Origin of the sequence: Dermacoccus sp. BD5 (assembly GCF_044878485.1) — a bacterium.
Lineage (GTDB): Bacteria > Actinomycetota > Actinomycetes > Actinomycetales > Dermatophilaceae > Dermacoccus > Dermacoccus nishinomiyaensis.
The window spans coordinates 1-114,426 of sequence record NZ_JANJER010000006.1 but is presented as its reverse complement, the minus strand read 5'-3'; the positions used below and the strand labels follow the sequence as shown (position 1 = coordinate 114,426).

Below are 114,426 nucleotides of genomic sequence, written 5' to 3'. Positions count from 1 at the left end.
CGCGCGTGCCGTACTTGAGCAGCACCTCCATGTTGCCGGTGTCGGGGGCGTTGCAGTTGAAGATGAGCGGCGCGAGCGCCGTGCGGCCCGTCTTCTCCGCGATGGCGGCATAATCGACGTTGGAGAAACCCTTGCCGCCACGCGTGCCGAAGCGTGCGGCCCACTCGTCGCCGTGCTCGCCGGCGGGCAGGAACAGGTTCCACAGCCCCGCTTCGCGCGCCTGCGCCTTGAGCTCGTCGATCTTCGGGTGCACGACGAACGAGTTCTCGCCGCGAGCGCGCATCGAGGCGTAGTCGCGCGTGATCTCGGCCTCGGCGGGCTCGATCCTCTCGCGCACGAAGGTGTCGACGTCTGCGGCGATCTCGGCCGCGCGGGGCGAAACGGTGAGGTCCATGTCTTGACCGTAACCCCTTTGTTGAGCAATGCTCAATAGGGTGAGCGAGAAAGATTCCAGACCCCGTCAGCGCCTGACACAGGACGAGCGCCGCCGTCAGCTGCTCGGCATCGGGCTGAAGATGCTCACCGAGCGACCCATCCAGGACGTCGCGCTCGACGCCGTCGCCGAGGAGGCCGGCATCTCGCGCGGGTTGCTCTTCCATTATTTCCCGTCGAAGACCGCGTACTACGAGGCTGTCGTCGCAGCCGCGGGTCGCCGCATCCTGCGCAACGTCACCCCGCCCGACGACGTGACGGGCCGCGCGGCGCTCGCCGCGATGGTCGAGGCGTTCGTCGCTCAGATCGAACGCCGACACGAGCTCTATCGCGCCCTCGTCGAGGGCAGCCTCGCCGACGTCGGGGGAGCCGAGGTCGCTGTCACGCTGCGGGAGCGCCTCACCGGCATCGTCCTCGATTCGCTTGCCACAGAACCCGATTCGACGACGCCGCACCCCGCCGTCGTCCACGCCTGGCTCGCGTACGTTGAGGATCTTGCCGTCCAGGGCACACGCCCCGCCGTGCGCGAGCAGTTCGACGCCGGCGCCACCGTCCGTCATGCGCTGGCGGCGCTCGACGCGTTGAGCGGCGTGGCGATCACGCCGTCGCACTTCTCCCCCCAGGACGACGGCGCGCCCCGCCACGACTGCGGGCCTGACGTGCCCAAGCCTGTCACCCCTCACGATCACACCTCCCAGACCCCCACCAAGGAGTAGCCATGCGCGCAGTTCAGGTCGTCACCCTCGACGGGCCCGGTGCCGTCCGTATCAACGACGTCGACGCCCCCACGCCGAAGCCGCACGAGGTGCTCATCGACGTGCGCGCCGCCGGGTTGTGTTACCCCGACGCGTTGCTGACCCGTGGGCTGTACCAGATGAAGCCCGAGCCGCCGTTCACGCTCGGGGCCGAGGTGGCGGGCGTCGTCGCCCAGGCGCCCGAGGGGTCGGGGTTCAGCGTGGGCGACCGTGTCGTCGCCTTCCCCGGCTTCGGGGGGATGGCCGAGCAGGTGTGCGTCGCAGCGCCGTTCGTCTTCCACCTGCCGGACGACGTCAGCTTCGAGACGGGTGCGGCGCTGCCCATGAACTACCTCACCGTGCAGTTCGCCCTCGACCGACGTGGGCGCCTGGCCGAGGGGGAGACGGTGCTCGTGCATGGTGCGGCCGGCGGCATCGGCATCGCCGCGATCCAGCACGCCAAGGCGCGTGGTGCGCGCGTGATCGCCGTTGCCTCGAGCGACGACAAGCGCGCGATCGCCACCCAGGCCGGCGCGGACGACGTCATCGCGCCCGACGGGTTCAAGGACGCCGTCATGGAGCTGACGGACGGCCGCGGCGTCGACATCGTCGTCGACCCGGTCGGCGGCGACCGCTTCACCGACTCGCTGCGCAGCCTCGCAGTCGAAGGCCGCTTGCTCGTCATCGGGTTCACCGGCGGCGCGATTCCCGAGGTGAAGGTCAACCGGCTACTGCTCAACAACGTCGATGTCGTCGGCGTCGGGTGGGGCGCGTTCTGGATGCCGCGCCCCGAGACCGTCCCCGCGCAGTGGAAGGCGATCGAGCCGCTCGTCGCCTCCGGTCAACTCTCACCCGTACTCGGCGAGGTGCGCCCCCTCGAGCGTGCCGGCGAGGCCATCGCCGAGATGGAGGAGCGCCGCGCGACGGGCAAGCTCGTCCTCACGCTGTGACGGTTCGGGTGCCGCCCGGTGCCGAGCCGGGCGCACTCGCCTCGTTCTGCTCGGGATCCGCTCTGCAGGCCCGGCGCACGAGCAGGCCGGTGGCGCCGATGAGGGCGCCGACGACGAACACCGTCACGGCGAGCAGCCCCAGCATTCCGGCCAGGACGGCGTTGATGACACCGGAACCTGCGTGGGTCGTGACGTACTCGCTCGTCGGCAAATGGCCTCCCCCTCAGCAGCCGCGTCGCCTGCGCCGATCGCGCTTAGGGTGCGACTCACGCTCTTGGCTCAGCCAAGCACGGATCGTCGGCGGGCGGGGTTTGCGAGGACGTGAAAAGGTGGGGGCATGTCGTGGAGTTCCGAGCAGATCGCCTGCGTCGAAGGAGCGCGTTTCGCGCCGAGCACCATCGGGTACGAACGTGAGGACGTCGAGCGCCTGCGCCGTCGCGCCGTCATCGCGATGAGAGCCGGCAAGCCGCTGCCCGACCTCGATGCGATGGTAATGCGGCGCACCGCGCGCGGCGGGCTGAACCTCGGGCAGGTCGACGGTCTGCGCACCGTGCTGTCGGTGTGGCGACGCACCACGCCGATCGAGGATCCGCAGGACGTGGCACGTCGCGCTCAGGAAGCCGAACTGGCGGCCTTCGCGGGGGTGCGTGACGGCGCGCCGCGCTGGAGTTCGCAGCAGATGGATCGCGTGCGCGACAAGCACTTCACGTTGCTGCGGCGCACGGCGACGAGCTACGACGAGAGCGACGTCGACGACTACCTCGACTCCGTCGTCGTCGCGATGCGCCGCGGCGTCGAGCTGCCCGACCCGGCGCAGGCGCGTTTCGCGTCGTCGGGCTTGCGGCGCGGCTACGACCCGAAGGAAGTCGACGACTTCCTCGACGAGATCGCCCACCTGCGACCGGAGGGATGACGAGCGATGACCGATCCCGACAAGCCCGCCCACGACAGCCGGGCCCCTGAGAACCAGGCTCCCGAGAACCGCGCCCTCGAGAACTCAGGCGATGAGAAGTCAGCCCCCGCGACGAGCTCGCCGGTCGACGACGCCGCGCAGAGCGGCACACCTGCAGGGGCCGACGAGTTGCGTCGTGCGACGCGCGCCGAGGTCGACGCCGAGGGCCTGCCCGACGAGAACACTGTCTCGAAGGCGGCGGTCTACCTCAACCGCAAGCTGCCGCGTACGCGCACCATCACCCAGGGGCTCGTGCGTGACGCCGAGGGTCGGGTCATGCTGTGTCAGTTGTCGTACAAGAAGTTCTGGGATCTGCCCGGCGGTGTCGTCGACCCGCACGAGTCACCGGCGCACGCCCTCGTGCGGGAGATCGCGGAGGAACTCGGCGCGACGGCGACGATCACAGGTCTGCGTGTCGTGTCGTGGCTGCCGCCGTGGCGCGGCTGGGACGACGCGATGCTCTACCTGTTCGACGTCGAACTCGACCGTCCGGCAGGCGAATTCGCGCTGCAGCGCAAGGAGATCGCCGGCATCCACTTCGTCGGCCTCGACGAACTCGACGACCGCGTCGCGGCCTACACCGCCAAGGTGATCCGGCGCGCCGTCACGGCGATCGAGAACGGCGAGAGCGGTGTCTACCTCGAGAACGGTGACGAGCCGGGCTGGGCCTGAGCCTCAGACGCGGTAGTCGCTGCGCTCGTCGTCCGGGTCGATGATGAGCCCGAGGACCCATGACACGACCGACACGATGGCGGCGCCGACGACAGCGGTCGGCCAGAAGCGGTCGATGTGGAACGCGAAGCCGAGCTGACCCGCGAGCCACGACGTCAGCATGAGCATCGCCGCGTTGATGACGAAGATGAACAACCCGAGCGTCAGGATGAGGAACGGCAGCCCGAGCAGCTTCGCGAGGGGCCGCGCGAGCGCGTTGACGACGCCGAAGAGTGCGCCGACGACGAGTGCCGTGACCAGCTTCGTCGAGTTCGTCGTGAACCCGTCCGCGAGCGTCATGCCCTCGAGCAGGGCGGCGGCCACCCAGATGGCGGCCGCGTTGATGGCGACCTTGACGAGTGTGCGCATGAACCCACTCTGCCCCGTAGGGCTGAATGTTTCCTCGATCTGAGCGGCGCGCTCGCTGACGGCCGGCCTCAGGTCTGCGGTTGGGTGAACGCCCACTGGATCATCTCGCCCAGGTGGGGGACGTATGTGTTGTAGTTGTGCCCGCCGTGCGCGATCCACATCGCCGACACGTGCGGATCGGCCTTGGCCAGGTCGGCCATGCGCTTCGAGGTGGTCCAGGTCGCCTTGTCCTCACGGCTAGCGACGAGGAGCATGCGCGTCGTGGGCATCTGGTAGAGGCGGTAGAGGTAGGACGGGGAGTTGAGGTCGCGCTCACTCTTCGAGCGGTAGAGGTCGCCCGTCGTTCCGTCCGTCATCGATTCGAAGTACCCACCCATCGAGACTGCCGAGCCCCATGGTGAACCGGAACGGGTGTAGAGCGCCTTGGCCGCGCAGTACCCGCCGGTGCTCCAGCCCAGCGCCGACCACTGCTTCGACTCCTTGGCGACTCGCAGGTGCGAACGGATGGCGTTGGGCACCGTCCGCGTCAGGAACGTCAGTTCCTGGGGGCCGTGCGTGATGTTGGTGCACTCGGTGTCGCGTCCCTGCACCGTCTGGTAGGGCGCGAACACGGCGACGAACGGGGCGGTCGTCCCCTTCTCGACGAGAGCGCTAGCCGTCTGACCGAAGTTGAGGTTCTCGACGGTGGAGCCGACGGTGTTGGCGTAGCCAGGCAGCACGACGAGGACGGGGTAACGCTTGTTGGCGTTCGTCTTGTCGTGGTAGCCCGGCGGCAACCAGGCGACGCTCTGCGCGGTGCCACCGCCCGGTGTGGTGATGGGGAACGACTCGAAGCGGCCGCTGCCGGCTGAGCTGGCGTCGACACCACCGGCGGCGATGGCGGCCGCGCCGTTGTCCGTCTTGCCGAGCGCGTCGTCCCAGCTCGAGTAGAAACCGTACTGACGGTTGACGTACAGCCCGAGGGAGGCGACGGCGAGCACCTGGGCGACGACGACCGCCACCCAACTGCCGACGGCGCGCTGCCACGTCGCCTTCGTGCGCTGGCGCACCAGGACGAGCGCCAGTGGCACGATGACGGCGCCGATCACCACGAGGGTGAGCAGCGACGGGCTGGTGATGGACAAGGTGGCCTCCCCTGATCTGATTCTCGGCGTCATTAAAGGTGCCCTTGCTGGGGGAACGATGAGGAGCATCTGGAAACCTCGCGCGGCCTAGGCTGGGAGCATGAGCGAATCGCTGGAGACCCCCGTCCGTCTGCGCACCACCCTCGACTCCGTGCCGGGATACAAGCCGGGCAGGCCGGCGGCCATGGCCGCGGAGGATTCCGAGCGCGGCGTCACGAGTGTGTTCAAGATCTCCAGCAACGAGAACCCGTACCCGCCGCTGCCGTCCGTGCTCGACATCGTGCGCGAGGCCGCGACGACGATGAACCGTTACCCGGACATGGCGTCGTCGGAGCTGACGCACGCCCTGGCGCAGCGGGTGGGTGTGAGCGCCGACGAGGTGAGCTTCGGCACGGGCTCGGTGGGCGTCCTCGCCTCCCTCATCCAGATCACGTGCGAGCCGGGCGACGAGGTCGTCTACGCGTGGCGCTCGTTCGAGGCGTACCCGATCGTCGTCGCGCTCGCGGGGGCGCGCTCGGTGCAGGTGCCGCTCGACGCCGACGCGCGGCACGACCTCGATGCGATGGCGGCTGCCGTCACCGATCGCACGCGGCTGCTCATCGTCTGCACACCCAACAATCCGACAGGCCCGAGCGTGCGTGCTGACGAGTTGCGCGCGTTCCTGCGGTCGCTGCCGGAGGATCTGCTCGTCGTGCTCGACGAGGCTTACCTCGAGTTCGTCGTCGCGGACGATGCGCCGGACGCGCTCGCCATCTACCGCGAGTTTCCCAACGTCGTCGTCCTGCGGACCTTCTCCAAGGCCTACGGCCTCGCGGGGCTGCGCGTCGGTTACGCGTTGGCGCGCCCGCGCATCACGACGGCGCTGCGCAAGGCGGCCACCCCGTTCGGCGTGAGTGACATGGCGCAGAAGGCCGCCATCGCCAGCATCGCAGCGTTCGACGAACTGCAGGAGCGCGTCGTCTCCCTCGTCGCTGAGCGTCGACGCGTCGTCGACGCCCTGGGCGAGGCGGGCGTCGACATCCCCGACACGCAGGCCAACTTCGTGTGGCTGCCGCTCGGCGAGCGGGCACTCGAGTTCGCCGCCTTCGCGGACGAGAACGGACTCGTCGTGCGCCCCTTCGACGGTGACGGCGTGCGCTGCACGATCGCCGAGGTCGAGGCCAACGACCGTCTCATCGACGTCGTGACGCGCTTCTACGCGGGGTGAGTCGTCTCTGCGGGCTAGATTCGAGTGATGCCGATCACATCGTGAGACGGGGGTTTCGCGCCTCGATACGACTGTGAACCTGGCCGAAGAAACCGTCGTTCGGATGCGAATTACTCGTCGGTAGCCAGGTAGCGTCTCCTAGGTGGCGTGACCTGCGTCACAAGCCCTGTGGTGGCGTCCCGCACTCCGTGACGTCACCCCCGAACGCCTCGCGCCCCGCACTCAGGGCGACGTCGCGCAAGGAGGAAACGATGACGATTCCCGACGCTTCGCGCACCAATCACGCAGCGCACCTCGATGGGGTGACGCACGTGGCCGGTCATGCCCTCGACGGCAAGCCGGACATCACCGACGGCGGCCCCGACATGGTGCAGCTCATCGCACCCAACGGCACCCGCTCGCCGATGACGAGCGTCAATGAGCCCTACATGGAAGCGCTCAAGGCCATCACGGCCGAAGAGGTGCGCGCGATGTACCGCGACATGGTGCTCGTGCGCCGATTCGACATCGAGGGCTACAGCCTGCAGCGCCAGGGCGAGCTCGGCCTGTGGCCGCAGCTGCTCGGCCAGGAGGCCGCCCAGGTCGCCGCCGGCCACGCGCTGCGCGAGCAGGACTACGGCTTCCCCGGCTACCGCGAGCACGGCGTCGCGTTCTGCCGCGGCATCCAGCCGAGCCAGGTCTTCGCGCTCTACCGCGGCGTCACGCACGGCGGCCACGACCCGCGCAAGCACAACTTCAACACCTCGACGATCGTCATCGGCAACCAGATGCTCAACGCCGTCGGCTATGCCATGGGCCTGCGCCTCGACGGTGTCGTCGGCACGGGGGACGTGAACGTCGACGCGGCCGTCATGGCATTCACCGGCGACGGCGGCACGAGCCAGGGCGACTTCAACGAGGCGATGGTCTACGCGGCCGTCAACCACTCGCCGATGGTCTTCTTCATCCAGAACAACGGCTGGGCGATCAGCGAGCCGAACACGCGTCAGTTCATCATCCCGCCCTACAAGCGCGCTGACGGCTTCGGCTTCCCCGGCGTGCGCACCGACGGCAACGACGTCCTCGCGACGTACGCCGTCACCCGTCGCAGCCTCGACAACGCGCGCAGCGGGCTCGGCCCGACGCTCGTCGAGGCGTTCACCTACCGCATGGGCGCGCACACGACGTCCGACGACCCGTCGCGCTACCGCGACTCGGCACACGTCGAGGCGTGGAAGGCAAAGGATCCGATCGCACGTCTGCGTTCGCTGCTCGAGCGCGAGAACCACGCCGACGCGGCGTTCTTCGACGACGTCGACGCCGAGGCGAAGGAGCTCGCCGCCGAGTGGCGCCGCTCGTGCCTCGAGATGCCCGACCCAGAGATGACGGCGATGTTCGACCACGCCTACACGGTCATGGACGACCAGCTCACCGCTCAGCGCGACGAGTTCGCGGCCTACCTCGCCTCCTTCGAGGACGATGCAGCATGAGCGGCGCTTCCACGAGCACGGCCCCCGGCGCCGAGAAGGCCGCGAAACCCAAGAAGGCCCCGAAGCTCTCCCTTGCCAAGGCGCTCAACGCGGCGATGCACGACGCGATGGCGGCCGACGACAAGGTCGTCGTCATCGGTGAGGACGTCGGCGAGCTCGGCGGCGTCTTCCGCCTGACCGACGGGTTGAAGAAGGAGTTCGGCGACCGCGTCATCGACCCGCCGCTGGCCGAATCCGGCATCGTCGGTTCGGCCGTCGGCCTCGCGATGCGCGGGTACCGCCCGATCGTCGAGATCCAGTTCGACGGGTTCGTGTACCCGGCGTTCGACCAGATCGTCAGCCAGGTCTCCAAGGTGCACAACCGCACCGAGGGCGCCGTCAAGCTGCCCATGGTCATCCGCATCCCGTTCGGCGGCGGCATCGGCGCCGTCGAGCACCACAGCGAGTCGAACGAGGCGTACTTCGCGCACACCGCCGGCCTGCGCGTCGTGGTCTGCTCGCGCCCCGTCGACGCGTACTGGATGATGTGTCAGGCCATCGACTGCGACGACCCGGTCATCTTCTTCGAGCCCAAGCGCCGCTACCACGAGCCCAGCCCCGACCAGCTCGACCTCGCAGCCGGCCCCGCTCGCGGCCTGTTCGAGGCCGAGGTGCTGCGCGAGGGCACCGACCTGACGCTGCTCGCGTACGGCCCGATGGTGCGCACGTGCCTCGACGTCGCCGCGGCCGCCGAGGCGGAGGGTCGCTCGCTCGAGGTCATCGACCTGCGCACGCTGTCGCCGATCGACGAGGAGACGATCTGCGAGTCCGTGCGCAAGACGGGCCGCGCCGTCATCGTGCACGAGGCCGCACGCTCGTACGGCGTGGGCGCCGAGCTGGCCGCGCTCCTGCAGGAGCGCTGCTTCTATTCGCTCGAAGCGCCCGTGCAACGCGTCACCGGCTACGACATCCCCTACCCGCCGAGCCGCCACGAGCGCGAATACCTGCCCGGGCTCGACCGCATCCTCGACGCCGTCGACGCGTCCTTCAGCTTCTAGGAGTACCGCCGAACATGGCCATTCAAGAGTTCACCCTGCCCGACCCCGGTGAAGGGCTCGTCGAGGCCGAGATCGTGACGTGGCACGTCACCGCAGGCGACACCGTCGACGTCAACCAGGTCGTCCTCGAGATCGAGACGGCGAAGTCGCTCGTCGAACTGCCCATCCCGTGGGCCGGGACGGTCGCATCGATCCTCGTGCCCGAGGGCGAGACGGTCGAGGTCGGCACGCCGATCGTCACGATCGACGTCGGCGACGATACAGCCCCTGCGGACGATGGCGCTGCCGGTGCCGCCAATGACGCTTCCGGAGCTGCCGACGGTGGCGAGGTCGCGGCCGAGATGCAGACGGCGGCCGACGTCGCGCCCGCCGAGACCGGCGAGTCGGATGACGAGCCGCAGCAGAAGACGCTCGTCGGCTACGGCCCGACGCCGTCGAGCTCGACGCGCCGCGCTCGTCGCGGCCGTGGAGCCGGTGGCGGCGCGTCGGGTGGCGGCACGCTCGCCGCCCCCGCGACGCGCGGGTTCGCGAAGCAGCAGGGCGTCGACATCGATACTGTCGAACCCTCGCGCGACGACGGCGTCGTCACTCGGGACGACGTGAAGAAGGCCGGGGGTTCAAACGCGCCCGCGGCGATGTCGACGCCGAGCGTCGCGTCGAGCGCCCCACCAGCGCCGAGTGCGGACACCGTCGCGAAGGCTGCGGCCAGTGCCCCGTCGGTGCGCCCCGACAAGCCGACGGCTGCCGCTCCGGCCCCGGCCGGTCTGAGCGACGAGCGCATCCCGATCAAGGGCGTGCGCAAGGTGACGGCGCAGGCCATGGTGAGCAGCGCGTTCACGGCGCCGCACGTCACGGAGTTCCTCACCGTCGACATGACGCGCACGATGGAGTTCGTCCGCGAACTGCAGGGCATGCGCGAGCTCAAGGACATCAAGGTGACGCCGCTGCTCGTCGTCGCGAAGGCGTGCCTCATCGCGATGCAGCGTGAGCCGATGATGAACGCACTGTGGGACGACGCGAACGGCGAGATCGTCATGCGTTCCGAGGTGAACCTCGGCATCGCCGCGGCCACCGACCGTGGGCTGCTCGTGCCGAACGTCAAGGACGCCGGCCGCTTCGGCCTCGGCGACCTGGGGCGTGAGATCGCGAAGCTCGTCGAGATCGCACGTCACGGCAAGCCGAGCCCGGCCATCCTCAACGGCGGCACGTTCACGATCTCGAACATCGGCGTCTTCGGCGTCGATTCGGGCACGCCGATCATCAAGCCCGGTGAGAGCGGCATCCTCGCCATCGGCACGGTGCGTCCGATGCCGTGGGTCGTCGAGAACGAGCGCGGCGAGCAGGAGATGGTGATCCGCCAGATCGCGCAGCTGTCCTTGAGCTTCGACCACCGCATCATCGACGGCGACGTCGGTTCGCGGTACCTGTCGACCGTCGGCCAGATTCTCGAGAACCCTGCGAAGGCGATGCTCTGGGGCTGATTTCGCTCCCTCGTTCGGCCGGCTGAGTCACGTCGTGCCACCTGCGTCAGTCCTGACTGACTCGCGTGGCACGAAGTGACTCAGCTGCGCCCTGATCTTCCTCGGTGCGTGAGTCGTGGAGGGCGTGCAGATCGGCCGCGAGGCGCGCGTACGCGTGACGCTTGGCCCACTCGGCCTTCTTGCGCTCCGAGCGTCTGCGGTTGCGGTTCGCGGTGACGCCCCAGAACGCGGCCGCGACGATGGGTACCCATACCTTCGGGTGCTCGAGCAACCATGCGAGCCAGCCCGGTGGGGTCCACGACGGCAGCCTGGGCCACGGGATCGACGGCAGGTCGACCGAGGGCCACGAGACGCTCGGCCATGGGATGTCGGGCCAGTCGATGTCCGGCACGAGTGATGCCATCCACGCGATGATCGGGCCGAAGATCCACGCGAGCAATCGCGCGACGAGGGGACCGAGGACGAGCACGCTGACCGCCCATCCACTCTTGCCGAGCCCGCCGAGGATCGGGTACAGCACCCGCTTGAGCGGCGACGAATCCATCGCGGCGTACCGGTGTGCCGCCATCGAACCCACCGGCGCATCGAAGGCGGTGACCCCGCCGTCGTCGCGCAGCTGGACGTCCATGACGTACCCGCGCACCGGGTTGACGCTCACCTCGACGCGCGGCTTCTCCGTCGCCTGGGTGTGCTCGGTGAAGTGCCCGTCGGGTGTGGAACGCACGAGGCGGATCTTGACGTTGCCGATGCTGCGGCGGCGGGCGAACACCACCCCGTCACGCATGAGCACGAGCCCTGGGCGCGCCCACTCATCGTCGAGGCCGAGGTGGGTGCGCAGCTTCTCCTTTCGACCCGGCGAGAGGGGCAGACGCTCGCCTGCCCGGCGGCGGGTGCTGCCGCGGGCGCGACTGGCACCGGCCGGCGTGATGACCGGCGCACCCGTCGAAGATTCTTTGACCCCGTGCCCCTCGTCGCCCACCGGCGACGCGCCCGTGCCGTCATCGTCGCGGCCGGGATCCGGTGCGCCGGGTGTGAATCCCGGGTCGACGGTACGGAGTTCGTCAGCCGACCCGACGTAGGCCTCCAACGTTCCGCGTTCGGGGTGATCGAGCTGCCACTGCTCCATGCCTGTCCCTCCCTCGGCCCGGCGTGCGGCGCCGACGATGAACCGCCCATTCAAACATCGGGTGCGCCGAAGACGAGTGATGCCCACCCCGACCAGGTCGGGGTGGGCATCACTCAGCGTGCGTCGCGAGCAGCCGTCACTCGTCGTGGGAGGCGTGACGAGCGACCGAGTGATCGACCTGCTCGCCATGCTTGCGCGCCTCGACGCGCGCGATGGCAGCGGCGACGGCGTCGCTCACGTCATCGTGCGTCTCGTCGGCGGGCGTCGAACCTGCGTCCACGCCACCGTCGGCTACGGTGTCGGCGCGACGTGCCGCGCCACCGTCAGCGGCGAGCTCGGCGTTCGACTTGTCCTGCGCCGCGGCCGCGGCCATCGCCGATTGCTTGCGCAACTCGATCTTCGGCAGGAACAGCAGGGTGATGAAACCGAGCAGTGCGATGCCTGAGGCGAGCAGGAACACGTGGTCCATCGACTGCGCGAAGCCTGCCTCGAACGGGTGAGCAACAGCCTTCGGCAGGCGAGCGATGACGGAGGAGTCCTCGCTCACGTTGTTCAGGGCGCCGCCGCCGGACTTCGGGTTCGCCAGGCTCTGCAGGATGCCGTAGGCGTGCTCGTCCTTCATGAGCTCCTTGTCGGCGAGACCGCTCTTGAGGGCCTGCTGGAACGCGGGCGTCTTCGCCTCGTCGGTGAGGTTCGTCTTGATGTTGCCGCCGACCGTCGAGAACAGCATCGACAAGAAGATGGCGACGCCGACGGTTCCACCGATCTGACGGAAGAACGTGGCGGACGAGGTGGCCATGCCGATCTCGCGGGGGCTGACGGCGTTCTGCACGATGAGCGTCAGCGCCTGCATGCAGTTGCCGAGGCCGATGCCGACGATGGCCATGAACACCATGACCTGCCACAGCGGCGTGTCGGCGCTGATCGTGTGCAGCAGGAACATGCCGACGGTGACGATGGCGGTGCCGATGATCGGGAACTCGCGCACGCGACCCGTACGAGCCGTCAACTGGCCGGCTGTGATGGAGGCCGTCATCATGCCGGCGACGAGCGGCAGCATCATGAGGCCCGACTTCATCGGGGAGGCGTTGTGCACGATCTGCATGTAGAGCGGCAGCATCATCATGGCGCCGAACATCGCCATGCCGATGATGACGGAGGCGACGACGGTGACCGTCACGGCACGGTGGCGGAAGATGCGCAGCGGGATGAGGGCCTCGTCCTTCATCTTCGCCTCGGCGAGGACGAAAGCGATGAGGCCGAGGATGCCGATGGCGAAGCAGGCGATCGACTTGCCCGAACCCCAGCCCCACGTTCGTCCCTGCTCGGCGACGGTCAGCAGCGGCACGAGGCCGACCGTGAGCGCGACGGCGCCCCAGTAGTCGATGCGGTGGTCCTGACGCGTGTGCTCGAGGTGCAGGGTGCGGGCGACGACGAGGAAGGCGACGATGCCGATCGGCACGTTGATGAGGAAGACCCAGCGCCAGCCGGTGAGACCGAGGATGTGGCCCTGCTCGGCGAAGAAGCCACCGATGACGGGGCCGAGGACGGAGCTCGTCGCGAAGACGGCGAGGAAGTAACCCTGGTACTTGGCGCGTTCGCGCGGCGGCAGGATGTCACCGATGATCGCGAGGGCCAGCGACATGAGGCCACCGGCGCCGATGCCCTGGATGGCGCGGAACGCGGCAAGCATGTACATGCTGTTCGCGAATGAGCATGCGAGCGAGCCGATGACGAAGATGACGATCGCGAACAGGTAGAACCCGCGGCGGCCGAAGATGTCGGAGAGCTTGCCGTACAGCGGGGTCGCGATGGTCGAGGTGATGAGGTAGGCCGTCGTCACCCAGGCCTGCGCGGAGAGGCCGTGCAGGTCGTCACCGATGGTGCGGATGGCGGTGGAGACGATCGTCTGGTCGAGTGCGGCCAGGAACATGCCCATCATGAGACCCGCGAGGATCGTCATGATCTGGCCGTGCGAGAGCTCTGCCGAGCTCGATTGCTGCGCGGGTGGCGCAGCGGTCTGTGCAGACAAGAGGGTGCCTTTCGACGTTCAGGCTGGGGGACGGAGGGGAGTGGGTTGCCCGGCGCGGGGCGTGCAGCCGCCCTGGTAGGCATCGAGCGATGCGGTGAACTTGAGCAGCAGGTGCTGGAACTCGCGGGCTTCCGCGGTGCTCCAATCGGTGAGCAGGTTCTGCATCCACACTGCGCGATCCTCGCGCAGTGTGCTGACGAGTTCGCGCGCGTCGGGCGTCAGGGTGACGAGTTGCGCGCGACCGTCCTGCGGATCACAGATCTTGGTGACGAGGCCGCCGTCGGTGAGTGCGCTCACCTGGCGACTGACCGTCGAGACGTCGGAGTGGACGATGTCGGCGAGGGCCGAGACGCGCAGCGGCTCCGCCTCGAGGGCGTAGAGCAGGGGCAGCGCGCCGTGGTCGGCGTGCGGGTGGGGTCGTGGCAACTTGCGCTTGTGCGCGCTCATCGCCTTCGCGGCCCCGACGAAGGATGTCGCGATGTCGCGTGCGACGGGGAGGTCGACGGTCACTTCGGTTCCTTGAGGGGAGGGAGTGCCCAAGAATGCTTGGGCTGCACAACTATATGTTTGGTTGTGCCATGCAAGCAAATTTATTGGGGTGGGGTCGATCGGATGGATGGATGGGTCGCCGGGCCGCGCGGGCCCTGTCGGGCATGACGACGCCGGACGTGCGGGGATCGGGTGGCGCGAGGGGTTGTCACCGGGCCCACGTAGGCTGGGCGCATGAGTTCGAGCGCCACGAAACCCACCCCGTCTGCCCCCACAGGGCCGCTCGGTGGCGGGCGTCTGCTCGCGGCTGCGATGGCGCTCGCGGTCGCCGTCGCGGCCGGAGCAGTCGTGTTCACCGGGGCGAGCAAGGCGCAGCAGCTGCTCGACGCCGGCGCGATCGTGCGCTGGGGCATCGCTCTGTTCAAGCCCGCGGCGGACGTCGCGATGGCGGCGACCATCGGCTTCACCGGGCTCGGTGCGTTTCTCGTCGCCGAGGGCCACAAGACGATGCGGGTCGCGCGCATCGGGCGCTGGGCCTCGATCAGCGCAGCCCTGTGGTTCGGCGCGACCCTCGTCGTCAGCTACCTCAGCTACGGCGACCTGGCCGGCATCCCCGTCGGTTCGCGCGGGTACACGGGTCAGTGGTGGAGCAACACGTGGCAGCTGGAGATCCTGCGCAACCCGATGCTGACGGCGATCGCGGCGCTCGTCATCGCGGTGGTCTGCTGGTGGCACTCCTCGCGTACGAGCCTGGCATGGATGACGGCACTCGGTCTGCTCGCGCTGTGGCCGATCGCGTTGAGCGGCCACGCCGCCGGTTCGAGCGATCACGAGACGGCCGTCGACTCGCTCATCATGCACCTCGTCCCCGTGACGCTCTGGGTGGGCGGCATCATCGCCCTCGGCGTCATGTGGGGCCGCCTCGGCAAGGCCGCGGCAGCGTCGGTGCGGCGCTACTCGAGCGTCGCGACGTGGTGCGTCGGCTTCGTCGCTTTCTCCGGCGTGCTCGCCTCGACGCTGCGCGTACCCGACCTCAGCCAGTACGTGACGACGCGCTACGGCCTCGTCATCGTCGCGAAGGCACTGTGCCTCGTCGTGCTCGGCGCGCTCGGGCTCATGCAGCGACGCCGTGTCGTCGCCGTCCTCGAACGTGACGCGAGCGACCGGCCCAGCAAGGCGCTGTTCGCCCGGCTCGCCCTCGTCGAGGCGCTCGTCATGGGCGCGACGATGGGCCTCGCTGCGGCGCTAGCGCGCTCCGCGCCGCCGTCAGGGCAGGTCGTCGAGAGCGCCGACCCGGTCGTCGCGCTCACCGGATACCCGGCGCCGCCCGTTCTGACGCCCGCGAACTTCTTCTCGCAGTGGCGCATCGAGTGGCTGATGACGACGTTCGCCGTCATCGCCATCGTCCAGTACGTGCGCTGGGCTGTGCGCCTGCACCGCCGCGGCGACCACTGGCCGATCCACCGCACGATCCTGTGGGTGCTCGCTTGGCTCGTGTTCATCGTGACGATCGACAGCGGCGCCGGGGTCTACGGACGCGTCATGATGAGCGTCCACATGGCCGGACACATGGTCATCTCGATGACGGTGCCGATCCTGCTCGTCATGGCCGCGCCCGTCACCCTCATGCTGCGGGCATGGCCCAAGCGCTCCGACGGCACACGCGGACCGCGCGAGGTGCTGCTGTCGGTCGTGCACAGCCGTTACCTCAACGTCGTCGCCAACCCTGCTGTCAGCTCGGCCCTGTTCTTCGTCAGCCTCATCGTCTTCTACTACACGCCGTTCTTCGAGCTGGCGCTGCGCACGCACACCGGGCACATCCTCATGAACATCCACTTCCTCGTCAGTGGCTACCTGTTCGCGTGGGCCCTGATCGGCATCGACCCCGGCCCCAAGAAGTGGCCGGCGCCGCTGCGGCTGCTCGTGCTGCTCATCACGATCACGTTCCACGCATTCTTCGGTGTCGCGATGATGACGGGTAGCACGTTGCTCGCGCCCTCGTTCTTCACCGCCCTGCACTACGTCTCGGATCCGCTGCGCGACCAGCAGGCCGCCGGAACGATCACGTGGGGCTCCGGTGAGGGCCCGACATTCTTGCTCGCCATGGTCGTCGCCGCGCAGTGGTACCGATCCGACCGCATCGAGGGTCAGCGCGCGGAGCGTCGTGCCGAACGCGACGGTGACGCTGAGCTCAAGGCCTACAACGCCTACCTCGCCTCGCGGGGTGGTCAGGGTGGTCAGGCTGCGTCCCCCGTTCAGGCGGAGGGTGAAGAACCGGCCCGTCAGATGTCGTCGAGCACGACGGAAGCAGCGGCGTCGACTACGGTCGAGGGTGAGCACGACGAACGTCCCGAGCAGCCCTCTGGGCGCGCCGAATCCGGCCGCGTCACCGTCGGGGGCATCGACAAGGAGTAGCCATGCGCGTCGCCGTCATCCAGCTTGCCTACACCGATTCGGAGCCGATGGGGGCGCGCATCGAACGCGTCGCGTCGCTCGTCGAGTCGCAGAAAGGCGCCGACCTCGTCGTGCTGCCGGAGCTGTGGAGCGCCGGAGGTTTCGACTACCCGGCGTGGAACGAGAAGGCGCAGAGCGTCGAAGGGCCCGTCGCGCGGGCGTTGTCAGAGGCCGCGGCGAACGTCGGCGCATTCGTTCACGCCGGCTCGATCATCGAGAAGCCCGGCGAGAAGGGCCCCGAGGGGCGCGGGCTGTGGAACACCTCGCTGATGTTCGACCGTGACGGCGACCTCGTCGGCACCTACCGCAAGATCCACCGATTTGGCTTCGGCAACGGCGAACCCAAATTGATCGAAGCCGGCGAGGAGGTCATCGTCCTCGACCTGGCGCTGGGTGACAGGGCCGGTGGCGCCATGGCCGCCGAAGTCGCAGTCGACGACGGCGACGGCGCCGTCTGCGACCCGGCGAACCCGGAGGCCTGCGTCGAGGCGTCACAGAGCGAATGGGCGATGGGCGCCGAACTGGCCGGGGTCAACCTCGACGGCGACATGAGCACCTCCAGCGAGGTGGACGATGCCCCCGCCGCGAGTGTCGCCGACGATGCGAGGAAGGGCGCGTCTGCGCCCGACGGCCACGTCAAGGTTGGTCTGTCGACGTGCTACGACCTGCGTTTTCCCGAGTTGTACCGCAAGCAGGTCGACGCGGGCGCCGAGGTGTTCGTCATCCCTGCCGCTTGGCCGGCTGCGCGCGTCGCGGCGTGGCGCACGCTGCTGCAGGCTCGCGCCATCGAGAACCAGGCGTTCGTCATCGCCTGCAACACCGCCGGCACGCACGCCGGTACGGAGATGGGCGGCAACTCGGCCATCGTCTCGCCGACCGGTGAGGTGCTCGCCGAAGCCGGGCGCGGCGAACGCACCATCACCCTCGACATCGACCTCGACGACGTCGCCGCCACCCGCGAGGCCTTCCCCGTCCTGAGCGACCGTCGCCTCTGACCGCGGCCCCGGATGTTGTGTCATGAACGCGCGCCATACCGCGCGTTCATGACCCAAGGTCGGGTTGTCCACAGGGCCTCAGCGCGCGCCACCCCGATTCGGGCACCCTCGGAGGGTGACTTCAGCGCAAGCGACCCACGTTGACGCCTGCGAACTGGCGTCGAAATGTTCGGGGTGGTGTCGCGGGGGCAACTACGTCAGCTGGGCAGCACGCGTCATCAGATCCGGACGCACGTGGTCGCGGGGCGATTCCGCGTGCTCGGGACACAGGCGGTGCACGTGCTCGCAGCCGGGTGGTGAGACGAACGATCACCCATCGTGGTCGCCGTGCTCAACGCCGGCAATTCCGCCTGGGCTGACGGCGAGAGGCGGTGATGCTGGCAGGCCTGCGCGGTTGGCGTCATGGGCGCGCAGTGATCGTGCGGCGGCGACCGTCCTCAGCATGGTGGCGCAACGACGAATGGCGCGGCCCGAGGCGATGATGCACGCCCTGCGGCTGCTGCCCAAGCTCAAGCGTCAGGTGTTGGTCGGCGACGTGCTCGGCGACGTGAGTCAGCCTTGGCCGGTGCAGCCGCTGATCTTGCGTCGTGAACGCGCGGTATTGCATGCGTTCGTGACGCAAGATCGGGCGCGTAGGGTAGCGGTCATGAAACTTCGGGCGCCGGAACTGACGGGGCGGGGCTGGCTCAACACCGGCGGCGCCGACATCACGCTGACGAGCCTGCGCGGCAAGGTCGTCGTCCTCGACTTCTGGACGTTCTGCTGCATCAACTGTCTCCACGTGCTCGATGAATTGCGCCCGCTCGAGGAGAAATACGGCGACCAGCTCGTCCTCATCGGCGTGCACTCGCCGAAGTTCGAGCACGAGGCCGATCGCGATGCCCTCGAAGCCGCCGTCGAGCGGTACGCGGTGCACCACCCCGTCCTCGACGACCCCGACCTCACGACGTGGCAGGCGTACGCGGCGCGCGCGTGGCCGACGCTCGTCGTCCTCGACCCGGAGGGCTACATCGTCGCGTCGATGTCCGGTGAAGGACACGCGCACGGATTGAGCGTGCTCATCGACGACCTCATCGCCGAGCACACGACCAAGGGGACGCTGCGTCGCGGTGACGGTCCGTACGTCGCGCCGCCTGCCCCCGAGACGTTGCTGCGTTTCCCGGGAAAGGTCATCACCGCGCCGGCTCGCCCGGTGCAGGCGCAGCCCACGGGCCGTCAGAGCGCGGACGACGCCGCCGCTTCCGCGGGTGCCGGGGAGCACCTGACGAGAGGGGGTTTCTTCGTCAGCGACACCGCGCACCACCAGGTCGTGCACCTCGCCGAGGACGGCGAGACGGAGCTGGCGCGCTACGGCGGCTCGGGGGTGTTCAACGAACCACAGGGGCTGTTGCTCCTTCCCGAAGAGGCTCGCGCACGCACCGGCGACGACCTGCTCGTCGCGGACAGCGTCAACCACGAGATCAAGGCGATTCGGTTGAGTGACGGGCGGATTCGCACCGTCGCGGGCACCGGTGAGCAGCTGCGCGAACGTGACGGCGGCGGCCCGGCGCTGCATCAGGCGCTGTCGACGCCGTGGGATCTCGCGTGGTGGCACGACCGCGTCATCATCGCGATGGCGGGCACGCACCAGCTGTGGGCGCTGCATCTGGGCGAGAGCCCCGAGCTCAACACCGTCGCCGTGCTCGCCGGCACGAGCAACGAGGGCATCCGCGACGGCGCCGCCCACGACGCCTGGTTCGCGCAGCCCAGTGGTCTCGCGACGAGCGCGGACGGCTCACACGTCTGGGTCGCCGACTCCGAGACGAGTGCCTTGCGTAGCCTCAGCGTGAGCAACGAGGGTTTCGAGGTGACGACCCACGTCGGGCAAGGGTTGTTCGACTTCGGCCACGTCGACGGCGCGGCTGACGCGGCGCTGCTGCAGCATCCCCTCGGTGTCACGGAACTACCCGACGGATCCGTCGCCGTCGCCGACACGTACAACGGCGCGATTCGGCGCTTCGACCCGTCGAGCGGCGAGGTGACGACGCTCGCCACGGGCCTGGCCGAACCGAGCGACGTCATCGTCGTCCCGGGGGAGGTGGACGCTGATGCACACCTGCTCGTCGTCGAGTCGAACGCCCATCGTCTGACGCCGGTGGCGCTGACCGCCGAAGCGCAACGCATCGAGGGCGATGCGCAGCAGACGCAGCGCCCGCCGAGCGAGATCGCCTCGGGCGCAGTGGAACTCGTCGTCACGTTCACGCCGCCGGCGGGGCAGAAACTCGACCACCGTTACGGCGACCCGACGATGCTGCAGGTGAGCAGCTCTCCCGAGGCGTTCCTCCGCGACGGAGCGGGCAAGCAGCAGGGGCTCACGCGCACGCTGACGATCGACGAGAGCGTCGGCTCGGCCATCCTGCACGTCAGCGTCCGCGCAGCCGCCTGCGACGGCGACCCCGACACCGGCGAGGTGCCCGAGCACGCCGCCTGCCATCTTTACCAACAGGATTGGGGCATCCCCCTCGTCATCACCGGCGACGGCCCCCGCACGCTGACGCTCGACCTGCGCGGCGTCTGACGATCACGTCTGCTCTTGCCGGCCCCGGGAGCTGCAACTCGGCGATGCGGGGTCGCCGCTCTCAGGCAGTGCGCCCGCATGGGCGGTGTTCAGCACGTCGAGTAATCGATCGATGCTCCGCCGACGTGACGTCAGCACCCCTTCGAAGCGTGCCCCCCGGGCGTCAGACGAGCGGAGCGTAGAAGTACGTCTGGCGGTAGGCGATGTGATCGCCGGCGCCGAAGCGGAAGAAGTCGGCGAACTCGAGGTGCGCGTCGCTGCCGTCCTTGAGCACCCCGTTGAACTCGCCGCGCACGAACGCCTCGTCGCCGTCGATGAGCAGTGACGTGACGCTGTGGCGTCCCGATTCGATGACGCGATCGCCCGAGTAGAACGCCCGCAGCGCCTCGCGGCCGGCCATGGGTTCGTATCCGGGGCGGCAGTAGGTGGCGTCGTCGGTGAAGATGTCGAGCACGCCCTCGACGTCGCCGGCGTCGACGACCTCGTAGTAGCGGCGGATGTGAGCGTCGCCGGATTCGCGCTGCATTCGGGTGTCCTCTCGTCACGTGGTTGTGGCGGCCGAGCATCGTCCGTCGCCACCGCCATGCGGTCGGCCCGAGCCGACCGCATGCCGTGTATCGCTGTCTGACCTCAACCTAGTGCGCGAGTCTCACCGCGGCTAGGCTGCCGCGATGACAGAAGCATCGCTGCCCAATGCGTCGGTGGCACCCGCGACGGGGACGTCGGTCGCCGCACGCCTCGACCGGCTCCCGATCACACGCAAGCATCTGCTCGCCACGGGCGTCATCGGCCTCGGGTTGTTCTTCGACGCGTACGAGAATTTTCTCGCCTCGACGATCGCCGCGGTGCTGAAGGAAGACTTCGCGCTGAAGGGCGACGTGCTCAAGTGGGTGCTCGCGTCGGCGTTCATCGGGCAGTTCATCGGGGCGCTGTTCATGGGGCGCCTCGCCGACCGCATCGGGCGGCGCAAGGCGTTCATGGTCAACCTCGCGCTCTACTCGGCGTTCTCGCTCGCGGGCGCGTTCACCCCGAACGCGGCGTGGCTCGTCATCACGCGGTTCTTCGCGGGCATCGGCATCGGCGGCGAGTACGCGCTCGGCGACTCCTACCTGTCCGACATCCTGCCGAAGAACAAGCGCGGGCAGTTCATCTCGTGGGCGTACACGATCAGCTTCCTCGGGGTGCCGACGGTCGGCTTCCTCGCGCGCTGGCTCGTGCCGATGACGCCGTTCGGCATCGACGGATGGCGCTGGCTGTTCGTCTTCGGCGCGATCGGCTCGATCGTCGTGTGGGCCGTGCGTACCGGGTTGCCCGAGTCGCCACGCTGGCTCGAGGCACAGGGCCGTCACGACGAGGCCGACGCGATCACGCGCGAGTTCGAGGACGCCGCGCGCGCCGAGGGCCACACCCTCGCCGAGCCGGACGCGTCGCTCACGCCCGTCGCGTCCCGCCAGGTCTCGATGGCGTCGCTGTTCAAGGCGCCGTACACGAAGCGCACGATCATGTTGTGGCTGCTGTCGGCCCTCGAGGTGTTCGGCTACTACGGCTTCGGGACGGTGGCGCCGCTCGTCCTCGTCGCGAAGGGCTACAGCGTCACGAGTTCGCTGCTGTTCGTCGCGCTCAGCTACCTCGGCTACCCGCTCGGGTCGCTGCTGGCCGTGCCGATCGTCGAGCGCATCGAGCGCAAGTACCTCGTCATGGCGACGGCGACGCTCATGGCGATCTTCGGCCTGTGGTTCGGATTCGCGTCGTCGACGGCTCAGATCATCGCCGCCGGCTTCCTGTACTCGTGCGCGTCGAACCTGTTCTCGAACGCGTACCACGTGTATCTCGCCGATTCGTACCCGACGGCGATCCGTGGCACGGCTGCCGGCGCGGCGTACTCGTTGAGCAAGCTCGTCACGGCGTTCCTGCCGTTCATCCTGCTGCCGGTGCTCGAAGACCACGGCAGTACACCGGTGTTCGTCATCGTTGCCGTCGCGATGGGCTTGCTCGTCGTGACGGTGGGGGTGCTCGGTCACCGCAGCACGGGGCGTAGCGCGGACGCGGTGTGACGGATGCCCGAGGCGCCGCGGAACCACCACCGGGGCACCACCTGGATCCGTCGCCCGAACCCGACGACAATGGGCCCATGACTCGCACGCTGCACGTCCTCAACGGCCCGAACCTCAACCTGCTCGGTGAGCGCGAACCGTCGATCTACGGTGCCGACACGCTCGCTGACGTCGAGGCGCTCGCCGCGCGGGTCGGTGACGAGCTGGGGTTCGGCGTCGAGTGCTTCCAGAGCAACCACGAGGGGGCGCTCGTCGACGAGATCCAGCGCATCCGTCACGACAGCGGGGGCATCGTCATCAACGCGGGGGCGTACACGCACACGAGTGTCGCCATCCGGGATGCTCTCGCGAGTGTCGAGGCGCCGTTCGTCGAGGTGCACATCTCGAACGTCCATGCGCGCGAGGCGTTTCGGCACCACTCGTACTTGAGCGACAAGGCGGTGGCCGTCATCGTCGGGTGTGGTGTCCAGGGCTACGAATTCGCGCTGCGTCGCCTGGCTGCGCTCGCCGCGACCCCCTGACCCAACTGCGATTCCTGTCCACATCTGCGATTTTCTCCACATTCGTCGGGTGTGGTGTTCGGTACCGACGCACGGCTGACTCGGGCGGACGCGTCGCCCGACGCACGGGACCAAGGTCGCGGACGGGTTGTCACCGCTCTCGCCTAGGGTGGAAACCATGACGCGCAGTGTCTTCGTCACCTCAGCCGAAGGTGAAACCGGCAAGTCCACCGTGGCCTACGGGCTGCTCGACCTCCTATCGCGCCAGGCCGGGCGCATCGCGATCTTCCGGCCCGTCGCCACCAGCTCCCGCGACAAGGTCGTCGACCTGCTGCTGTCGCACCCGGCCGTCGACCAAGCCTACGAGGACGCGCTCGGCGTCACCTACGACCAGATGCACGATGACGAGTCGGGCTCGCTCGCAACGATCCTGGCCCGTTTTGACGAGGTGTCCGCCGACGCCGATCTCGTCATGGTGCTCGGCAGCGACTTCGCGGACGTCTCGACCGGCCGCGAAGCCGAGATCAATGCCATGGTCGCCGCGAACCTCGGCGCGCCCGTCGTCCTCGTCGTCCACGGGCGCGAGCGCACCCCCGAGCAGATCGCGCAGGTCGCCGTCATGGGTTGCGAACAGTTGCGCGCGAGGCACGCGACGCCCGTCGCGATCGTCGTCAACCGCGCCACGAGCGGTGACGTCACCGGCATCCGCCTCGCACTGACGAAGGACGCCGAGACGGCGTCCGTGCCCGTCGCCGGCGTCATTCCCGAGGTTCCGTTGCTCGTCGCACCCACCGTCGCGGCGCTCGCAGAAGCCGCCGGCGCCGAGCTGTGGCGCGGCAATCCCGAGTGGCTGCAGCGCGAGTCGCGCGGGTTCGTCGTCGCTGCGATGTCACTGCCGAACGTGCTGACGCGCCTCGTCGAGGACGTCACCGTCATCGCCCCCGGCGACCGCTACGACATCCTGCCCGGGCTCGTCCTCGCGCATCAGTCCGGCACGTTCCCCGGGCTCGCCGCCATCGTCCTGACGGGCGGTTATCGCCCGCCGGAGAGCGTGCAGCAGCTGCTCGACGGCACGAAGCTCGACGTGCCGATCCTCGTGACAGATTCGGGCACCTTCGAGACGACGGCAGCCCTGGCGCGCACGCGCAGCGCCCTCAGCTCCGGCAGTGTCGTGAAGAAGCAGACGGCGCTGCGTGCGTTCGGCGAAGCCATCGACGCCGACGGCCTTCTCGCCGCCATCGACATCGACGAGGCGGCCGCCGTCACGCCACTGATGTTCGGCCACCGTCTGCTCGATCGCGCGCGCAGCGCCCGCAAGCACATCGTCCTGCCCGAGGGTGACGATCTGCGCATCCTCAAGGCCGCCGACGAGGTGCTGCGCGGCGGCATCGCGCAACTGACGATCCTCGGTGACGAGACGCAGATCAAGGCGCTCGCGAGCAGCAACGGCCTCGACATCTCGTCCGCCTCGATCGTCTCCCCGCACGACGAGGAGCTCGTCGAGAAGTTCGCCGCCGAGTACGCCGAGATCCGCAAGAAGAAGGGCGTGAGGATCGAGCAGGCCCGGGAGACGGTGCAGGACGTGTCGTACTTCGGCACGATGATGGTCCACCTCGGGCTCGCCGACGGCATGGTGAGCGGCGCCGCGCACACGACGGCGCACACGATCAAGCCGAGCTTCGAGATCATCAAGACAGCGCCCGACGCGGACATCGTCAGCTCCGTGTTCCTCATGGCGCTCGCTGATCAGGTGCTCGTCTACGGTGACTGCGCCGTCAACCCCGACCCGAACGCCGAGCAACTCGCCGACATCGCGATCAGTTCGGCGAAGACGGCGTCGGCGTTCGGCATCGAGCCGCGCGTCGCGATGCTGTCGTACTCGACGGGCACCTCCGGCAGCGGCGCCGACGTCGAGAAGGTGCGGGCCGCAACCGAACTCGTGCGCGAGCGCGCGCCGGAACTCGCCGTCGACGGGCCGATCCAGTACGACGCGGCCGTCGAACCGAGCGTCGCGAAGTCGAAGATGCCCGACTCGCCCGTCGCAGGGCGCGCGACGGTGCTGATCTTCCCCGACCTCAACACCGGCAACAACACGTACAAGGCCGTGCAGCGCTCGGCGGGTGCCGTCGCCATGGGCCCGGTGCTGCAGGGGCTCAACAAGCCCGTCAACGACCTGTCGCGCGGCGCGCTCGTCGAGGACATCGTCAACACCATCGCCATCACGGCCGTGCAGGCGCAGGAGGAGAAGGCATGAACGACGTGGCGCACGCGCCGAGCAGCGAGCGGGACGGCGGGGCCGGCAACGTCCTCGTCATCAACGCGGGGTCGAGTTCGCTCAAGTACCAGATCGTCGACCCGGTGACGGGGGAGTTCGTCGTCAAGGGCCTCGCCGAGCGGGTCGGCGACTCGGGTGGCACGATCACGCACGAGTACCGCAGCGAGAAGACGACGCACGACGTCGACATGGCCGACCACGGCGTCGCCCTCGAGGAGATGACGAAGGTCATGGCCGAGACGGGGTTGCCGATCGAGGACGCGGACGTCGTCGTCGTGGGTCACCGCGTCGTGCACGGCGGGCGCAACTTCACGGGCCCCGAGATGATCACCGACTACGTGCTCGACGAGATCAAACGCCTCGGAACCCTTGCGCCGCTGCACAATCCGGCGCACGCGCTCGGCATCGAGGCGGCTCGGCGCATCTTTCCCGACCTGCCGCAGGTCGCCGTGTTCGACACCGGGTTCTTCTCGACGTTGCCCGCCTCCGCGTACACCTACGCGATCGACGCGAAGCTCGCGAAGGAGCACGCCATCCGTCGCTACGGCTTCCACGGCACGTCGCACGAGTACGTCTCGGCGCGGGTCGCACAGTTTCTCGAACGTCCCGTCGAGGGGTTCAAGCAGATCATCTGCCATCTCGGCAACGGCGCGTCGATCTCGGCGATCGACGGGGGCCGAGCCGTCGACACGTCGATGGGCATGACGCCGCTCGAGGGCCTCGTCATGGGCACGCGTGGTGGCGACATGGACCCGGCCGTCGTCCTGCACCTCAACCGTGTCGCGGGGCTCGGCGTCGACGAGATCGACACGCTGCTCAACAAGAAGTCGGGCATCCTCGGGCTGACGGGGTCGGGCGACTTCCGCGACCTCATGGGGCGCGTCGACGACGGTGACGAGACGGCGCAGCTCGCATTCGACGTCTACGTGCACCGGCTCGTCAAGTACATCGGCGCGTACGCGGCGGCGCTCGAGGGCGTCGACGTCATCACGTTCACCGCCGGCGTCGGCGAGAACAACGCCGCCATCCGCGAGGCCGTGTGCCGCCGTCTCGGGTGGCTCGGCGTGACGTTCGACGCAGCCGCCAACAGCGCCGACGATCATGACGCGCGCATCATCTCCGCGGCAGGATCGCCTGTGACCGTGTGCGTCGTCCCGACGAACGAAGAGCTTGCCATCGCGCGTCACGCGGTGGCGGCGATCGACGCCTGACGCGCGCCCCCACTCGTTGCAGTTGCGCACCGAGTGGGTCGCGGTGCGCCCGCGATCTCCCCACATCGTGCGTCTACGCGTCATGTGGGGCGTCGCGGAATCGCTGCGGCCCGGCTCCCTTCGTGAGGGAGCCGGGCCGCAGCGGTTCTGGTCGAGACCGGTGAGGTCAGATCAGAAAGCGCTCTCCGGGACGTCCATGAGCGAGCCGTCCTCGGCGATGGTGATGGCCTTCTCCGACGCCATGCGCGGCAGCACGGTGCGCGCGAAGAACTGTGCCGCGGCAACCTTGCCGGTGTAGAAGTCGGTGTCCTTGCCGGCGTCGCCCGCCTCGAGGCGGGCCTGCGCGACGATGGCGGCCCGCAGCAGCAGCCAGCCGATGACGACGTCGCCCGCAGCGAGCAGCAGACGCGTCGACGTCAGGCCGATCTTGTACGCCTCGGCCGGCTTCTCCAGCGAACCCATCGCGGCTCCGAACATGAACTCACCCATGTCCTTGAGGTCCGTCGCGGCCTGCGCGAGCAGACCCGCCTCACGCTTGAGGGCCTCGGGAGCCTGGCCGATCGTCGTCTCGATCTCCTTCTGCAGCATGCCGAGGGCCACACCCTGATCCTTGACGATCTTGCGGAAGAAGAAGTCGAGGCCCTGGATGGCCGTCGTGCCTTCGTAGAGCGTGTCGATCTTTGCGTCACGCACGTACTGCTCGAGCGGGTACTCCTTGAGGAAGCCCGACCCGCCGTATGTCTGCAGCGACTCGGTGCCGAGCAGCACCCACGCGCGCTCCGAACCGGCGCCCTTGACGATGGGCAGCAGCAGGTCGTTGAGGCGCGCCGCCATCTCGGCGGGGCTGCCCTCCTCGAGCTCGGCGGCCGGGTTGCCCTTCGTCGCCTGGTCGACGACGTCCTGCTGGCACGCGGTGTACATGACGAGCGAACGCAGACCCTCGGCGTAGGCCTTCTGCAGCATGAGGCTGCGGCGCACGTCCGGGTGGTGCGTGATCGTGACGCGCGGCGCGTCCTTCTGCGGCGTCGTCATGTCGGCACCCTGGACGCGCTCCTTGGCGTACTCGAGCGCGTTGAGGTAGCCGGTCGACAGCGTCGCGATCGCCTTCGTGCCGACGAACATGCGGGCGTTCTCGATGACCTTGAACATCTGCGCGATGCCGTCGTGGACGTCGCCGAGCAGCGTGCCGACGGCGGGGGCACCGTCACCGAACGTCACCTCGCAAGTCGTGGAGACCTTGAGGCCCATCTTGTCCTCGACGTTCGTCACGTATGCGCCGTTGCGCTCGCCGAGCTCACCCGTCTCGAGGTCGACGTGGAACTTCGGGACGATGAACAGGCTGAGGCCCTTCGTGCCGGGGCCGGCGCCCTCAGGGCGGGCGAGGACGAAGTGGACGACGTTGTCGACCATGTCCGACTCGGCCGAGGTGATGAAGCGCTTGACGCCCGTGATGTTCCACGTGCCGTCGTCGTTCTGCGTGGCCTTCGTGCGGCCGGCGCCGACGTCAGAACCGGCGTCGGGCTCGGTCAGCACCATCGTGCAGTGCCAGCCACCGTCGACGATGTGCTTGGCGAGCTTCTTCTGCTCGTCGTTGCCCATGAAGTACAGCAGCGACGCGAACGCGTAGCTCGCGGAGAACATGTGGACGGCCGGGTTGGCGCCGCAGACGAGTTCGGCGAGCGACCAGCGCACGGACGGCGGCACCTTCATGCCGTCGAGCTCGACGGGGGCGTCGAGCATGCCCCAACCGGCGTCGATGTACGACTTGTACGACTTCTTGAACGACTCCGGCATCGTGACCGACTTGGTCTCCGGGTCGTAGACCGGGGGGTTGCGGTCGGAGTCGATGAGGCTTGCCGCGAGGTCACCCTCGGCGAGCTTCGCGACCTGGCCGATGATGTCCTTCGCGACGTCGACGTCGACGTCCTCGTAGATGCCGGTGCCCAGCACGTCCTGACGGTTGAAGACCTCGAAGAGGTTGAACTCAAGGTCGCGAACGTTGCTCTTGTAGTGAGACAAGATGTCCTCCGAGATCGGTAGGGGTGCAGCGCGATGATCCAGGCGCTACTCGCCGGTAAGTCTACTCATGAGTACGTGAGGTTGTGCTGAGTGCTCGGTTTGCCTCGCCGGTGGGGAGCCCGGACGATGGAGGCATGACCCCTCGAAGCCCTGACGCACGTGGTGCTGCAGCGAACGCTGACGTGCCCGCGGGCGCGATCCCGAGCGAAACACGCCGCGACGCAGCGCTAGCGCGACTGCGGGCGCGCGGAGAACGCGTCACGCCTGGACGACGAGCCGTCCTCGACGTGTTGAGCCGCGAACCGGGTCACATCGACGCCGACGCCGTCGCGGCGCTCGTCGACGAGGTCGAACCGGGTATCCACCGCGCGACGATCTACCGCTCGCTGCAGGCTCTCGTCGACGCTGACATCGTCACGCACACCCACGTTCCGGGCGGCGCGACGATCTACCACCTGGCGGCCGACGTGGCGCGTGAGGGGGCGAAGGCCGATGTTGGTGCATCGGATGGGGACTCGGGGGAGGGCGCTGCCGCCGGGCACGAGGTCACCGGGCACGTGGCCGAGCCTCACGCCCACGCGCACCTGCAGTGCGACACGTGCGGGCGCTTCGTCGACGTCGACGTGGCCGAGTTCGCGCCACTCGCCGCAAGAATCAAGGAGCTGACGGGGTTCACGCTCGACGCCGAGCACGGGGCGCTGCTGGGGCGGTGTGCGCAGTGCTCGAAGGAGCCACAGCCGACCTCGCGTCCCGGCGAGGCCGAGCAAGAATGACGAAAGGGGCCGGATCCCATCGTATCCGGCCCCTTTCACATGCTTGGAGCGAGTGACGAGAATCGAACTCGCGTATTCAGCTTGGGAAGCTGATGTTCTACCATTGAACTACACTCGCGAGCCCCGCCACGGCGGGGTTCTTGCCTGTCCGGCGCCCGTCCTGGTGAACGTCCGGCGCGTCGATCAAGCGCCTCGTACTCTAGCGCGTCCGCGCCGTACGTGCATGTCATGACGGACGGTGTGTCGGTCTCTCGCCACCGACGGCGCCGATGAGTGAGAGCGGGGCCGCGGCAGACGCGCGTCGATTACCGTAGCCGTGTGCTGCTTTCGGACCGTGACATCAAGAGCCAGATCGATTCCGGCCGGGTCGTGCTCGACCCGTACGAACCGTCGATGATCCAGCCGTCGAGCATCGACGTGCGCCTCGACAAGTTCTTCCGGTTGTTCGACAACCACAAGTACCCCTTCATCGACCCCGCCGCCGAGCAGCCGGAACTGACGCGCCTCGTCGAGGTCGACGCGTCCGAGCCGTTCATCCTGCACCCCGGCGAGTTCGTCCTCGGCTCGACCTACGAGCAGATCACGCTGCCCGATGACGTCGCCGCTCGTGTCGAGGGCAAATCGTCGCTCGGTCGCCTCGGATTGCTGACGCACGCGACGGCGGGCTTCGTCGACCCCGGTTTCTCCGGCCACGTGACGCTCGAGTTGAGCAACGTCGCGACGCTGCCCATCAAGCTGTGGCCGGGCATGAAGATCGGCCAGCTGTGCTTCTTCCAGCTGACGTCCCCCGCCGAACACCCTTACGGCAGCTCCGAATACGGCTCGCACTACCAGGGCCAGCGCGGCCCCACCGCGAGCCGCAGTTTCTCCTCCTTCCACCGCACCGACGTCTGACGATGGCCGACGAGAGCGACGACGACGTCACGTCGCTGCCGGCGCGCGCGGCTGTCGAGCTCAGCCGTCGTCTCGGCTCCGAGCTCGAGGTCGAGGTCGCCCCGGGGCAAGCAGATTCTCCGCGCGTACCGGACGGTGAAGCCACCCCCGTCGACGAGACCTCCCTCGGCGACAAAGTGGTCGGCCTCGCCGCCGACGCCGCCGATGCGCTGCTGCGCGACGACGAACTCGGTGACGAGGCGCTCGACGGTGTCACCGTCGATGACGACGCCGACGCCGTGAGGGCACCGCAGCATGCCGCAACGACTCGTCGCGAGTCCGAAGTGAGGGAGTCCACCAACCCGCCGATGCCCATGCCGCACGTGCATCGTCCTGAGGGTGAGGACGACGGGGACGGGCAGGATGACGGCAGGGCGGACGACGACGGCGGGCGAGCCGATGCCGGGGGTGCCGCTCCTGACTCACCCGCGCAAGACGGTTCGGGTGTCGTCGACGCCCCCGTGAGCGTCGAGGCGCCACCGCGTCCGGCGACGATGAAGCGCGGTGGTGCGGCCGTCGTCGCGAGTCCGTTGCTGACGATGCCGCGCGTGCGTCACCCCGAGGCGATCGTGCTGTTCGTCCACGGAGGCGCCGTCGAAGGTCACCTGCGGATGCGTCGCGGTGACCCCGCCTACCTGCGCATCGTGCCGTTCGCGCGCGACGTCGAGCGTCGTAGCCGCGGCCGAATCGGGGGTGCGACGCTGCGCCTCGCCGTCCGTGGGTGGAACGAGCCGGAGAAGCCGGCCGTCGAGGACACACGGTGGGCTCTCGGCGAGCTGCGCGATCGCTACCCGGGCGTGCGGCTCGCCATCGCCGGTCACTCGATGGGCGGGCGGGTTGCGCTCGACATCGCGAGCAGCGAGGACGTCGCCGCCGTCGTGGCGCTCGCGCCGTGGGCGGCGGAGGCCTACGACCCCGCGACGTTCCGCACCATCCCGCTGCTTGGCATCCACGGCCGACGCGACACCGTGACCAACCCCGTCGCGACGAAGAAGCTCATCGACGACGTCGCGGCCCTCGGGGGCGACGCCCGCTTCGTCTCGATGCCGGGCTGGCACGCGATGCTGTGGGCGGCGCGCCGATGGCACCGTGAGACCTCGCGGTTCCTCATCGACCATCTGCTCTAGGGTGCCGCCCCGGGCGACCGTGCCATCCCGGCAACCGGTGCGGAGGACGTCGAGACGTAGACCGTCGGCGGCGGGGTCGTCGGCCCGGCCACCAGGCCCTGACGCCGCAGCCGCAGCGTCCCGGCGAATATGGACGAAAATCGCGAATGTGGACAAGAATCGCGGATCGGGACGGGGATTGCGGAGGGGCGCGGTCATGGCGAGGTCACCCGGTACTGCCCGGCGGGGCCGACGCCGAAGTTCGGCGTCGGTGACGGCTTGTGCGTCGTCTCGGACGTGCACGTCAGCGTCGGCGTGACGGCGTTCTGCGTTGCTTCGACGCCGGGAGCGCGCGAGGCGTCGTACCGGTAGGTGCGAGCCTCGCCCTCGAAGAACGGCGCCGCGCTGGTCTCGAAGTCGACGGCGGCGCTCGGCGGGCCGGGGCGTCCGCGTTCCTGACCCATGACGGCCTCGTAGTTCCACCGGTACTTCTCGTGCGAGTGCGGCTCGATGATGCTCGTCGAACCCTTCGCGGTCACCGCCGACGTCGGGTCGTCGATGACGAGTCGGACGCGTCCAGGGTCGCCGTCACCGGTGGCCCGCCCGTCGATGCGATGGATGAAATCAGCCGAGTTCTCGATGTTGAGCGTACGCACCCCCGCAGGGAGCTTGGCGGCCCCGACCGGCGAACCGTACGTCGTGACGTGGGTGACGTTGAGACCGTCGGAGCGACGGCGCGCGAGGTTCGTCATCACCATGCCGCCCTGCGAGTGACCCACGAGCATGACCGGCTCGCCCTTGCCGAGCACGCCCTCACGCCGCATCGCATCGCGCAAGGCATCCCGGACGGCGACTTCGCCACCGCTGACGAGACCCGCCGCGGCGGCAACGTTGCCGGAGCCGTCGAGTGGCGTGCGGGCGTTCCAGGAGAACGTCGCGGTGCCGGGGATCATCGCGATCCAGCGGCCCTGGCCAGTGGCCGGGTCGACGACGCGCTGCACCTGGATGTGGGCGGAGTCGTTGCCGTTCTCGTACAGATCGTCGATGCGTCCCATGCTCTGGCCGACGCTGCGCACTGCGGGTGCGGGCCGGGGCGCATCGGGCCCGCTGACGATCGAGGTGGTGACGGGGTTCGGAGTGCCCAGCGCACGCACGAGGCCGATGTTGATGCCGGCGACATTCTCCTCGTACGAACCCGGCAGTCTCGCGTCGATGATGGCGACGACGTCACCGACGATCATCGCGGTCGTATCGGGCGAGGGCGCGTTGCCGGTCCACTGACGCATTGAGATCTTCGCCAGAGTCACCGTCAGCGAGTACGTCGCGATGGCTGTTTTCATGTGGGCGACGGCGCAGGCTTCGGCGAGCTCGTAGGCGTCGAGCGAGGCGCTCACGAGAGTGCTGAGCAACTGCGCGCGCAGCGCCGTGGCCGTCAGGGTGGCCGCCAGATCGAGTGACGCCGTGGCGCATGTCGTGGCCGTGCCAGGGGAGAGGGCATCCCCGGTGAACGGCAGGCCCCAGCCGATCGACAGGCTCGTGGTGGAAGCGCTGCTCGCGTCACCGTGCGCCGTCGTCAGCGCGGCGGCGAGGGTGCGCAGATCAGCGAGGTTGGCGTCGACGGCGCTCGGGCCGGCGCTCTTCTTCGCGATGACGGTGCCTGTCACCGACGAGCTGGGCGGGTCGACTCTCATGCGGCGTGCTCCCATCCGGCGCCGGGACGCATCTCATCCTGGGCGTCGCCGGCCGCGAGGCAGCCGCTCGGCGCGCCCGATTGCGCATGGAGGCCGACGAGTGCCGCCACGACCTCGGCGCGAACGTCGAACCAGTCGCGTGTTGCGTCGTCGAACCCGACGTCGCACCACTCGCCGCCTCGGCGCGCTGCGATGAGGCAAGGTGTCGCGACCTCGTCCAGACAGCCGATGACGACGAGGTCGGCGTCGGCGTCGGGCGGGGCGTCGACGACGAGCTGTAGCACGGCGCTGACGACGTCCTCGGCGGCGTGGACGCTCGCGCCCCGGGTGCTCGCGAGGCGGAACAACCCGTCAGCGAAGGTGACCTCGAGCAACGACGTGTGTTGCCCGGCACGGGCTCGCACGAGCAGGAACGGCTGCGTCATCGTCATCCCCGCCAGTCGCCGTAGTGGGAGTAGTCGTACGGACCCTCGCTCTCGTCGCGGTGCAGGGCCTTGCCCACCTTCGACAGGCCATCGCGCGCGAGATCGATCGGCGCCATGACGACGTTGGTCACGCTGGCCTGATGCGATTCGACCGATGCGGCGTGCCGGCCGATGTCGGTCGCGAACGACGCCGCGTCGTCACCGCAGGCGTCGAGGTCGCGGGCGAACGAGGTGAGGACGCTGCGGCAATGGTCGGCCGCACCGGACGTCCACTGCGTCGTCGTGATGGTCGTGCGCAGATCCGTGGCGGACTGTGCGAGGTCGCTCGAGAGCAGGTCGGCTCGCCGCTGCTGCGCCCGGATGTCGTCTCCGAGAGTGCTCATGACGGCGACGCTAGGTCCGCGCGTCGCCCCCGCGCAGCCCGGGCGCCGCGACCCTGTGGATCAGCCCTCCCGAGAGCATCGAAACGGCCCGTGGCCGTCACTGCCTGTGGATGACGAGGCCGCGCCGCCGGTCCGCCTCGTCATCCAGATGCACCCGGGTGCATCTGGACGCACGAGGCGGGGGCGTGAGTAGCGGAACCCTGGCAGGCGAACTCGGATGGACGAACCCCGCTCAACGAACCTCGCTCAACAAACCCCGCCCGAGGCGCCCCATGAAACGACGAACGGGGCGCCCGTCCCGCTGATCTCTCAGCGGAACGAAGCGCCCCGGGTGTCAACCCTGGTGCCCGTGACGGGCGGGTGCGGCGGCTCAGACGGTCTGCGTCGCGCCCTCGTCGACGGTCTTCGTGTCCTCACCGCGACGCACCGCGGCGAGCAGCATGTTGGCGACGTCGACGACCTCGACCTCTTCGCGCGCGTTGCCGTCGCTCTGCTCGGCCGTGAGGCCGTCCGTCATCATGACGCGGCAGAACGGGCAGCCGATGGCGATGCGGTCGGCGCCGGTGGCGACGGCCTCCTTCGTGCGGTTGAGGTTGATGCGCTCGCCGAGCTTCTCCTCCATCCACATGCGGGCGCCGCCGGCGCCGCAGCAGAAGGACTTCTCGCCGGAGCGTTCCATCTCCTTGTACTCGACGCCGGGCAGCGACGCGATGAGTTCGCGCGGCGGCGCGTAGACCTGGTTGTGACGGCCGAGGTAGCACGGGTCGTGGTACGTGACCGACTTGCCCGTCGACGCAGCGCCCGACTTGTCCTTCGGCTGCTGCGCGAACTCCTCCGGCGCCGCGACGGGCGTCAGCTTCTTCTCGCGCACGAGACGGTTGAGCAGCTGCGTGTGGTGGACGACCTCGTACTCGCCACCGATCTGCGGGTACTCGTTCTTGATCGTGTTGAAGCAGTGCGCACACGTGACGACGATCTTCTTCGCCTTCGCCTCGTTCAGCGTCGCGACGTTCTGGCCGGCGAGCATCTGGAAGAGGATCTCGTTTCCGGCGCGGCGTGCCGGGTCGCCGGTGCAGCTCTCGCCGTCACCGAGGACGGCGAAGTCGACGCCCGCTGTGTGCAGCAGCTCGGCGACGGCGCGCGTCGTCTTCTTCGCACGGTCCTCGTAGGCGCCGGCGCAGCCGACCCAGAACAGCCACTCGACCTCGTCGGCGGATTCGACGTCGGAGCCGATGACCTTGACGTCGAACGGCAGGCCCTTGGCCCACTCGAGGCGAGCCCGCGCCGACATGCCCCACGGGTTCGACTTGTTCTCGAGGTTCTTGAACAGGCCCGCCAGTTCGGTCGGGAACGCGGACTCGATGAGCGTCTGGTAGCGACGCATGTCGACGATGTGGTCGACGTGCTCGATGTCGACGGGGCACTGCTCGACACAGGCGCCACACGTCGTGCACGACCACAGGACGTCCTCGTCGATGATGGCACCGGCCGCGTCACCGTTCGCGGTGGCGCCGGCCGGGTTGTACGCCGTCAGCGGGTTTGCGATGTCGTAGCCGGTCGAGCCGATGAGCGGCGTGCGCAGCAGGTCGACGCCGGAGTGGTCGGCGACCGTCGGCAGGCCCTTCTCGTCGACGGGCCCGGACGCGGCCGCAGCGGCCTGCAGGAACGGCGCCTTCGCGGCGGAGTGGTCGCGCAGCGTCATCATGAGCAGCTTGGGCGACAGCGGCTTCTCGGTGTTCCACGCGGGACACTGGCTCTGGCAACGACCGCACTCGGTGCAGGTGGAGAAGTCGAGCAGGCCCTTCCACGTGAAGTCCTCGACCTTGCCGACACCCAGGACGGTGTCCTCGTCGAGCTCGAGCTCCTCGACGTCCTTGAGCGGCTCGCCGTCGACCATCATCGGCTTCGCGGCGCCGAGGGCCGTGCGGCCGTCCGCGTTGCGCTTGAACCAGATGTTCGGGAACGCGAGGAAGCGGTGCCAGGCAACACCCATGGTCGTGTTGAGCGAGATCGTGATCATCCACGCCATCGAGATGAGGATCTTGATCGCGGCGATGACGACGATGAGCTGCTCGAGGCCGTCCTTGCCGATCGACTCGAACGGCTTGCCGAGGAAGAACGTCATCGGGAAGTGCAGGACGCTCGCGTGGTGGCTGCCGTCGACGCGGCCCAGCGCGTACTCGAGCGCGCGCAGGCTGACGATGCACAGACCGACGCCGAAGATCGTGAACTCGACGTAGTAGGCCTGCCAGAACGACGAACCGAAGAAGCGCGACTTGCGGCCGTCCTTGCCGGCCGAGCGGCCCGGGTGGTTCTTGCGGCGGTTCCAGATGAGCCAGCAGATGCCGAGGAAGCCCGTCCACGCCATGAACTCGGTCAGCCACTCCCAGGGAGCGAACGTTCCGATGATCGGCAGCGTGAAGTCGGGGTTGAAGATCTGGCCGTAGGCGGTGACCAGGGTGAAGAACAGGATGCCGAAGCTGATCATCGTGAACCAGTGCGCGACGGCGACGATCGGCAGGCGGGACATGCGCGTGTGTCCGAGGAACTCGCGCAGCAACGTGACGGTTCGCGCACCGGGGTTGTCCGTGCGCTTTTCGGGTGCGCCGACCTTGAACCGCGCCACCATCTGTGCCACGGCGCGCACGAGCAGCGAGACGCCGATGACGGTGATGACGACGCAGATCACTGCGGCGACGATCTGGAGGGCTGACATGGGCCCCAGTCTAGACGGGGCTACCGGCCGGTAACCCGGGGGCGGGGCGATGTCGTGTCCATTTCGAATTAGTCAACGAGCACGTGTGCTATTGCCTGGCCCGTGGGCATAAACGTAGATAACGCAGAGTTGGTAAAGTCATAAGCAGTCATCGCACCGCGTCTGCTCGCCTCCTTGGGGCGAGAGTGGACGCGCCGCCACCGTCGAAAGGCCCCCTCATGCCCATCCTCGCCAACGTCACCGAGGCCATCGGCAACACGCCGCTCGTGCGCATCAACCGCATCATCGACGCCCCCGACGTCACCGTCGCGGCGAAGCTCGAGTTCAGCAACCCCGCCGCCTCCGTCAAGGACCGCATCGGCAAGGCGATCGTCGAGGCAGCGGAGGCCTCCGGCGAGCTGAAGCCGGCCGGGACGATCGTCGAGGCGACGTCGGGCAACACCGGCATCGCGCTCGCCATGGTCGGCGCCGCCAAGGGCTACGACGTCGTGCTGACGATGCCCGAGTCGATGTCGAAGGAGCGTCGCGCGCTGCTCAAGGGCTTCGGCGCCGAACTCGTCCTCACCCCCGCCGCCGAGGGCATGAAGGGCGCCGTGACGAAGGCCGAGGAGATCGCCGCCGAGCGTGACGGCGCCGTCCTCGCCCGCCAGTTCGCGAACACGGCCAACCCCGAGGTGCACCGCAAGACCACCGCCGAGGAGATCTGGCGCGACACCGACGGCGCCGTCGACATCGTCATCGCCGGCATCGGCACCGGCGGCACGATCACCGGCATCGGCGAGGTGCTCAAGGAGCGCAAGCCCGACGTGAAGATGATCGCCGTCGAGCCCGCTGAGTCGCCGATCCTCAACGGCGGTCAGGCCGGGCCGCACAAGATCCAGGGCATCGGCGCCAACTTCGTGCCCGACATCCTCAACACCGACATCTACGACGAGGTCATCGACATCGACGCCGAGACCTCCGTCGAATGGGCGCGCAAGGCCGCGACGCAGGAGGGGCTGCTCGTCGGCCTGTCGTCCGGCGCCGCACTCGCCGCAGCCTCGCAGGTGGCAGCGCGCCCCGAGAACAAGGGCAAGACGATCGTCGTCATCATCCCCAGCTTCGGTGAGCGCTACCTGTCGACGATCCTGTTCGAGGGCATCGTCGACTGACATCCGTCTCATCGGCCGGGCGCGTGGTGCTGCACCGCGCGCCCCGGCGTTCGGGCACCCCGGGCGGGTGCGCCGATGATGAGCAGAGCTGTTGGGCGAGAGTCGAGTTCGAGGAGATGACGGTGGCGAAGAACCCGTTGACGCGTGCAAGGGCTGCGCTGGAGACGATGAACGAGGACGTCGACGCGGCCCTCGCACGCGACCCCGCCGGGGGTTCGCGGTTGGAGATGGCGCTCGCCTCGCCTGGTCTGCACGCTGTGTGGAGCCACCGGGTCACGCATGCGATGTGGCAGCGCGGCGGCCGCTGGAAGCTGCCGGCGCGTCTCGGATCGCAGGTGACGCGGGCCGTCACCGGCGTCGAGATCCATCCCGGTGCGACGATCGGTCGGCGTTTCTTCATCGATCACGGCATGGGCGTCGTCATCGGGGAGACGAGCGAGATCGGCGACGACTGCATGCTCTACAACGGCGTCAACCTGGGCGGGCGGACGCTCGCGAAGGTCAAGCGTCACCCGACGCTCGGGGACGGCGTGACGGTGGGTGCGGGCGCTCGTATCCTCGGCCCGATCGTCGTGGGCGATGGCGCTCAGGTCGGCGCGAACGCCGTCGTCGTCAAGGATGTGCCCGCGACGGGCGTCGCCGTCGGTGTGCCCGCGAAGGTGCGGGTGCCCGCCGTCGAGCACGACCCGTTCAGCGACCCTGCCGTCTACATCTGATCGTGTGCACTGCCCCGCGCTGACCTCGATGTTGCCCGGGTTTCTGGGGATCGATTGCCCGAAAGCCGGGCAACATTGTCGGGTGACTGGCGCGCGGCCAGGCATGACGAAGGGGGCCGCTTCACCGATGTGGTGAAACGGCCCCCTTCGTCAGATCAGGCAGTTCAGCCCTTGGCGGCAGCCTTGAGCTTGGAACCGGCCGTCACCTTCGCGGCGTAGCCGGCCGGGATCTCGATCTCGGCGCCCGTCTGCGGGTTGCGGCCCGTGCGGGCGGCGCGCTCGACACGCTCGATCGTGAGCAGGCCGGGGAGCTGGATCTTGTCACCGCGGCCGACGGCCTCGATGATGACGTCGTTGAGGCCGGCGAGGACGGCGGTGGCGTCCTTGACGCTGACGCCGGTGCGCTGGGCGATGGTGCTGGCGAGGTCACTGCGGTTCATGAATCAATCCTGTTCTATCCGACTGGTCGTGGCCGAGACAGCCACCCGAAGGGCTGTGTTAGGCCGCGCTGTCTGCGAATCTACGCGAAATCCCGCGAGATGTCGCGCCTGACGCGGGGTTCTTCGCACGTCGTGCGCCTCGAGCGTCAGGGCGAGTCGAGTGGGTTGGGGTCAGGGGAGCTTCTCGCCGCCGGGGCCGAAGCCGCTCGTGTCGGCGTGAAGGTCGCCCTTGGAGTCGCGGTGGATCGTCTCGGGCAGGTCGCTGTCGTCCTTCGCAGCGTGCTTGCCGCCGGACGTCTTCGACGAGACGGCGTCCTTCGCGTCGGCGGCCTTGGAGGTCGTCGCGTCCTTGGCGTCCGACGCCTTGCTCGCGACGCCATGCGCTGCGTCCTTGCTGACGTCAGCGGCCTTCTGGCCGACAGCCGCGGCGACGACGGGCGCCTTGGCCTTGACGGTCTCCGTCGCGGCGGTGACCTTGTCCTGCACGGCAGGGTTGCTCCAGGCCTTGTCGGCCTGCTTCTTGATCTGCTCGTAGCGCTTCTCCCCAGCGCGCGTACCGAGGACGTAGCCGACGACGCCGCCGGCGAGGAAGGAGATCTTGCCCATGATGTGGCTCCATTTCATGTGAACGGACAACTTGCCGTCGAGCCTACCCAATCTGCGTTGGCGCGCCAGTGCCTTACGATGGTTTCTCGTTGCCCGGTTGCCGTGCGACGCCTGGGTTCGGCCCTGCTGGGAGCATCGATGACGATGCGCTCGACGGGTCGTTGCCCGTGGTGTTCGCGGTTGGTGCAGCGACGAGGAGGGCTCGCATAGTGGCCGAGTGCACCGGTCTTGAAAACCGGAGTTGGGAAACCAACCGTGGGTTCAAATCCCACGCCCTCCGCAGGTGAGTAGGACCCCCGCCGGACCAGCGACGAAGTCGCCCGGCGGGGGTCCTACTCACCTGCGGCATGACATGCTGGGGATTTGGGAGGGGCGACGCGCGAGTGAGCGATAGCGAGCCTGCGCGGCGCGACGGTTCCCACGCACTCCCTCCTAACGGTGCAGAGCGACCCAACTGCGATTTTCGTGCACAACGATCGGCCGACTGTTGCTCCTGCACACCGTGGGTGCTTGGGTGGCATGAGGGCCCCATTCGTCGGGGCTGACGGTCGACACCAGGGAGCGCTGAAATGCTCGACGACACCCAGGACACAGGCGCCCGCACCAACACCACGCATCACGCCGGCGCCGGCGCCTACCCGTCCGGCATCCAGGGCGACGGTGTCCGCGACAACACCCACCCGCCATACCCGCGCGACGGCGCTCTTGGAACCGCTACCCGCGACGCCGGTGCCCGCACGTCAGGCGCCGACGCCGACGTCAGGGCCGCCGGTGGACTCGACCCTGCAGGTGCGATCGTCGCCCAGGCGAACGAGGCGCCCACCGCAGAACGCCCCGTCGAGGGCGTCGTTCAGGTTCTCTCACCCCGCCAGGTTCCGCTCGGCGGGCTGCGTGCCCTCGAGGTGCGACGCACCCTGCCGCACCGCGACCGCTCGTTCGTCGGGGCGTGGTGCTTCGTCGACCACTACGGCCCGGAACGCGGCGTCGGCATGGACGTGCCGCCGCACCCCCACACCGGTCTGCAGACGGTCTCGTGGTTGTTCGAGGGCGCCATCGAACACCATGATTCTGGTGGCGCGCACGCCGTCGTCCGCCCCGGCGAGGTCAACCTCATGACGAGCGGCCACGGCATCGTCCACTCCGAGGTCTCGACGCCCGGCACCGAGACGCTGCACGGCGTCCAGCTCTGGGTGGCACTGCCCGACGTGACCCGCGACGGCGACCGCGCGTTCGAACATCACGCGCCCGAGTGCGTGCCGCTACCGAGCGGTCAGGGTTCGGCGCTCGTCTTCATCGGCGAACTGCGCGGCGTCGCCGATTCGCCGATCGTCACGCACACGCCGCTGCTCGGCGCCGAATTGCGCCTCGACGCGGGCGCGCGTGTCACCCTCGATGTCGACGAGGGGTTCGAGCACGGCATCCTCGTCGACACCGGCACGGTCACCCTCGACGGCGCGCGCCTCGAACGCGGCGACCTCGGCTGCGTCGACGAAGGCCGCGCGACGCTGACGCTCGACGTCGGTGATGAGCCCGCGCGCGTCATCCTGCTCGGCGGCACGCCGTTCGAGGAGGAGATCGTGATGTGGTGGAACTTCATCGGCCGCAGCCACGACGAGATCGTCCTCGCGCGCGACGAATACGAGGCGGGTGCAGAGCGTTTCGGCTCGGTCGAGGGATATGTCGGCGACGTCGAGCGCATCCCCGCGCCGACCATGCCCCCGGTTCGCCTGCGCCCGCGTAACCGTCGCGGGCGCGGCGGAGGGTGACGATGGCTCGCGAACGCGACACACGTCGCATCGCGACGAACCCGCCGACCATATGCCCAGCCCCGCAACGAGGACCGCCCGTCGCATGACTCGCTCAGCCCGACCCCATCGAAGGAGAACGCCGTGTCCGACCTGACGTTGACGAAGAACACCGACGCCAACCGCTACGAGGCGTGGGACGGTGACGCCCTCGCCGGATTCGCCGAATATCAGCTCACCGATCAGCTCATCGTGCTCACGCACACCGAGGTGGATCCGAGCTACGAGGGCAAGGGCGTCGGCTCACAGGTCGCGAGGTTCGCGCTCGACGACGTGCGCGCCGACGGCACTCACGACGTGTTGCCACTGTGCCCGTTCATCAAGGGCTGGATCGGGCGTCACCGCGAATACGTCGACCTCGTCCACGGCGCACCCGAGACCACGGCGAAGGACGAACGCATGCCCGCCGAGCCCAACGGTCCTGACGGCGTGCCCCGCGCCGACAGTCCGGACGCGGCCACCGATCCTCACCGCCCGTCCGAGTCTGACGGCCCTGACGGCGTGCGCCGCGTCGACGTCATCGTCGTCGGTGGCGGGCCGACGGGCGAGAACGTCGCTCAGTACGCCCATGACGGTGGGCTGAGCGTCCTGCTGATAGAGGGCGAACTGCTCGGCGGTGAGTGCTCCTATTACGCGTGCATGCCGAGCAAGGCGCTGCTGCGCCCGCTCGACGTCAGGGCGACCAGCGAGCACCTGCCCGGCCTGCGGCCCGCCGAACTCGACGTCGCGGCGCTCCTCGCACGCCGCGACGCGTGGGTCTCGCACTACGACGACACCTCCCAGCTCGACTGGGCGACGGGCGCAGGCCTCGACGTCATGCGCGGCCACGCACGTCTCGTCGGCGAGAAGACGGTGAGCGTGAGCTCGGACGGCGGCGCGAGCACCGTCGTCGAAGCGGGCGTCGCCCTCGTGCTGGCGACGGGTTCGGTGCCCGTCGTCCCGCCGATGTTCGCCGACCTGCACGCCTGGGGGTCGCGTGACGCGACGGGCGTCGTCGAGGTGCCTGACCGGCTCGTCATCGTCGGCGGCGGGGTCGTCGCCTGCGAGGCCGCGACGTGGATGAGCGCCCTCGGCAGCAGCGTCACGATGCTCGTGCGCGGTGATGCGCTGCTCACGGACCAGGAACCATTCGCCGGCGCGGCCGTCCTCGACGCGCTGCGTACGGCCGGCGTCGACGTCCGCCTCGCCACCCGAATCACCGACGCCAGCCGCGCCGGCGCCGCCGACACCGGCCTCGGTCGCGTGCACGGCGGGCCGGTGACGCTCGCCGTCGAACGTGATGAATCGGGCAGCGAGCGGATCGTCGCCGACGAACTCCTGCTCGCCACCGGCCGTCGCCCTCGCCTCGACGACGTCGGTCTCGACGCGGTCGGCGTCAACGCGGACGACGTGCGCGCCGGGCGCCTGCCGACCTGGCTGCACGCCATCGGTGACGCCGGCGGCGGTGCGCCGCTGACACACATGGGCAAGTACGAGGCGCGCGTGCTCGGCGCCCGACTCGCCGGCGCGCACGAGACGCCGCCGCCGCGTGACGTTCCCGTCCCTCAGGTCGTGTTCACGGACCCGCAGGTCGCGGCGGTCGGCTCGAGCGAGGCTCAGGCGCGCGAAGCAGGGCATGACGTCGTCACCGTCGCGGTGCCGTTCGCGAGCGCGGCGGGCACGGCCCTGCTGCGTGACGACGGTGTGGGGAGCGCCAAGATCGTCGTCGACCGTGCCACCGGGTGCCTGCTCGGCGCGACGTTCGTCGGCCACGAGGCGGCCGAACTCATCCACGCGGCGACGGTCGCCATCGTCGGCCAGGTGCCGATCGGCGTCCTTCGGCACGCGGTGCCGAGCTACCCGACGTCGTCGGAGCTCTGGCTGCGCCTGCTCGAGGAGCTGCCGACGAACCTGCGCTGACGCGTGACGGCGGGGGGCTCGGGGGCATGACGGACGACTTGTCGAGCGCGCACAAAGGGACGGTTGCGTCGTACATCACAGGGCAAGAGCTACGCGTTGACGGGCGGCACGGCGTCGCGGGCTCCGGTACAGCTGGCACGCCGAACGGCGGCTGCAGTGGTCCTGCCAGTTCAACAGCCCAGGTCTGCAACACGTACATCGGCATCTCACTCACGAACTCCTCCGGCACGAGCAGCGCCAACCCGGCCTCCGTGTCGCTCAGTTACCTCGTGACTGTCGACGGCTACCGCACGACAACCGTGACGCTCAACGTCGCGTCCTTCATCAAGGACGGCACCAAATGGGCGGGGTCGGGCGTCACGTTCTGCTGACCATCGGAGCGCCGTGTCGGCTCAAAACGCCTCCCCACCCAAGGATGGTGTGTCACGAACGCGCGCTATTTCGCGCTTTCGTGACACAACATGGGCCGTCTCGATGCTCATTCTGCTCGGAGCGCCTGAGCCCCGACGGGGCCTGAACGGCCGCCGGCTCTCCAGTTTCGTCAAGGAGACCGGTGCGACGTCAGCGCCTCAGCGCACCCGGTAGTCGATGGGTTTGCAGACGCCGGCGTTCGATTTCTCGGCCGAGCATGCCGTCAGCCCGACGAACAGGTCAGCTTCGGCGCGGATGGCGAAGACGTCACCCGCCTGCGTCGGCGGCGGGTCGATGTGCAGTTCACCGTCGGGGCTCGTCCACACGTCCATGAAGATGTTGAGCGTCGTGCCGATGTGGTCGGGCGCGACGCCGACGGGTTCGAGCGCGCCGCACAGGTTCGCGAAGCAACTCGGGTGCGGGGCGCCGTCGAACTCGGGGTAGAGGATGTCGAACGTCTGCTGGCTGCACGGCGTCACCGTCATGTCGTGGATGCCCACCGAGTCCGCGACGATCGTCGCCATGACGCTGCTGCGGTTGCTCCACAACCGGTGCCCAGTCGATGGGTACAACGTGTTGTTGTAGTCGACGGTGCGCCCCGCCGAGAAGCACTCGGCGATGTCGTCCTGCATGACGGCGTAGAAGTCGCTCACCTGCTCGCCACACGGGTCGACGACCTCGAGCACCTGACCGGCCGCCAGCGGCACGAGCACCCCCGTCTGCGGGGCGATGCGCGACCAACCGTCGGCGGGAGCTTCGGGGCCGCCCGCGTACGGCGGCCGCGGCGTCGGCGGGTGGGGGGAGCGCGGGCGTCGCGGGTCAGTCATCAGGATTCTCCTTCGAAGGGTGCGCGGTGAACGGGGCACGCCAGTCGTCCTCCACGTGCCGCCCAGAGTACTGACGCGCCTCCGACGAGCGTCCATGATCGGTGACGACCGGGTTGATCGAACCCTGCAACGCAGCATCGCGACGGCGGATCGCGTCGCGCATCCGGTCGAAGCCGCCGTCAGCTCGCAGCTGCTCGAACTGATCGTGCAGGTTGAACACGACCGTCGTCAGCGGAGCACGGCGCGCGATGCGCGAGGCCTGCGGATGCAACCCGACGAGGAAGAACGGCACGCCGCCGAGGCTGAAACTGAAGTGCGGTGACGTCGTGTCGGGCGACACGCGCTCGGCCCACGGCGCGTCGTCACGATCGTGCAATCGCTGCAGCATGCCCCACAGAAGGTTCTCGAACTCCCGCTCGTCGCCCGCCCGCGGGCGACGGAAGACGGCGATGAAAGAGCCGAACTCGCGCGGGCCACGCTCGATCGCGGCGAAGTCGGCCAGTTCAGCGCTGAGCGTTGAGAGACACGCGTCATCGGTCATGTCGTCGAAGACGCGGACGAGCGCGCCGTCGCGTTTCAGCGCCGAACGCGCTCCGAGGCACGGAAACCGAGGGTGCTCGATCATCGCGCCGATGACGTCGCGGATGGCTGCCTCGTCCGCGCCCTCGAGGCCCGCGTCGGCTTGTTCGGCGAGCCAGTCGGCGAGGTCAGGGGCCTGCGACTCGTCGTCATCGGTTGGGTGCGTCGACGAGCCGGATGATGAGGTGGGGGCCGCGGCTGGCGGCCAGTGATCGTCAGACACATGACCACCGTAGCCGCGCGCCAGACCCCACAACACGGCTTGAGGGCGCGTCTGCACGTCCATCGCGCGGTAGGCGCCTCTGATGTGCGACTTGATGCTGTTGACGCTCAGGTGCAGGCGCTCGGCGATCTGCGCGTTCGGCATGCCCGAGCAGATGAGATCGACGATCTGCGCCTGACGTGCGGTCAGCCCGTCGGAGGGGACGGTCGGCCGCGCGTCCGTGGGGGAGGGTCGAAGCACCGCGGGGCGGACGATTCGGCCCGCGACCACGTCATCGACCCCGGCGCGCAGATCGGCGGCGCTCGCCGACCGTCCGACGACTCCCGACGCGCCGCGCGCGAGGAGCCGGCTGATGGCGGCCTCGTCGGTGTGCAGCGACGACACGAGCAGCTTCGTCGTCGGGTTCGCGGCGTGCAGCGCGCGCAGTTGATCCCAGGCGTTGCGGTTGGGTTCGTTCCACTCGAGCACGGCGACGTCGGCATCGAGCGCGAAATCCTCGGCTCGCAGGCCCGGGCCACGCACGAGCACGAGGCGTGTCGCGACGCCGAACGCGTCGAGAGCCGCCATCGCGCCGCATCCGAACAGCTCGCTACGTGCGACGACGGCGACGGTGAGGCGGGGCACAGCTCTCCTTCGAGCGATCCGACGATCAAGGGTCGTGAGGTGTCGGTGGTGATGAGAAGTGTTGTCGCTCACCGTGTTTCGCGCCACACCCGCAAGGAGGTGAAGCGTCGGCTGCCTGATGGATCGCCGTTGCGCGGCGCCATGCTGGAAAGTGGTGAGCGCGTCAGGGCCGGCCGTCGACGTGCAGTCCGCGCGCGACGCCCCACAGCACCGCCTCGCTGCGGGAGGCGACGCCCATGGTGCGGTAGGCGGAGCGGATGTAGCTCTTGAGCGTGTTGAGGGAGACGTTGAGTTCGTGCGCGATCGTGCCGTTGGGCAGGCCGCGGCAGATGAGCGTGACGGCCTGCGCCTCTCGCTCGGTGAGCCCCTCGGCGCGCCCAGGCCACCAGTCGTCACCCAGCTCGACGGGGAACGCGGGGTCGACGACGCGCTCGCCGCGGGCGACGCGTTCGAGTGCGGTGACGAGCTCGTCGGCCGTCGCGTGCTTCGTCAGCACGCCCGCGACGCCGAAGTCGGTGAGCGCACCGACGTGCGCCTGCGGAGGGTCGTTGGTGTAGACGACGAGGCGCGCGACGGCGGCTGTGTCGCGCAGGCGCGCCAGCGTCGCCCACCCCGGCTCGGGGGCGGCGAAGCAGTCGAAGAGCGCGACGTCGGTGGGTTCGGTGGGCACGCCGCGGCTGCACGTCGCCTCGACGCGTGCGGCGTAGGGCGCGAGCAGTGCCTGAAAACCGGCCATGACGAGGGCGTCGTCGTCGACGAGGGTGACGCGCAATGCGCGGGGTGCGGGCGCGCACCTCGACTCCTCACCCGTCGCCAGACGGAGGTGTGCGGCTCCATCGGTGCTCGGATGGGACGACATGGGGATACCTTGCCAACATGTTGCGACACAAGGAAATCAACCATGACGAACTTCCGACATCCACCGTGTTGCGTCGGGCTGGTCGCGCGCACGGTGACCTCCTAGGCTGACGGTGACACCCGTTCTCGCAGACCTGCAGGAGGTCGATCATGGAATCGCGCGACAAGTTCGTCACCAGCTACGTCGCTCATCACTGGGCCGCATCGAAGGGCGGGCTCGACCTGTTCGAGCGCGCGTCGCGCTCGCAGAGTTCGGCGCGCACGCGGAAGGTGCTCGCGACGCTGACGCGGGAGATCGCCGAGGACCGCGCGCGCCTGCGCGTCATCGCCGACGCGCTCGGGGCGGGTGAGGCGCGGCTCGCGCAGCTCGCGCTGAGCGTCGGCGAGACCGTCAGCCGCGTGAAACTCAACGGCCGTTTCGTGCGCCGCTCGCCGCTGAGCGACGTGCTCGAACTCGAGGCGCTGCTGGCGGCCGTTCGTGGCAAGCGGGCCGGCTGGGAGGGCATGCGCGTGCTCGCGATCAACGATGCGCGCATCGACGTCGCCGAACTCGACGACCTCATCGTGCGCGCCGACAGCCAGATCGAACGCCTCGTCGCCGCCCATGCCGAAGCGGCCGCGACGCTGCGCTGAGCTGACATCCGCTGCGCTCCGCTGGCGAGCCGTCGGACGAGTCACCCCGCTGGATCGCGCGGGCGCCTCGCCCTGCCTGATCGCCCTGACGCGGCCTGACCCCAGCTGCCCAGGTTGGTCGGTGGTGTCGGCCATGTGTGGCGTCCCTCCCGAGGCGCTTTCATGGGCGCCACCTGCTGGCCAGTAAAAACAGGGGTCATTCAAGTATGGCGCGCACCACAGTGCATGCCGCCGCTACATTCGAGGTGAAGTTCATCAGCACCCTGCTGTGCAACGTCATCGACGGCGAGGTACACGGGGAGGGCCGACTGGACGTCGTCAACCCCAGCACCGGCCAGGTCGTCGCGACGTCGCCGATCAGCGGCGCCAGGGACGTCAACGCCGCGTTCGACGCGCCGGGAAGGCCGCGAAGACGTTACGGGCAGGTCAAGGTCACCGAGGTGGCGCGCAAGGCCGTCGCCGCGTTCATCGCGACCGTCGTAGCCGGCCCCAGAACGCACAGCCGTGCCAACGTCGGCATCGACGAGCCCCGCACCGACGGCGACAGGCCGGCCTGGTACTGCGCGGCCCCAGGTGTTGTGATTCCAAGCTCCGGGGGAGCGGGCGGCCGCTGCGTCACCTTCGACGATGGGATGGCGGGTGACTCACGGGTCGGCGCGCGTAGTTGCGTGCCTACCCGTGAGTTACCCGCTCTCCCGTCGTATGGCCGGGGGTAGGGCCGACGCGCTCAACCCATCGCGACGATGCGTTTGGCTTCCTCGACGGCGCCGTCGAACGCGAGCTCGGGGCGGGTGCGCAGCAGGTCGGTCGCGCGAGCATGTTCGGTGACGGCCGCGTCTTGGCTCCGGATTGCCGACCTGACCGCTGGGACGGCGGCGTCGCCGAGACCGAGCAATGCGACGCTCAACGCCATCTGCGTGCCGGCGTCACCACGGCCGAACTCCTTGACCAATTCGTCAGCGAGAGAGCCATGTTGACTCTGCGGGGCCAGTGCGGCGGCCGCGCGCCAAGCGGTGCGGGCGAGATCGTCGTCGGCGTCGTGCAGGAACTCGGACGTGATCCAGGGCCATGCGCGCTCGTCGCCGACCTTCGACAGCACGTGCAACGCCTGCGTGCGCGCCTGGATGTTCTTCGACGCCAGCTCGCGCTGAACGCGCGGCAGGACGTCGTCAGCCGGCAGGCGCGTCAGCGCCCAGGCGAGGGTTTCGCGGACGAAGAAGTCGGGCTCGACGCCGCAGCGACGCACGAGCGTCTCCAGCAGGTCGGGATGCGGATGTGTGCCCGCCGCCATCGCGGCCTGCAACCGCACCGACTGATCCTGCACGTCGAGGGCGCGGGCGATGTTCGCGGCGTACTGCTCGGGCGTCATGCTCACTGCAGCGCCCGTCGCGCCCGCACTATTCCGCGCACCATTCCAGGCGGCGCCGCCTGGACGTAGAACGCACGATGGCGGGTAACTCACAGGTCGGCGCCTAACCGCGCGCCTACCCGTGAGTTACCCGCCATCCTGTGGTGGCCGGGCGGCCTGGTGGCCCAGCGTCTCGGTGGACGCCGACCCGATCCCAGACCGTCAGTGCGTCAGGGCTTGAGGACGACCTTCTGGCAGCCGTCCTGCTTCTTCTGGAACACGTCGTACATCGTCGCCGCCTCGTCGAGCCCGACGCGGTGCGTCGCGAGCTGCTCGACGCCGAACGGGTCGGCGTCGACGAGCACGTCGCGCAGCTCGTCGGTCCACTGCTTGACGTGGCACTGGCCCATGCGCATCGCGATGCCCTTGTCGAACATCTGCATCATCGGCATCGGGTCGAGCGCGCCGCCGTAGACACCGGAGACGGAGACGGTGCCGCCGCGGCGGACGCTGTCGATCGCGGCGTGCAGCGCGGCGAGACGGTCGACGCCGGCGCTCTTCGCAAGCGGCTCGGAGATCGCTGACGGCAGCTTGCTGACCGCTGTGATGCCCACGCCGGCAACGGGATTGCCGTGCGCCTCCATGCCGACGGCCTCGACGACGCCGTCGGCACCGCGCCCGTCCGTCAGGTCGCGCACGGCGTCTCCGACGGCGCTGACCTGCGAACCGTCGAGGTCGTCGAGGTTGATGGTGCGCGCGCCGCGGGCCTTCATGCGCTCGAGGCGCTCGGGGATGCGGTCGACCACGATGACGTCCTCGATGCCCAGGTACTGCGCGCTCGCGACGGCGAGCTGGCCGACCGGCCCGGCACCCATGACGGCGAGGGTGTCGCCGGGGCGCACGTCGGCCCACTTCACGCCCTGCCACGCCGTCGGCAGGATGTCGGACAGGTAGAGGTAGCGCTCGTCGTCGCCGGCGTCGGGCACCTTGATCGGCCCGAAGTCGGCGTGCGGAACGCGCACGTACTCGGCCTGGCCGCCCGGCACCGCGCCGTAGAGGTTCGTGTAGCCGAAGAGGCTCGCTCCGGTGCCCTGGTCGACGTTCTGCGTCGTCTCGCACTGCGCGAACAAGCCTCGGCTGCACATCCAGCAGTGCCCGCAGGAGATGTTGAACGGGACGACGACGCGGTCGCCGGGCTTGATGGAGGTGACGCCCGAACCGACCTCCTCGACGATGCCCATGAACTCGTGGCCCAGCACGTCGCCCTTGTTGAGGAACGGCGCGAGGACGGTGTAGAGGTGCAGGTCGGAACCGCAGATCGCGGTCGATGTGACGCGCACGATCGCGTCGGTGGGCTCCTGGATGCTCGGGTCGGCGACCTGCTCGACCGAGACCTTGCCCTGGCCCTGCCAGGTGAGTGCTCGCATCAGTTTCTCCTGGAGAGGATCACCGCGACGTGCGGCGATCGGGTGGTGGGGATGGGGTGGTGGGGAGCGTGGTGCCGGGAGCCGCCGCGCGTCGGTTCGGCTCCCGGGTTCATCACAGCTCGGTCGTGGCGCTCTGGCCCTTCGGACGCTCGCCGCTGACGCGCGCCTTGACGATGCTCGCGAGCGCGGAGGCCTTGCCGCCGGGCTGGCCCCAGAACTGCGCGGACTCGCTGACGACGCGCACGAGGCCCAGGTCCGGGTCGTCCTTACCGCCGTCGTACCAGGCGGCGACGTCGTCGCTCCACAGCTCGTCGATCTTGGCGCGGTCGTCGACGAACTCGACGCGGCCCGCGACGGACAGCCACGAGCCGAGGTGCGCGAACGACAGGTTGACGCGCGGGTTGCTCTGCAGCGCCTGCGCCTGCTCGGTGCCGAGGCCGACGAAGAACCACACGTCGGCGTCGTCCGTCACCTCCTGCGGCGTCATCGGGTGGCTGTGCAGGGCCCCGTCGACTGCGATCGAGGTGAGCATGACGAAGCGCTCACCACGCATGATCTCGACGACCTGCTCCTGCGAGATGTCGGACTTCGGGGTTCCAGCAGACATGGTGCGTGCCTTTCGTCGGGGGTCTCGGATGGTCGGGTGGTTGGGTTCAAATCTTCGGGTGGCGCGACCCGGGGCCTCTCAACCCTCGGGTTCGAGGTTGCTGCGCGACGCGCGATCACCGAGCGTCGTGAGGAGCTTGACGAATCGTCCGGCCTTCGGTGCGAGCTTCGATCCGGGGATAGGCGTTGTCGCACCGGGAACGGGCCCAGGCAGCGCACGCCCGACGAGGCCCATGACGCGCGTCGTCACACCCGGCATGACGCCGTGGACGCGCGCGCCCAGCTTCGCGGCGGGCGTGAGGATGACGTACGGCTTGCCGGCCAGGACGCCGTCGACCATGCGTCGCGCGGCCTTCGTCGCGTCCATGCTGACGAACGGCAGCGACGCGGCGGGCGCAAACCACGCGTATTCGGCCTGCGCGTTGCCGTAGAACTGTGCGGCCGTGTGCGAGCCGGTGCGCATCAACCCCGGGGCGATGACGGTGGCGCTCACGCCCGTGCCGGCGAGCGACGCGGCGAGGCCCTCGGTGTAGCCGACGGCCGCGAACTTCGCCGTCGAGTACGCGAGCAGGTGCGGTGCGCTCAGCAGGCCGCCGATGGAGGTGACGACGCCGAAGCGCCCGCGCCCGCGTTCGCGCATGCCGGGGACGACGGCGTCGGAGAGGTTGATCGGCCCCCACGCCATGATGTTCATCGCGCCTTCGATGTGCTCGTGCGTCGTGTTCTCGGCCGGGCCGACCTCTATGACACCGGCGACGTGGATTGCGACGTCGATCGGGCCGTGCTCGCCCTCGACCTGGGCGACGGCTCGAGCCACCCCGTCGCGATCACTCACGTCCATGACGATCGTCGAGACGGCACTGCGCGCGTGGCCGTGGGAGACAAGCGTGTCGGCGGCCTTCGCCAGGGCGTCGGCGGAGCGAGATGCGAGGACGACGCGGTGCCCGGCGTCGGCGAGGGCGGTGGCGACGAGAAAACCCAGCCCGCGCGAGGCTCCCGCGACGAGTGCCAAGGGCTTCTCTGACGAAGCCGATACATTCTGGTTCGGCGAACTGACCGGGTGATCCGACTGGCTGCGCGACGTCTCCATGAGTTTCACCCTAGAGTCGATCCCTAATTTTTCCAATGGGTTTCGCCTCTCACACCGAGTCGTCACCCACACGGGTGCCCGGCGGCTCATGTCCCGTCAGCGCCCTGGGCCTCGCTGCGATCCTTGTCCACATCTGCGATTTTCGTCCACATCCGTAGGGGCGTGGTGAGAAGGGGTGCGGTGGCCATACTCTCCGACATAGGGTCGAGAGGCCATGATCGAACGACCACCAGCATGAGGAGAGCCATGAGCGACAACGAGCGCACCACGAGCCCCGACACGCGCGGCACCGGGGACGAGCTGCACCAGGGGGTGAGCGGTGGCAACGCCATGACGACGTCGCAGGGTATTCCGGTGACCGACGACCAGAACCAGCTGCGTGCGGGCGACCGCGGCCCGTCGCTGCTGCAGGATGCCGCGTTCCGCGACAAGATCATGCACTTCGACCACGAGCGCATCCCGGAGCGTGTTGTCCACGCCCGCGGCTACGGCGCGCACGGCGTGTTCGAGAGCTACGACGACCACAGCGGCCTCACGGCCGCCTACCTGTTCGGCAAGAAGGGCCGTCAGACGGAGACGTTCGTTCGTTTCTCGACGGTCGCCGGCAACATGGGCTCCGCCGACCTCGCGCGCGACGTCCGTGGCTTCGCGACGAAGTTCTACACCGAGGAGGGCAACTGGGACCTCGTCGGCAACAACATCCCCGTCTTCTTCATCCAGGACGCGATCAAGTTTCCCGACCTCGTGCACTCGGTCAAGGAGGAGCAGGACCGCGGTTGGCCGCAGGCAGCGAGCGCGCACGACACGTTCTGGGACTTCATCTCCCTCATGCCCGAGTCGACGCACATGGCCCTGTGGGCGATGAGTGACCGCGCGATCCCGCGCAGCTTCCGCTTCATGGAGGGCTTCGGCATCCACACCTTCCGCTTCGTGACGGCCGACGGCAAGAGCTCGTTCGTCAAGTTCCACTGGAAGCCCGTGCAGGGCATGCAGTCGGTGGTCTGGAACGAGGCCGTCAAGATCAACGGCGCCGACGCCGACTTCCACCGTCGTGACCTGTGGAACGCGATCCAGAGCGGCGACTTCCCCGAGTACGAGCTCGGTGTCCAGGTGTTCGACGACGCGTTCGCCGACAGCTTCGACTTCGACGTGCTCGACTCGACGAAGATCATCCCCGAGGAGATCGTCCCGATCCGCCCGCTCGGCAAGATGACGCTCAACCGCGTCGTCGACAACGTCTTCTCCGAGACGGAGCAGGTCGCGTTCATGACGCAGAACGTCGTGCCCGGCATCGACTTCACGAACGACCCGCTGCTGCAGGGCCGCAACTTCAGCTACCTCGACACGCAGCTGTCGCGCCTCGGCTCGACCAACCACACGCAGCTGCCCGTCAACGCGCCGAAGTGCCCCGTCGCGCACTTCCAGCGTGACGGTCACATGCAGTTCGCGCACCAGAGGGGCCGCGCCAACTACGAGCCGAACGGCTTCTCGGGTGACGACCGTGGCCCGCGCGCGCTGACGACGTTCCAGCCGGACACGTACCCGACGAAGGTCGAGGGTGAGGCGCGCCGTCTGCGTGCGGAGTCGTTCGCCGACCACTACAGCCAGGCCAATCAGTTCTGGAAGAGCCAGACGGAGGTCGAGCAGAAGCACATCGTCGACGCGTTCGCGTTCGAGCTCGGCAAGTGCGAGATCCCCGAGATCCGCACGCGCATGCTCGGCAACCTGCGCAACGTCGACGAGTCGCTCGCGCAGCGCGTCGCCGACGAGCTCGCGATGGAGCTGCCGGAGGCCTCGCCCGCGAAGGTGGCGCCGCGTCACGACCTGCCCGTCTCCGACGCGCTGAGCATCGTGAAGAACGGACCCGACAGCTTCGCCGGCCGCAAGATCGGCGTCGTCGTCAGCGACGGAACCGACGCCGACCTGCTCGCCGCGGTGCGTTCGGCCGCCGAGGCCGAGGGCACGGTCGTCGAGATCGTCGCGAAGGCCGTCGGTGGCGTCACGCTGTCGAACGGTGAGAAGCTCGCCGCCGATCACGCCATCGCCGGTGCGCCGTCGGTGCTGTTCGACGCCGTCGCGCTGCTGCCGTCGGCTGACGGTGCGGCGGCGCTCGGCAAGGTCGCCGAGGCTCGTGACTTCGTGACGGACGCCGTCGCGCACAACAAGTTCCTGGCCCTCGGCCCGGACGCGTCGGGTCTCATCGAAGCCGCGGGTGTGGCGTCGAAGAAGGACGACGGGTTTGTCGACGTCAGCGACGCGGCCGGCGCGAAGGGCTTCGTCGAGACGTGCCGTGCGCTGCGCTTCTGGAAGCGGGAGCTCTCCGCTTGAGCGAACCCTCTCGTGCGCTGTGCCGCCCCGATATCCCTGCTGGGGACGTCGGGGCGGCGCTTGCCGCTGCCGGTGAATTCGCTTCCGCCGCAGCGGCGTTGGGCCGCGACAGCGCGGTGTATCTCGACACGCTGCGATCGCTCGGCGCCTTTGACCTGACGACGGCCCGCGTCATCGAACCGCACCTCGACGCGCTTGCGATCCTCGCCGAGGCGGGGGTTGCGCCGGGCGACGTGCTGCCCGGCGGTGGGGACGGCGCCTGGGGTGTGTTCGCGGCGCGGGCGCCGGGCCTCGCCGCGCGTCGCGAAGGTGACGGCTGGGTGCTCGACGGGGTGAAGCCGTGGTGCTCGCTCGGTGAGCAGTTGCCGCATGCGCTCGTGACGGCCGGTACGCCTGAAGGGCAGCGGTTGTTCGCCGTCGACCTCACGGATGCGCGGGTGCGCGGCGCCGAGGAGCCTTGGGTGTCGCGTGGGCTCGTCGCGATCCGTTCGACGTCGCTGACGTTCGACGCGATGCCCGCGACGCCCGTCGGGGAGCCAGGTTTCTACCTCGGCCGTGACGGTTTCGCGTGGGGTGGCATCGGTGTCGCCGCCGTCTGGGTGGGCGGCGTGGACGGCCTCGTCACAGCGGTTCGTGCGGCTGCGGGGCGGCGTGAACCCGATCAGATCGCGCTCATGCATCTGGGCCGGCTCGAGGTCATCACGTATCTGCTCGACGCGGTACTCGCCGACGCAGCCCGCGCGATCGACGGTGGAAACGCCTGCGGTGCAGCGGGTCTCGCGTTGTCGTCGCGCGTGCGAGCAGTCGTCGCCGATGCGGCGGAGCAGGCGCTGACGATCTGTGGCCACGCGCTCGGCCCCGGCCCGTTGACGAGCGACGAGACCCACGCGCGGCGCGTTGCCGACCTCGGCGTCTACGTGCGCCAGCACCACGCCGAACGCGACCTCGCCGCCATCGGCGCTGCCACGCTGGAGCGTCACTGATGCGCGGGATGCCCGCCGCGCCGGCCTCGTGGTCGTCGCGGGAGCCCGGCACGAGCGAACGCACGTGGTTGCGAGGGACGCCATGGGCGTCGCTTGGCCACCTCGACGTCGAAGCCCTCGCTGCCCGGTACAGCCGCGTCGTCGTCGTCGCGGCTCACCCCGACGACGAGACCCTCGCCGTCGGCGCATTCTTGGCGATGCTCGCGAACGCGGGGTTGCCCGTAGACGTCGCCCTCGTCACCGACGGCGAGGGATCGCACTCTGCGGCAACGGGATTGACATTCGAGGTCGTCCGCGAAGTCCGTCGTCGCGAGTTCGACGACGCTCTCGGTGTGCTGCTCGGCGGTGCGCTCGGGCGGGTTGAGCGCCTTGCGCTACCTGACGGCCGCGTCGCTGACCACCGTGCCGAACTGGCCGCTGCGCTGGAGCGCGTCGTGCGGGTAACTGCGGCGGAGGCATCCACGGTGTCGGACCAGTCGCCCTCGAGAGCGGTCGGCCGCGATGACGCAGCCACCGATGGGACCTCGACGGTGACGCCGTCGATGACGCCGGTGCGTGGGTCGGGAACTGAGCGGGTGCTCGTCGTCGCCCCGGCGGAGGCCGATGCGCACATCGACCACGACACGTGCGGAGCCGTGGCGCGGGACGTCGCGGCGCAGCTCGGGGCGGCGTGCGTCAGCTATCCGTTGTGGTGGTGGCACTGGGGCGACCCATCGTCGGTTGCCGAAACAGTCTGGGAGAGAAGCGTTCTCGCTGTCCCCGACGTCGCCTCGCTCCAGCGCAAACGCGCAGCCATCGCGGCGTACTCGTCACAGATCGGGACGTTCGCGCGCCCCGCAGCCGAGCCTGCGATGCTCGACGCCGGCGTCCTCGCCCACTTCGAACGTCTCGTCGAGACACTCTTCGACCCGGGCGGCGCGCTGCCCCGCGTCGCCTCGTCCGATGATGGACGCACGCCGGCGGCATCCTTCGACGCGATGTTCGAGGGCAGCGACGACCCGTGGGGTGTCGAGACGCGCTGGTACGAGCGGCGTCGCCGTGCCCTCATCGAGGCGATGCTGCCTGAAGAGCATCTCGGGCGCGTGCTCGATCTCGGATGCTCCACGGGCGTCCTGACGCAGGTGCTCGCCGAGCGCGCCGACGGCGTGGTCGCGGTCGACGGGAGCGCCCAGGCGCTGGCGCGCGCTCGTCGACGTGACGTCGACGGCGTCGACTGGCGCCACGCCGAACTGCCTTCTGTGCTCGATGAACTCGCCGACGAAGGGCAGCGGTTCGACACCGTCGTGCTGAGCGAGATCGGCTACTTCCTCGACGGCGCGACGCTGCTGGCGACCCTCGCCGGCATCGACGCACTGCTGCGCGATGACGGTGTCGTCGTCGTGGCGAACTGGCTGCACCCGACGCGTGACATCCCCCTCGACGGGCGTCTCGTCGATGAGCAGGTGCGCCTCGAGTGGCCGACGCTCGCGCGTTACGAAGACGACGACGTCGCCATCGTGGTCGCTCGCCCGAGCAACGGCGATGCCCCGACCGCCGCAACGGCCCCCGTGTCGCGCGACACCCGCGCCGTCCTGCGAATCCCGTCCACATCGGCGAATCCTGTCTACACCGGCGATTTTCGTCCACATTCGTCGACTGACGGCGAGCGCGGCATTGGCGCCGTCAGCGGCGAAAGTGCCAGAGATGACGTCGAAGGAGAGGCCTCATGACAGTGCCTGCCGTCGAGGCGACGCCTCGCAACCTGCACTACGGCGAGTTCTACGGTCTCACCGACCCCGTGCCGACGGCCGATCCTGACGGCCGCCCGGTGCTCGCCGTCCACGGCAACTGCCAGGCGGAGTCGCTGCGCGTACTTCTCGACGGTCGGTACGGCGATCGCATCCGCACGATCCGCCTCGTCCCGGCGCACGAACTGGTCGCCGATGACGTGCCGCACCTGCATCGCACCCTCGCGCAGGCCCAGTACCTCGTCACACAACCCGTCGCCCCCGGGTATCGCGGCCTGCCCGTCGGCACGGAAGAACTGCTCACGGCGGCGCCGCACGTCAGGTCGACGATCGTGCCCGTCATGCGGTGGGCGGGGCTGCACCCGGCGCAGGTCATCGTCCGCACGCCCGCGGGCGAGCCGCCGATCGTGCCGTATCACGATCTGCGCGTCATCGCGGCGTGCCGCCGAGCGGGTGACCACGCGGCTCGTGTGACGAGCGCCGACCTGCCGCAGCTCGACGAGCGCGCCGTCGGTGCCCTGCGCGACGCATCCCTCGCCGAGCTGACGCGGCGCATCGAGGCGCACGGCGCCGTCGACATTCGTGATGCCCTCACGCGCCCTGGACGGCGCAGCGTCCACGTCATCAACCACCCGACGAACGACGTCCTCGTCGAGGTCGCCGACCGCATCGCGGCCGCCCTCGACCTCGGCGCACCCCGCGAGTACGACCCTGGCCGGTCGCTGCTCGGCGCCCTCGTCGCGCCGATGGACGAGCGCGCCGCCGCGTTCGCGCAGGTGCCGATGAGCGATGACGACGTCGCCCGCGTGTGGCAGGTGCGCGGTCAGGCGGTGGGCGAGGACGAGCTCGTCGCCGCCCACGCCACGTGGTACGCCGAGCACCCGCAGGCACTCGCGGACGCGGTGCGTCGACATGCGACGTTGCTCGAGATCGTGGACGGTGACGTGTGAGCGCCGCACCGAGCGGCGATGCGTTCGAATATCCGACAGACGTCAAGATGACGAGAAGCGCCGTCGCACATGACAATACGAGGATGACGACGACGCGCCCGGCGAGCACTGCCGCTGAGGACCCCCGCAGCGCGCACGTTGCATCGGGTGATGCGGCTGCAACCGTCGACCACCTCCTGCTCGGCCCGCCCGAGCACGGGGTGACGCGCCACGGGGCGGCTCTCGCCGGTGCGCGCCGCACGTCGATGCTCGACGTGGGGACCGGCGCGCATGACCTCGCGGCGTACCTCGCGCGCGATGCGGGGCCCGTGCATGTTCACCTCACCGACGCGCTGCTCGGCGCCGACCACCGGGCGATCGAAGCCGGGGTGCGCGCGATCGAGGGCGCCGCGCGGCCCGTGCACGTCACGCTTCACGACATTCCGCAGCCCGCCGAGGGGCAGGCGCGCTACGAACGTCGCGCTGCGCTGTATGCGCGCATCGTCGCGGCCGCCGCGTCTGTTCAGGTGTGCAGCGAGGCCGAACGCGCGATGCTGGGTGACGTCGTCGCGGCGCCTGCCGGTGACGCTGACAGCGCCGCTCGGGGTTTCGGCGACGCCGATGTCGCTGGCGTCGGTGTCGTCACGTTGCCGGTCGATGCACGACCGAGTGCAACCGCGGCGGGCGACGCGGTGCTCGCCCTGGGCGATGACGCGCCCGTCGGCGTCCTCGGGTTCGTCCACCCGGGCAAGGATCCGCAGTTGGCACTCGATGTTGCCGCGGCGCTGGGTCGCGACCTCGTCATGCTCGGCGCGGTCGTCGAGGGGCACGAGGGCTTCGTCGACGACTTGCGCCGCGACGCGAACGCGCGGGGAATCGAACTGCGCGTTCTCGGGCACCTGAGCGAGGACGAGATGGACGCCGCGATCGCGACGATCGCCGTGCCGCTCGCGGCCTACCGTCACATCTCTGCGTCGGGTTCGATCGGCCGATGGATCGGCGCCGGTCGCCGGCCAATCACGCTGGCGACGCCGTGGGTCACCGAACTGTCGACGGCGGCACCCGGTTCGGTGACGGTCGTCGAACCTTCTACTGATGCAGGCGAATCGGGCGATCGTGATGGTGTGATCGATGTTCTCGTCGATGCCGCCCGGGCGGCGCTGAGCGACCCGATGGTGACCGTGACGAACCCGTCGCATCCCGGCTTGCTCACGACGCCGGACGCCGCGCGTCGCCAGAGCGAACTGCTCGCCGCGCACCTGCCGCCCCTGCGTGGTGTCGGGTGAGCGGGAACGCTCGCGCGGGCGAGCAAGGGGCTGACCTGAGCGTGGGTGACGGGCGCGACGTCGACGTCGTCGTCACGCATTTCGAAGACCCGCAGCGTCTGCGATGGGTTCTGGATTCCCTAGCGGCGCAGGATGATTCGTCGCTGCGCCTCCACATCGTCGTCGCGGATGACGGTTCGGCCACCCCGCCGAGCGTGCCCGACGGCGTCACGCTCCTGCGACAGGCGAACGAGGGCTTCCGCGCCGCGGCGGTGCGCAATCTCGGCGCGCGCGCCGGGTCCTCACCGGTCGTCCTCTTCCTCGACGGCGACACCGTGCCGACGCCCGGCTACTGTGCCGCGATGGTCGACGCCTTGCGAGAGGCGTCGCGCGAGGCGCCTGGCGCCGGCGCCCTCGTCGTCGGAGCCCGTCGGCATGCCGATCTCAGTGCCGTCGCCGCGCGGGGTGACGGCGTCGTGTCCTGGTGTGCGGCAACCGATCCCGAGGCGCCGGTCGACGGTGACGTCCTCGCCGCACCCCAGTGGCTGCGCCACGGCTACGCGCGCACGAACGACCTGCGTGACGCCGGCGACGGCGACTGGCGGCTCGTCATCAGCGCCGTCATGGGCATGACTCGCGTCGCGTTCGAACGACTCGACGGGTTCGACGAGAGCCTCGTCGGGTACGGCGGCGAAGACTGGGATCTCGCCTATCGCGCCTGGAACACCGGCGTCGCCCTGCGTCATGCGCCGGCCGCGGTGGCCTGGCACGACGGCCCCGACGCGGGGGAGCGAGCCGATCTCGCGCAGCTCAAGGAGGGCGAGCAGCTCGCGCTCGCTGCCCGCATTCCACAGCCAGACGTGCGGGGGCGCCACGGCATCTGGCGCGCCCCGCGTGTCGTCGTGTTCTGGCGGCCGACGCGAACGGTGGCACCGAGCGGCGAGTACGCCGCCCTCGAGTCGTGGCTCGCGCTCGCGGACGTCGGGATCTGGTGCGGTGAACGCCGCCCCGACGTGCTCGCCGATGACCCTCGCGTGTGCGCCGGCGAACCGTCAGACGAGGTTCTGCAGCGCGCTGAGTTCATCGTCGACGTCATGCAGCCGTGCGTTCTGCGCGATGCCGAGGGTCTGCTCGCAGCGTGCGACGGCGCGCCATGGGTGAGCGCCGGCGTGACGGCGGCGCGCACCCGTCATCGGACGAATGTGGACGAAAATCGCAGAAGTGACAGGGCCGCTGGGCCGGTCGAATCGCACGCGGACGCGTCACCGATCGTCGAAACCGTTCCCGCAGACGGGCCCCTCGACCTCGAGGCCTGGGGCCGACGGAGGTGGTCATGAGCGAGCGCACCTATCCGTGCGTGACACGTGCGCTCACTCGCAGCCGTGACGGTTCGCCTCGCCCTGCTCTCGCCGGCGCCACTGTCATCGTGCCTGCGCGTGACGAAGAGCAGGCGCTTCCGCACTGCCTCACGGCGCTCGAACGAGCGCTCGTCGAGGTTGCTCATCTCGCGCCGGCGATGACGTTGCGTGCGTGCATCGTCCTCGACACGTGCACCGACGACAGCGAGGCCATCGTGCGTGCCTTCGCGGGCGCGGCGGCGCACCGCGGGCAGTTCAGCGTGGAGCCGCTCGTCGTCACGGCGGGGAGCGTCGGGCGAGCGCGTGCCGCGGGAGTGCGCTGCGCGCTCGAATGGGCGGAGCGTGACGGCATCGATGCCGACGCGCTGTGGCTCGCGTCGACCGACGCCGACACGCACGTCCCGCCGCACTGGCTGAGCGCCCACATCGCGACGGCCAACGCCGGCGCCGACGCGTACGTCGGCACCGTCGAACCGGACGCGGCTCTCACCGGCGCGCGGCGCGCAGAGTGGATGGAACGACACCATCTGCGGGAGGGGCATCCTCATGTGCACGGCGCGAATCTCGGCGTGCGCGCCTCTGCTTACCTGCGGGTCGGCGGGTTCGCGCCGCTGTCGCTGCACGAGGACGTAGACCTCGTCGAGCGGCTGCGCGCCGAGGACGAGCGCCTCGTGCGGGCGGCCGATGACGCGCGCGTCGTCACGTCGAGCCGTCTCGACGGGCGAGCTGTCGGCGGGTTCGCGACGTATCTGGCCAACCTGCGAGGAGGAGTCGCATGACGTCGCTGCGCATCGCCGTGCTCGCCACGAACCGCAACCCGTTGAGCGAGCCGTTCGCCGGCGGCCAGGAATCGCTGACGGCGGCGCTCGTCGCCGGGTTCCGTCGGCGCGGCCACCGCGTCGTGCTGTTCGCGGCCGAGGGGACGCCGGCCGATGTGGCAGACGAGGTCGTGGTGTACCCGGCGCTGCCGCGGTTCTCGGCGGTTGCCGCGCTCGACCCGCAGCTGCCGGAGAAGCCGTTTCTCGACGACCATCACGCGTTCACGTTCGCGGCTGCCGAACTGGCGCGCCGGGATCGTGCCGGTGAGCTCGACGTCGTCGCCAACCACAGCCTGCACCACCTGCCGATGTCGCTGTCGCGCGCCTACGACGCGCCGGTCGTCACGACGTTGCACACGCCGCCGTTTCCGTGGATGGAGCTCGGCGCGGCCCTCGCCTCGCCGGCGTCGCGGTTCGTCGCGGTGTCGAAAGCCCTCGCGGCGCAATGGTCGACGCTGACGCGGCAGGTCGTGGCGAACGGTGTCGACGAGTCGCGTTTCGTCCTCGGGCCGGGCGCTGACGACGGCCGTCTCGCCTGGGTCGGTCGGATCACGCCGGAGAAGGCGCCGCATCTCGCGATCGATGCGGCGCGGGTGGCCGGGCGACGGCTGGCTCTCGTCGGGCCGGTCAGCGATGCGGCGTACTTCGAGGCGGAGATCGCGCCGCGGCTCGGGGGTGACGTCGAGCATCTCGGCGCGGTGCGGCCAGAGGAGGTCGCGAAGGTCGTCGGGCGGAGCGACGCGTTGTTCGCCACACCGGCATGGGAAGAGCCGTTCGGCCTCGTCGCCGTCGAGGGCGCGATGTGCGGGACGCCCGTCATCGCCCTCGCACGAGGTGGTCTCGTCGAGGTGGTGCGACCGGACATGGGTGTCCTCGTCGACGCGTCGACGAATCCGGTCGTGGATTCGTCTGAGCTCCCGGCAGGAGCCGTGATGGCGGCGCCCGACGACGTGCTCGTCGCCCGACTGGCCTCTGCCGTCACCGAAGTCGACGCTCTCGATCGCGCGGCGGTGCGCGAGAGCGCCGTCCGCCATTTCTCTCTCGATGCCTGCATCGACGGGCATCTCGCGGTGCTGACGGAGGCGGCTGACGCGGCGCGCCGTTCGCAGCCTGCGTCGGGCGCGCGATCCGTCGAACGTCACACACCGCTGGACCCGCTCCCGAGCGACGCCGACGCGCGGCGGCTCGTCATCCGTGAGGACATGAAGCCTCCAGCCGGGGTTCGTCCGGGGGTGAGCGCGCCGAACGGCATGGGCAGTGACGTTGCGGACCGTCCGTTGCTCCCGGGGAGCCTTTCGGGCGACAGCGTCTCAGGCGGCGCCCAACCGGACGCGACAGGGGCGATGTCGTGATGCGCATCGGTTATTACGTGCACCATCACGGGCGGGGGCACGCGACGCGGGCGGGCGTCATCGGTGCCGAACTGACGCGGCGCGGGCACGTCATCACCTATCTCGGCAGCGGCGCACTGCCCGGCGGGGATCAGGTCGCGCTCGCGTCGGATGCCGATGAAGCGGATGCACCGTTCGTCGACCCCGATGCGGGTGGGCGTCTGCACTGGGCTCCGCTCGGCGGTGGCTACGCCGAGCGTTCGGCGCAGATCGCGGCGTGGGTGACGCAGGCGCGCCCGGACGTCGTCGTCGTCGACGTCTCCGTCGAGGTGACCGCTCTCGTGCGGCTGCTCGGCGTCCCCGTCGTCGTCGTGGCTCAGCCCGGGCGACGCGACGACGCACCGCATGCGCTGGCGTTCGACCTGGCGGCGGCTGTGCTGGCGCCCTGGCCGGCGCGGCTCGACGTCGCGCCGCACCTCGAACGCCATCGCGACAAGACGGTCGAAGTCGGTGGCCTGTCGCGCTTCGCGGGTCATGCTGCGGGGCCGAACGCTGCGGGCGGTGGTTCGTCGGCATGTGCCTCCCCGAACTCCTCGGAAAGTGTTGCGTCGGGCCCGCGGGCGGACGGTTCCCGCGATGCCGGCGGCTGCGGCGTTGCGGCGGACGTCTCGCAGAGCACTGCACCGGGCGCCGGATCCGGCGGTGCAGCAATAGACGCTGCGGGAGGCCCTTCGCTGGGCGCACGGCGAGGCAGCGATTCTGACGGTGCTGCGGTGAACGTTCCGGAGGGCCTTTCGGCGGGCATGCCGAGAGGGGCCTTCTCGGACGCGACATCGCGGGGCGCCCAAGAGATACCAAGGTTGCGTGGTGTGCTCCTCGTCGGCGGCGAGGGCTGGGACGACGCTGAGCTTCCGGGCGCCGTCGAACGCGCTGTGCCGCAGGTCCATTGGCGGACGCCCGACGCCGACCACCCCGTCGAGGTTCTGCTCGCGACGGCTGACGTCGTCGTCACCCACGCGGGGCAGAACGCTCTTGCGGACGTCGCTGCCTTCGGTGTTCCTGCCGTCGTCGTGCCGCAGGAGCGTCCGTTCGACGAGCAGGCCGACATGGCTCGTGCTCTTGACGACGCCGGCATCGCGCGCGGGCTGACTCTGGGTGCGACCGCTGACGAGGTCGCTGCCGGCATCCGTGAACTCCTCGCCGGGGACGACGAGCGATCGACAGGACGTGCGTGGGCGCGCTGGTGCGTCCACGGCGCTGTTGACCGCGCGGCTGACGTCATCGAGGCCGCTGCGCGCGGGGGCGTCGCTGACCTAGCTGCTGGAACTGATGCCGACGATCTGGAAGGCGCTGTGCGTGGGAGCAGGCACGGCATCGACGATGTTGCGCGCGCAGGTGTCGCAGAGCGAGGCGTCCGCGAAGCCGGAGGCGCTGCGCGTGGAGTCGGCGAGGGCGGCTCCGGCTGGCCAGCCGCTACCGGCGCCGAGGCGCCCGCACTCGGAGATGGGACGCTGCAGTGATGACCGACATGGGGTCGGGCCGGACGCTGCCCGTCGCCGTCGTCACTCCGGTGCGGGGGCGTCTGGAGCACCTCGTCAATCAGCGACGGTTCCTCGACGAGGTGGCGCCCGACGTGCGACACGTCATCGTCGCCGTCGACATGCCTGATCTGGGTGACGACCTGCGCGCGGCGGGCGTCATGGGTGAGAGCGTCAGCATCGTGCCCCTCGACGATCACCCGCTGGGCATGCCGACAGCGCGGGCCCGCAACGTCGGCGCCACGGCGGCACTCGATGATGGCGCGGAACTCATCGTCTTCCTCGATGTCGACTGCGTCCCCCTGCCCGGTTTCGTCGATGCGTCGCGTGACGCGCAGCGTCAGCTCGATGCTCGCGGCGAGCGTGCCGTGCTCAACGGCATCGTCACGTATCTGGGGGAGGACGATCGTCTCGACGGTGAATTCCCGGCGGCTGCAAGACGTTTCGTCGCTCCGCATGCTGCGCGCCCCGCGCCGTCGTCGGGTGCGGTCGAGGTTGACGACGACCATCGTCTCCTGTGGTCGCTCGCGTTTGCGCTCGATGCCGACGCCTGGCGCGCGTGCGGCGGTTTCGACGAGCGGTACGTCGGGTACGGCGCGGAGGACACGGACTTCGGTATGCGGGCCCGTGACGCGGGCCTGCGGATGGCGTGGGTCGGCGGCGCGCACGCGTTGCATCAGTGGCATCCGAGCGCGAACCCGCCGCGCCATCACGTCGTCGACATCGTGCGCAACGCGAACCTCTACCGCGAGCGGTGGGGCACCTGGCCGATGGAGGGCTGGTTGCAGGCGTTCGCCGACGAAGGCCTCGTCGAGTGGACCCCTACGTCGTTGTCCCTGGCGTCGCCGCATTGAGCCTTGCGGTGTGCCCGAATGTGGGCAGGATTCGCAGGCGTGTCCGAGAATCGCGAATGTGGACGAAAATCGCAGTCGTACACGGCGTTCCGGGGCCATCCTGCGATCTACGTCCCCATCTGCGAATCCCGTCCACATTCGTACCGCGGGGTGACGCATCGCCACCGAGACGAAGATCGCAGACGGGCCGGCTACGCGACGCCGCCGCCGCTGCGCGGGGAGGCCTCAGCCTGGGCGCTTTCATCGACGCGGATGCGGCTGTACATGAACATGTCCTTGCGCGAATCGCCCACCTGCTGCCAGGAACGCAGCAGTCCTTCGCGTTCGAAACCACAGGCTTCGGCGCAACGCCATGACGCCTCATTCCACGGCTCGACGTAGAGCTCGAGGCGGGCCACATCTTCGAGCGTCTCGGCCCAACCGCTCAGGATGCTGAGTGCGCGCTTCGCATAGCCGCGTCCCCGGAACGCCGGCGCCAGCCAGTACCCCGTCGAGGCACGCCCCTGGTGGATGGAGCTGAGCCACAGGCCGATGTTGCCGATGCACTGATCGTGCTGGTCGGTGATGGCGAAGGAGTACCCGGCGCCGGTCCGTAGTCGCTCGTGCTGACGCGCTATGTAACTCAGCGCGTCGTCATGGGAACCGCTCGCGGGGACGGTCGTGATGAGGGGAATCAGCGGGTCGCGGGCAACGCTGCGAACCAGATCCACGTCATCGTTCACGAAAGCGCGAAGCGTGACACGTCCGTCCCCCAGGTTCGGCAGATCGGCGGGGAGCATGGTCTCACTCTCCCTCCATCGGCGATCAGCGGCAACCGGGTGACATGCCGAAGGCTCAGGATGCGCGGTCAGGGGGTGAGTCTCGCGATACGGTCGAGAAGTTGCCTCGCGGTCTCCGTCCGTGCTGCACGTCGCCTGAGCGTTATCGCCCCGATGATCGGAACCTCGAATGTTCTCGCTCGAATCGCCACTGCAGACCGACGCATGGGCCAAGGTCCAACGCAAGCTCGGCAAGCCGACGTCGACACTGCAGGGAGACGGGTGGTCGGCACTGTGCGTCGAGGAGAAGCGCGCGGTTGGCTCCTACCTGTACGTGCCGTACGGGCCGATCTGCCGTGACGCGGGCGCACTCGACGACGCCTTGCGTGCCATCCACGCCCATGCTCGTCGACGGCGAGCCTGGTGGGTTCGCGTCGAGCCGCGCAGCAGCGAACGCGAGGCCCTCTGGTCGGACCTGCCGCTGTGGCGGGACGTGCTCGAGGCCGACAGATTCCACCCGGCGCTGCACGATCACCAACCGAAGCACACTCGCCTCATCGACCTGACTGCGGGCCCGGACGCCATCCTCGACGCGGCGACGGGCAGCATCCGCACGATTCACCGCAACCACGCGAAGAAGGGCCTGGAGGTGCGGACGAGCCGAAACCCGGACGACGTCACCATCCTCGCCGCGTTCCTGTCGCAGGCTGCGGGGCACAAGCACATCGTCGCCCGCTCGGCCAGCTACCTGCATGCGGTGGCTTCCGCGATGATGCCGGTGGACGCGGCGACCCTCTACTCGACGTGGAAGGACGGCGCCCCGCTGTGCGCCACCCTCGTCTACGACAGCCCCACCCAGCGGCTCTTCGCCCATGCCGCGATGCCCGTGGAGCATCGAAAACTGCGTCCGAACCAGCCCCTCATCACGCGCGCGCTGCTCGACGCCCACGACGCAGGCATTCGGACCGCTGACCTGTTCGGCCTCGCACCACCGGACGAGCCGAACCATGCCTGGGCGGGATTCAGCGCCTTCAAGCGTTCCTTCGGTGGCGAGGACGTCACCCACCTCGGCACCTGGGAACGCGACATCGTGCCCGGAGCGCGACGTGCCCTCGAAGCCCGCGAGCATCTCGCGGAACGTCGTCAGACGCAGCGGGCTCGAGGCCCGGAGGCCACCGCGGACTCGTCGGCGCCCGTGGCGAGCACCGTGGCGACGACGGCGTCAGCGGAGAACAGCTCGGTGCCGCACTGACGATTGGCCGCCGGGTCAACGGCGCGACTGGGGCGTCGTAGGGTCCGCGGGGGGCGACGGGGCAGCGGTGGTGACCACGACATCGTCGATGTGACGAGGATTCGCAGACCGGACTCGGTTCGCAGAGGTGGACGAAGATCGCGAATTTCGTGCACATTCAGGCACACGACGTATGTCGCTCACAGACGCGCCAGGGGCGACGTCGCTTCAACGAGTGGGAATGCTGGCGCGGTAGATCTCGGAGTGAACGCGTGCTCCGGCATCGCGTTCGTCGCGGCGTTCGGCGACGTCGGCCGGGGCGGCGCGCCCTTGGTCGACGGCGACCAGGATCGTGTCGGCAAGCCTGCGAGCGTCGACGGTGGCGTCTTCACTCGCGGCCGCACCGTCCTGGGCCGCACCGTCCTCGGCCTCATCGCCCCGGCCCGCGAGATCGTAGAGGACGGGCGCGTGCTGTTCGCCGTAGAACCCGATGTTCGGTGCCACGACGCGCACGCCGAGGTCGTGACACATCTCGATCCACCCCGAGTGGGTGCCCCAGACGTTCGCCATGACGCTGACGTCGAGGCCACCGACGAACGCGAACAGCGTCGCGTCATCCATCGGCTCGTGCAGGACGAGCGTGATGGCGCCGCGCGCCGCCAGCGCCTCGGCGCGCTCGACGACGCAGGCGTCGTGACCGCGATCGGTTGGGTCCGCAACGGCGCGGTGCATCGTCACGACGATCTCGACGTCAGGCCGCTCATCGGCGACGAGGGCGAGCGCGTCGAGCGCTCCCGCTGCGTCTACGTTCGTGCGAAGACTCTTGAGGTGCAAGCCGATTCGCCGACGATCATTTCGCGCGGGCGCCGCTGTGCTGTCGTCGCTCGACCGCGCGTCGGCGCGGTTCGTCCGAGAGGAAGTGTCATCGAGCAGGAGCGCGGCCATGACGTCCAGCGGCACGATGTGCGGGTGGCGCACGACGACGGCGTCGCGACCCCAGCGAGCCTGGATCGCATCAGCCGCGCCCTGCGTCAGCGTGATGACGGCGTCAGCCGCCGGCACGAGCGCGTCGAGTCGGCTGAGCTGCGCCGCCGGGTCCTCGATGTGCGGGTTGCGCAGGTCGTGCACCGTGACGACGACGCCCTTGCCCAGCTCGTGCGCCACGTCGACGACCTCGCGCAGGTGCTCAGGGCTGAACGACTCGAACCCGAAGTGGACGTGCAGCACGTCGAACTCGCCAACATGCTCGCGTAGCCAGGCCGGATCGAGGATGCGCGGCGGCCACCAGCGCGTCGAGCCGTCGTCAGCGATGACGGGCGGGTCGGGCAGGCGGATCACCTCGTCGCACCCGTCGCCTGGTGTCTCGCCGGTCGGGGAGAGGTGCGCGACGTAGGGGTGATCGGCCGGAACCGACGCGACACGAATCATGGCTTCTCCTGGACGCGATCTCATCGGCTACGACACTGAGCACGACACAGTGAACGCGACCGAGGGCGGGCGCCGTCACCCTACCCGCAGGCTCGCCCGTTGAACGATCGTCCCTCGGCCTGACAAGTGCATCGCGCATCTGCAGTCAGACGGTGCCGCCGACATGAGCCAGGCCCCGGGGAGGCGGCGCGAGGCAGCCCCGTCTTCATCGGCTCGGGCATGTCGGACGTGCTCCGGTGGACACGCGGCGGCGTGGGCCGTCACAGTGGGCGGGTGAGTGAACCCGAGCGCACCCCGGACGGTCGCTACATCGTCGTGAACGGTCGACGCTGGCGCGCGTCCGACCCCGGCATCCCGCCGAAGCTGCGGCAAGAACTCGTCGACGAACTGATGGCCGCCCGTCGCCTCGTGCGCACGGACGCCGAGCACGCCCGACCGCGCGTGCAGGAGGCCAAGATCGCTCTCGGCGAACGGGGCTACGAATGGTGGACTACTCCGTCCGACGACGAACGCGACGTCCGCATCGAAGCGACGATCCGTGCGCTGCTGCGTCATCGCGCCGGCAAGAGCATCTGCCCCAGCGACGTCGCGCGCGTGGTCGGCAGCGGCGCGCACACTGACATCCATGGCGACGGTATTTCGAAGGCGAGTGGCCACGAGACGGCGACCCAAGTCGGAGGCGAGTCGACCACCACCGGGGGCAGCGATGCGACGAACGGCGATGACGGGTGGCGCGACCTCATGCCCGCCGTCCGCGCCGTGGCGCATCGAATGCGAGCGGCCGGCGAGGTGCTCGTCACCCAGAAGGGCAAGGCCGTCGACGAGACAGCTCGCGGGCCCGTCAGGATCATCTTTGCCGACGGTGGCGCTGACGATGACATTCGTGGTGACGCTGGGGAGCGCCCCTCGTCGTGATGTTCCCCGACATCGCGTCGCTGCCGACGCGATGTCGGGCGAAAAGCGCTGACGCTCAGTCTGACGACGGGGCGTATCGCTCGAGATCCGCCGCGACCGTCCCCCGACGCCGCGCTGAGTGCCAGCCTGGCACCACAGGTTGATTTCCACCGTAGATCGCAGAGGGGGGACACCCACGTCAAGGGCGTCGGGCGGCCGATCTCACTACACGACGTGCGGCAGGACGAACAGCATGAGCATCGACCACGTCAGGTGCGTGACGATCGGCCCCGCGAGCGAGCCCGACTGCTGACGCAGCACGGCGACGACGAAGCCGAGCATCGCCGCGGCGAGTGCGAGCAGCGGAATGCCGGTCAGGGCCGTGACGGCGGTGTAGGCGACCGTCGTCCACAGCACGCGCTTCCTCGGCGACAGCACGCGCCAGAGCCCGCCTCGGTAGAACACCTCCTCGGCGATGCCGTTGACGGCCGTCGTCAGTGCGACGATCGGCAGGCTGCCCTTACGGGCATGGTCGAGCAGGTGCGAGACGGGGTCGCGCAGCGCCGGGATGAAGCGCACGAGAAGCGCGCCGACGACGAACAACAGCGCCAACGCGATGCCGATGCCGAACGCCTCGAGCAGTTCGCGTCCGTCAGCGCGCCAGCGCAGCCTGGTCGCGCCGACCCGGCCGGCCGCGAAGATCCCCGCTCCGTAGATGACGGCGACGAGGAACGTCGCCGGGTAGAACAGGGCCTGCCCCGGCTCGAGATTGAGCGACCACGACAGTGCGACGGCGGCCGCGACGCCCGTCGCGCCGATGATGACCCGCGTCGCCCCGAGACGATGCTCGGGCACGGGATCGGTTGCGGCGTCACGTAGTTCGACGTCGCGTGCCCCTGCGAGCGCGGCGCCGAAGACGTGGCGAGGTGAGCGGTGCGATGTCGCCATCAGCGTCCCGGGTTGCGACGGGCGATGACCGCGCTGAGGACGGTGGCGAACCCCGTCCACGCCGCGTACGGCGCGAGCACGACGCCCTTCTCCGGCGAGGCCTTGTGCGCGCGGCGCACGAGGTCGGCCGAGCTGGCGGCGAGCACCGCAGCCTCCAGCACCGCCGGACGCAGCTTCTTCGCGGCGAAGAACGTGCCGTTCCAGCCGACGTTGAGGGCCAGGTTCGCGGCGAGCGCCGCGATGTACGCCCGCTGTTCCTTGGTGCGGCCCGTCTCGGCGAGGTCGGCGATCGTCAGGCTCGAGATGAGCGCGAGGTCGGTGTAGAGCGCGCTCCACACGATCGGGAACGCGGCGGGCGGCGGCTGGATCGCAGGCTTGCGCAGCGTGCGGTACCACGCCGACTTCGGGTCGGTCAGCAGCGAGCCGGCGACGGCGGTCGCGGCGACGGCGGCGGACGTCAGCCCGAGCGTGCGTACCCAGCGCGAGGTGTCGAGGTCCTTCACGGCCGCGCGCACGGCATCCTCGAACGTCGTGTGACCGCCCGGAGGTGCGCCGACGAGGTCGTCGAGGTCGCGTTCGTGGACGACGGTGTCGTGCTGCAGGCTGCCGATGAGCGGCGCCGCCAGGCTGCTGGAGACGGGCGTCACGAGGCCGATCCAGTGCCCGGCGAGTCCGGCCGTCGTCACCGGCGCGGTGCCGACGATGCGCGGCAGCCAGCGCTTCGTCGCCTTCGCGTAGCGCTTCATCATGTCGCCGTACGGCATCGGTTCGGGGCCGCCGATGTCGAAGGTGCGGCTGACGTCGGCGGGCAGGTCGGCGGCACCGACGAGATAGTGCACGGCGTCGGCGACGGCGATCGGCTGGATGCGGTTCTTGATCCACTTCGGCGCGATCGCGCCGGGCAGGCGCTCGCTGAGGTTGCGCAGCATGATGAACGATGACGACTCGTCACCGATGACGACGCCCGCCTGCAGCGCCGCCGTCGGAACGCCGGAGTCGATGAGCACGTGGCCCACCTCGACGCGCGAGCGCAGGTGGTCGGACAACTGCTCGACGTCCTCGTCGTCCGGGTGCAGGCCACCGAGGTAGACGATGCGCGAGACGCCGGCGTCGCGGGCGGCGTCGGCGAACGTCGAGGCCATCTCCTTCTCCTCGGAGACGAAGTCGTCGGACGTGCTCATCGAGTGCAGCAGGTACCAGGCGACGTCGACGTCCTCCATGGCGCGCGCGACGTCGGAGGCCTCGGACGCGTCCCCCTCGACGACCTCGACGTGCTCGCCCCACGGCAGCGAACGCACCTTCTTCTCGCTGCGGCTGAGCACGCGCACGCGCCATCCCCGCTCGACGAGTTCAGCGGCCACCTGGCCGCCGACGTATCCGGTGGCCCCGGTGACGAGGGCGAGGCGAGAGGTCATGAAGTCCATCCGTTTCATCGAGGAATGCGCGTGGATCACGTTGGAATTTCAGGATAGTCGTACCTGACGTCGGCGTCAGCGGCGCCGGTCACAGCGGGGTCGCTCAGCGCGGGCGTCAGCTGCGCCGCTCATGCGGGCGCACCTGAGCGCCGCGGTGCGTGGGGAACGGTTCGCCGTCATTCCAGCCTGCCGGCGCCCACGAGGGGGCTGGGCGGCTGCGGCCTACACTCCTCGACGTGTCCGAACCTCAGGGCGAGCCCTCGTACCCGCCGCTCCGAGCTGAGCGCCGCTCGGCTCGGCGCGAGCGTTCGGCGGCGGCATTGCTCGTCCTCGGGCTCGTGCTGTGCGTGGGCGCGTACGTCGCGGCGGTGCATGCTCGGGGCGCGTCGTTCTCCTGGCGGCGCGCGATGATCAGCGACCTCGGACGCACGATCTGCCGCGACTGGCACGGATTCTGGGTCTGCTCGCCGCGCGCCGACCTCTTCAACGTCGCCGTCGGCGTCGCAGGAGCCTGCATCCTGACGGCGGGGGTTCTGACGCACGATCGACTCGGACGATCGCTGACGGCGGCGCTCGTCTGCCTCGGCGTCGGACTCGTGTGGGTCGCGGTCTTTCCCGCTGACGGAGCCATCGGGGTGCACATGGTGGGCGGCGTGCTCGCGCTGCCGGCGCCGTCCGTCCTGTTGCTCGCACATGGGCTGGTGGGGGTGCGGTCGGCCGGCTCACGAGGGGATCGCGATCGGTTCGCGAGCGAGCGCGAGCCCCGTCACACGCTGACGCGCGTGCTCGGGGCGCTGGGTGCCGTGTCGTCGCTCATGAGTCTCGACCACGTCATGCCGGCGCCGGCGCCCATCCCGCGCGGGGTGGCGGAGGGCGTCTCGCTGCTGGCGCTCGCAGTTGCTCTCGTCGTCGTGGCGTTCGACCTGCTACGACGCCCGCGCGACATCACCGCACCCTGACACACCCCGCCTCCCTCGATGTTGCCCGGGTGTCACGGCGCCCGCGCCCCAAGAAGTGGGCAACATCGCGGCCTTGGACGCGCGCCGCGCCACACGAGGAGTAGGGGAGTGCGCCTCAACCGCCGAGGCGGCGCAACGTCGACCAGACGGCGCCCCATCCTCCGCGCGGGTCGGAACATCGCAGCATCGTCGTGCCGTCGAGGCCGAACGGGTCGTGCGGCGCGATGAGCCGCCCGGCGGGGTCGCAGCGCGTGAACGCCGCACGGATGCGGTGCTCGTCCCCACCGACGGCGAGGACGTCATGCGTGTCCCCGTCGCTGCGTGGCGGCCCGAGGCTCCAGAGCGCGTTGTGCCACGAGGCGACGTCGGCACGCGGCACCCCGAGCGCAGGGCCGTACTGATGCGCAGCTCCGGCGAGGGCATACGAATCGGTGACGATGGCCGCACCCGTCGGACGGGCTGCCGCCATCTGAGCGGCGAGTGACGGCCAGTCGGTCTGGTCGCGCTGCATGGGGTCGAGGGCGGAGACGATGGAGAACGCCGGTGACGAAGCGGGCACGATCGGTAGGCAGATGAGGGCTGCGACGACGGCGTTCGCCGTCACGACGATGGGCGCGCGCCGCCACACGTGCTCCTCGTCCGCAGCCGCCCGCGCCCAACCGACCGCGACAAGCGGCAAGAACACCGCGACCGCGTAGTAGGGCTGCGCAGGGGAGACGAGCGCGAACACAAGGACGATCGCGGCCATGACGGCGAACACCGGCCCGGTGCGCTGTTGTGGTGGGTCCGGGGCGATGCGGCCGGCGTGACCGTCGTCGGTGGAGAAAGGATCGTTCGTGACGCCGCCGAACGCCTTGACGCGGGCGTCGTCAGCGGGACGGCTGCGCCAGCCGTCCGCCTCGACGTGCCGACCGCCGTCGTCGCCGCCGTCAGCTCCGGGGTGGGCGGCACGACGACTTCCCGGGTGCCACCACAACCCCCGCCACGCGACCTGCACGAACGGCGGTCCGACGAACACGACGAGCAGCGGCACGACGAGCCATCGGTTGAGCGCCCCATGACGGGCGACGAGGTCGGCCGAGACGTCGAGCATCGGCACGCCGTGAACGATCTGCGCCCCCACCTGGAACCCGCCGACCGCGACGAGCAACGCGGCGCCGCACCAGGCGTCACGGGTGCGCAGCACCCACCGGGCGCACGCGGCGAGCGCGACGAAGGCCGCCGCGACGAGCACGAGGACGAGCAGCTTGTTCCAGCACGCCACCCCAGCCGCCGCGCCGGCCCACGTCAGCGCACGGCGACGCCCCGTCAGCGCAGCGACGACACCGAGCACGACGAGCTGCCACGCGAGCAGATCGAGGCTCGCCGTCAGCATGACGTGCCCCATGAGCAGCGGATAGACGGTGAACGCATACGCCCACGCGGCGATGCGCTGCACCCTCACATCAGCGCCGAGAAGCCGCGGAAACAGCCCCGCGACGAGCGCGCCCGCCCCCGCCGCGAGCGCGGCCGGCAGCCGTTGCACCCATACCGCGTCACTCACCGACGCCGCTGCGTGCGCGAGCCAGACGGTGAGCGGCGGCTGATCGTCGTACCACCACGCGGGCGGCAACATGCGAAAGTACAGCTCGTCGCCGTGAAAACCGTGGCGCGACGCCGTCGCGAGCAGCACGATCATGACGGCCAGCGCTGCCGGAGCACCGGGGCGCCACCACGGCTGCGCCTCGACGAACCGCGCCGACACACGCCACCTCGATGAACTCGACGCGGACGGCGTCACGTCATGCCCCGCCGACGAACTGTTCGATGGCGGCGACAGCCACGCCCGCGCCGTCCTCGGTCGCCACCTGACGTCCGAGATCCACTGCACGCTCGCGCATTCCAGCACTCATCGCCGCGCGCAGCCGACGCGTCAGCAACCCCGCGGTGAGCAATCGACGCGGCAGCGGCGCGGGTGCGAGGTCGAGCGTGTGGAGGCGGTGCGCCCAGTGGTACTGGTCGGCGAAGTGTGGGACGACGACGCTGGGCGCGCCCGCGGCGAGCGCGGTACCCGTCGTCCCCGACCCGCCGTGGTGGACGACGGCGCGCACCTGCGCGAACAGCGCGTGGTGCGGCTCGTCATCGATGCCGACGACGACGCCATCCGCCTCGCGCGGCGCACCGTCGAGCTGGACGAGCGCGCGCACGCCGAGTCTCCGGCACGCCTCGGTGACGACGTCGACGACGCGGCCCGGTGAGTTCTGGTGCATCGAGCCGAACCCGACGGCGATCCACTCGTCGCCGGAGGCGAGCAGCGCCCGGGTGCGCTCCGACAAGCCCTCGTGCGGCGCCTCGCGCCACCACCCCGTGACGACAGTGCGGGAGTCGTCCACCGGTTCGGCGAGCAGCGGGCTGTACGCATGCAGCGAGCCAAGAGTCGCCGTCGTCAGGCCCGTGGGGTGGGCGGCGCGCAGGTCGAGTCGGCCGTCGGCCCATCCGCCGTCGACGCCCGCGAAGTACGGTTCGACGCGCCGCAGCGCTCCACGCGCGCGACGCCGCACACCGGTGGGCAGCGTCCACGCGTACGGCAGCAGCGGCATCGGCCCGTCGAGCGTGTCGAACTCGGGCCACAGGTGCGCGCGGACGACGGGGACGTCGGCGCGCATCGCCTCGTCGACGGCGGCGATGGCGAAGCTGGAGGCGACGAGGACGTCGGCGCCCGCGAGCGCCTCACGCGTGGTCGGCCCGAACGACTGCAGGAACTCGGCGAACACGTTGCGCGTGCGGTTGAGCGCGCGCAGATCACCACGCCGCAGTGCGGTGCCCGCCGGGCCGGCGAGGAGGGCACCCGGATCGCTCGCCACCGTCACGACGCGCGGGCCGCCCGGCATGACGTGCGCGAGCGACGCGTGGGTGACGACGGTGACGTCGTGCCCACGGGCGACGAGACGCGCGGCGAGCACCCCGAACGGGACGGCGTCGCCGCGGCTGCCGGCGGCGGCGATGACGACCCTCATGCAGCTTGCTCCGACGGGTGAACGCACGGGGTTTCGGTGCTCGCGTCGCGTTCGCGCGGGCGTCGGAATCGCATGGCACACCTTCGAATAGCCGGACGGGTGCCCTCATCGTAGTGCCGCCACGACGGCACGAACGGGCCCGCAGAGTCGCCGCGGCACGGTCGCAAACGCCAACCCCCATGGTCGAATTCCGTGATTTTCCAACGCCTCCGGGGCGCTCGCATCGGCGCGTCGGCGGCTATGCTCATGGTTCGGACCCGCGAGCAGGTCCCCCTCACCTGCGACCGGCCGATGGACGTTCACACCCCGCCACCCGTGGAGGCACTCGTGACAGACCCCGAGGCCCTCCTCACCCATGGCTACCGCCAGGCGCGCGACATCACCCGCACGCACGGCACGACGTACTACTGGGGGACGCTGTTCCTGCCGCCGCAGCAGCGCCGCGACGTCTACGGTCTGTACGCCCTGTGCCGCCTGGCCGACGACATCGTCGACGAGCCCGAGAAGGCCACCGGGCACGGCCTCGACGCATCGTTGCCGCCGGGGGAGCGTCTCGCGCAGTTCGAACAGCGCTTCCAGGCCGACCTCGCCGCGGGGCGCAGCGACGACCCGTTGTTCGCCGCCATCGTCGACACCGCCCGGCGTCTCGACCTCGATTCCGGTTGCTACGACCGCTTCTTCGGCGCCATGCAGCTCGATCTCGTCCGCACGTCGTGGGCGTCGTGGCCTCAGCTGCGCGACGAGTACATGGAGGGCTCGGCCGCCGTCATCGGCGAGATGATGCTGCCTGTGCTGCGCCCGCGCTCGCGGGAGGCCGCGTTCGCTCCGGCCCGCGCGCTGGGGCTCGCGTTCCAGCTGACGAACTTCCTGCGCGATGTCGGCGAAGACCTCGAACGCGGTCGCGTCTACCTGCCCGCCGACGAACTCGCCGCGCACGGCGCCGACCCGTGGCTGCGCCGCGTCACCCCGCAGTGGCGCGCGTTCATGGCCGAGCAGATCGCCCGAAACCGCGCGCTGTTCCACGACGCCGAAGCCGGTCTGCCGCACCTGCCGGCCTCGTCGCGACGGTGCGTCGGCGCGGCGCTCGCGATGTACTCACGCATCCTGTGCCTCATCGAGGCGGCCGACTACGACGTGTTCAGCACGCGCCACCGCGTCTCCGCAGCACGCAAGAGCGCCATCGCGGGAGCCGTCGTCGTCACCGGACGCGCCCGAACTGCGGCGCCGGTCGCGCCCTCGTCATCGGCCGTGGCGGACGAGCCGGCCGTGACGTCGTCCGCGTCGTGAGCGAGGTGCACCCGACGATGGAGACCGGCTCGACCCACCGCACCCCCTCGCCCACCGAAACTCGCCGAAGGAGCCGCAGATGAGACGCCCGCCCCGCAACCGCGCCGAGCTGCGTGCCGAGATCGCGCGGCGCAACCCGATCCGACGCGTCCCGCAGCCGCCGGAGGAGCAGATTCGCTCGACGTGGCGTCAGGCTGCGGTGCCCCGCATCGAGCGGATGCTGGCGCGCGCCCTCGCCCAGGACGCGGGTGGCTGGCACGTCGCGGCCGCGAGCACGGACGTCGTCGCGGGGCGTTCGACGGTGCGCACGATCCTCGGACGCGAGATCGCGTTGTGGCGCGGCACCGACGGCTCGGCGCTCGCGGGGCCGGGCGCGTGCCCGCACATGGGTGCGCTGCTGGAGAACTGCCACACCGATGACGGCGACGTGCTGTGCCGCTGGCACGGGCTGCGGCTGCCGAGCGAGTGGCCGGGCGAATGGCTCACCTACCCCGCGCACGACGACGGCGTCCTGTTCTGGGTGCGGTTGCCCAGCGACGGCGAGACGCCGAGCGCCGCGCCGGTGCTGCCCGCGCGCGCTCCACTCGACGAGGCGCTCGTCGCGGTCTACACGCGTGAAGCGCGCTGCGAGACGTCCGACGTCATCGCGAATCGCCTCGACCCGTGGCACGGGGCCTGGTTCCACCCATACGCGTTCAGCCACCTCGTCGTCGACGAGGACGCGAGCGACGACGACTGCCTCGTCACCGACGTGACGTTCCGCCTCAACCACACCTACGGCGTTCCGGTGCGCGCGGCGTTCACGTGCGCCGACAGCCGCACGATCACGATGACGATCATCGACGGCGAGGGCGTCGGCAGCACCGTCGAGACCCACGCGACGTGCGTGCAGCCGGCGAGCGCCGAGCAGCCGGCTCGCAGCGTCATTCACGAGGCGACGATCGCGCACTCCGAGCGCCCCGGTTTCCGTGCGGCGCGGGCGTTCGCGCCGCTCATCCGCCCGCTCGTGCTGCGCACGCAGGGCCAGTTGTGGGTCGACGACCTCGAGTACGCGGAGCGTCGCTACGAACTGCGTTCGGGTTTCGCGCGGGACGGGCAGTCGTGACGGCGGCCGACGTCGTGGTGGGGTGGGTGACATGAGCCTGCCCGCGTCCTGGGATCCCTATCAGTACCTGCTGCTCATGGGTGGATGCCTGCTCATCACGCTGCCGCTCGAACTCGTCCTGCGCGCCCGCGTGTACTCACGCCCGCGACGATTGCTCGCGGCGCTGCTGCCCGTCGTCGTGCTGTTCAGTGTGTGGGACATCGTCGGGATCGTGCGCGATCACTGGTCGTACTCGCCGCGGTTCACGTCGGGTTGGGATGTGCCGCTCACCCCGATGCCGATCGAGGAGCTCGTGTTCTTCGTCGTCATCCCGATCTGCGGGCTGCTGACGTACGGAGCCGTCGGGTTCTGCCTGCGCCTGCTCGCCGCGTGGCGCTCGAGCGGGAGCGCGAGAAGTGCTCTCGCCCGGGTCGATCCGGACGGGCGGGCGGGCGAGGGACGCCATGTGGCGGCTGATGGCTCGTCCGCGCGAGGCGATCATCGCCCGTCGAGGGAGGTGTGACGTGCCCGAGTACACCGTGCTGACCGTCGCGTCGATGATCGGCGTCGTCGCTCTCGAAGGGCGTTGGCGCACCGGCATCTTCACCTCGGCGCGCTACTGGTGCTCGATGGTCATCGTGTTCGCGTTCCAGATCCTCGTCGACGGCTGGCTGACGAAGCTGAGCGACCCGATCGTCCTCTACGGGCGCGATCAGTTCCTCGGCATCCGCTTTCCGTGGGACATCCCGATCGAGGACTTCGGGTTCGGCTTCTCGATGGTGACGCTGACGATCCTGCTGTGGGAACACCACGGCCGCCGCCGAAAGGAGAACGCACGATGAGCGCGACGATCGAGGCCTTCACGGCGGGGCTGCGACGGGTGCCGCCGTGGCGCCCCGGACGTGATGCGGCGGCCGAACGGCATGAGCCTGACGGTCGGGGTGGCCCTGCTGCGTCGAGGGTGGCGGACGCCGCGGCCCCCCACGTCGTCGTCGTGGGTGGTGGGATTGCCGGCATCAGCGCCGCCGTCGGGCTGGCCGAGCGCGGCGTGCGCGTCACGCTCATCGAGGCAGAGAGCAGCCTCGGTGGCCGCGTGCGCAGCTGGCCCGTCGACGTGCCGACCCCGGGCGCTGACGCGTCGGGCGCCCCGGACGATCGAGCGACGATGAGCCGCGGGTTTCACGCGTTCTTCCGCCAGTACTACAACCTGCGCGCGCTGCTGCGCCGCGTCGACCCGGGCCTCGAATGTCTGCGGCCCGTCGCGGACTACCCGCTGCGTCACGCGGACGGTACGCAGGATTCGTTCACGCAGATCGCGACGAGGCCGCCGCTCAACTTCCTGTCGTTCGTCGCCCGCAGCCCCTCGTTCGGTCTGCGCGACCTGTCGCGCGTCGATGCCGACCGCGCCCTCGACCTGCTCGACGTCGACTTCCCCGCCACGTATTCGCGCTACGACGGGGTGAGCGCCGCCGACGCCCTCGACGCGCTGCGGTTCCCCGAACGCATGCGCTCGCTCGCGCTCGAGGTGTTCGCACGCAGCTTCTTCGCCGGCCCGCGCGACTTCTCCGCCGGCGAACTCATCGCCATGTTCCACATGTACTTCCTCGGTTCCGGCGAGGGGCTGCTGTTCGACGTCAGCCGCGACGACTTCGACACGACGATGTGGCGACCGCTGCGCTCCTACCTCGAAGACCTCGGCGCGCACGTCGTGACGGGTTGTCGCGTCGAGTCGATCGAGCGCGACGGCGAGGGTTTCCGTGTCAGCGCCGGCGCGGCTGCGGGTGCGGTGGGTACCGACGAGGCGAGTCGCGGCCGCCTTGACTTCGCCATTGACCGTGACGATGCCCATGGCTCGCTCCGCGCCGACGCCGTCGTCATCGCGACGAGTCGTGACGTGCTGCAGCGTCTCGTCGACGGCACCGACCTCGGCGACGAGGCCTGGCGTGCGTCCGTGCTGACCGGGGAGATGGCGCCTCGTTTCATCGTGCAGCGACTGTGGTTCGACCGCCCCGTCGCGGCGGGCCGCGCGCCGTTCGTCGGCACGGCCGCGTACGGCCATCTCGACAACGTCTCTCTCGTCCACGACCTCGAGGACGGCGCCGCGCAGTGGGCCGAGCGGTGCGGCGGCAGCGTCGTCGAACTGCATGCTTACGCGGTGCCCGACGACGTCACCGATGACGAAGCGCTCGCCGACCTACGACATCAGCTCGAGCGCCTGCACCCTGTGCTCACCGGGTGCGAGCCGGTGCACGAGGAGGTGCTCGTCGAGGCCGACTGCCCCCTCGCCGGTACGGACGAGTGGGCCGCGCGCCCGGGCGTCGTCACGCCGCAGCCGAAGCTCGTCCTCGCCGGTGACGGCGTGCGCTGCGAGCTGCCCGTCGCGCTCATGGAGCGGGCGGCGACGACCGGTTTCCAGGCCGCGAACGCGTTGCTGCGCCACTGGGGGTTGCCCGGGCACGAGCTGTGGAGCGTGCCGACGCGGGCGCGGTTCCCGCGGTCGCTGCGCGCCGCCCGTGCGGCGCTGCGCCTGCGCGAGCGTGGCCTCACGACGGTAGGTCGCGATTCGTCAGGGCGTGGCCGATGAGCGGACGGCAGAACGACGTCGCCCCCGACGCCGGACGTTCCGGGCTCGAAGGACTCGGGCGCGAGCGGCGCGCCGCGGGACGCTGCGACACCGAGAGTCGAGATGGAGGACGCCGCAGCGACGCGTGCCGTCTCACCGATGCCGCCAGCTTTCTCGACGCCGTGCAGGCGCGCTTGGCCGAGAGCCTTGCCTTCGCGGCCGACGCCGGCGGTGTGGTGACGGCCGGACTGCCCTCGTCAGCGCTGGTCGAGGCATCGTCGCTCGAGACGCTCGTGCGTGATCTTCTCGCAGCCGGCGGCAAACTCGTGCGGCCCCGGCTCGTCCGCCTCGGGTACCTGGCGGCGCGCGAGTGCACCAACCCCGACGACGACCCCGCGACCACCGACGCTGTCGTTCGTGTCGCTGCGGCGTTCGAGTTGTTGCACCTGTTCGGGTTGCTGCAGGACGATGTCATGGATGCCTCTGACACGCGACGCGGCACTCCGACCGCGCACCACCAGGTGAGAGCCGCCGCAGCTCAGCCCGACGGCCCCGACGCTGCGCGCCTCGGCGACAGCGTCGCCGTCCTCGCCGGTGATCTCGCGTTCGCGCTCGCGAACCGCCTCGTCCGCGCTCTGCCGGAGCACGTGGCCGACGCGTGGGATGCAGCGGTCGTCGAGCTCGTCACCGGGCAGCGGCTCGACCTCGTCTTCGCCGCCGAGGCACGCCTCGACGAGGTGAGCACACGCCGCGTCGCGCATGCCAAGTCGGGCGCGTACACGGTGCAGCGCCCCCTCGAGATCGGCGCGTTGCTCGCCGGCGAGAGCGCGCCACCGGCGTGGCTGAGCCGATTCGGCGCCGCGCTCGGTGAGGCGTTCGCGCTCGCCGACGACATCATCGGCCTGTGGGGCGAACCCGCCGTCACGGGCAAACCGGCGGGCGAGGATCTGCGCGAACGCAAGCCGACGACCGTCCTCGGCCTCGCCGACTCGGCCCTCGACGGCGAGCTGACGCGACGCCTGGCGCCGGGTCGCGAACCACTCGACGAGGCCGAGACACACGCCTGGTTGCAGCGCCTCGACGCGGCGGGCGTGCGCGCGCAGGCCGTCGCCCGCATCGCCGATCGCCACGCTGATGCCCTCGATGCTCTCGCGGCGCTGCCGCAGGGCGCGGTGCGTGACGAACTCACGCGTTTCGCCGACGAACTGGCGGTGCGCGATGCGTGAACGTCGTCAGGATCATCCAGCACCTCACGCCGACGACTCGAAAGAAGCACCCCCGATGCGCGAGACGCCGATGATCGACGCGCCCGGCAAGCCAGCGGAAGCGACGTTCGGTGCCGCGCCCGCCGCTCCTACTACGGGTGTGCCGGCCGCGACCGACGACGTCGTCGTCCTGCTCGACGATGACGGCGCCGCGATCGGCACGTGCCCGCGCGCCGAGGTGCACACCCATGACACGCCGCTGCATCGCGCCTTCTCGAGCTACCTGTTCGATGACGCGGGTCGCCTGCTGCTCACCCGTCGCGCGCTGACGAAGGTCGCGTGGCCGGGTGTGTGGACGAACACCTGTTGCGGGCATCCGCGCCCCGACGAACCCACGCAGGACGCGGTGAGCCGGCGCGTGCGTGAAGAGCTCGGGCTGGATGTGACGCAGTTGCGCGTCGTCCTGCCGAGCTACCGTTACCGCGCGGTCGACGCGTCCGGCATCGTCGAGCACGAGATCTGCCCGGTGCTCGTCGGGCGCATCGACCCCGCGCAGCTCGCACCGCACCCCGACGAGGTGTGCGAGTGGGCCTGGATCGCCTGGCCCGACGCCGTCCACCTCGCGCGTCGCACTCCGGCGCTGCTCAGCCCGTGGGCGGCCGAGCAGATCGTGCTGCTCGCCGAGCAGCTGGGGGAGAACGGCCTCTTGACGCTCGCGCCCCAGCACGACCAGACCGCGCACGAGCACACGCAGCACGAAGAACACGAACCCCTCGATGGGAAGGATCTCGCATGAGTCGCATCGTCGTCATCGGAGCCGGCCTCGCCGGCCTGGCCGCAGCCTGTCATCTACGCGGCGCCGGGCACGACGTCGTCATCGTCGAGAAGCAGGCGCAGGCGGGTGGGCGCGGCATCCGCCTCGAGCGGGACGGGTTCACGTTCGACACCGGCCCGACCGTCCTGACGATGATCGACCTCGTCGACGAGGCCCTCGCGCAGATCGGCGTCGGCGTGCACGACGTGCTCGACCTGACGCTGCTCGACCCCGCCTATCGCGCCTGCTACGCGGACGGTTCGACCATCTTCGTCCGCCACGGCCACGAGGCGATGCGCGAGGAGATCGCGCGCGAGTGCGGCGCGAAGGACGCGGCGGCGTTCGACGACTTCGTCGCGTGGCTGCGGCGGCTGTACGAGGTCGAGATGCCGCACTTCATCGACGCGAACTTCGACTCACCCCTCGACCTGCTGCGCAACCCGGCTGCAGCCGCGCGGCTCGTGAGGCTCGGCGGGTTCCGTCGCCTCGGACCTGTCATCCGCGAGCGCTTCGACGACGAACGCCTGCACCGCATCTTCTCGTTCCAGGCGATGTATGCAGGTCTCGCGCCGGAGAAGGCGCTCGCGCTGTACGCCGTCATCACGTACATGGACTCGATCGAGGGTGTCTGGTTCCCGGCCGGCGGCATGCGCGAGGTGCCCGAGGCAATGGCGCGTGCGCTCGGGCGCACAGGCGTCGAACAGCGCTACGACACGACCGTGACGCGCATCCTCACCCGCGCTGACGGCGTCGTCGCCGGGGTCGAGACGTCCGGCCCGAGTGGTGACGAGCGCCTGCCGTGTGACGCGATCGTCTGCACGACCGACCTGCCCATCGCCTACCGGACGCTGCTCGACGACCTCGAACCGCCGGCCGTCCTGAAGCGTGCGACGTACTCGCCGTCCGCGGTCGTCTGGCACCTCGGGGTCGAGGGTGTGCCGAGCGACGCCGCGCACCACAACATCCACTTCGGCACGGCGTGGGAGGAGTCGTTCGACGATCTGCTCGTGCGCGGCACGCGGATGCAGGACCCGTCGCGGCTCGTCACCATTCCGTCTCGTGACGATGCCACCGCCGCGCCGGAGGGTTGTTCGACGTTGTACGTCCTCGAGCCCGCACCCAACCTCGACGTCGGGCGTGTCGACTGGGCGGCCGAGCGGCCGCGCATGAAGGAGGAACTGCTCGCTTTCCTCGATGACGCCGGCTACCCGACGACGATCGTCACCGACGAGTTCGTCGATCCCACCGACTGGCAGGCGCAGGGTATGGCCGCGGGAACGCCGTTCGCGCTCAGCCACACGTTCCTGCAGACCGGCCCGTTCCGCCCGCCGAACGTCGAACGCCGCCGCCCCGGCGTATTCTTCGCCGGTTCCGGCACCGTGCCGGGTGTCGGCGTGCCGATGGTGCTCGTCAGCGGCAAGCTCGCCGCGGCGCGCGTCGAGGCCTACGTCGGGCGCTGACGGCTCGACGCTCAGGCGTCTCAGGGCGCCGGCACGAGGACGCGCAGGGCGTCGGGCAGCGCACGGAACGTCGTCGGCGACGCCTCGAGCAGGTCGCCGTCGGCATAGACATCCCCGACGTGGGGCGTGATGACGCGGATCTCGCGTCCGCGCAGCGCTCGAACACGTACCCCGTCGACATGGGTGCCGCGAAACAGGCGCGGCAGCATCGCCGGGTAGTGCCAGCGTGGGATGTCGGTGACGACGGTGACGTCGAGCAACCCGTCGCTCATCGACGCGTCGGGGTTGACGCGCATCCCGGCGCCGAATCGCCCCGAGTTGCCGATCGCGACGTTCCACCCGGTGAACTCGTGCGTCACCCCGTCGACGACGAGCGTCAACGGTCGCGGCCGCGCGTGCACGAGCGTTCGAGCGCCGCCGTAGGCGTAGACGAGCGAACTCGGCACCGCGCGCGGAGCGTCGTTGGCGTACGTGTTCGCCATCGAGTCGTAGCCGAGCGTCGCCACACCGAGGAAGACCGTGGCGGTCGACGGGTCGCCGTCGCCGGCCAGTCCGACGTCGAGGCGGCGTTCGCGCGCGACGGCGAGCAGCTGCGCGGCGCGTCGCATGTCGCCCGGGCCCCCGAGTGCGCGGACGAGGTCGTGCCCACGCCCCGCGGGCAACGGCGCCATGAGGCAGCCGCTGACGACGGCGCCCGCGGCCACCCGCCCGTAGAGCCCGTCGCCGCCGAGCGTGACGAGCAGGTCGTCGACGTTCGCGTCGGCGGCGACCTGCGACGCGTGGTCCGCCGACCGCGTGACCACGACGTCGACGCGCCAACCGTGCGCGCGCAGGATGTCCGTCACCGGATCGATCATGCGCAGCGTCGCACCCTTGCGCGCAGCCGGGTTGACGACCAGGGTGACGGGCCGCGTCATGACGCCCCGGCCTCGCACGCGTCGGGGGCGTCGTCGACCGGCGGAACGAGCTTGCCGGGGTTGAGGATTCCGGCCGGGTCGAGCTCGTTCTTCACCGCGCGCAGGATGCGCGCGCCGAGCTCGCCCATCTCGTCAGCGGCCCAGGCGCGGTGGTCGGTGCCGACGGCGTGGTGGTGCGTGATCGTGCCACCGTGTGCCGCGATGACGTCGCTCGCGGCCGTCTTGACGCGGCGCCACTGGGCGAGCGGGTCGCTCTCCTCGCGGCAGAAGAACGTGTAGTAGAGCGAGGCGCCGCCGTCGTAGAGGTGCGAGACGTGGCACTGGACGACGGCGTGCGGGCCGACCTCGGCGCTGATCGCATCGCGCACCGCGCTGTAGAGCGTCGGCAGGTTCGCCCACGTCGTCGCCGTCTCGAGCGTCTCGACGAAGATGCCGCGATCCATGAGGTGGTCGCGCTGGTAGGGCCCGCGGAAGCGGTGGCTGATCCAGTGCTCGGCGATCGACGCGGGCGCACGTCGCGCACCCGCCGTGCGCAGCACGCGGTGCGCCTGTCGCCGGCGCCGACGCAGGGTGGTGCGGTCGGTGTCCTCCCAACGCAGCACCCCGAGCGACGGCTCGCGGGCGCCGCGCGCGGCGAAGGTCGCCATCGCCGCGAGCCCTCGCGCCGACTGGGCCAGGATCGTGCGTGATTCCTCACCGTCGGAGAGGCGGCTGACGTCCGGCATGACGCCGTGGCCGAGATCCTGCGCGAGCGCCCGGAACGCGTCGAACCCGTCGGTGAACGAGTCGAACGCCCAGGTCTCGTAAGCGAACTCGGTCGGTCCCTCGTGCAGCTGCAGCGTCATCTCGGTGATGACGCCGAGCGTGCCCTCGCTGCCGATGAGCACGTCGATGAGCTTCGGCCCGGCGGCCGTCGCCGAGCTGGGAGTCCGCCCGCCGAGCGTCAGCTCGCCCTCGGGCGTGGCGAGGGTGACGGCGACGACGTTCTGCTCGAACCGTCCGTACCCGGAGGACGCCTGCCCGGAGCTGCGCGTCACGAGATATCCGCCGAGCGTTGCCTGTTCGTAGCTCTGCGGGAAGTGTCCGAGCGTGAGTCCGCGCGGACGCAGCACGGCTTCGAGCTGGGCGCCGCGCAGCCCGGGCTGGAGCGTTGCGGTGCGCGACGTCTCGTCGATGCTGACGACGGCGTCGAGGCGCCGTAGGTCGAGACTGATGACGCTCGCGAACCGACCGCGCACGGGGTCGACACCGCCGACGACGCTCGTGCCACCGCCGAACGGGACGACGGCGATCTCACGCTGCGCGGCGAGGCGCAGCACCTCGACGACCTCGCTGCCGTCGGCGGGAAACGCGACGGCGTCCGGCGCGTGACTGCCGTCGCCGGTGCGCAGCCGATACAGGTCGGGGTAGCTCTTGCCCCCGGCGTGCTCGATGCGCTCGCGTCGTTCGACGCTGACGTACGCGTCGCCGACGAGTGTGCGCAGGGCGGCGAGGCCGTCGTCGTCGAGGGTGGAGGCGGGCAGCTCGACGTCGTCGAGCGCGACGGGCGGAGTGTCCTGCTCAGCCGGTTCGATGCCCTTGGCGAGCTTCAACCCGCGCCAGACGAGCGGGGAGAGTTCTTTCTTGAGCTGCGGGTCTCCCCAGCCGTGCCACACCGAGCGCGGGGCGGTCTCGACGAGGTTCGCGTCATCCTTCATGACCCCATCATGCCGTGCGTGAGACACTGAGTCACGATTTGTCTCAATGTTTCATTGCTCCGACGGGCCAATCGTGGCGGCGACCACACAGCGAGGAGGACGCATGACGCAAGACGATGCAATGCTGGCCGCAGTGCGGGCGGAGGTCATCGCCTACGGTTTTCGCCGCGCGACGATGACGTCGGTGGCCCGCCGCGCAGGCATGAGTCGGGCCACCCTCTACCGACGTGGCGCGACGCTCGACGACCTCGTGCGCGAGGCCCTCGTCGCCGACTTCGCCGCCGCCGCAAGCGACGCGCTGCCCCAGGTTCCCTCGAACGAAACCGCAAGCGAACCAGCCGACGGCGAGGCGGGCGCCGTCACCCGCGACGTCATCGTCCGCGCCGCGATCACCACGCTCGAGGCGCTCTCGACGGAGTTCACGCAGGCGCTGATCGAGCACGACCCCGAACTGCTCCTGCCCTATCTCGTCGAACGTGTCGGGCGCAGCCAGCGCAGCATTCTCGACGCGTTGAGCGCCGCGATCGCCCTCGCGCAGCTCGATGGCTCGGTGCGCGACGCGCCGGCCGACGTCCTCGCGATGGGCGCGATGCAGGCGCTCATGCCCTACCTCGTCAGCCGTCGACCGCTCGAGCAGATCGCCCCTCGTCAGGTGTGGCTCGCCGAGGCGGCCCATCTGCTCGACGGGTACCTCGCGCCCAGCCCGGCAGCCTCTGACCACCGGACCACCCCACGGAAGGCCGCTCCTGATGTCGACCACCCCCGGCCACCCCGCCAGTGACCCCAGCGTGGGCAGCCTCAACCCCACCCAACGCGCTGCGGCACTGCACCGCCTCGCCCACGAGCGCTACGACGTCATCGTCGTCGGCGCCGGGGTGACGGGTGTCGGCGTGGCGCTCGACGCGGCGTCGCGCGGGCTGCGCACGGCACTCGTCGAGCGCGTCGATCTGGCGGCAGGGACGAGTCGGTGGAGCAGCAAGCTCATCCATGGCGGCCTGCGCTATCTCGCAAAGGGTGACCTCGCCGCCGCCTACGAGTCGGCGCGCGAGCGTCATCATCTGATGACGAGCATCGCGCCGCATCTCGTGCGGCCGCTGCACACGGTGGTGCTCGACACCGGCATCGGTGAGGCGGCCGTCTCGAACCTCGGCATCACCCTCTCGGACGGGCTGCGCCGCGTCAGCCGCACGCCGTCGAATGTCCTCGCCGCGCCGCGCCGCATTCGGGTGCGTGACGTCGAGTCGCTCGTCCCTGGCGCAGTGCGCGGCCGCGCGGCGCTGCGCTACACCGACGGCCAGCTCGAGGACGACGCGCGCTTCGTGACGACCCTCGCGCGCACCGCCGCGGCGCACGGCGCCGACGTCGTGACGCGGTGTGCGGCGCGTCCGCTCGACTCTGAGTCCGTCGAGCTCACCGACGAGCTGACGGGGGAGTCGTTCGTCGCCCACGGCCACATCGTGCTCGCGACGGGGGTGTGGAGCGGCGAGCACGACGAGCGTCTCACCGTCACGCCCTCGCGTGGCTCGCACCTGGTCGTCCGGGCGAGCGCGGTGGGTAACCCTTCGGCGCAGCTCGTCGCACCGGTGCCCGGGCACTTTGGCCGCTACGTGTTCGCGATTCCGATCGTCGACGGGCTCGTCCTCATCGGGCTGACGGACGAGGCCGACCCGGACGCCGACCCGCTCGCTCCTTCCGTCCCGGACGAAGACGAGGAGTTCCTGCTCGCGACGATGAACGCCGTCCTGGCCCGTCCGCTGACGCGTGACGACGTCGTCGGGCGCTTCGCTGGTCTGCGACCGCTCGTGACGCGCGCCGACGCCTCGAGCGGGCAAGGCGCGACCGCGGACGCCTCGCGCAAGCACCTGCTCCTCGACGAGCCGGGCGCCCCGATCACCATCACGGGAGGAAAGTTCACGACGTATCGCCGCATGGCGCAGGACGCCGTCGACGCCGTAGCCCGGCGCGTCGGAGGCGTGGTCGCATCGTGCCGAACGCGTGAGCTTCCGCTTCTCGGCGCAGCCCCGACTGACGTCCTCGCTCGCGTCGCGGCGCCCGAGCGGCTCGTGCGCCGCTACGGCACGTTGGCCCCGTCGGTGGCCGCGATCGCCGACGAATCGTCGTTCTACGCCGAGCGCGTCGTGCCCGGATCGTCGACGCTGGTCGCCGAGTTCGTCCACGCGGTGCGGCACGAGGGTGCCATGACGCTCGACGATCTCGTCGAGCGCCGCACGCGCCTGGCTTTTGTCGACGCAGACCTCGAGCCGGCTCGCGCCGTTGCGGCGGAGGTTCTGCGGCGCGAGATGGGTCTGGACACCTTCAGAGAACTCCCAGTCGCGCACCACCGTGCCTGAACGTCCCTGACCGCCCTCGGCCAGTACCCTGAGGCCGGGAGGCCGATGCCGTGGCGTCCGAAAACGTCGTCGCTCGGAGGTCGCATGCTGCTCGTCCTGCTGCTGGCTGTCGCCTCCAGTGCGTGTGCGGCGCTGTCGACGGTGTTCAAGCACCGCGCCGCACAGCATGCCGTGGAGCAGCCGGCGGTCGACGAGCGAGCGGACGGTGAGAAGCTCCCCCGGCGCGGGTTGCGCGCCGCGGCGGTGGCATGGGTCGCGAACCCGACGTTCGCCATCGCCATGGTGTTCGACGGGCTGTGCGTCGTCTTCCAGATCCTCGCCCTCAAGTACGGCAGCCTCTCGGTCGTGCAGCCGGTGCTGTGCATGTCGCTCGTCATCAGCCTCGGGCTCAACCACGTCATGCTGCGTACGCGCCCGACACGTTCGGAGATCCTCCATTCGCTGACGCTCGTCGCCGGCCTCGTGATGTTCCTGCTCGTCTCCGACGCGATCTCCGCACACGGAGAGACGGCCATCGGTCGTCGCGTGCCCGCCATCATCCTCGCCGTCGTGGGCGGCCTGTTCGTCCTCGGCGCGGTGTTCGGCACGCGCTCGATGCGCCCGCGGATGCGTGCCCGGGCGCTCGCAGCGTCCGTCGCCATCGTCTACGCGACGACGGCCGGGTTGATGAAGTCGACGACGCAGATCTCACACCTCTTCGGTCTCGACGCGGTGCTGACGTCGTGGCAGCTGTGGGTGCTCATCGCGCTCGCTGCCTGTGGTCTGGCGCTCAACCAGGTGGCGTTCGCGGCGGCGCCTCTCAACGTCGTGCTGCCCGTCGTCGCCTCGCTCGATCCGCTGTTCAGCGTCCTCATCGGTGTCGGCGTCTACGGCGACCAACTGCGCGACACGCCCCTCGCCGTCGCCGGTGAGGTGGCCGGGCTCGCGCTGCTGCTGTACTCGGTCGTCAAGCTGAGCTCGGTGCGTGCCGCCCAGGGCGCGGCCGCCGAGGCCGAACTCGCGGCAGCGATGGACGGCGGCGCCACACCGCTGTCGATGCGTAACGAGTGACACCGGCGGCGCACACCTACCCGGCTCGATGCTCCGATGCGCGCTCGAGGTCCTGCTCGGGCTGGAAGTGACGCTCTCGCCCACTGCTCCAGCTGCTGCGGGTCACCAACTATTCACCTTCGCGGGACGCGTGGAATGAAGCCCGCGGGGCCGCTCGTGTTAGCGTGAGGGTGGTTGCTTTGCAGAACCCGGTTTTACCCCTGTTGTACATCACCTCAGGCGTTCACGGCATGCACATCAGCCTGAGCCTGCAAAAAGTGCAGGCTCAACGCAGAGAAACAGATTGAGGGATTTCCCATGGCACAGGGCACTGTGAAGTGGTTCAACGCTGAGAAGGGCTTCGGCTTCATCGAGCAGGACGGCGGCGGCGCCGACGTCTTCGTTCACTTCTCCGCCATCCAGACCAACGGCTACCGCTCGCTCGACGAGGGTCAGCGCGTCGAGTTCGAGATCACGCAGGGCGACAAGGGCCCGCAGGCCTCGAACGTCACGGCTGCCTGATCATCTGATCTCGTAGCGTTTTCGTACGAAGCCCCCAGCCGTTCGGCTGGGGGCTTCGTCGTGCGCCGACTCCGTCATGCTCGGGCGGGGCCCGTCACGCAGACGAGTGCGCCGCCCGTCCCTCGTGGGGTGGGCGGCGCAGCCGAGTCTGCGTTCAGTCGTGCGCACGATCAACAGGTGGCCGTGGTGTCGTCGATGGCCTGGTCGCTGCTCGATGAGCTGGTGCTCGCGCTGCTCGACGACGAGTTCGGGGCGGTCGACGACGAAGCGCTCGAGCTGGATTTCGGCTTCGGGGCCGGCGTCGAGCGATCCATGCCCTTCTTGATGAGGGCGCGCACCTTGTCGTAGTCGGGGTGGCTGTCGCTGATGACGGGGTAGGCGAGGTTGACGCTCTTCGTCTGGCCCTTCTTCATCGTGTTCGCGAGGTCGGCGAGGTCGGGCAGTTCGCTCTGCGGCAGGTCGAGCAGGATGTTCTCCTTGGCGACCTTCATGATCGAGGGGAACTGGTTGACCAGTGAGATGGGGTTGGTCTGGTCGATGAGTGCGTTGACCATGCAGCGCTGACGGCGCATGCGGTCGCCGTCGCCGGTCTCGACGCGGCTGCGTGAGTACCACAGGGCTTGCTGACCGTTCAGGTGTTGGCGTCCTTCGGGGATGCGGCCGGTGATCGAGCCGGGCACGATCGCGCCGCCCTCGATCTTGCCGCCGATGGCGATGCCCCCGGGAGGGATCGTCATGTCGACGCCGCCCATGGCGTCGACGAGGTCCTGGAAGCCCTTGAGGTTGATGACGGTGGAGTAGTCGATCGGCATGCCGATGATCTCCTGCACGACGTCGCGCGTCGCGTTGAGGCCGGCGTACTGCTCACCGGGGAACAACTCCGGGTGCTGCGTGTCAGCTTCGCTCCACACCGCATCCATCCAACAGGGGTCGCCCGCACCACGTTCGGGGCAGTGGAAGCCGTTCGGGTAGAGCTTGTGCAGCGGGTTCGACTCGGGGAACGGGACGTAGTTCCAGTTGCGCGGGATGCTGATGAGGGTCGTGTCACCCGTGTGGGTGTCGATCGAGGCGACCATGAGCGAGTCCGTGCGGATGCCCGTGCGGTCGCTACCCGCGTCGGAACCGACGAGCATGAGGTTGACGCGGGCCTTCTTCTTGAACGCGTTCTCCTTGGTGGAGGCGGCGCCCTTGCCGTTCTCGATGAACATGGTGCCGAACGCGTCCTGCGTGACGGTGACGGTGCTGACGGCGCGCGCGAGCGGCATCGTCACGGCGAGGCACATGAGGGCGGTGAAGGCCTTGAACAGGATGTCGCCGCGGTGCGACCAGCCGTCGGTGTGCGTCGTGCGCGCGGTGAGAACGATCGACGTCAACCACAGCACGAGGGCAGCGGCCAGCGCGACGAGGGCGAGCTTGAGGCCGGTCGAGGTGAGGACGTTGGCGGCGCCGGTGAGGACGTTACCGCTCAGGAGGAAGATGCTGAGAGCGATGCCGGCGATGACGGCGATGAGCAGGAGGATGACGCCGACGGTGCGACGTTTCGTCCACATCAACCCGAGGCCGGGGACGAGGGTGCTCAGAAATGTCAACGACAGAGAGCGGCGTAGCGTCGCACGGCGGCGTTGACGCTCGCTCGAGCGGGTCACGTCGGACGGTGCGTGCGCACCGGATGGTTCGTGCTCCGCCTGCCTCGCCATCGTGGCCCTCTCTGTTGCGTGTGAGGGCACCGAAAGCTGCCCCTGACACTCCATCATGAGGGATGAAGGAGGAAATGTCTCAATCTGGTGACGAAGCTCGACGCCGGCCGAAGCCCAGGTGTGAGTCTCCTGTGTTGACGTGTCGGGGGGAGGCGGTTTGGTGTGGCGGGGCGGGTCGGATAACCTTTCAGGGCTGCAGCGAAAGCTGCGCGGAGGAGGCGTCGCCTAGTCCGGTCTATGGCGCCCGCCTGCTAAGCGGGTTTGGGGTTTATAGCCCCATCGAGGGTTCAAATCCCTCCGCCTCCGCCAGCGAGAGTGACGAGGGCCCCGCCGGGCGCGACGAAGTCGCCCCGGCGGGGCCCTCGTCACTCTCGCTGAATGGGTACGGGGGATTTGAGGAGGAGGCACGACGCCCGCGAGCGAAGCGAGCGCGCGTCGCGCCGACGGAGTCCCTCCGCCCGTTCCGACAGCTCAACAACTCGCCCGGGCCGCCACAAGAGCGAAGTGAGCGCACGTCGCGCCGACGGAGTCCCTCCGCCCGTTCCGACAGCTCGGCCGCCCGCCCGGGCGCCACGGCACCCCACCCCTCGGTATCGCACCTGTCTCAACGGGCCACGCGCCCACGTCGGGGTCGTTAGCCTCGCAGGTGGTGTGTTCGTGGAGTGAGGAGTTCGTCGTGTCGGTGGGTGTGCAGCAGCAGGTGGAGCACGTCGATGTCGTCGTGATCGGTGCGGGGTTGTCGGGCGTCGGGGCGGCGTGTCGCATCCAGGAGGCGAATCCGGGCGTCGATTACGTCGTTCTCGAGGCGCGGGATGCGCTCGGTGGCACGTGGGATCAGTTCCGGTATCCGGGGGTGCGAACGGATTCGGACATGTACACGATGTCGTATCCGTTCGCGCCGTGGCATCAGGAGAAGGCGATCGCGGCGGGTGAGGACATCCTCGACTATATCCGTTCGACGGCCGACGCGTTCGGTGTGAGTGAGCGGATTCGTCTGCGGCACAAGGTCGTCAGCGCGGATTGGAGCAGTGCTGACGCGGTGTGGCGGCTGCGCGTCGACACGCCTGACGGCGAGGTCGAGACGACGGCCGGCTTCATCCACGCGTGCAGCGGTTACTACAGCTACGCCGAGCCGTATGCGGCGGATATCCCCGGTCTCGCGGAGTTCGCGGGCCAGGTCGTGCATCCGCAGTTCTGGCCGCAAGATCTCGACGTGGCGGGCCGGCGCGTCGTCGTCATCGGCTCGGGTGCGACGGCGATGACGCTCGTGCCGGCGCTCGCCGATCTCGGCGCGGAGGTGACGATGCTGCAGCGAACGCCGACGTATGTGCTCGCGCAGCCGTCGCGTGATCCGCTCGCGGCGGCGTTGGCGAAGATCCCGGACGAGCGGCTCAGCCCGCAGCGCAAGCACGCCGTCATGCGGGCGAAGAACGTTGCGGCGCAGTGGGCTTCGTACCAGACGGCGCGGCGCCTGCCGCGGGCGGCGCGTGCGGTGCTGCGTGCGAACGTCCGTCAGGGCGCGGGTGAGGAGCACGTCGACAGCTTCACCGCGCCGTATGCGCCGTGGGATCAGCGGTTGTGCATCGTGCCTGACGGCGACCTGTTCAAGGCGGTCAAGCACGGGCGTGCCAGGGTCGTCACCGACACGATCGCGAGCGTCGAGCCGGGCGGGGTGCGTACGGGTTCGGGTGAGCTGCTCGAGACCGACGTCATCGTGACGGCGACGGGTCTGGCCGTCGAGTTGCTCGGCGGCGCGAGCCTGCGCATCGACGGCGAGCCGGTCGACGTCTCGCAGCGTCTCGTCTACCGCGGCTGCATGCTCGAGGGCGTGCCGAACGCGGCGCTCTGCGTCGGCTACATCAACGCGTCGTGGAGCTTGCGCGGTGACCTGTCGCACCGGTTCGTCGCGCGGATGATCAAGCATCTGCGTGACGGCGGTTACCGCAGCGCGACGCCCGTCCCGCCGTCAGGGCTCGGCCGGCGCCCGCTGCTCGAGATGGATTCGGGCTATCTGCGCCGCGCGGCCGACATCATGCCGCGCCGCAGCGACGCCGCGCCGTGGACGATGCGGCAGAACTATCTCGCCGAGGCGCGCGAGATGCGCCGCCCGGACGTGACGACGGACGTCGTCTTCGCCTGAAGCGGAACTGCGAAGACGGATCCCCACGGGCGGTGGAACCTGTTATTGGACGCGGAGGTTGGCCGGACGGCCACACCGCGTGACGTTGGGCCAGGGCATGGCACGGCAGGTCTCTCAGTCAAGTGTCGGAGAGGCGCGGGTACCGGTGGGAGTGGACCTGAGAGCGAATGACGACGGCATCCTGGTTGCTGTGGTCCGCCGGTACCTCCATCCTGGCAACTAGACGTGAGAGTTTGATCGTCGTCGGCGGGTGCGGTCGCTCCGTTTCGATGAGTGCGGTGCTGAATGCATCCGAAGTTGGAGCATCGACGCAATGACCGGTAGCACCCGGTGAAGCGAGGACCTGTAGATCGGGGGACGGACTAGACGGGCCTCGATGGCTCGGGCGCACCGTGCGCCGCGCCCGTTCAGTCCCGGGCGGCGAAGATACGGCGGAACACCACGAAGCGGATGACGGTGGCGATGGCGTTGCCGACGGTCACCGTCACGGTGTCCCACAGCGTCGAGGCCTGCGGCCACTGGTGATGTTCGAGGGCGAGGGCTCCGCTCGTCACGGCGAGCGTGACGACGAGGATGGCGAGGCTCTGCAGGTGAGCGTCACGGCCGCGTTCGTGGCCGGCTGCGTCGAACGTGAACCGCTGGTTGACCCACGTGTTGAGCACCGTGCAGATGAGCAGCGCCAAGATGTTCGCGATCTGGTGGTTCATTCGCGTGTCGAGAACGGCGAACAACACCGTGTAGAGCACCGTCGAGGCGATGCCGACCATCGCGAAGCGCATCGCCTGCGCCGCTCCGGGGGAGCGCAGCGCGTCGAGGCGGCTGCTGCCTGGAGCGCTCGCCGTCATCGACTCGTCGCTCGAACCCGATGAGGTCGAAGCAGTAGAGACGGGCGCGGTCGTCGAGCGGCGCGCGGTGTCCGCGCCGGGCGTCGGGTTCACGATCGGTCCTCCTGAGACGATGGCCGCGGATCTTCGAGGGGCAGGGACACCGTGAAGCACGTGCGTCCCGGCCGGCTCTCCACCCGCACGGTACCGTGATGCGCCGCGACGACCGCATCGACGATCGACAACCCCAACCCCGTCGAGCCCTCCGTACGCGTTCGCGCTGCGTCCCCGCGCGTGAACCGCTCGAACAGGTGCGGCATGAACTCGGGCGGGATGCCGGGGCCGTCATCGGTGACGGTGAGCAGCACGTCGTCATCGCGCCGCGCGAGGCCGGCCGTCACCGTCGTGCCCGCCGGGGTGTGACGCCGCGCGTTGGCCAAGAGGTTGATGACGACCTGACGCAGGCGCGCCTCATCGCCGATGACCTCCGGGAAGTCCTCCAGATCCTCCGGCAGGTCGAGATGCCACACGTGCTCGGGCCCGGCCGCGTGCAGATCGCTGACGGTCTCGACGACGACGCGCGTCAGGTCGACCGGTTCGCGTTCGAGCTCGCGCCCTGCGTCGAGTCGGGCGAGCAACAGCAGGTCTTCGACGAGTGTCGTCATGCGTCCCGCTTCCGACTCGATGCGGCCCAGCGCATGCGTGACACCGACGGGAACCGGCTCCTTCTCGCGCCGCGACAACTCCGCGTAGCCACGGATCGATGCGAGTGGCGTGCGTAGCTCATGGCTGGCATCGGCGACGAACTGGCGCACCTGCATCTCGCTCTCGTGACGCGCGTCGAGCGCTGAGTCGACATGGTCGAGCAGGTTGTTGAGCGCCAACCCGACGGTGCCGACCTCGGTGTGATCGTCGGTCAGCGCCACCGGTACGCGCTCGTCGGTGCGCACGTCACCACGCCCCAGCGGCAGTTCAGAGACACGTTCCGCCGTCGCTGCCACCTGCTGCAGCGGCCGCAGGTTACGACGCACGAGCAGGAACGAGGCGCCCCCGATCGTGACGAGACCGAGCAGCCCCATGAGTGCGATGTTGCCGGCGAGCGCGCGGATGTTGTCGTCGATCGGCGCGAGCGGTAGCCCGATGAACGCGATGTCCCCGTCGGGCTTCGGGACACGCACGACGCGGTAGCGGCCGAGGGAGCCGTCGAAATCCATCGTCTTCGGCGTCGTGCCCAGGTCTGCCGTCGCTAGACTGCGAATCTGCGCTTGCGACAACGTCAACTGTGTGCCCGTCGCGGACGAGACGTAGTTCTGGTCGACCACGAGCGAATGAGGCGTCGACGACGCGTCGAGCGTCAGCCGCAGCACACTGCCCCCGAGGCCTGGTGCGCGAGGGTGCGAGTCCTTGTCCGCCGGCCCGCCCAGCTCCGTGGTTCCCGCCGGCCCGCCGCCGACGGCGCGCTCGACGTCGATGAGTTGCTGATCGACCTGCTTCATCAGCGAAGTGCGCATCGACAGCACCGTCGCGGCGCCGATGAGCGTCAGCACGAGGATGAACAGGGTGACGATGGACGCGAGCAGCTTCGAACGCAGCGTCCACCGGGCCGGGTTGAGGATCATGACGGGTCGCTGTCTCCCAGCTGCTCGAGGGCGGGTGGTCGTCTCCGCGTGGGGATGGGGACGGGCTCCAGGCCTTCATCTTCGCCCGTGATCGCGTCGTGCTCGACGCGTTCTCGGGCAACGATCGCTGACGACGGATGCCCGCCGCCGCGATCAGCCGGCCGGTTTGAGCACGTAACCGGCGCCGCGCATCGTGTGGATCATCGGTTCGCGGCCGGCGTCGATCTTCTTGCGCAGGTAGCTGATGTACAACTCGACGACGTTCGCCTGCCCACCGAAGTCGTAGTGCCACACGCGATCGAGGATCTGCGCCTTGCTCAGCACGCGCTTCGGGTTGCGCATGAGGAAGCGAAGAAGCTCGAACTCCGTTGCCGTGAGGTTGATCTCGGTGCCGGCTCGCATCACCTCGTGGCTGTCCTCGTCGAGCGTCAGGTCGCCGACGGCGAGCAGCGACGTCTCCTCCTCGGCGAGCTGCACCGAGCGACGCAGCAGTGCGCGCACGCGTGCCACGACCTCCTCGAGGCTGAACGGCTTCGTGACGTAGTCGTCGCCGCCCGCCGTCAGACCGGCGACACGATCCTCGACGGCGTCGCGTGCCGTCAGGAACAGGACCGGCAGCGTCGGGTCCTCGTCGCGCATGCGGCGCAGCACCTCGAGGCCGTCGAAGTCGGGCAGCATCATGTCGAGCACGACGGCGTCCGGCTTGAACTCCTTCGCCGTCTTGACGGCCGAGTTGCCCGTCGCCGCCGTCTTGATGTCCCACCCCTCGTAGCGCAGGGCCATCGAAAGCAGTTCGGTGAGGTTCGACTCGTCGTCGACGACGAGGACGCGGACGTTCGAGCCGTCAGGACGCTTCAGGGCAGGGGCAGCGGTGCTCATGACACCGAGTCTGCGCCACCGAACTGTGTCCTTTCAATGCCGTTTCTGTGACGTTTCTGTGTGGGCGGCGAGCGGTGTCGTCCCACATGGCGCCGATGCGCACCGAGTGGGAGCGGGGCGGGAGGTCGACGTCACATTCGTTGCTGTGAGGTAACGAGTGCGGCGATTCCGGCACCGAGACCTCCCACGTGTTTCGGTTCCGCATCAGGTGGGAGCAGCAAAGGATGAGCTCAGAACGTGACGCTCTCCTGTGGACAGCGACGGGTGTGGATGACGCGCAGCACGCGGGGGTTCCTCCGGAACGAGCTGCGCACATGAGCATCGGCACCTCCTGCGGCGGACCCACACCTTCGACGGGCTCACGCGGCCTCCGTCACGGCTGCAGCGCTGCAGGGCCTGCCGGTGCCGTCGACCGACCGGGTGCACATCTCCCTTCCGCACGGTGCACGGTGGCGACATTCGGATGCGGTGGTGTTGCTCGCGGCGCTGCGCGCTTGTTCGTCGCCGAGACGGCCGCCGGGCCGATCGCGATGACTCCGCCGGCCGATCTCCTCGGCGAGGTCGTCGATCGGGTGCCGCTCGTCGACGCCGTGGTCCTCGCCGACGCGGTGCCCGCGCATCATGAGCTGATGGCGAAGGACATGCTGAGCGAGTGGTCGACGAACCCACGCCTGCGCCAGGTTGCCCGTCTCGCCGACGGGCGCGCCCAATCGCCGATGGAGGCGCGCCTGCGTCCGTTGTTCGTGCTGGCGGGCTTGCTGACGCCGGTGCTGCAGCACCCGGTACGCATCGAGGGAGTGAACCGGCGCTTCGACCTCGCATATCCGCAGTGGCACCTCGCACGCGCACCGTGCGGGGAAGACGTGACGCCGCGTCGTCCCACTCGGCGTAGAACTGCACCGAGTGGGGAGAACCCCGACACGCGACGTCCCACTTGCCGCGCATCTGCGACAAGTGGGACGTGTGGTCGGCGCTCCTGCGGACGGGCCGTCAGCGGGTGGCGACGACCTTGCGCAGCTGCGGGCGCGGGTCCGGAGCGGACAGGCGGGCCGCGTCGGATGCCTCGTCGGTGTCGAGCTCCTGCGACTTCACCTCGGCAGCGACCCGCTCGGTGTACGACTCGACCTCGGCGTCGCGCTGCTCCTGCGTCCAGCCCAGGATCGGCGCGATGATGTCGGCGACCTCGGCGGCCGCGTCGACGCCGCGGTGCTTCGTCTCGATCGACATGCGCGTGCGGCGCGCGAGGACGTCCTCGAGGTGCATCGCACCTTCGTCCGTGACGGCGTACGCGATCTCGCAGCGCAGGTACTCGTCGGCGTTCGTGACGGGCTCGAGCAGCGACTCGTCGTCCTTCGACAGGGCGAGCACGTCGTACAGCTTCGAGCCGTAACGGTTGAGCAGGTGCTCGATGCGCCATTCGGGCAGGCCCGACTCGGCGGCGATCTCGTGCTTGAGGTTGAGCATCGCGGCGTAACCGTCGGCGCCGACGAGCGGCGTCACCTCCGTCACCGACTCCTTGATGGGGCCGAGGTCCTGGGCCGCGGCGTCGACGGCGTCGGCGGCCATGACGCGGTACGTCGTGTACTTGCCGCCGGCGATCGAGATGAGGCCCGGCTGCGGACGCGCGACGGCGTGCTCGCGCGACAGTGCGGAGGTGTCCTCGCTCTCGCCGGCGAGCAGCGGACGCAGACCGGCGAACACGCCGAGGATGTCGTCACGCGTCAGCGGCGAGGCGAGCACCGTGTTGACGTGCTCGAGGATGTAGTCGATGTCCTTGCTCGTCGCGGCGGGGTGCGCGACGTCGAGCGCCCAGTCGGTGTCGGTCGTGCCGATGAGCCACTGCTGGCCCCACGGGATGACGAACAGCACCGACTTCTCGGTGCGCAGGATCAGGCCGACCTCGCCGGCGATGCGGTCGCGCGGGACGAGGATGTGCACGCCCTTCGACGCGCGCACGCGGAAGCGGCCCTTGCCACCTGTCATCTTCTGGATGTCGTCGGTCCACACGCCCGTGCAGTTGATGACGACCTTGGCGCGCACGTCGGCCGTCTCGCCGGTCTCGACGTCGCGGATCTTCGCGCCGACGACACGGTCGGCCTCGGTGATGAGCGAGACGACCTCGGTCGAGTTGCGCACGATCGCGCCGTACTGCGCGGCGGTGCGGGCGACCGTCATCGTGTGACGTGCGTCGTCGGCCTGGCAGTCGTAGTAGCGGATCGAGCCGACCATCGCGTCGTTCTTGAGGCCGGGGAACATCTTCATCGTGCCGCTCTTCGTCAGGTGCTTCTGACGCGGGACGGAGCGGGCGCCGCCCATCTGGTCGTACATCGCGATACCGGTCGCGACGTACGGGCGCTCCCACGCGCGGTGCGACAGCGGGTACAGGAACGCGACGGGGTGGACGAGGTGCGGCGCGATGCGCGTCATCATGAGTTCGCGCTCCTTGAGCGCCTCGGCGACGAGCGCGAAGTTGAGCTGCTCGAGGTAGCGCAGGCCACCGTGGAATAGCTTCGAGCTGCGGGACGACGTGCCGCTCGCGAAGTCGCGAGCCTCGACGAGACCCGTGCGCAGACCGCGCGTGACGGCGTCGAGCGCAGTTCCGGCGCCGGTGACGCCACCACCGATGACGAGGACGTCGAGCTCACGCTCGGTGAGTTCGCGCCAGGACTCGGCGCGCGAGCTTGGGCCCAACTGTGCGCTGTACGGGTGCATGGTCATCGAAAAACCTCCACTGCCGGGTCGAAGGCGCGTCGGAGATCGTCGAGACGCGCCGATTCTCTGGTCTTTCTTCACCTTAGACCCGCCTGTTCGGCCCCGATACCGCCTGCGGGGGTGTCATTCCTCACCGGACGCCGGCGCAGCTCGCCGGGCCGCGTGGGCCACGCCCTGCCGCGTGGGCCTCTCCCGGCAGCGGGGCCGCGACGAACTGCGCGAGTCCGATCGACCTGGTGGGTGGTCGACGAGATCGGTTGAGGTGCCGCTGGCCCCGTGCGAGCATGGGCGCAGAAGTAGACACGATCTCGAGGAGCTGTCTCATGGAGCACGCCATCACGTGGGTCCTGTGGGCCGTCACCGCCGTCGTTCCCTTCCTGGGCCTGGCCTGGTGCCTCACGTCGCCGCCGGCCGAGGTGCGTCGCACGCCTGAGATCGCTGAGACCTCGCCCGAGCGCTGACGTCGTCCCCGGCTGTCCCGAGGCGTGGGAACCGCCCCGGCTGGTTGATCCCTTGCGCGGGCCAGGGCCACGATGACGGGTGTGACGCGGAACATGTCCCCGTCCGACCTGCCGGGGTGTGCCTGTCGTAAGCTTCATCGGCAGCATGAGTGGTGGTCGTCACATGCCACCGTCGAACGTCGAGAAAGGCACCCATGAGCCTCGGTCAGGTCTTCATCAGCGAACTTCTCGGGACGGCGATTCTCGTCGTCCTGGGTGTCGGAGTGGTGGCCAACGTGCTGCTGCCCCGCAACGGAGGCTTCGGGGGAGGGCCTCTGATGATCAACATCGGGTGGGGCTTCGCCGTCTTCGCCGGTGTCTTCGCCTCGTACAAGTCGGGCGCGCACCTCAACCCGGCCGTCACTCTGGGCATCCTCGCCTCGGGGGCCGATGAGTACGCGAAGGGCGTCGACATCAGCGTCGCGTCGACCTTCGTGTATCTCGCGGCGCAGTTCATCGGCGGCTTCATCGGTGCCGTCGTGGTCTGGGCCGCCTACAAGAAGCAGTTCGACGACCACGAGGACGCCCCGACGAACGTCTTCTCGACGGCTCCCGCCGTGCGCGCGCCGTTCTGGAACGTCGTCACCGAGGTCGTCGGCACGTTCATCCTCGTCTTCACGATCCTGGCGTTCACGAAGACCCCGAGCCAGGCCGGCCCGCTCAACGTCGCGTTCCTCGTCGTCGCGATCGGCGTCAGCCTGGGTGGCCCGACGGGTTATGCCATCAACCCCGCCCGTGACCTCGCTCCGCGTCTCGCGCACTTCGTCCTGCCGATCCCGCGCAAGGACGACTCCAACTGGGGTTACGCCTGGGTGCCGGTCGTCGGCCCCGTCATCGGTGGTGTGCTCGCCGGTCTCGCCGCCCACGCCTACATCGGCTGACGCAGAAGCGCACACTGGACACCAGCAGCATCGAACACGGATCGCACGAGGAGTGAACATGGCTGACAAGGCCGAGAAGAAGTACGTCGCCGCCATCGACCAGGGCACGACGAGCACGCGCTGCATGATCTTCGACCACGACGGCGAGGTCGTCGCCGTCGCGCAGATGGAGCACCAGCAGGTCTTCCCGAAGGCGGGCTGGGTCGAGCACGACGCCCTCGAGATCTGGACGAACACGCGCAAGGTGTGTGCCGAGGCACTCGCGAAGGGTGACCTCGACTCCGACGACATCGCCGCCGTCGGCATCACCAACCAGCGTGAGACGACGCTCGTGTGGGACAAGAACACCGGCAAGCCGGTCTACAACGCGATCGTCTGGCAGGACACGCGCACCGACGCGATCTGCAAGGAACTCGCCGGTGACGCCGGCAGCGAGAAGTACAAGGACGTGTGCGGTCTGCCGCTCGCGACGTACTTCGCTGGCCCGAAGGCCAAGTGGATCCTCGACAACGTCGACGGCGCCCGCGAGAAGGCCGAGAAGGGCGACCTGCTGTTCGGCACGATGGACACGTGGGTCATCTGGAACATGACGGGCGGGCCGAAGGGCGGCGTCCACGTCACCGACGTCACCAACGCCTCGCGCACGATGCTGATGAACCTCGACACCCTCGAGTGGGACGAGGACATCGCGAAGGACATGGGCATCCCCATGTCGATGCTGCCTGAGATCCGCAGCAGCAGCGAGGTCTACGGCAAGGTGCGTCACCGCGGCATCCTCAAGGACGTGCCGATCTCCGGCGCGCTCGGCGACCAGCAGGCCGCGACGTTCGGCCAGGTCTGCTTCGAGCCCGGCACCGCGAAGAACACGTACGGCACGGGCAACTTCCTCATCCTCAACACGGGTGAGGACAAGGTGATGAGCAAGAACGGCCTGCTCACGACCGTCTGCTACAAGATCGGCGACGAGAAGCCCGTCTATGCACTCGAGGGTTCGATCGCCGTCACCGGCTCGCTCGTGCAGTGGCTGCGCGACAACCTCAAACTCATCAAGGACGCCAAGGAAGTCGAGAAGCACGCGAAGGAGGTCGACGACAACGGCGACGTCTACGTCGTCCCCGCCTTCTCCGGCCTGTTCGCGCCGCACTGGCGCAGCGACGCGCGCGGCGCCATCGTCGGCCTCACCCGCTTCGCGAACCGCGGCCACATCTGCCGCGCCGCCCTCGAGGCCGTCGCGTTCCAGAGCCAGGAGGTCGTCAAGGCAATGAACGCCGACTCCGGCGTCGACCTCACCGAGCTCAAGGTCGACGGCGGCATGGTCGTCAACGAGACGCTCATGCAGTTCCAGAGCGACCTGCTCGACGTCGACGTCATCCGCCCGAAGATCAACGAGACAACCGCGCTCGGCGCCGCGTACGCCGCGGGGCTCGCCGTCGGGTTCTGGAAGGACCTCGACGACTTGCGCCGTCAGTGGGCCGAGAGCAAGCGTTGGGAGCCGTCGATGGACGACGCAGAGCGTCAGCGTCTGCTCAAGCGCTGGGGTCAGGCCGTCGAGCGCACGCTCGACTGGGCTGAGTGATCGCCCGCGACGACCGACGGCCGCACCCCCTGCCTCGGTGCAGGGGGTGCGGTCGTCGGTCGTCGCGGTGCGGTGAAACGTCCCCGGCGGGCGGCGTTGCTCGGTAAGGTTCGAGACATGTTCGTCGTCAGCGTGTGCAGCCTCAAGGGCGGGGTGGGCAAGACGTCCGTCGTGCTCGGCCTCGCCGCCGCAGCGCGGGCGAGGGGGCTGACGACGCTCGTCGTCGACCTCGATCCGCAGGGGGATGCGACGTACGCGTTGGGCGTCGACGCTCCCGGGGCCGTCAGTGCTGACGTGCTGGAGCGGCCGAAGCGCAAGGTGCTCGAGCGCGCCATCGTGCCGGCCGGCTGGCCGCGCGGCAACACCGATCTGCACGTGCTGCCGAGTTCGGACGCGACGGCGAACCTCGACCGGCCCGACGCCGACGGCGAGCAGTTGCACACGCTGCGCACCGCGCTTGGCAAGCTCGACTACGACCTCGTTCTCATCGACGCGCCGCCGTCCCTGAGCGGCCTGACGCGCAGTGCGCTCGTCGCGAGCGACCGCGCCGTCGTCGTGACGGAGGCAGGTGCGTTCGCCGTCAACGCCGTGACGCGACTGTTCGCGGCGATCGACGAGATCCGCCGCACCGAGGCCGGCGGGTTGCAACCGCTCGGCATCGTCCTCAATCGGTACAAGCCGTCGATGGCGGAGCAGCGCGCGCAGCGGGCCGCGCTCGAGCGCGCGTTCGGCCCGCTCGTGCTCTCGCCGACGCTGCCCGATCGCGCGGTCGTCCCGAAGGCTCAGGGAGCACGCGCACCCCTCGACGCGATGTCCGGTGGCGCCGCGGCGCTCCAGGGCTTCGAGCTTCTCCTCGGACGCATCGAGCGAGCGTCGCGGCTGACGCGTCGCAGTGATCGGCGGGCGTCCGCGTCAGCATGACGCGTTTCTCATCGCCGACCCGCGCAACCCACATGGGTCTCATGCGTCTATACGGTCATGAACGGGGTGGACGGACGGCGCGTGGGGTGCGTGCCGAACGACAAGAGGATCGGCGAAGCTGCGCCACGATCCACCGCCATGACACCCTGTAGAGTCGGAACCTATGCATCGCTGAGCCCGGCGGGTTGCGCCCGCGCCCCGCGCCGAAGGGCGAGTCCACGCGCCCAACACGTGACGGGAGGAGACGCCATGACGTTGATCGTCGTGCCCATCCCCCTCCCCCCGTGGGCGATGACGGCCGGGGACGCGACCTCCCGTCGCGCGCGTCGCGACGCTGCGTCGTCCCGCCGCGATTCCGCGGCCGGCATGCCGGATGACGGCCACGGCGAACCCGAGGGTCTCGACCTCGACGAGCTCTACACGAACACCTACCACGACATGGTTCGGCTGGCGCGGCAGTTCGTCGACGACGTCGAGTCGGCGCAGGACGTCGTCCACGACGCGTTCCTGGGCCTGTACCGCAACCGTCACAACCTCGAATCGCCGGCGAACGCGCGCGCCTACCTGCGCACGGCCGTGATGAATCAGGCGCGCTCGGCGCTACGCCGTCGACGCACCGCGCGCGAACACATGGCCGTCGCCGAGCCCGAGACGGCACCCGGCTCCGACGAACCCGTCCTCCTCGCCGACGAGCACGCCGAGGTGCTGCGTCACCTCGACGCGTTGCCGGCGCGGATGAAAGAGGTGCTCGTCCTGCGTTACTGGGAGGGGCTCAGCGAGGCAGAGATCGCGAAGACCCTCGGCATCAGCACAGGAACCGTGAAATCGCAGGCTTCCCGCGCGATGAAGAAACTGACGGTATTCATGCGAGGCAACGATGGGTGAGTTGCGACCTGACGACTTCACCGCCTTCGAAGCGACGCTTCGAGAGGCGCTGTCGGCGCGGGCCCACACCGTCAGCCCCGCGACGCTCAACGTCGCGAAGATGGAAGCGCTGCGCGAAGCCCTGACGATGCCGCACGGGGCGGGAGGCTCCGGTTCTACGGGCTCGTCTGGTTCGTCCGGCGGCTCGGGTGGGTCCGGCGGTATCGGCGCGGGTGGCAGCGTGAGCACCTGGGCCGCAGGTGGCCTCGTCCTCACCGCCGCAGCATCGGCAGCGTTCGGCCTCGTCTACATGGGCAAGGATTCGGCGCGGTACGAGACGCGCACCGCTGCGTCCCAGACGAGCGCTGCCGGCTCGCAGGGCGCGCCGCCCACCTCCGGCGCGCCGTCCGGGACGCAGCCGACGGGCGCGGCGTCGTCCGAGGCGACGAATTCGTCTTCGGCATCGGTGGCGTCGTCGAGGGCAGGTACGTCCGATGTGTCGACGGCTCAGCTGGCGGCGAGCGATGCCGGCGCCAGCCGTTCACCAGCTAACGGCGCGACGTCGCTGCCGTCTGTGCCCGCGCGCTCGGTGGCGGCCGCGCCGAGCGCTGACGCCGTCCCGACGGTGCAGCCGACGAGCGCGCCGTCGATGCCCACCGGGCCGGGCACCGTCGTGGCCGACCCTCCGGCGACGAGCCATTCGACCACGTCGTCGACCACGAGTGACGTCCCCACCGCATCGTCGACGGCTGCCCCGACGACGAGCACCGTGCCGCCCGTGACGCCGACGTCACCGGTCCAGCCGACTTCGTCACGTCCCACGGCACCGACGACGAGCATCGTCGTTCCGCCGACGACAGCGGAACCGACATCACCGCAGCCGACGAGCTCGGATCCGACGTCGCCGACGACGAGCATCGTCAACCCGCCGACGACGACGGAACCGACCTCGCCAGAAACGACGACTCCACAGCCGACAAGCCCGGAACCGACGTCGCCGACGACGAGCATCGTCGTTCCGCCGACGACAGCGGAACCGACATCACCGCCGGCGACGAGCCCGGAACCGACGTCGCCGACGACGAGCATCGTCAACCCACCGATGACGACGGAACCGACCTCGCCGCAGCCCACGTCGCCTGAGCCGAGTACGTCGACCGGCCCGACGACGCCCCCTGCGCCGGGGACAGGCTTTGATCCGGCGTGGGGTCGGGGGCTCCAGATCGGTCGATGGATGTGCTTCGATCCGGTCCGTGTCGGAGGTACGAACGCACCTGCCGGATGGCAGGTGCTCGACCTCCAGGAGATCCAGGTCATCTTCCCGTGGGCGCAGTTCCCGTGGGGTGCCACGGCGTGGTGCGCGCCCATGACCCTCGGCAGCGGAGGCTGACCGGCCGCGCTGTCGTCAGCCGGGGTCGACCATGGTGACGCCGGGTCGCTGCGAGTGTGCGCGGACGCGTTCGGCGTTGGTCTGATCCGGTCCGAGGGCACGTCGTCGGGCGTCGGCCGGGTCGTTGCCGTACGACTCGTGGCGGGCCATGAGACGGGCCATGCGTCGCTCGGCTGAGGGAGTGAGCATCCACGCCACGTCGAACAGCAGCGCCAGGCGGGCCCACGGCTCCTCGTCGAGCAGCACGTAATTGCCTTCGACGATGACGAGTTGTGTGTCGGCGGGCACCTCGATCGCACCGGCCACCGCGTCTTCGATCTCTCGGCGGAACTCGGGGGCCCAGATCGTCGGATCGCCGGGTCGCTGGGCGTGGATGCGTTCGACGAGCGCGACGAAGCCGTGCGCGTCGAACGTCTCGGGCGCGCCCTTGACGTCTGTCATCGCCCGGCTTTCGAGGACGCTGTGCGCGAGGTGAAAGCCGTCCATCGGCACGACGGCGGCCGTGACGCCGGCCTGGTCGGCGTCGAGCAGCAAGCGGGCGGCCGCCGTCGACTTCCCTGCGCCCGGCTCGCCGGCAAGACCGAGCAGGACGCGTGAGCCGCTCCGACAGTGTTCCATGACGGCGGCGCTGGCCTCGTCCAAGGGGATCATGCGGTCATTCCTCTCGTCTCGGCGCAGCCTACCGCCAGCCCTCAGAGAGGGCCCGTGCCCGAGCCTGCGCCCGTCCTCAACGGCGATTCCTGTCCCCATCTGCGAATTTCGTCCACCTTCGCGATTCTCGTCCACCTCTGCGAACGGCGTCCCCATCTGCGATTCTCGTCCACCTTCGACGCCGCCACGGACGCCGAGGTGCTCCCGCCGGGCGCCGATGCGAATGTGACCAAGAATCGCGAAAGGGGACAGGATTCGCCGACGGGGACGAGGATCGCCGGGGGGACGGCGAAGCCTCCCGGGCGCTCGGGTGAGCACGCGGGAGGCTTCGTGACCGACGACGGCCAGTGACGATCGGCCGGGATCGCCACGTCGTGGGGGAGACGCACCCTGCTGGGCTTCATCGAGTCTGCCCCGCCCAAGCGGAACCTGCTGGCGCACGCCCCGCCGAAGCGGAACCTACTCATGCAGGCACCGAGGCGGCGAGCGTCTCCGTGATGGGCTCAGGCGCCGAGGCGCTCCTTGAGACCGTCGAGCTCGACCTGCAGCTGCACGGGCAGCTGGTCGCCGAACTTCGCGAACCATTCCTCGATCTGCGGGATCTCGGCCTTCCACTCCTCGACGTCGACGGCGAGCGCCTTCTCGAGCTGCGCGTCCGTCAGGCCGAGGCCGTCGACGTCGAGCGACTCGGGCGTCGGGACGTGGCCGATGGGCGTCTCGACCGCGGCGGCCTTGCCCTCGATGCGCTCGATGACCCACTTGAGGACGCGGCTGTTCTCGCCGAAGCCCGGCCACAGGAAGCCGCCGTCCTCGTCACGACGGAACCAGTTGACGTAGAAGATCGCCGGCAGCTTGGATGCGTCGGCGTCCTTGCCCACGTTGACCCAGTGCTGGAAGTAGTCGCCGGCGTTGTAGCCGATGAACGGCAGCATCGCCATCGGGTCGCGGCGCACGACGCCCACCGCGCCGGTCGCGGCGGCCGTCGTCTCGGACGACAGCGTCGCGCCCATGAAGGTGCCGTGCAGCCAGTCGCGGGCCTCGGTGACGAGCGGAACCGTCGTCTTGCGGCGGCCACCGAACAGGATCGCCGAGATCGGCACGCCCTGCGGGTCGTTGTACTCGTCGGCCAGGATGTCGCACTGGTCGATCGGCGTGCAGTAGCGGCTGTTCGGGTGGCTCGACAGCTCGCCCGACTCGGGCGTCCAGTCGTTGCCCTTCCAGTCCGTCGCGTGAGCCGGCGTGTTCTCCAGCTCCTCCCACCACACGTCGCCGTCGTCGGTCAGGGCGACGTTCGTGAAGACGCTGTTGCCCTTGTTGATTGCGGCCATCGCGTTCGGGTTCGTGTGCTCGTTCGTGCCCGGCGCGACGCCGAAGAATCCGAACTCGGGGTTGACGGCGTAGAGGCGGCCGTCCTCACCGAAACGCATCCAGGCGATGTCGTCGCCGAGCGTCTCGACCTTCCAGCCCGGGATGGTCGGCTTCAGCATCGCGAGGTTCGTCTTGCCGCAGGCGCTCGGGAAGGCCGCCGCGACGTAGTAGACCTTGTTCTCCGGGGAGATCAGCTTGAGGATGAGCATGTGCTCGGCGAGCCAGCCCTCGTCACGCGCCATGACGGACGCGATGCGCAACGAGTAGCACTTCTTGCCCAGCAGCGCGTTGCCGCCGTAACCCGAGCCGAAGCTCCAGATCGTGCGCTCCTCGGGGAACTGCACGATGTACTTCTCCTCGTTGCACGGCCACGCGACGTCCTTCTGGCCGTCGGCGAGCGGCGCGCCGAGCGAGTGCAGCGCGGGGACGTACTTGGCGTTCTCGCCGAGCTCCTCGATGCGCTTCAGGATCTTCGTGCCGCAGCGCGCCATGACGCGCATCGACGCGACGACGTACTCCGAGTCGGTGATCTCGACGCCGAACATCGGGTTCTCGGCCTCGAGGTGACCCATGACGAAGGGGATGACGTACATCGTGCGGCCCTTCATGCAGCCCTTGTACAGGCCACGCATGAGGTCCTTCATCTCGTTCGGGTCCATCCAGTTGTTGGTGGGCCCGGCGTCCTTCTCGTCGACGGAGCAGATGTACGTGCGGTCCTCGACGCGCGCGACGTCCTGCGGCGAGCTCGCGGCGTAGAACGAGTTCGGCTTCTTCTCCTCGTTGAGGCGCGTGAACGTGCCCTGCTCGACGAGCTTGTCGGTGATCTGCTTCCACTCCTCATCCGATCCAGTCACCCACTGGATGCGGTCGGGGGTGGTCATCTCGGCGACCTCCGCAACCCAGGCCGCGAGGCCCTCGTGCGTCGTGCCGCCTTCGGTGGGAACGCCGGCCTTCGGCATGTCCATCGTCGTCATGTGGATCGGCCATCCTTAGTGTGCGATCGGGCCCGAGCGGGATCTCCGCGCGTGCCGTCCTGATCGCTGTCGTCGGTCACCCCGGCCGCGGACGTTTCGTGGCTGGCCACGATTGTTTTCCGCTGCACGAATGGGGACTCTTCGAACGTACGGGTATCTCGACGTCAAGATAAAATGGGCGATCGAACCAAGCTTGTGAGCTGAGTCACAAATGCATGGTGACCTGTTGGGTTTCAGTGTCGAATGTCGAAAGTGACGACGAACTCGCCGTTAACTCAACATTTCCACCCACGACGGTGACCTGTGGCACGGGTTGTTGGCGGGTTCGTTCGGAGGCGTTCGGAACGCTGCGCGGACGCTGAGTGCGAAACTCCCAAGCTTGGGCGTCGGAGGCCCGGGGGGTGGCGAGGCGGCTGCGAAACCCCCCCCCAGCTCGGGCGATTCGACGGTCACAACCCGCCGAGGTCTTCCAGGCCCTGTGGATAACTTTCGGCATGGTCGCACCGAACCAGCGAGCCTGGAGGCATGACGACATCTCGACCCGCAGCTGAAACGTCGTCCGAACGTCGCGCGTCCCGCCGAGCGGTAGCCGAGCGGCGACGCGCCGCGTTGAACGGATTGGGTCCGTCGCCCTTCACCTCGCGGGAGGCGCTCGTGGCGGGTTTGAGTCGGAGCGACCTCGCCTCCGATGACGTCCGTCGCCTCTTCCGCGGCTCTCCCTCGTCGACGCCGTCGTTCTCGCCGATGCCGTCCTGCGCCTGAGGTCGGTGGATGCAGTGCGAGCTCGTGCTGCATGGGCGGAGTCGCTCGGGACGCGGCCCGGGCGCGGGCGGGATCTCGTGCGGCTCGTCGATGGGGCAGCAGAGTCGGCGATGGAGACGCGGCTGCGCGTGTTGCTCACCCTTGCGGGGCTGCCGCGACCGGTGGCGCAGGTCGAGGTGATGGCCGGCGGGTATCGTCGTCGGCTCGATCTCGCGTACCCCGAGCTGAAGATCGCGATCGAGTACGACGGCGATCATCAGTACACCACCGAGGCACAGAAGCACGCGGACATCGAGCCCGAAGCGGCGTTGCGCGCCGAGGGGTGGGAGTTCATCCGCGTCGTGTCGCACGGGATCTACCGCGACCCGGCAGGAACGGTGCGGGCTGTGGCAGCCGCCCTCGGACGACGGGGCTGCGCGGTGAGAACGTCGGACGAGTGGCGGGCCCACTTTCGTCAGCTCGCGTAGGCGGGCGAAACTCCTGGCGTTGGGAGTTCTGCAGCCATTCGGGCAGGCACTGGCTGTGAAACTCCCGAGGTCGGACGGTTCAGCGCAGAGCGATCCCGACATCGCCGGCGACGGCTTCGACCATGCGGGTGAGTCGCGCAGTGCGCTCGGGCATGGTGTCGCGGTAGTCCGCCAAGGTGAGAAGACCCGGCCCGGCGAAGGCCCATGCGCGAGAACGGGCCCACATCGCCTCGTCGGCACCAGCGGCACGCGCGAACACGGCGCGACCCGGTGCGTCGAAGAGGTCCCAGGCGTAGAGCAGGTCGACCGCGGGGTCACCCACACCGAGCCCGCCGAAGTCGATGACCCCGGCCAGCGCGCCGCGAGCGTCGACGAGCACGTTCTCGGGCGACAGGTCGGTGTGCACCCAGACCCCGGCCTTCGGCGCGGGGCCGACCTCGCGCAGCCGCTTCCACGCCAGGCGCACCTGAGCCGGGTCGAAGAGGTCGCTCAGCTCATCGGCTGCTTCCTCGACCCAGCCGTCAGTGGTGTCGTTCACCGGCTCCCCACAGCGGTAGCCCCAGCGCTCGGCCCCGCCCACTTCGCCGCAGGTGTCGAGCGCGTGGAGCTCTGCGGTGAACTCGCCGAGCGTGGTGGCAAGCGCTTGCTGCATCGGCGCCTCAAGATCTCTGGGCGTGCGGCCTTCGAGCCATGTGACGACGGCCCATCGGCGCGGAAACACCGCACTTGGTCGCCCGGTGAACTCGATTCGGGGGATCGGTGTCGTCACGGCAGCTCCGAGCATCGGCAGCCACGTCACTTCCTTGGCCAGGTCGTCGGCGTAGGCATCGGAGCGTGGCAGACGAAGCGCGAGGTGCTCCCCGATCCGGAAGACCCAGTTGCTGCTGCCGGACGTCTTGCTCGGGCGCACCTCGAGCGTCGAAAGGTGAGGTGCCTGTTCACGCAAGAGTCGGGCGGCGTCGGCAGCGTCGGGCTCAGAACTCATCATGTCGGGAGTTTTGCAGCCGACTCGGCGAGCGGCGACGCATTTTCTCCCAATGTCGGGAGATGGGCGCCGGCATCACACGCGAGAGAGCACCAGCGTGATTTCGTGGCGATTGTGCTGCAACTGCCGCGCGAAGGTGATGTCGTATGCCTTCGTCAGCATCGTCATCGCCTCGTCGGCCTGCTTGACGGGGTTGTTCGTGCCGAGCTTCAACGTCACGATCGCGCTGCCTCGGGGACGCAGCATGTCGGACGCCTCGAGCATCGTGTGCGCCGAAAGCTGCGGCGGCATGCGCATGTCGTTGACGATGAGGTCGACGCGCTCGCCGTGCTTCGCGACGAACTCGCCCGCCGTCGTCTTGTGGTGCTCGACGCCGCCGAGGTTCATGACGCGCTCGTCGATGTCGGCCGGGTCGACGGCGTGCACCTGCGAGAAACCGTGCGAGCGCAGGATGCGCGTCCAGCCACCGGGGCTCGCGCCGAGGTCGACGGCGACGTCTCCGCGCGGCACGTCGATGAGGCCGAAGAGTTCTTCGAGCTTGAACTCGGCGCGGCTGACCTGCTCCTTGCGTGCGGCGAGGCGGATGCGCCCGCCGGCCCAGTCGGACAGGCCGAGCCGCGTCGGCGTCACCCCCGCCGTCAGACGATCCTCACCGAGGCACAGCGACAATGTGTGCTCCGCGCCGCCGGGGACGACGCGGACACCTTCGTCCATGAGCATCTCGAGCAGGGGGCGACGCACCTTGCCCGGCGCCCAGGTCGCCTGCCCCGAATCCCAGGTGTGCAGCGACACGGCGTCACCGGCCCGATACTGGCCCGCCTCGGTGAGCGCTTCGAGGCGCGTGGTCATCGCGTCGAGGGCCCATTCGGCGATCTCCTCGACGTCGTCGTGCTGATGTGCCTTCGTCGGCGTGTGCGCCTCGACGTTCGCGAGGTATTTGCAGAACCTGAGGTAACCGCTCGTCGCGAGGTCGTGGAGCCGTTCGATGCCGCCGTCCTTCAACTGCACGAGCCCGGCGTCCTCGCCGACGCGCGTCACCTTCTCGATGTCGAGCTCACGGCGCAGCTCGACGACGGCGGACCGGTAGTAGTCGGGCGTGGTGGAGAACAGCACGGGAAGCTCGATCACCCGGTCAGTGTAGTGGCGAACGACATGACCCCGATTGCGCGTCGCGGCCGTCGGCCACAACCGAACCTCCTGCACCGGCGACGGCACGAACCCCCACCCGTCAGGCAGGTGGGGGTTCGTCAGGGTGCCGAGGTGAGGGTCAGTGTTCGTGGCCCTCTAGGCGTGCTTCTTCGGCGTCGAAGGCGTCGGGGTCGATCTTGCCGCGCACGAAGAACCAGCCGATGACGAGGACGATCGCGACGATCGGGGAGGCGACGCAGACCGTCAGGAAGCCCTTGTTGTCACTGGTCGCCAGGAGCACGACGACGGCGACGAGGAACAGCAGCGCGAAGATGTCGCTCGCGGGGGAGGCCCACAGGCGGAACGCGGGCCGGGGGGTGCCGCCACGCTTCGACTTCACGACGAACGCGAGGTGGCTCAGCATGATGAGGCACCACACCGCGATGATGCACACCGACACGAAGTTGAGCGCGATCTCGAACGCCTCGCTCGGCCACAGATAGTTGATGACCACGCCGACAGCGCCGAGTGCAGCCGTCGCGATGATGCCGGCGGCGGGCACGGCGCGCCCGCTCATGACGCCGAGGAAGCGCGGCGCCGAACCGGAGACGGCCATCGACCGCATGACACGTCCCGTCGAGTACAGGCCCGAGTTCATCGACGAGGCCGCGGCCGTGATGACGATGACGTTCATGACGCCCCCCGCGTGTGGCACGCCGGCTTGCGCCAGGGCGGTGACGAACGGCGACGTCGTCGACGAATACTCATCGGTGGGCAGCAGCAGCGTCAGCAGCACGAGAGAACCGAGGTAGAAGACGATGATGCGCCACAGCACCGAGTTGACGGCGCGCGGCATGACCTCGAGCGGGTTCTCGGCCTCACCGGCGGCGACGCCGACGAGCTCCATCGACGAGTAGGCGAAGATGACGCCCTGCATGAGCATGAACATCGGCGCGAGACCGTGCGGGAAGAACCCGCCGTGGTCGGTGATGTTGTGCAGGCCGGGTGCGGAACCACCCACGTGGTGGCCGGAGACGATGAAGTAGATCGCGAGGGCCATGAACCCCAGCAGGGCGGTGACCTTGATGATGGAGAACCAGAACTCCATCTCACCGAACAGCTTCACCCCGACGAGGTTGATCGCGACGGTCACGACGAGGGCGATGGCTGCGATGACCCACTGAGGGACGTGCTCGCTGAAGAAGCCCCAGTAGTGGAAGTACAGGGCGATCGCGGTGCAGTCGACGACGATCGTCGTCGCCCAGTGGATGAAGTGCATCCAACCGGCGGTGTAGGCAGCCTTCTCGCCGATGAACTCCCGGCTGTAGCTGACGAACGCGCCCGAGCTCGGGCGGTGCACGACCATCTCGCCGAGGGCGCGCACGACGATCATCGCGACGACACCGCAGATGGCGTACGAGATGAGCAGGGACGGCCCGCCCTTCTCGAGGCGGCCACCGGCACCGAGGAACAGTCCGGTGCCGATGGCGCCACCGATGCCGATCATCTGGATGTGGCGGTTCTTCAGGTTCTTCGCATAGCCGTGGTCACCGGCGTCGGCGGGGCGTCCCGCGGTGGGCGCCGGGTTGTTCTGGGTGTCGGCGGAGGTCGACATCGCTCCCTTTCACGTCGAGGCCGGGTGCGGCCTGGGCACGCACACACTAGGGGAGGCGTGCGGCGTCGACGCACGCAGGGCCGTCATCGCCGTGAGCGATCCGGTCACGAGGAGGCGTCTGGAGTGCACAGACGTGGGGGGGGCCCCCCCCCCCCCCGGGGGGGGGGGGGGCCGGGGGGGGGGGGGCGGATCCGGGCGGGGCCGCGCGCTTTCTCCCCCGCGCGCCGGCGGCGCGCGCCGAGCTCGCCCATCTCGTCAGCGGCCCAGGCGCGGTGGTCGGTGCCGACGGCGTGGTGGTGCGTGATCGTGCCACCGTGTGCCGCGATGACGTCGCTC

The 114,426-nt window shown here is 69.5% G+C and carries 102 protein-coding genes and 3 tRNA genes (1 of these 105 only partly in view); 60 read left to right on the top strand and 45 right to left on the bottom strand.

Features of this window, described 5'->3' with window-relative positions; all coding sequences use genetic code 11:
- Positions 1–394, bottom strand: the 5' end (the start) of a protein-coding gene (locus tag NQ706_RS06590; protein WP_038566652.1) for an acyl-CoA dehydrogenase family protein. The gene continues 884 nt to the left of window position 1, outside the view; the window shows 394 of its 1,278 coding nt (coding positions 1–394); it begins with the start codon at positions 392–394; its stop codon lies off the left edge, out of view.
- A gap of 40 nt (positions 395–434) precedes the next feature.
- On the opposite strand from NQ706_RS06590, the gene NQ706_RS06585 reads away from it, so the two are divergent.
- Positions 435–1,148 carry a TetR/AcrR family transcriptional regulator gene (locus tag NQ706_RS06585; protein ID WP_074039683.1) on the top strand — a complete coding sequence of 238 codons (714 nt, stop codon included), beginning with the start codon at positions 435–437 and terminating at the stop codon, positions 1,146–1,148.
- A gap of 2 nt (positions 1,149–1,150) precedes the next feature.
- Positions 1,151–2,116, top strand: coding sequence for an NADPH:quinone oxidoreductase family protein (locus tag NQ706_RS06580; RefSeq protein WP_038566655.1), 966 nt, complete (start codon positions 1,151–1,153; stop codon positions 2,114–2,116).
- On the opposite strand, the gene NQ706_RS06575 is transcribed toward NQ706_RS06580, so the two are convergent.
- Positions 2,106–2,327, bottom strand: a complete 222-nt coding sequence (locus tag NQ706_RS06575; RefSeq protein WP_038566657.1) for a hypothetical protein — start codon at positions 2,325–2,327, stop codon at positions 2,106–2,108. The genes NQ706_RS06580 and NQ706_RS06575 overlap by 11 nt on opposite strands.
- A 126-nt stretch (positions 2,328–2,453) precedes the next feature.
- Here NQ706_RS06575 and NQ706_RS06570 point away from each other — a divergent pair, with 126 nt between their 5' ends.
- The gene (locus tag NQ706_RS06570) at positions 2,454–3,029 is read left to right on the top strand and encodes a DivIVA domain-containing protein (RefSeq protein ID WP_038566659.1); all 576 of its coding nucleotides are present in this window, start codon (positions 2,454–2,456) and stop codon (positions 3,027–3,029) included.
- Here the strand turns inward: NQ706_RS06570 and NQ706_RS06565 are convergent.
- Positions 2,966–3,178, bottom strand: a complete 213-nt coding sequence (locus tag NQ706_RS06565; RefSeq protein ID WP_171969818.1) for a pentapeptide repeat-containing protein — start codon at positions 3,176–3,178, stop codon at positions 2,966–2,968. The genes NQ706_RS06570 and NQ706_RS06565 overlap by 64 nt on opposite strands.
- Positions 3,179–3,320: 142 nt before the next feature.
- Here NQ706_RS06565 and NQ706_RS06560 point away from each other — a divergent pair, with 142 nt between their 5' ends.
- Positions 3,321–3,740: an NUDIX hydrolase gene (locus NQ706_RS06560; protein WP_353887039.1), complete on the top strand. Its 420-nt coding sequence runs from the start codon at positions 3,321–3,323 to the stop codon at positions 3,738–3,740.
- 3 nt (positions 3,741–3,743) lie between these two features.
- Here NQ706_RS06560 and NQ706_RS06555 read toward each other — a convergent pair whose 3' ends face one another.
- Positions 3,744–4,148 carry a phage holin family protein gene (locus tag NQ706_RS06555; protein WP_038566662.1) on the bottom strand — a complete coding sequence of 135 codons (405 nt, stop codon included), beginning with the start codon at positions 4,146–4,148 and terminating at the stop codon, positions 3,744–3,746.
- Between the two features lie 68 nt (positions 4,149–4,216).
- Positions 4,217–5,272, bottom strand: a complete 1,056-nt coding sequence (locus NQ706_RS06550) for an esterase family protein (protein WP_038566665.1) — start codon at positions 5,270–5,272, stop codon at positions 4,217–4,219.
- Positions 5,273–5,372: 100 nt separating this feature from the next.
- On the opposite strand from NQ706_RS06550, the gene hisC reads away from it, so the two are divergent.
- The 4 genes from hisC (at position 5,373) to NQ706_RS06530 (ending at position 10,466) form a co-directional block, all read left to right on the top strand.
- Positions 5,373–6,479: a histidinol-phosphate transaminase gene (hisC, locus tag NQ706_RS06545; protein ID WP_038566667.1), complete on the top strand. Its 1,107-nt coding sequence runs from the start codon at positions 5,373–5,375 to the stop codon at positions 6,477–6,479.
- A 251-nt stretch (positions 6,480–6,730) separates the two neighbouring features.
- Positions 6,731–7,948 (top strand): thiamine pyrophosphate-dependent dehydrogenase E1 component subunit alpha, encoded by a 1,218-nt coding sequence (locus tag NQ706_RS06540; protein WP_081873553.1) that lies wholly within the window; start codon positions 6,731–6,733, stop codon positions 7,946–7,948.
- A complete protein-coding gene (locus NQ706_RS06535; protein ID WP_038566670.1) occupies positions 7,945–8,985 on the top strand; it encodes an alpha-ketoacid dehydrogenase subunit beta in 1,041 nt (346 codons plus the stop codon). The genes NQ706_RS06540 and NQ706_RS06535 overlap by 4 nt, the downstream gene beginning before the upstream one ends.
- A 14-nt stretch (positions 8,986–8,999) precedes the next feature.
- Positions 9,000–10,466 (top strand): dihydrolipoamide acetyltransferase family protein, encoded by a 1,467-nt coding sequence (locus tag NQ706_RS06530; RefSeq protein ID WP_038566672.1) that lies wholly within the window; start codon positions 9,000–9,002, stop codon positions 10,464–10,466.
- A gap of 46 nt (positions 10,467–10,512) precedes the next feature.
- Here the strand turns inward: NQ706_RS06530 and NQ706_RS06525 are convergent, their stop codons facing one another.
- From NQ706_RS06525 to NQ706_RS06515, 3 genes are all read right to left on the bottom strand, one after another.
- A complete protein-coding gene (locus NQ706_RS06525) occupies positions 10,513–11,592 on the bottom strand; it encodes a hypothetical protein (protein ID WP_038566675.1) in 1,080 nt (359 codons plus the stop codon).
- A 136-nt stretch (positions 11,593–11,728) separates the two neighbouring features.
- Positions 11,729–13,624: an MDR family MFS transporter gene (locus tag NQ706_RS06520; RefSeq protein ID WP_038566677.1), complete on the bottom strand. Its 1,896-nt coding sequence runs from the start codon at positions 13,622–13,624 to the stop codon at positions 11,729–11,731.
- 18 nt (positions 13,625–13,642) lie between these two features.
- Positions 13,643–14,134 (bottom strand): MarR family winged helix-turn-helix transcriptional regulator, encoded by a 492-nt coding sequence (locus NQ706_RS06515; RefSeq protein WP_051805534.1) that lies wholly within the window; start codon positions 14,132–14,134, stop codon positions 13,643–13,645.
- Positions 14,135–14,347: 213 nt separating this feature from the next.
- Between NQ706_RS06515 and NQ706_RS06510 the strand changes: the two genes are divergently transcribed.
- The 3 genes from NQ706_RS06510 (at position 14,348) to NQ706_RS06500 (ending at position 20,119) form a co-directional block, all read left to right on the top strand.
- Positions 14,348–16,528 carry a cytochrome c oxidase assembly protein gene (locus tag NQ706_RS06510; RefSeq protein WP_038566679.1) on the top strand — a complete coding sequence of 727 codons (2,181 nt, stop codon included), beginning with the start codon at positions 14,348–14,350 and terminating at the stop codon, positions 16,526–16,528.
- Positions 16,529–16,530: 2 nt separating this feature from the next.
- Positions 16,531–17,562, top strand: coding sequence for a nitrilase-related carbon-nitrogen hydrolase (locus tag NQ706_RS06505; RefSeq protein WP_038566681.1), 1,032 nt, complete (start codon positions 16,531–16,533; stop codon positions 17,560–17,562).
- Between the two features lie 646 nt (positions 17,563–18,208).
- Entirely contained in the window at positions 18,209–20,119 is a 1,911-nt protein-coding gene (locus tag NQ706_RS06500) for an NHL domain-containing thioredoxin family protein (protein ID WP_038570124.1), read from the top strand.
- Positions 20,120–20,282: 163 nt separating this feature from the next.
- On the opposite strand, the gene NQ706_RS06495 is transcribed toward NQ706_RS06500, so the two are convergent.
- Positions 20,283–20,645, bottom strand: coding sequence for a nuclear transport factor 2 family protein (locus NQ706_RS06495; protein ID WP_038566685.1), 363 nt, complete (start codon positions 20,643–20,645; stop codon positions 20,283–20,285).
- A gap of 145 nt (positions 20,646–20,790) precedes the next feature.
- On the opposite strand from NQ706_RS06495, the gene NQ706_RS06490 reads away from it, so the two are divergent.
- From NQ706_RS06490 to NQ706_RS06475, 4 genes are all read left to right on the top strand, one after another.
- Positions 20,791–22,173, top strand: coding sequence for an MFS transporter (locus NQ706_RS06490; protein WP_051805536.1), 1,383 nt, complete (start codon positions 20,791–20,793; stop codon positions 22,171–22,173).
- A 77-nt stretch (positions 22,174–22,250) separates the two neighbouring features.
- Positions 22,251–22,694: a type II 3-dehydroquinate dehydratase gene (gene aroQ, locus NQ706_RS06485; RefSeq protein ID WP_038566690.1), complete on the top strand. Its 444-nt coding sequence runs from the start codon at positions 22,251–22,253 to the stop codon at positions 22,692–22,694.
- Positions 22,695–22,851: 157 nt separating this feature from the next.
- The gene (gene pta, locus NQ706_RS06480; RefSeq protein ID WP_038566692.1) at positions 22,852–24,927 is read left to right on the top strand and encodes a phosphate acetyltransferase; all 2,076 of its coding nucleotides are present in this window, start codon (positions 22,852–22,854) and stop codon (positions 24,925–24,927) included.
- The gene (locus tag NQ706_RS06475) at positions 24,924–26,159 is read left to right on the top strand and encodes an acetate/propionate family kinase (protein ID WP_051805537.1); all 1,236 of its coding nucleotides are present in this window, start codon (positions 24,924–24,926) and stop codon (positions 26,157–26,159) included. The genes pta and NQ706_RS06475 overlap by 4 nt, the downstream gene beginning before the upstream one ends.
- 171 nt (positions 26,160–26,330) lie before the next feature.
- Here NQ706_RS06475 and NQ706_RS06470 read toward each other — a convergent pair whose 3' ends face one another.
- A complete protein-coding gene (locus NQ706_RS06470; protein ID WP_038566696.1) occupies positions 26,331–28,178 on the bottom strand; it encodes an acyl-CoA dehydrogenase in 1,848 nt (615 codons plus the stop codon).
- 134 nt (positions 28,179–28,312) lie between these two features.
- Between NQ706_RS06470 and NQ706_RS06465 the strand changes: the two genes are divergently transcribed.
- A complete protein-coding gene (locus NQ706_RS06465; RefSeq protein WP_081873554.1) occupies positions 28,313–28,951 on the top strand; it encodes a Fur family transcriptional regulator in 639 nt (212 codons plus the stop codon).
- Positions 28,952–28,995: 44 nt separating this feature from the next.
- Here NQ706_RS06465 and NQ706_RS06460 read toward each other — a convergent pair.
- Positions 28,996–29,069: transfer RNA gene (locus tag NQ706_RS06460), tRNA-Gly, on the bottom strand.
- Positions 29,070–29,269: 200 nt separating this feature from the next.
- Here NQ706_RS06460 and dcd point away from each other — a divergent pair.
- Complete coding sequence (gene dcd / locus NQ706_RS06455; RefSeq protein WP_006947114.1) at positions 29,270–29,845, top strand: dCTP deaminase; 576 nt, start codon at positions 29,270–29,272, stop codon at positions 29,843–29,845.
- A 2-nt stretch (positions 29,846–29,847) separates the two neighbouring features.
- The gene (locus NQ706_RS06450) at positions 29,848–31,011 is read left to right on the top strand and encodes a dienelactone hydrolase family protein (protein WP_051805542.1); all 1,164 of its coding nucleotides are present in this window, start codon (positions 29,848–29,850) and stop codon (positions 31,009–31,011) included.
- A 194-nt stretch (positions 31,012–31,205) separates the two neighbouring features.
- Here the strand turns inward: NQ706_RS06450 and NQ706_RS06445 are convergent, their stop codons facing one another.
- From NQ706_RS06445 to NQ706_RS06430, 4 genes are all read right to left on the bottom strand, one after another.
- Positions 31,206–32,681, bottom strand: coding sequence for a hypothetical protein (locus NQ706_RS06445; RefSeq protein ID WP_150112704.1), 1,476 nt, complete (start codon positions 32,679–32,681; stop codon positions 31,206–31,208).
- Entirely contained in the window at positions 32,678–33,112 is a 435-nt protein-coding gene (locus NQ706_RS06440) for a hypothetical protein (protein WP_143181555.1), read from the bottom strand. Before NQ706_RS06440 ends, NQ706_RS06445 begins: the two co-directional genes overlap by 4 nt.
- Positions 33,109–33,489: a hypothetical protein gene (locus NQ706_RS06435; RefSeq protein WP_038566703.1), complete on the bottom strand. Its 381-nt coding sequence runs from the start codon at positions 33,487–33,489 to the stop codon at positions 33,109–33,111. The genes NQ706_RS06440 and NQ706_RS06435 overlap by 4 nt, the downstream gene beginning before the upstream one ends.
- Before the next feature lie 370 nt (positions 33,490–33,859).
- On the bottom strand, positions 33,860–36,205 hold the full coding sequence (locus tag NQ706_RS06430; protein ID WP_038566706.1) for a (Fe-S)-binding protein: 2,346 nt from the start codon (positions 36,203–36,205) through the stop codon (positions 33,860–33,862).
- 218 nt (positions 36,206–36,423) lie between these two features.
- Here NQ706_RS06430 and cysK point away from each other — a divergent pair, with 218 nt between their 5' ends.
- Positions 36,424–37,356: a cysteine synthase A gene (cysK, locus tag NQ706_RS06425; protein ID WP_006946929.1), complete on the top strand. Its 933-nt coding sequence runs from the start codon at positions 36,424–36,426 to the stop codon at positions 37,354–37,356.
- A gap of 116 nt (positions 37,357–37,472) precedes the next feature.
- Positions 37,473–38,072 (top strand): serine O-acetyltransferase EpsC, encoded by a 600-nt coding sequence (gene epsC / locus NQ706_RS06420; RefSeq protein WP_050786596.1) that lies wholly within the window; start codon positions 37,473–37,475, stop codon positions 38,070–38,072.
- 164 nt (positions 38,073–38,236) lie between these two features.
- Here epsC and NQ706_RS06415 read toward each other — a convergent pair whose 3' ends face one another.
- Positions 38,237–38,512 carry an HU family DNA-binding protein gene (locus NQ706_RS06415; RefSeq protein ID WP_006947090.1) on the bottom strand — a complete coding sequence of 92 codons (276 nt, stop codon included), beginning with the start codon at positions 38,510–38,512 and terminating at the stop codon, positions 38,237–38,239.
- Between the two features lie 171 nt (positions 38,513–38,683).
- Positions 38,684–39,118 carry a hypothetical protein gene (locus tag NQ706_RS06410; protein WP_006946922.1) on the bottom strand — a complete coding sequence of 145 codons (435 nt, stop codon included), beginning with the start codon at positions 39,116–39,118 and terminating at the stop codon, positions 38,684–38,686.
- 195 nt (positions 39,119–39,313) lie between these two features.
- Between NQ706_RS06410 and NQ706_RS06405 the strand changes: the two genes are divergently transcribed.
- From NQ706_RS06405 to NQ706_RS06390, 4 genes are all read left to right on the top strand, one after another.
- Positions 39,314–39,398: transfer RNA gene (locus NQ706_RS06405), tRNA-Ser, on the top strand.
- 289 nt (positions 39,399–39,687) lie between these two features.
- Positions 39,688–40,884: a pirin family protein gene (locus NQ706_RS06400; RefSeq protein ID WP_038566709.1), complete on the top strand. Its 1,197-nt coding sequence runs from the start codon at positions 39,688–39,690 to the stop codon at positions 40,882–40,884.
- A 123-nt stretch (positions 40,885–41,007) separates the two neighbouring features.
- Positions 41,008–42,822 carry a GNAT family N-acetyltransferase gene (locus NQ706_RS06395; protein WP_081873555.1) on the top strand — a complete coding sequence of 605 codons (1,815 nt, stop codon included), beginning with the start codon at positions 41,008–41,010 and terminating at the stop codon, positions 42,820–42,822.
- Between the two features lie 26 nt (positions 42,823–42,848).
- Positions 42,849–43,193, top strand: coding sequence for a hypothetical protein (locus NQ706_RS06390; protein ID WP_038566711.1), 345 nt, complete (start codon positions 42,849–42,851; stop codon positions 43,191–43,193).
- Between the two features lie 198 nt (positions 43,194–43,391).
- On the opposite strand, the gene NQ706_RS06385 is transcribed toward NQ706_RS06390, so the two are convergent.
- From NQ706_RS06385 to NQ706_RS06375, 3 genes are all read right to left on the bottom strand, one after another.
- Positions 43,392–44,060: a DUF1989 domain-containing protein gene (locus NQ706_RS06385; protein WP_006946721.1), complete on the bottom strand. Its 669-nt coding sequence runs from the start codon at positions 44,058–44,060 to the stop codon at positions 43,392–43,394.
- Positions 44,053–45,486, bottom strand: coding sequence for a guanitoxin biosynthesis heme-dependent pre-guanitoxin N-hydroxylase GntA (gene gntA, locus NQ706_RS06380; RefSeq protein WP_081873556.1), 1,434 nt, complete (start codon positions 45,484–45,486; stop codon positions 44,053–44,055). Before gntA ends, NQ706_RS06385 begins: the two co-directional genes overlap by 8 nt.
- Before the next feature lie 163 nt (positions 45,487–45,649).
- Positions 45,650–46,345, bottom strand: a complete 696-nt coding sequence (locus NQ706_RS06375; RefSeq protein WP_081873557.1) for a response regulator transcription factor — start codon at positions 46,343–46,345, stop codon at positions 45,650–45,652.
- Between the two features lie 149 nt (positions 46,346–46,494).
- On the opposite strand from NQ706_RS06375, the gene NQ706_RS06370 reads away from it, so the two are divergent.
- Together NQ706_RS06370 and NQ706_RS06365 are read left to right on the top strand one after the other, a co-directional pair.
- On the top strand, positions 46,495–46,977 hold the full coding sequence (locus NQ706_RS06370; RefSeq protein ID WP_051805544.1) for a hypothetical protein: 483 nt from the start codon (positions 46,495–46,497) through the stop codon (positions 46,975–46,977).
- Between the two features lie 206 nt (positions 46,978–47,183).
- Positions 47,184–47,693 carry a hypothetical protein gene (locus tag NQ706_RS06365; RefSeq protein ID WP_051805546.1) on the top strand — a complete coding sequence of 170 codons (510 nt, stop codon included), beginning with the start codon at positions 47,184–47,186 and terminating at the stop codon, positions 47,691–47,693.
- Between the two features lie 11 nt (positions 47,694–47,704).
- On the opposite strand, the gene NQ706_RS06360 is transcribed toward NQ706_RS06365, so the two are convergent.
- From NQ706_RS06360 to NQ706_RS06345, 4 genes are all read right to left on the bottom strand, one after another.
- A complete protein-coding gene (locus tag NQ706_RS06360; RefSeq protein ID WP_038566721.1) occupies positions 47,705–48,346 on the bottom strand; it encodes a HEAT repeat domain-containing protein in 642 nt (213 codons plus the stop codon).
- Positions 48,347–48,555: 209 nt separating this feature from the next.
- Positions 48,556–49,752, bottom strand: a complete 1,197-nt coding sequence (locus NQ706_RS06355) for a zinc-dependent alcohol dehydrogenase (RefSeq protein ID WP_038566724.1) — start codon at positions 49,750–49,752, stop codon at positions 48,556–48,558.
- 112 nt (positions 49,753–49,864) lie between these two features.
- On the bottom strand, positions 49,865–50,359 hold the full coding sequence (locus tag NQ706_RS06350) for a pyridoxamine 5'-phosphate oxidase family protein (protein WP_038566727.1): 495 nt from the start codon (positions 50,357–50,359) through the stop codon (positions 49,865–49,867).
- A gap of 78 nt (positions 50,360–50,437) precedes the next feature.
- The gene (locus NQ706_RS06345; protein ID WP_051805550.1) at positions 50,438–51,448 is read right to left on the bottom strand and encodes an SDR family oxidoreductase; all 1,011 of its coding nucleotides are present in this window, start codon (positions 51,446–51,448) and stop codon (positions 50,438–50,440) included.
- Positions 51,449–51,694: 246 nt separating this feature from the next.
- Here NQ706_RS06345 and NQ706_RS06340 point away from each other — a divergent pair, with 246 nt between their 5' ends.
- The 10 genes from NQ706_RS06340 to NQ706_RS06295 all read left to right on the top strand — a co-directional run bounded on the left by NQ706_RS06340 (position 51,695) and on the right by NQ706_RS06295 (position 64,579).
- Positions 51,695–53,776, top strand: a complete 2,082-nt coding sequence (locus NQ706_RS06340; RefSeq protein ID WP_038566729.1) for a catalase — start codon at positions 51,695–51,697, stop codon at positions 53,774–53,776.
- Entirely contained in the window at positions 53,773–54,759 is a 987-nt protein-coding gene (locus NQ706_RS06335; RefSeq protein WP_235181990.1) for an acyl-CoA dehydrogenase family protein, read from the top strand. The genes NQ706_RS06340 and NQ706_RS06335 overlap by 4 nt, the downstream gene beginning before the upstream one ends.
- Positions 54,759–56,468, top strand: a complete 1,710-nt coding sequence (locus NQ706_RS06330) for a PIG-L family deacetylase (RefSeq protein WP_051805552.1) — start codon at positions 54,759–54,761, stop codon at positions 56,466–56,468. Before NQ706_RS06335 ends, NQ706_RS06330 begins: the two co-directional genes overlap by 1 nt.
- On the top strand, positions 56,465–57,436 hold the full coding sequence (locus NQ706_RS06325) for a WcbI family polysaccharide biosynthesis putative acetyltransferase (RefSeq protein ID WP_150112705.1): 972 nt from the start codon (positions 56,465–56,467) through the stop codon (positions 57,434–57,436). The genes NQ706_RS06330 and NQ706_RS06325 overlap by 4 nt, the downstream gene beginning before the upstream one ends.
- Before the next feature lie 83 nt (positions 57,437–57,519).
- Positions 57,520–58,701, top strand: coding sequence for a glycosyltransferase family 4 protein (locus NQ706_RS06320; RefSeq protein WP_150112706.1), 1,182 nt, complete (start codon positions 57,520–57,522; stop codon positions 58,699–58,701).
- Positions 58,702–58,742: 41 nt separating this feature from the next.
- Positions 58,743–60,017, top strand: a complete 1,275-nt coding sequence (locus NQ706_RS06315) for a glycosyltransferase family 2 protein (protein ID WP_404360590.1) — start codon at positions 58,743–58,745, stop codon at positions 60,015–60,017.
- Positions 60,014–60,817, top strand: coding sequence for a glycosyltransferase family 2 protein (locus NQ706_RS06310; RefSeq protein WP_047311137.1), 804 nt, complete (start codon positions 60,014–60,016; stop codon positions 60,815–60,817). The genes NQ706_RS06315 and NQ706_RS06310 overlap by 4 nt, the downstream gene beginning before the upstream one ends.
- A complete protein-coding gene (locus tag NQ706_RS06305) occupies positions 60,814–62,208 on the top strand; it encodes a glycosyltransferase (protein ID WP_051805560.1) in 1,395 nt (464 codons plus the stop codon). The genes NQ706_RS06310 and NQ706_RS06305 overlap by 4 nt, the downstream gene beginning before the upstream one ends.
- Positions 62,208–63,707: a glycosyltransferase gene (locus NQ706_RS06300; protein ID WP_051805563.1), complete on the top strand. Its 1,500-nt coding sequence runs from the start codon at positions 62,208–62,210 to the stop codon at positions 63,705–63,707. Before NQ706_RS06305 ends, NQ706_RS06300 begins: the two co-directional genes overlap by 1 nt.
- Positions 63,707–64,579: a glycosyltransferase family 2 protein gene (locus NQ706_RS06295; RefSeq protein WP_051805565.1), complete on the top strand. Its 873-nt coding sequence runs from the start codon at positions 63,707–63,709 to the stop codon at positions 64,577–64,579. Before NQ706_RS06300 ends, NQ706_RS06295 begins: the two co-directional genes overlap by 1 nt.
- A 191-nt stretch (positions 64,580–64,770) precedes the next feature.
- Here the strand turns inward: NQ706_RS06295 and NQ706_RS06290 are convergent, their stop codons facing one another.
- The gene (locus tag NQ706_RS06290; RefSeq protein ID WP_038566738.1) at positions 64,771–65,358 is read right to left on the bottom strand and encodes a GNAT family N-acetyltransferase; all 588 of its coding nucleotides are present in this window, start codon (positions 65,356–65,358) and stop codon (positions 64,771–64,773) included.
- A 169-nt stretch (positions 65,359–65,527) separates the two neighbouring features.
- Between NQ706_RS06290 and NQ706_RS06285 the strand changes: the two genes are divergently transcribed.
- Positions 65,528–66,589 carry a GNAT family N-acetyltransferase gene (locus NQ706_RS06285; protein WP_051805566.1) on the top strand — a complete coding sequence of 354 codons (1,062 nt, stop codon included), beginning with the start codon at positions 65,528–65,530 and terminating at the stop codon, positions 66,587–66,589.
- 207 nt (positions 66,590–66,796) lie between these two features.
- On the opposite strand, the gene NQ706_RS06280 is transcribed toward NQ706_RS06285, so the two are convergent.
- Entirely contained in the window at positions 66,797–67,996 is a 1,200-nt protein-coding gene (locus NQ706_RS06280; protein ID WP_051805568.1) for a glycosyltransferase, read from the bottom strand.
- A gap of 273 nt (positions 67,997–68,269) precedes the next feature.
- Between NQ706_RS06280 and NQ706_RS06275 the strand changes: the two genes are divergently transcribed.
- The gene (locus NQ706_RS06275; protein WP_235181992.1) at positions 68,270–68,911 is read left to right on the top strand and encodes a DUF3253 domain-containing protein; all 642 of its coding nucleotides are present in this window, start codon (positions 68,270–68,272) and stop codon (positions 68,909–68,911) included.
- 204 nt (positions 68,912–69,115) lie between these two features.
- Here NQ706_RS06275 and NQ706_RS06270 read toward each other — a convergent pair whose 3' ends face one another.
- Entirely contained in the window at positions 69,116–69,838 is a 723-nt protein-coding gene (locus NQ706_RS06270; RefSeq protein WP_038566740.1) for a CPBP family intramembrane glutamic endopeptidase, read from the bottom strand.
- Positions 69,838–71,253 (bottom strand): tryptophan-rich sensory protein, encoded by a 1,416-nt coding sequence (locus tag NQ706_RS06265; protein ID WP_038570184.1) that lies wholly within the window; start codon positions 71,251–71,253, stop codon positions 69,838–69,840. Before NQ706_RS06265 ends, NQ706_RS06270 begins: the two co-directional genes overlap by 1 nt.
- A 236-nt stretch (positions 71,254–71,489) precedes the next feature.
- On the opposite strand from NQ706_RS06265, the gene NQ706_RS06260 reads away from it, so the two are divergent.
- Positions 71,490–72,212 (top strand): hypothetical protein, encoded by a 723-nt coding sequence (locus NQ706_RS06260; protein ID WP_038566743.1) that lies wholly within the window; start codon positions 71,490–71,492, stop codon positions 72,210–72,212.
- Positions 72,213–72,327: 115 nt separating this feature from the next.
- Here NQ706_RS06260 and NQ706_RS06255 read toward each other — a convergent pair whose 3' ends face one another.
- Together NQ706_RS06255 and NQ706_RS06250 are read right to left on the bottom strand one after the other, a co-directional pair.
- Complete coding sequence (locus NQ706_RS06255; RefSeq protein WP_150112707.1) at positions 72,328–73,956, bottom strand: glycosyltransferase family 39 protein; 1,629 nt, start codon at positions 73,954–73,956, stop codon at positions 72,328–72,330.
- A 37-nt stretch (positions 73,957–73,993) separates the two neighbouring features.
- On the bottom strand, positions 73,994–75,208 hold the full coding sequence (locus NQ706_RS06250; RefSeq protein WP_051805573.1) for a glycosyltransferase: 1,215 nt from the start codon (positions 75,206–75,208) through the stop codon (positions 73,994–73,996).
- A 327-nt stretch (positions 75,209–75,535) separates the two neighbouring features.
- Between NQ706_RS06250 and NQ706_RS06245 the strand changes: the two genes are divergently transcribed.
- From NQ706_RS06245 to crtI, 8 genes are all read left to right on the top strand, one after another.
- On the top strand, positions 75,536–76,495 hold the full coding sequence (locus NQ706_RS06245; protein WP_051806356.1) for a phytoene/squalene synthase family protein: 960 nt from the start codon (positions 75,536–75,538) through the stop codon (positions 76,493–76,495).
- A gap of 79 nt (positions 76,496–76,574) precedes the next feature.
- Positions 76,575–77,600 carry a DUF5914 domain-containing protein gene (locus tag NQ706_RS06240; protein WP_051805575.1) on the top strand — a complete coding sequence of 342 codons (1,026 nt, stop codon included), beginning with the start codon at positions 76,575–76,577 and terminating at the stop codon, positions 77,598–77,600.
- A 31-nt stretch (positions 77,601–77,631) separates the two neighbouring features.
- Positions 77,632–78,102 carry a lycopene cyclase domain-containing protein gene (locus tag NQ706_RS06235; protein WP_038570202.1) on the top strand — a complete coding sequence of 157 codons (471 nt, stop codon included), beginning with the start codon at positions 77,632–77,634 and terminating at the stop codon, positions 78,100–78,102.
- A 1-nt stretch (position 78,103) separates the two neighbouring features.
- The gene (locus NQ706_RS06230; RefSeq protein WP_038566746.1) at positions 78,104–78,421 is read left to right on the top strand and encodes a lycopene cyclase domain-containing protein; all 318 of its coding nucleotides are present in this window, start codon (positions 78,104–78,106) and stop codon (positions 78,419–78,421) included.
- The gene (locus NQ706_RS06225; protein ID WP_038566748.1) at positions 78,418–80,163 is read left to right on the top strand and encodes an FAD-dependent oxidoreductase; all 1,746 of its coding nucleotides are present in this window, start codon (positions 78,418–78,420) and stop codon (positions 80,161–80,163) included. The genes NQ706_RS06230 and NQ706_RS06225 overlap by 4 nt, the downstream gene beginning before the upstream one ends.
- Positions 80,160–81,368: a polyprenyl synthetase family protein gene (locus tag NQ706_RS06220; protein WP_051805579.1), complete on the top strand. Its 1,209-nt coding sequence runs from the start codon at positions 80,160–80,162 to the stop codon at positions 81,366–81,368. Before NQ706_RS06225 ends, NQ706_RS06220 begins: the two co-directional genes overlap by 4 nt.
- Before the next feature lie 55 nt (positions 81,369–81,423).
- Positions 81,424–82,143, top strand: coding sequence for an isopentenyl-diphosphate Delta-isomerase (gene idi / locus NQ706_RS06215; RefSeq protein WP_235181993.1), 720 nt, complete (start codon positions 81,424–81,426; stop codon positions 82,141–82,143).
- The gene (gene crtI, locus NQ706_RS06210) at positions 82,140–83,621 is read left to right on the top strand and encodes a phytoene desaturase family protein (protein WP_038566749.1); all 1,482 of its coding nucleotides are present in this window, start codon (positions 82,140–82,142) and stop codon (positions 83,619–83,621) included. The genes idi and crtI overlap by 4 nt, the downstream gene beginning before the upstream one ends.
- Positions 83,622–83,641: 20 nt before the next feature.
- On the opposite strand, the gene NQ706_RS06205 is transcribed toward crtI, so the two are convergent.
- Both NQ706_RS06205 and NQ706_RS06200 read right to left on the bottom strand, forming a co-directional pair.
- A complete protein-coding gene (locus tag NQ706_RS06205) occupies positions 83,642–84,538 on the bottom strand; it encodes a diacylglycerol kinase family protein (protein WP_038566751.1) in 897 nt (298 codons plus the stop codon).
- The gene (locus NQ706_RS06200; protein ID WP_038566753.1) at positions 84,535–86,235 is read right to left on the bottom strand and encodes an FAD-binding oxidoreductase; all 1,701 of its coding nucleotides are present in this window, start codon (positions 86,233–86,235) and stop codon (positions 84,535–84,537) included. The genes NQ706_RS06205 and NQ706_RS06200 overlap by 4 nt, the downstream gene beginning before the upstream one ends.
- Positions 86,236–86,338: 103 nt before the next feature.
- On the opposite strand from NQ706_RS06200, the gene NQ706_RS06195 reads away from it, so the two are divergent.
- From NQ706_RS06195 to NQ706_RS06180, 4 genes are all read left to right on the top strand, one after another.
- Entirely contained in the window at positions 86,339–87,016 is a 678-nt protein-coding gene (locus NQ706_RS06195) for a TetR/AcrR family transcriptional regulator (RefSeq protein ID WP_165583802.1), read from the top strand.
- A complete protein-coding gene (locus tag NQ706_RS06190) occupies positions 86,985–88,586 on the top strand; it encodes a glycerol-3-phosphate dehydrogenase/oxidase (RefSeq protein ID WP_051805583.1) in 1,602 nt (533 codons plus the stop codon). Before NQ706_RS06195 ends, NQ706_RS06190 begins: the two co-directional genes overlap by 32 nt.
- Before the next feature lie 84 nt (positions 88,587–88,670).
- Positions 88,671–89,636: a DMT family transporter gene (locus NQ706_RS06185; RefSeq protein ID WP_006946739.1), complete on the top strand. Its 966-nt coding sequence runs from the start codon at positions 88,671–88,673 to the stop codon at positions 89,634–89,636.
- A gap of 297 nt (positions 89,637–89,933) precedes the next feature.
- Positions 89,934–90,137, top strand: a complete 204-nt coding sequence (locus NQ706_RS06180; RefSeq protein ID WP_006946709.1) for a cold-shock protein — start codon at positions 89,934–89,936, stop codon at positions 90,135–90,137.
- Positions 90,138–90,307: 170 nt separating this feature from the next.
- Here NQ706_RS06180 and NQ706_RS06175 read toward each other — a convergent pair whose 3' ends face one another.
- Entirely contained in the window at positions 90,308–91,726 is a 1,419-nt protein-coding gene (locus tag NQ706_RS06175; RefSeq protein ID WP_167539823.1) for an LCP family protein, read from the bottom strand.
- A gap of 322 nt (positions 91,727–92,048) precedes the next feature.
- Here NQ706_RS06175 and NQ706_RS06170 point away from each other — a divergent pair.
- Positions 92,049–92,143, top strand: a tRNA-Ser gene (locus NQ706_RS06170).
- 340 nt (positions 92,144–92,483) lie between these two features.
- A complete protein-coding gene (locus NQ706_RS06165) occupies positions 92,484–93,974 on the top strand; it encodes an NAD(P)/FAD-dependent oxidoreductase (RefSeq protein ID WP_288756750.1) in 1,491 nt (496 codons plus the stop codon).
- Positions 93,975–94,381: 407 nt separating this feature from the next.
- Here the strand turns inward: NQ706_RS06165 and NQ706_RS06160 are convergent, their stop codons facing one another.
- The 5 genes from NQ706_RS06160 to NQ706_RS06140 form a co-directional block, all read right to left on the bottom strand.
- Positions 94,382–94,912 carry a GtrA family protein gene (locus NQ706_RS06160; RefSeq protein ID WP_038566760.1) on the bottom strand — a complete coding sequence of 177 codons (531 nt, stop codon included), beginning with the start codon at positions 94,910–94,912 and terminating at the stop codon, positions 94,382–94,384.
- Positions 94,909–96,417, bottom strand: coding sequence for a cell wall metabolism sensor histidine kinase WalK (locus NQ706_RS06155; RefSeq protein ID WP_038566763.1), 1,509 nt, complete (start codon positions 96,415–96,417; stop codon positions 94,909–94,911). The genes NQ706_RS06160 and NQ706_RS06155 overlap by 4 nt, the downstream gene beginning before the upstream one ends.
- 153 nt (positions 96,418–96,570) lie before the next feature.
- Entirely contained in the window at positions 96,571–97,296 is a 726-nt protein-coding gene (locus NQ706_RS06150) for a response regulator transcription factor (RefSeq protein ID WP_038566765.1), read from the bottom strand.
- Between the two features lie 359 nt (positions 97,297–97,655).
- Entirely contained in the window at positions 97,656–98,075 is a 420-nt protein-coding gene (locus tag NQ706_RS06145) for a hypothetical protein (RefSeq protein ID WP_150112708.1), read from the bottom strand.
- Between the two features lie 211 nt (positions 98,076–98,286).
- Positions 98,287–100,014: a glycerol-3-phosphate dehydrogenase/oxidase gene (locus NQ706_RS06140; protein WP_006946713.1), complete on the bottom strand. Its 1,728-nt coding sequence runs from the start codon at positions 100,012–100,014 to the stop codon at positions 98,287–98,289.
- A gap of 317 nt (positions 100,015–100,331) precedes the next feature.
- On the opposite strand from NQ706_RS06140, the gene NQ706_RS06135 reads away from it, so the two are divergent.
- The 5 genes from NQ706_RS06135 (at position 100,332) to NQ706_RS06115 (ending at position 104,771) form a co-directional block, all read left to right on the top strand.
- Positions 100,332–100,469 (top strand): hypothetical protein, encoded by a 138-nt coding sequence (locus NQ706_RS06135; RefSeq protein ID WP_006946717.1) that lies wholly within the window; start codon positions 100,332–100,334, stop codon positions 100,467–100,469.
- Positions 100,470–100,663: 194 nt separating this feature from the next.
- Complete coding sequence (locus NQ706_RS06130) at positions 100,664–101,389, top strand: MIP/aquaporin family protein (RefSeq protein WP_038566770.1); 726 nt, start codon at positions 100,664–100,666, stop codon at positions 101,387–101,389.
- A gap of 58 nt (positions 101,390–101,447) precedes the next feature.
- Complete coding sequence (gene glpK, locus NQ706_RS06125) at positions 101,448–102,965, top strand: glycerol kinase GlpK (protein WP_038570215.1); 1,518 nt, start codon at positions 101,448–101,450, stop codon at positions 102,963–102,965.
- 117 nt (positions 102,966–103,082) lie between these two features.
- Positions 103,083–103,886, top strand: coding sequence for a ParA family protein (locus tag NQ706_RS06120; RefSeq protein WP_038566773.1), 804 nt, complete (start codon positions 103,083–103,085; stop codon positions 103,884–103,886).
- Between the two features lie 249 nt (positions 103,887–104,135).
- Positions 104,136–104,771, top strand: coding sequence for an RNA polymerase sigma factor (locus tag NQ706_RS06115; protein WP_038566776.1), 636 nt, complete (start codon positions 104,136–104,138; stop codon positions 104,769–104,771).
- A gap of 486 nt (positions 104,772–105,257) precedes the next feature.
- Here NQ706_RS06115 and NQ706_RS06110 read toward each other — a convergent pair whose 3' ends face one another.
- On the bottom strand, positions 105,258–105,884 hold the full coding sequence (locus NQ706_RS06110) for a hypothetical protein (protein WP_038566780.1): 627 nt from the start codon (positions 105,882–105,884) through the stop codon (positions 105,258–105,260).
- 271 nt (positions 105,885–106,155) lie between these two features.
- Positions 106,156–106,791 carry a hypothetical protein gene (locus tag NQ706_RS06105; RefSeq protein ID WP_051805585.1) on the bottom strand — a complete coding sequence of 212 codons (636 nt, stop codon included), beginning with the start codon at positions 106,789–106,791 and terminating at the stop codon, positions 106,156–106,158.
- A 54-nt stretch (positions 106,792–106,845) separates the two neighbouring features.
- Here NQ706_RS06105 and NQ706_RS06100 point away from each other — a divergent pair, with 54 nt between their 5' ends.
- The gene (locus NQ706_RS06100; protein ID WP_150112709.1) at positions 106,846–107,142 is read left to right on the top strand and encodes a hypothetical protein; all 297 of its coding nucleotides are present in this window, start codon (positions 106,846–106,848) and stop codon (positions 107,140–107,142) included.
- A 152-nt stretch (positions 107,143–107,294) separates the two neighbouring features.
- Here NQ706_RS06100 and NQ706_RS06095 read toward each other — a convergent pair whose 3' ends face one another.
- A complete protein-coding gene (locus tag NQ706_RS06095; protein ID WP_038566783.1) occupies positions 107,295–109,133 on the bottom strand; it encodes a phosphoenolpyruvate carboxykinase (GTP) in 1,839 nt (612 codons plus the stop codon).
- 872 nt (positions 109,134–110,005) lie between these two features.
- Between NQ706_RS06095 and NQ706_RS06090 the strand changes: the two genes are divergently transcribed.
- Entirely contained in the window at positions 110,006–110,362 is a 357-nt protein-coding gene (locus NQ706_RS06090) for an endonuclease domain-containing protein (protein WP_288756381.1), read from the top strand.
- 79 nt (positions 110,363–110,441) lie between these two features.
- Here NQ706_RS06090 and NQ706_RS06085 read toward each other — a convergent pair whose 3' ends face one another.
- From NQ706_RS06085 to NQ706_RS06070, 4 genes are all read right to left on the bottom strand, one after another.
- Positions 110,442–111,350 carry an aminoglycoside phosphotransferase family protein gene (locus NQ706_RS06085; RefSeq protein WP_051805589.1) on the bottom strand — a complete coding sequence of 303 codons (909 nt, stop codon included), beginning with the start codon at positions 111,348–111,350 and terminating at the stop codon, positions 110,442–110,444.
- A 72-nt stretch (positions 111,351–111,422) separates the two neighbouring features.
- Complete coding sequence (locus tag NQ706_RS06080) at positions 111,423–112,475, bottom strand: SAM-dependent methyltransferase (protein WP_235181995.1); 1,053 nt, start codon at positions 112,473–112,475, stop codon at positions 111,423–111,425.
- A gap of 139 nt (positions 112,476–112,614) precedes the next feature.
- Complete coding sequence (locus NQ706_RS06075) at positions 112,615–114,090, bottom strand: amino acid permease (RefSeq protein ID WP_038566786.1); 1,476 nt, start codon at positions 114,088–114,090, stop codon at positions 112,615–112,617.
- A gap of 104 nt (positions 114,091–114,194) precedes the next feature.
- Positions 114,195–114,416 (bottom strand): FAD-linked oxidase C-terminal domain-containing protein, encoded by a 222-nt coding sequence (locus NQ706_RS06070; RefSeq protein WP_404360621.1) that lies wholly within the window; start codon positions 114,414–114,416, stop codon positions 114,195–114,197.
- Between the last annotated feature and the right edge of the window lie 10 nt (positions 114,417–114,426).

Excerpts from the sequence above, each read along its gene's own strand:
- NQ706_RS06580 (WP_038566655.1), top strand. The coding sequence starts at position 1,151 with ATGCGCGCAGTTCAGGTCGTCACCCTCGACGGGCCCGGTGCCGTCCGT.
- NQ706_RS06570 (WP_038566659.1), top strand. The coding sequence starts at position 2,454 with ATGTCGTGGAGTTCCGAGCAGATCGCCTGCGTCGAAGGAGCGCGTTTC.
- NQ706_RS06555 (WP_038566662.1), bottom strand. The coding sequence starts at position 4,148 with ATGCGCACACTCGTCAAGGTCGCCATCAACGCGGCCGCCATCTGGGTG.
- hisC (WP_038566667.1), top strand. The coding sequence starts at position 5,373 with ATGAGCGAATCGCTGGAGACCCCCGTCCGTCTGCGCACCACCCTCGAC.
- NQ706_RS06540 (WP_081873553.1), top strand. The coding sequence starts at position 6,731 with ATGACGATTCCCGACGCTTCGCGCACCAATCACGCAGCGCACCTCGAT.
- NQ706_RS06535 (WP_038566670.1), top strand. The coding sequence starts at position 7,945 with ATGAGCGGCGCTTCCACGAGCACGGCCCCCGGCGCCGAGAAGGCCGCG.
- NQ706_RS06530 (WP_038566672.1), top strand. The coding sequence starts at position 9,000 with ATGGCCATTCAAGAGTTCACCCTGCCCGACCCCGGTGAAGGGCTCGTC.
- NQ706_RS06525 (WP_038566675.1), bottom strand. The coding sequence starts at position 11,592 with ATGGAGCAGTGGCAGCTCGATCACCCCGAACGCGGAACGTTGGAGGCC.
- NQ706_RS06510 (WP_038566679.1), top strand. The coding sequence starts at position 14,348 with ATGAGTTCGAGCGCCACGAAACCCACCCCGTCTGCCCCCACAGGGCCG.
- NQ706_RS06505 (WP_038566681.1), top strand. The coding sequence starts at position 16,531 with ATGCGCGTCGCCGTCATCCAGCTTGCCTACACCGATTCGGAGCCGATG.
- NQ706_RS06500 (WP_038570124.1), top strand. The coding sequence starts at position 18,209 with ATGAAACTTCGGGCGCCGGAACTGACGGGGCGGGGCTGGCTCAACACC.
- NQ706_RS06495 (WP_038566685.1), bottom strand. The coding sequence starts at position 20,645 with ATGCAGCGCGAATCCGGCGACGCTCACATCCGCCGCTACTACGAGGTC.
- NQ706_RS06490 (WP_051805536.1), top strand. The coding sequence starts at position 20,791 with ATGACAGAAGCATCGCTGCCCAATGCGTCGGTGGCACCCGCGACGGGG.
- aroQ (WP_038566690.1), top strand. The coding sequence starts at position 22,251 with ATGACTCGCACGCTGCACGTCCTCAACGGCCCGAACCTCAACCTGCTC.
- pta (WP_038566692.1), top strand. The coding sequence starts at position 22,852 with ATGACGCGCAGTGTCTTCGTCACCTCAGCCGAAGGTGAAACCGGCAAG.
- NQ706_RS06475 (WP_051805537.1), top strand. The coding sequence starts at position 24,924 with ATGAACGACGTGGCGCACGCGCCGAGCAGCGAGCGGGACGGCGGGGCC.
- NQ706_RS06465 (WP_081873554.1), top strand. The coding sequence starts at position 28,313 with ATGACCCCTCGAAGCCCTGACGCACGTGGTGCTGCAGCGAACGCTGAC.
- NQ706_RS06450 (WP_051805542.1), top strand. The coding sequence starts at position 29,848 with ATGGCCGACGAGAGCGACGACGACGTCACGTCGCTGCCGGCGCGCGCG.
- NQ706_RS06445 (WP_150112704.1), bottom strand. The coding sequence starts at position 32,681 with ATGAGAGTCGACCCGCCCAGCTCGTCGGTGACAGGCACCGTCATCGCG.
- NQ706_RS06440 (WP_143181555.1), bottom strand. The coding sequence starts at position 33,112 with ATGACGATGACGCAGCCGTTCCTGCTCGTGCGAGCCCGTGCCGGGCAA.
- NQ706_RS06435 (WP_038566703.1), bottom strand. The coding sequence starts at position 33,489 with ATGAGCACTCTCGGAGACGACATCCGGGCGCAGCAGCGGCGAGCCGAC.
- NQ706_RS06430 (WP_038566706.1), bottom strand. The coding sequence starts at position 36,205 with ATGTCAGCCCTCCAGATCGTCGCCGCAGTGATCTGCGTCGTCATCACC.
- cysK (WP_006946929.1), top strand. The coding sequence starts at position 36,424 with ATGCCCATCCTCGCCAACGTCACCGAGGCCATCGGCAACACGCCGCTC.
- epsC (WP_050786596.1), top strand. The coding sequence starts at position 37,473 with ATGACGGTGGCGAAGAACCCGTTGACGCGTGCAAGGGCTGCGCTGGAG.
- NQ706_RS06415 (WP_006947090.1), bottom strand. The coding sequence starts at position 38,512 with ATGAACCGCAGTGACCTCGCCAGCACCATCGCCCAGCGCACCGGCGTC.
- NQ706_RS06410 (WP_006946922.1), bottom strand. The coding sequence starts at position 39,118 with ATGGGCAAGATCTCCTTCCTCGCCGGCGGCGTCGTCGGCTACGTCCTC.
- NQ706_RS06400 (WP_038566709.1), top strand. The coding sequence starts at position 39,688 with ATGCTCGACGACACCCAGGACACAGGCGCCCGCACCAACACCACGCAT.
- NQ706_RS06390 (WP_038566711.1), top strand. The coding sequence starts at position 42,849 with ATGACGGACGACTTGTCGAGCGCGCACAAAGGGACGGTTGCGTCGTAC.
- NQ706_RS06385 (WP_006946721.1), bottom strand. The coding sequence starts at position 44,060 with ATGACTGACCCGCGACGCCCGCGCTCCCCCCACCCGCCGACGCCGCGG.
- NQ706_RS06375 (WP_081873557.1), bottom strand. The coding sequence starts at position 46,345 with ATGTCGTCCCATCCGAGCACCGATGGAGCCGCACACCTCCGTCTGGCG.
- NQ706_RS06370 (WP_051805544.1), top strand. The coding sequence starts at position 46,495 with ATGGAATCGCGCGACAAGTTCGTCACCAGCTACGTCGCTCATCACTGG.
- NQ706_RS06365 (WP_051805546.1), top strand. The coding sequence starts at position 47,184 with ATGGCGCGCACCACAGTGCATGCCGCCGCTACATTCGAGGTGAAGTTC.
- NQ706_RS06360 (WP_038566721.1), bottom strand. The coding sequence starts at position 48,346 with ATGACGCCCGAGCAGTACGCCGCGAACATCGCCCGCGCCCTCGACGTG.
- NQ706_RS06355 (WP_038566724.1), bottom strand. The coding sequence starts at position 49,752 with ATGCGAGCACTCACCTGGCAGGGCCAGGGCAAGGTCTCGGTCGAGCAG.
- NQ706_RS06350 (WP_038566727.1), bottom strand. The coding sequence starts at position 50,359 with ATGTCTGCTGGAACCCCGAAGTCCGACATCTCGCAGGAGCAGGTCGTC.
- NQ706_RS06345 (WP_051805550.1), bottom strand. The coding sequence starts at position 51,448 with ATGGAGACGTCGCGCAGCCAGTCGGATCACCCGGTCAGTTCGCCGAAC.
- NQ706_RS06340 (WP_038566729.1), top strand. The coding sequence starts at position 51,695 with ATGAGCGACAACGAGCGCACCACGAGCCCCGACACGCGCGGCACCGGG.
- NQ706_RS06330 (WP_051805552.1), top strand. The coding sequence starts at position 54,759 with ATGCGCGGGATGCCCGCCGCGCCGGCCTCGTGGTCGTCGCGGGAGCCC.
- NQ706_RS06325 (WP_150112705.1), top strand. The coding sequence starts at position 56,465 with ATGACAGTGCCTGCCGTCGAGGCGACGCCTCGCAACCTGCACTACGGC.
- NQ706_RS06320 (WP_150112706.1), top strand. The coding sequence starts at position 57,520 with ATGACGACGACGCGCCCGGCGAGCACTGCCGCTGAGGACCCCCGCAGC.
- NQ706_RS06310 (WP_047311137.1), top strand. The coding sequence starts at position 60,014 with ATGAGCGAGCGCACCTATCCGTGCGTGACACGTGCGCTCACTCGCAGC.
- NQ706_RS06305 (WP_051805560.1), top strand. The coding sequence starts at position 60,814 with ATGACGTCGCTGCGCATCGCCGTGCTCGCCACGAACCGCAACCCGTTG.
- NQ706_RS06300 (WP_051805563.1), top strand. The coding sequence starts at position 62,208 with ATGCGCATCGGTTATTACGTGCACCATCACGGGCGGGGGCACGCGACG.
- NQ706_RS06295 (WP_051805565.1), top strand. The coding sequence starts at position 63,707 with ATGACCGACATGGGGTCGGGCCGGACGCTGCCCGTCGCCGTCGTCACT.
- NQ706_RS06290 (WP_038566738.1), bottom strand. The coding sequence starts at position 65,358 with ATGCTCCCCGCCGATCTGCCGAACCTGGGGGACGGACGTGTCACGCTT.
- NQ706_RS06285 (WP_051805566.1), top strand. The coding sequence starts at position 65,528 with ATGTTCTCGCTCGAATCGCCACTGCAGACCGACGCATGGGCCAAGGTC.
- NQ706_RS06280 (WP_051805568.1), bottom strand. The coding sequence starts at position 67,996 with ATGATTCGTGTCGCGTCGGTTCCGGCCGATCACCCCTACGTCGCGCAC.
- NQ706_RS06270 (WP_038566740.1), bottom strand. The coding sequence starts at position 69,838 with ATGGCGACATCGCACCGCTCACCTCGCCACGTCTTCGGCGCCGCGCTC.
- NQ706_RS06265 (WP_038570184.1), bottom strand. The coding sequence starts at position 71,253 with ATGACCTCTCGCCTCGCCCTCGTCACCGGGGCCACCGGATACGTCGGC.
- NQ706_RS06250 (WP_051805573.1), bottom strand. The coding sequence starts at position 75,208 with ATGAGGGTCGTCATCGCCGCCGCCGGCAGCCGCGGCGACGCCGTCCCG.
- NQ706_RS06240 (WP_051805575.1), top strand. The coding sequence starts at position 76,575 with ATGAGACGCCCGCCCCGCAACCGCGCCGAGCTGCGTGCCGAGATCGCG.
- NQ706_RS06235 (WP_038570202.1), top strand. The coding sequence starts at position 77,632 with ATGAGCCTGCCCGCGTCCTGGGATCCCTATCAGTACCTGCTGCTCATG.
- NQ706_RS06225 (WP_038566748.1), top strand. The coding sequence starts at position 78,418 with ATGAGCGCGACGATCGAGGCCTTCACGGCGGGGCTGCGACGGGTGCCG.
- NQ706_RS06220 (WP_051805579.1), top strand. The coding sequence starts at position 80,160 with ATGAGCGGACGGCAGAACGACGTCGCCCCCGACGCCGGACGTTCCGGG.
- idi (WP_235181993.1), top strand. The coding sequence starts at position 81,424 with ATGCGCGAGACGCCGATGATCGACGCGCCCGGCAAGCCAGCGGAAGCG.
- crtI (WP_038566749.1), top strand. The coding sequence starts at position 82,140 with ATGAGTCGCATCGTCGTCATCGGAGCCGGCCTCGCCGGCCTGGCCGCA.
- NQ706_RS06205 (WP_038566751.1), bottom strand. The coding sequence starts at position 84,538 with ATGACGCGGCCCGTCACCCTGGTCGTCAACCCGGCTGCGCGCAAGGGT.
- NQ706_RS06200 (WP_038566753.1), bottom strand. The coding sequence starts at position 86,235 with ATGAAGGATGACGCGAACCTCGTCGAGACCGCCCCGCGCTCGGTGTGG.
- NQ706_RS06195 (WP_165583802.1), top strand. The coding sequence starts at position 86,339 with ATGACGCAAGACGATGCAATGCTGGCCGCAGTGCGGGCGGAGGTCATC.
- NQ706_RS06190 (WP_051805583.1), top strand. The coding sequence starts at position 86,985 with ATGTCGACCACCCCCGGCCACCCCGCCAGTGACCCCAGCGTGGGCAGC.
- NQ706_RS06185 (WP_006946739.1), top strand. The coding sequence starts at position 88,671 with ATGCTGCTCGTCCTGCTGCTGGCTGTCGCCTCCAGTGCGTGTGCGGCG.
- NQ706_RS06180 (WP_006946709.1), top strand. The coding sequence starts at position 89,934 with ATGGCACAGGGCACTGTGAAGTGGTTCAACGCTGAGAAGGGCTTCGGC.
- NQ706_RS06155 (WP_038566763.1), bottom strand. The coding sequence starts at position 96,417 with ATGATCCTCAACCCGGCCCGGTGGACGCTGCGTTCGAAGCTGCTCGCG.
- NQ706_RS06150 (WP_038566765.1), bottom strand. The coding sequence starts at position 97,296 with ATGAGCACCGCTGCCCCTGCCCTGAAGCGTCCTGACGGCTCGAACGTC.
- NQ706_RS06140 (WP_006946713.1), bottom strand. The coding sequence starts at position 100,014 with ATGACCATGCACCCGTACAGCGCACAGTTGGGCCCAAGCTCGCGCGCC.
- NQ706_RS06135 (WP_006946717.1), top strand. The coding sequence starts at position 100,332 with ATGGAGCACGCCATCACGTGGGTCCTGTGGGCCGTCACCGCCGTCGTT.
- NQ706_RS06130 (WP_038566770.1), top strand. The coding sequence starts at position 100,664 with ATGAGCCTCGGTCAGGTCTTCATCAGCGAACTTCTCGGGACGGCGATT.
- glpK (WP_038570215.1), top strand. The coding sequence starts at position 101,448 with ATGGCTGACAAGGCCGAGAAGAAGTACGTCGCCGCCATCGACCAGGGC.
- NQ706_RS06120 (WP_038566773.1), top strand. The coding sequence starts at position 103,083 with ATGTTCGTCGTCAGCGTGTGCAGCCTCAAGGGCGGGGTGGGCAAGACG.
- NQ706_RS06115 (WP_038566776.1), top strand. The coding sequence starts at position 104,136 with ATGACGTTGATCGTCGTGCCCATCCCCCTCCCCCCGTGGGCGATGACG.
- NQ706_RS06105 (WP_051805585.1), bottom strand. The coding sequence starts at position 106,791 with ATGATCCCCTTGGACGAGGCCAGCGCCGCCGTCATGGAACACTGTCGG.
- NQ706_RS06095 (WP_038566783.1), bottom strand. The coding sequence starts at position 109,133 with ATGACGACGATGGACATGCCGAAGGCCGGCGTTCCCACCGAAGGCGGC.
- NQ706_RS06090 (WP_288756381.1), top strand. The coding sequence starts at position 110,006 with ATGGAGACGCGGCTGCGCGTGTTGCTCACCCTTGCGGGGCTGCCGCGA.
- NQ706_RS06085 (WP_051805589.1), bottom strand. The coding sequence starts at position 111,350 with ATGATGAGTTCTGAGCCCGACGCTGCCGACGCCGCCCGACTCTTGCGT.
- NQ706_RS06075 (WP_038566786.1), bottom strand. The coding sequence starts at position 114,090 with ATGTCGACCTCCGCCGACACCCAGAACAACCCGGCGCCCACCGCGGGA.